This window comes from Ideonella sp., assembly GCF_041918995.1.
In the GTDB taxonomy this organism is placed as follows: Bacteria; Pseudomonadota; Gammaproteobacteria; order Burkholderiales; family Burkholderiaceae_C; genus Ideonella.
In genome coordinates this window covers 168,412-282,598 of record NZ_JAYRUN010000003.1, presented here as the reverse complement: position 1 = coordinate 282,598, position 114,187 = coordinate 168,412, and the positions used below count along the sequence as shown (strand labels likewise).

The window sequence follows — 114,187 nt, the reverse complement described above, 5'->3', positions numbered from 1 at the left end:
GAGCCCGCGACAGGCGGCCGGGCAGCGCGGCGGCCAGCTCGCGTGCGGCGGCGGCCGGCCCGGGAACGATCATCGCGAACTCGTCGGCCGCCACCCGGCACACCGGGCCCGCGGCGTCACCCGCCAGCTGCCGGGCCACGTCACGCAGCAGCGCATCCCCCTGGCGGTGGCCGAAGGTGTCGTTCACCGCGCGGAAGCCGTCGAGGTCGAGGTAGAGCAGCGAGAAGGCGTCGCCGCCCCGGTCCGCCGCGTCGGCGGCCTCGTCGAGCCGCTCCTCGAACGCCTCGCGCGACAGCAGCCCGGCGAGCGGGGCGGCGCGCGCCTGCAGCGCCTCCCGCGCCTCGGCCAGGTGCACCCGCAGCTGGTCGCGCTGCCGCCGCAGTCGACGCCGGCCGATGGCCAGGCGCACGACGGCCGCCAGAGCCGCAAGAGCCGCGACCCACGGCAGCGCCACCAGGACCAGGGTGGTCCAGTGGGTGGCCATGGGATCGTGGAGGAGCGCCATTGACGGTGTTTTCGGCGCGTCACGTCCACGATTGAGCCCCGCTGCGGACAACCCGCCCCCCGGCCCGGCGCCGGCGGTGACGGGGTCCCAGCCGCGTCGGACGGCGCTCAGCCGCCCGACCAGGCCGGCGGCCGCTTCTCGGTGAACGCCAGCACCCCCTCCAGCGCGGCGTCGTCCATCATGTTGCAGGCCATGGTCTGCCCGGCGTCGATGTAGGCGGCCTCCATGCCGGCCTCGATCTGGCGGTAGAACAGGGCCTTGCCCATCGCCACGGCCACCCGCGGCTTGGCCACGATGCTGGCCGCCAGGCGCTCCACCTGCGCGTCCAGGCCTGCCGCGTCCGCCGCCAGGCGGTTGACCAAGCCCAGGCGCCGGGCCTCCTCGGCGCCGATGAACTCGCCCGTGACCAGCATCTCGAAGGCCGGCTTGCGGCCCATGTTGCGCGACAGGGCCACGGCCGGCGTGGAGCAGAACAGGCCCAGGTTCACGCCGCTCACCGCGAAGCGCGCCGACTCCAGCGCCACCGCCAGGTCGCAGGTGGCCACCAGCTGGCAGCCGGCCGCCGTGGCCACGCCCTGCACCTTGGCGATCACCGGAATCGGCAGGCGCTGGATGGCCGTCATCACCTTGGCGCAGCGCGCGAACAGGGCCTGGTAGTAGCCCAGCGACGGCTGGGCCCGCATCTCGCGCAGGTCGTGCCCGGCGCAGAAGGCCTTGCCGGCGGCGGCGATCACCAGCACGCGGGCGGATGCATCGGCGGCCAGGGCGTCCAGCTCGGCCTGCAGCGCGGCCAGCATGGCCTCCGAGAGTGCGTTGAAGGCCTGCGGGCGGTTCAGGGTGAGGGTCACCACGCCGCGCGCGTCGCAGGTGCGCAGCAGCAGGGGGTCGTCCACGGTCAGCATGGTGTCTCCGGCGGTCGGGGATCAAGGGGGATACGGCCCACTGTACTGCCGCGCCACGCCGCCGCGGCCGCTCGGTTACACTGCCCGCTTGCCAGGAGAGAGCCGGCTGCGCGCACGCGCGGCTGGCCGCCGAAGGCGCAGGGGCATGGCCCCGAACGCTCAGGCAAAAGGACTGGCAAGACGCCGCGGCACTGCGCCACCACGCAGCGCTGGCGTTCCTCACTGGAGAGAGGCAGGCGGTTTCCTCGCGGAGACGAGCCTGCCCACCGAAGGGGCAAGCGGCCCCGCGGCGCCACGCGCCGCGCCGGCCGTCAATCTCTCAGGTAAAGCGGACAGCGAGGGCAACCGACCGTACTCAGGTTTCCTGGATTGCCCTCGACAAAGGTCCCGCCCATGTCCTCCGCCGCGCCCGCTCCCACCGACCTGCTGCACACGCCCCTGCACGCCCTGCACCTGGAGCTGGGCGCCCGCATGGTGCCCTTCGCCGGCTACGCCATGCCGGTCCAGTACCCCGGCGGCCTGATGGCCGAGCACCGCCAGTGCCGCGAGGCGGCCGCCCTGTTCGACGTCTCCCACATGGGCCAGCTGCGCCTGGTGGGCCCGGACGCCGCAGCGGCGCTGGAAGCGCTGGTGCCGGTCGACGTGGTCGGCCTGCCGGCGGGCAAGCAGCGCTACGCGTTCTTCACCAACGAGCAGGGCGGCCTGCTTGACGACCTGATGATCACCCGGCCACCCGCGGCCGACGCCGGCGATTTCGGCGACCTGTTCGTGGTGGTGAACGCCGGCTGCAAGGACGCCGACATCGCCCACCTGCGCCAGCACATCGGCGCGCGCTGCGAGATCCGCACGCTGCCCGACCGCGCCCTGCTCGCGCTGCAGGGCCCGCAGGCGGCCGCGGCGCTGGCCCGGCTGAACCCGGGCGTGTCCGCCCTCACCTTCATGACCGGCGGCGCGTTCGAGCTGGCCGGCAGCCGCTGCTTCGTCACCCGCTCCGGCTACACGGGAGAGGACGGCTTCGAGATCTCGGTGCCGGCCGACCGGGCCGTCGCCCTGGCGCGCGCCCTGCTGGCCCAGCCCGAGGTGAAGCCGGCCGGCCTGGGCGCCCGTGACACGCTGCGCCTGGAAGGCGGCATGTGCCTGTACGGCCACGACATCGACACCGGCACCACGCCGGTCGAGGCCGGCCTCACCTGGGCCATCCAGAAGGTGCGCCGCGCCGGTGGTGACCGGGCGGGCGGCTACCCGGGTGCGGCGGTGATCGACCGCCAGCTGGCCGAAGGCCCGTCGCGCAAGCGCGTGGGGCTGCTGGGCCTGGAGCGTGCGCCGGTGCGCGAGGGCACGCCCATCGTCGCGGCCGACGGCTCGGCGCTCGGCACGGTGACCAGCGGCACGCTCGGCCCCACGGTGGGACAGCCGGTGGCCATGGCCTACCTGGCCGCCAGCCACACCGCTGCCGGCACCGAGGTGTTCGCCGAGGTGCGGGGCAAGCGCCTGCCGATGCGCGTGGCGCCCATGCCCTTCGCGCCGCACCGCTACCACCGCGGCTGACCGCCCGGCCCGCCCCGCGCTGGCGTGGACGCCTGCGCCGCCACGGGCTTAAGCTCATCCTTTCCCTTCCAACCCCGTCATTTGCCCGAGGAGCCTTGCCATGACGACCATGTACACCGCCGATCACGAGTGGATCAACATCGAAGACCACGAGGCCGCGGTGGTCGGCATCACGCTGCACGCGCAGGACGCGCTGGGTGACGTGGTGTTCGTCGACCTGCCGGAAGTCGGCAAGACCTACCAGAAGGGCGAGATCGCCGGTGTGGTGGAGTCGGTGAAGGCCGCGGCCGACATCTACATGCCCGTGGACGGCGAGGTGGTGGAAGTCAATGAGGAGCTGCGCGCCAACCCGGCACTGGCCAACACCGACCCACTGGGCACCGGCTGGTTCTTCAAGGTGCACGTGACCAACATGGCGCAGTTCGAGCAGCTGATGGACGCGCCCGCCTACGACGCCCTGCTCAAGACGCTGTAAGCCCCTGTCCGTTCCTGCCGGGTCTGCCGGCACCGGGGTGCGCGCCGCGGCCCACCCCGGCCCTTCGACCCGCTCAGGGCAAACGCCACCCCGATTGATCCGTTCGGGCTGAGCCTGTCGAAGCCCCCCACCGTCCCCGCCCCCCCGCCTGACCCTTCGCCATGCCGACGCCCGCCTCCGCCTCTTCCCTCGACGCCCTGGAAACCTCCACCGAGTTCATCGCCCGCCACATCGGCCCGGAGCCGGCGGAGCAGGCGCACATGCTCAGCATCGTGGGCGCCGCCTCGCGTGAGGCGCTGATCGACGCCATCGTGCCGGCCACCATCCGCCGCGGCGCGTCGATGGACCTGCCGCCCGCCGTGGGCGAGGCCGAGGCGCTGGCGGAGCTGAAGGCCGTCGCCTCGCGCAACCGCGTGCTGCGCAGCTTCATCGGCCAGGGCTACCACGGCACCCACACGCCGGGCGTCATCCTGCGCAACATCCTCGAGAACCCCGCCTGGTACACCGCCTACACGCCCTACCAGGCCGAGATCTCGCAGGGCCGCATGGAAGCGCTGGTGAACTTCCAGACCATGGTCACCGACCTCACCGGGATGGCGATCGCCAATGCGTCCATGCTGGACGAGGCGACCGCGGCCGCCGAGGCCATGACGCTGGCCAAGCGCAGCGTGCGGAGCAAGAGCAACACCCTGCTCGTGGCCGGTGACTGCCATCCCCAGACCATCGAGGTGGTGCGCACGCGCGCCGAACCGCTGGGGCTGCAGGTCATCGTGGGCGTGCTGCCCGAGCTGATGCAGGCGCACGACTACTTCGCCGCGCTGGCCCAGTACCCCGCCACCACCGGCCTGGTGCACGACATGCGCGGCCTGGTGGAGCAGGCCCATGCCAGGCAGGCCGCGTTCATCGTGGCGGCGGACCTGCTGGCGCTGACCCTGCTGACGCCGCCGGGTGAATGGGGTGCCGACATCGTCGTGGGCAACACCCAGCGCTTCGGCGTGCCCATGGGCGGCGGCGGTCCGCACGCCGCGTTCATGGCCTGCCGTGACGAGTTCAAGCGTTCGCTGCCCGGCCGCCTGGTGGGCGTGAGCATCGACAGCCAGGGCCAGCCGGCCTACCGCCTGGCGCTGCAGACGCGCGAGCAGCACATTCGTCGCGAGAAGGCCACCTCCAACATCTGCACGGCCCAGGTGCTGCTGGCGGTGATGGCCAGCATGTACGCCGTCTACCACGGCCCCGCGGGCCTGAAGCGCATCGCCGAGCGTGTGGCCACCTACACGGCCATCCTGGCCGCCGGCCTGGAGCAGCTGGGCCAGAAGGTGCTCAACCCGCACGCCTTCGACACCCTCACGGTGGAGACGGGCGAGCGCACGGGCGAGGTCATCGCCCGCGCGCTGGCCGCCGGCGCCAACCTGCGCCGGGTGAGCGACCGCCACGTGGGCGTGGCCCTGGACGAGACCACCACCCGTGCCGACCTGGTGGCCCTGTGGGGCTGGTTCGCCCGCGACGGCCAGGCGCTGCCGACCGTCGAGGCGCTGGCGGGCACGGCGGCACCGCGCTTGCCCGACGCCCTGCGTCGCACCAGCGCGTTCCTCACGCACCCGGTGTTCAACACGCACCACAGCGAGACCGAGATGTTGCGCTACCTGCGCCGCCTGGCCGACAAGGACCTGGCGCTGGACCGCACCATGATCCCGCTGGGCTCGTGCACCATGAAGCTCAACGCCACCAGCGAGATGATCCCGGTCACCTGGCCGGAGTTCGCCCAGGTGCACCCGTTCGCCCCGGCCGACCAGCTGGCCGGCTATGCGCTGCTGAACGAGCAGCTCACCGCCTGGCTGTGCCAGGCCACCGGCTACGCCGGCATCAGCCTGCAGCCGAACGCCGGCTCCCAGGGCGAGTACGCCGGTCTGCTGGCCATCCGTGGCTGGCACGCCTCGCGCGGGCAGGGCCACCGCAAGGTCTGCCTCATCCCCGAGTCGGCCCACGGCACCAACCCCGCGTCGGCCCAGATGGTGGGCATGCAGGTGCTGGTGGTGAAGTGCGATGCCAATGGCAGCGTGGACCTGGACGACCTGAAGGCCAAGTGCGAGCAGCACCAGGACGACCTGGCCTGCATCATGATCACCTACCCCTCCACCTACGGCGTGTTCGAGCCGCGCGTGAAGGAGCTGTGCGCCCTGGTGCACCAGTACGGTGGCCGGGTGTACGTGGACGGCGCCAACATGAACGCCCTGGTGGGCGTGGCCGCCCCCGGCCAGTTCGGTGGCGACGTGAGCCACCTCAACCTGCACAAGACCTTCTGCATCCCCCACGGCGGCGGCGGCCCGGGCGTCGGCCCGGTGTGCGTGGTGGACGACCTCGTGCCCTTCCTGCCCGGCCATGCCACGGCCGGCCAGCCGCGTGAGGGCGGCGTCGGCGCGGTGAGCGCGGCGCCGCTGGGCAATGCGGCCGTGCTGCCCATCTCGTGGATGTACGTCCGCATGATGGGTGCCGAGGGCCTGAAGCAGGCCACCGAGACCGCGATCCTCAGCGCCAACTACGTGGCCGCTCGCCTGTCCGACCACTACGACATCCATTTCAGCGGTGGCATCGAGGGCATCAAGGGCGGCGGCGTCGCCCACGAGTGCATCCTCGACCTGCGCCCCCTGAAGGACAGCTCCGGCATCAGCGCCGAGGACGTGGCCAAGCGCCTGATCGACTACGGCTTCCACGCGCCCACGCTGAGCTTCCCGGTGGCGGGCACGCTGATGGTGGAGCCCACCGAGAGCGAGCCGCTGGTCGAGCTGGACCGCTTCTGCGACGCCATGATCGCCATCCGCGAGGAGATCCGGCAAGTGGAGTCCGGCGCCTGGCCCAGGGAAGACAACCCGCTGAAGAACGCGCCGCACACCGCCGACCGCCTGCTGAAGGCCGACTGGCCGCACGCCTACAGCCGCGAGGTGGCGGCCTACCCGGTGCCCGCCCTGCGCCATGGCAAGTACTGGCCGCCGGTCGGCCGGGTGGACAACGTGTACGGCGACCGCAACCTGTTCTGCAGCTGCGTGCCGCTGTCCGACTACACGGAGTGACGCTCCCGGCGACGGACCCCCGCCGCCACCCTCGGCCAGGGTGGCCCCCCTGACGCCCCACTTACCCAGCGAGGCACACCCCATGGCCGTCTCCGTCTTCGACCTCTTCAAGATCGGCATCGGGCCGAGCAGCTCCCACACGGTGGGCCCCATGCGCGCAGCGCGGCTGTTCACCGGCCGGCTGCGCAGCGAGGGCCTGCTGGCGCGCACCGCCCGCGTGCGCTGCTGGCTCTATGGCTCGCTCGGCGCCACCGGCAAGGGGCACGGCAGCGACAAGGCCGTGATCCTCGGCCTGGCGGGGCATGAGCCGGACACGGTGGACGTGGACCTGGTGCCCGCCCTCCTGGACCTCATCCGCCAGGAACGGCGCCTCGCCCTGGCCGGCGAGCAGGGCTTGGCCTTCGACGAGGCGGAGGACCTGGTCTTCCACCGCCGGGAGACGCTGCCGTTCCACGCCAATGGCATGCGCCTGGTGGCCTACGACGCGGGCGGCCAGGAGCTGGAGAACCGGGTGTACTACTCGGTGGGCGGCGGCTTCGTCGTCAGCGACGAGGTGGCGGCCGACGGCTCGAAGCAGAAGGTGATCGCACCGGACGCCACGGTGCTGCCGCTGCCGTTCCGCTCGGGCGCCGAGCTGCTGGAGGTCTGCGAGCGCGAGGGCCTGAGCATCGCCCAGGTGATGCGCGTGAACGAGCGCCATTGGCGCACCGACGCCGAGATCGACGCCGGGCTGCTGCGCATCTGGAAGGTGATGCAGGAGTGCGTGCTGCGCGGCCTGCGCACCGAAGGCACCTTGCCCGGCGGCTTCAAGGTCAAGCGCCGCGCCGCCCAGCTCTACCGCGACCTCACCGCCAACCCGGAGGCCGCCCTGCGCGACCCGCTGCAGGTGATGGACTGGGTGAACCTCTACGCCCTGGCGGTGAACGAGGAGAACGCCGCCGGCGGCCGGGTGGTGACCGCCCCGACCAACGGCGCGGCCGGCATCGTGCCCGCCGTGCTGCACTACTACCACCGCTTCGTCCACGGCGCCACCGACGCCGGCGTCGTCGATTTCCTGCTCACGGCGGCCGCCATCGGCATCCTCTACAAGGAGAACGCGAGCATCTCCGGCGCGGAGGTGGGCTGCCAGGGCGAGGTGGGTGTGGCCTGCTCGATGGCCGCCGGCGCCCTGTGCGCCGTGATGGGCGGCAGCGCCGCCCAGGTGGAGAACGCCGCCGAGATCGGCATGGAGCACCACCTGGGCCTCACCTGCGACCCGGTGGGCGGGCTGGTGCAGATCCCCTGCATCGAGCGCAACGCCATCGCCTCGGTGAAGGCCATCAACGCCGCGCGCATGGCGCTGCGCGGGGATGGCACCCACCACGTCAGCCTGGACAAGGTCATCAAGACCATGCGCGAGACGGGCGCCGACATGATGACCAAGTACAAGGAGACCGCCCGCGGCGGCCTGGCGGTCAACATCGTCGAGTGCTGATCAGCGCGGGGCGCGTGCCAGCAGGCGGCGGATCTCCTCGATCAGCACGGGCGTGTCGATCGGCCGGGTGAGGTAGCGGTCGGCGCCCATCGCCAGCGCACGCGTCTGGGACTCCTCGTCCCAGTGGGTGGCGGTGAGGAACACGAAGGGCACGTCGCGCAAGTGGGGCTCGGCCTTGACGCGGGCGATGACATCGAAGCCGGTGCCTTCGCCGAGGCCGATGTCGCTGATGATGAGATCGGGCCGCTCATGCCGGGCCAGCGCGAGCGCCTGGTCCGGCGTGGACGCGGTGAGCACCCGGAAACCCAGCGGCTGCAGCATGCCCTGCTTGAGCTCGAGGTTGGACACCGTGTCGTCGACCACGAGGATCGTCTGGCCCGTGGTGCGCGGCGGGGTCGACCCCGGTGCGGGCGGCGGCGCGGCGGCCGCCGCATCTACCGAGGGCGCGAACAGGCCCGGCACCACCGCGCGCAGCGTCTCGATGAAGGTGGCGGGCTCGATCGGCTTGGACAGGTAGGCGTCGAAGCCCGATTGCATGACCCGCTCGCGGTCGCCCACCATCGCCAGTGCCGTCAGCGCCACCATCGGCAGCTCGCGCCGCCGGGCGTCCGACTTCACGCGCCGGGCGAACTCGTAGCCGTCCATGACCGGCATCTGGATGTCGCACAGCACCACGTCGAAGGGGTCGCCCGGTGCCTCCAGCGCCGCCAGCGCCTGCTCGCCGTTGTCGACGGCGCACACCTCGCACCCCGCCGACTGCAGCAGGTAGCTCACCAGCTGCAGGTTGATGGCGTTGTCGTCGACGACCAGCACGCGCGGGGAGCTCATGCGCACTCCCCGCCCGCCTCGGCCGGCCCCGCGGCGCGCTCCAGCGACATCCAGAACCGGCTGCCCTGCCCCGGCACGCTGCGCACCTCGATGCGGCTGCCGTGCAGCTCGGCGAGCTTCTTGCACAGGTACAGCCCGAGGCCGGTGCCCTCGATGCTGGGACGGCGGCTGGGGTGTCCCACCTGGGTGAAGGCGTGGAACAGCTGGCCCACCTCGTCCGGCGTCATGCCCACCCCCGTGTCGGACACGCCGAACACCACCCGTGCCGGGTCGTCCGGCGCCAGCTCCACCGACACGGTCACCCCGCCCTGCTCGGTGAACTTGATCGCGTTGTTGGTCAGGTTGATGAGGATCTGCTGCAGGGCGCGCCGGTCGGCGCACACCCACAGGGGCTCCGGCGGAAGCCGCAGTTCGAGCGCCAGGCCCCGGGTGGTGGCCGCCGGCCGCAGCGTGGTGCCGACCTCCTCCACCAGCAGCCGCGCGTCCACGGGCACGAGGCGCATGTCCACGCTGCCGGAGTCGATCTTCGCCAGGTCCAGCAGGTCGTTGATGAGCGACAACAGGTGCTTGCCGCTGGACTGGACCAAGCCCAGTTGCTTCTCCTGGTCGGGCGTCAGCGGCCCGGGCAGCCGCATCAGCAGGATGCCCGTGAACCCGATGATGGCGTTCAGCGGGGTGCGCAGCTCGTGGCTCATGGTGGCCAGGAAGCGGTCCTTCGCGCGGCTGGCGCGCTCCAGTTCCATGTTCTTCTCCTCCAGCGCGCGCTCGACCCGGCGCCGCTCGCTGATGTCGCGGATGGCGGACAGGCCGAAGAAGCCCACGTCGGTGCGCAAGGGGCTCAGGCTGATCTCCACGGGGAACTCCTCGCCGTTCTGCCGCTGGCCATAGAGCTCAAGCCCCTGGCCCATGGGCCGGGTGTGCGGATGGGCCATGTAGTGCTCGCGGTGGCGGCCGTGTCCCGCGCGGAACCGCGGCGGCATCAGCATTTCCAGCGGCGCACCCACCACGTCGGCAGACGCATAGCCGAACATCACCTCCGCCTGGCGGTTGAACAGGGCCACCCGGCCGATCTCGTTCACCACCAGGATGGCGTCCGGCATGGAATCGAACAGCTCGCGGTAGCGCGCGCCCAGCAGCCGTGCGTCACGCCGGGTGCGCAGGTGGGTGACGTCGGCCAGCGTCACCACCGTGCCGCGCGGCCGTCCCGGCCCGCCGCGCAGCGCCTGCGAGGCCATGTTCACGTACAGCAAGGCCCCATCCGCACAGCGGGCCACGGTGTCGACCCAGCGCCCTCCCTCGGACGATGCCTCTGTCGGGTCGGTGCCGAGGGCGCGGCCGTGTTCTCCGCCGAAGAGCAGCCCATGCAGGCCGTGCCCCATGACGGCATGCCGGGGGTGGCCGAAGATCATCTCGGCGGTGCGGTTCCAGAACGTGATGTGGCCGCCATCGTCGACCACCACGATGGCATCCGGCGACTCTTCCGCCAAGGCCTCCAGCAGACCTGCATCGAGCATAGATTTCGGTTCTCCCTGTGGGCGGCCTTCGTCGGCGCCCGTCTCCTTTGTCGCCGGCTTGGCGGGCCGGCGCCAGCGCTACCGTCTTGACCAACATCAAGACAGGGGCTTTGGTCGGACCTGGAGGGCAGACGGGCAATCCAGCCACCCGCGGGTCCGCCACCATCGCGCGGGCGTCGCCTGGCGTTAAGCTTTCGTCCATGAACCTGTTGCTCGCCGAGGACGACGCCATCCTGGCCGACGCGCTGTCCGCCCAGCTGCGCCAGGCCGGTTTCGAGGTGGAACACGCGCCGAACGGCGCCGTGGCCGAGTACCTGCTGCTCAAGCAGCCGCACGATGTGGCCGTGCTGGACCTGGGCCTGCCCCTGGTGGACGGCCTCACGGTGCTCAAGCGCGTGCGCGCGGCGCGGCCCGCCCTGCCCGTGCTGGTGCTGACGGCGCTGGACAGCCTGGACGACCGGGTCGCGGGCCTGAACGCGGGCGCCGACGACTACCTGACCAAGCCCTTCGACTTTCCCGAGCTGGAGGCCCGGCTGCGCGCCCTGCTGCGGCGCACCCGACCCGCCGGGGCCTCGGCCGAGCTGGGCCACCTGAGCTTCGACCGCGACACACGCCGCGCCACGGTGCGCGGCGAGCCCCTGGAGCTCAGCCCGCGCGAATGGATGCTGCTGGACCTGCTGCTGGCCCAGCGCGACAAGGTGGTCACCAAGGAGCAGATCCAGCAGGCCTGGGCGCTGGACCGCAGCGAAGGCGGTGCCGCCGGCGCCAACAACTCCATCGAGGTCTACATCCACCGCCTGCGTCGCAAGCTGGAGCAGTCGGGCCTGGCCATCCGCACGGTGCGCGGCCTGGGCTACCTGCTGGAAGTCGAGGCGGCCGGGGGTGGCTGAGCATGCCGTGCCGGCTGGCGGCCCGTCCCTGCACCGCCAGCTGCTGATCTGGCTGCTCGCGCCGCAGCTGGTGCTGTGGATCGTGGGCGCGGTGGTCACCTACCAGATCGCGGCGCGCTATGCCAATGCGGCCATCGACGCCAGCCTGTCGCAGGCCACGCGCTCGCTGGCTCGCCAGGTCAAGCCCATCGGCAACGGGCTGCTCGTGGACTTCCCGCGCGCGGCGCAGGACATCCTCGAAGCCGACCCCAACGACCGCGTGCTCTTCACGGTCAGCGCGCCGCCGGGCCAGTACATCCTGGGCAACCGCAACCTCCCCGCGCCACGGGGCGTGCCTGAGCCGCCGGCGCTCGGCGAGCCCTATTTCTATGACGGCGACATCCTCGAGCCCGCCAGCGCCAGCGCCAGCGCCAGCGCCGGCGAGCGGTTGCGGGTGCGGGTGGCCGCGCTGTACCTGAGCTATGGCGACGACGCCGGGCCGGCGCAGACCATGCTGGTGCAGGTGGCCCGCAGCAGCGCCAACCGGGAGGAACTGGCACGCCGCATCCTGCTGGACACCGTGCTGCCGCTGTCCGCGTTGATCGCCCTGATGACCATGATCGTGTGGGCGGGCATCCGCGCCGGGCTGGCGCCGCTGGCCCGGCTGCGCAGCCTGGTGGAGGGCAAGGCACCCAACGACCTCACCGCCATCGAGCTGGACGCCGCGCCGCGCGAAGTGCGGGCGCTGGCCCGGGCCATCAACGAGCTGCTGGGTGCCGTGCAGCACAACGTGGTGGCGCAGAAGCGCTTCATCAGCGACGCCGCCCACCAGTTGCGCACGCCGCTGGCCGGCCTGAAGAGCCAGACGGAGCTGGCCCTGGCGGAAACCGGCGACCCCGCGCTGCAGGCGCGGCTGCAGCGGGTGCACGCCAGCGCCACCCGCAGTGCGCACCTCGTGAACCAGCTGCTCACCCTGGCGCGTGCCGAGCCGGAATCGGCGTCGGTGCAGGCGCGTGCACGGGTGGACCTGCGGGCCCTGGCGCGGGAGCTCACGGCCGAGTGGGTGCCACGCGCCCGCCAGGCGGGCATCGACCTCGGCTTCGAGGACGTGGGCGGCTCCCCTGCCGAGGTGGTCGGCATCGGGCTGCTGTTGCGCGAGGCCCTGGCCAACCTGCTCGACAACGCCCTGCGCTATGCGGGCGCCGGGGCCGAGGTGACGGTGCGCGTGTCGCGGGACATGGACGAGGCGCTGCTGGAGGTCATCGACTCCGGCCCCGGCATGCCCGAGGCGCTGCGCGACGGACAGGCCTTCGAGCGCTTCGTCCGCGGCACCACCGATGGCCAGGGCTGTGGCCTGGGGCTGGCCATCGTGCAGGAGATCGTCCAGCGCCATGCCGGCCGGGTGGCCCTGCAGCCGCAGCAGCCCCATGGGCTGCGGGTGGCCGTGCACCTGCCCTTGGCCGCCGCGGTGGCTGGCCCGGCCGCCGCGTCGGGGGCCGCCATCCCGGCCCCACCTAAGGAAAGTACCTAGCAAGCTGGCGTTAATGTCTCTTTAATAATTGCGGCGCGCGCAAACAACTTGAACGTTTGCTGAACGCGCGCCGACCGCTCCGGAGCGGCCGCTGCGCCGGAAGCCACAGGAGACACCCGCCATGCACCTTCGACTTCATCTGGCCGCCGCGGCCGCCCTGGCCCTGGCGGCCGGCGGCGCCCAGGCGCTCGACTACACCGGCTATTTCCGCGCCGGCCCCGGCCTGACCGATAGCGACGCCTCGCGCGCCTGCTATGGCCTGAACGGCGGCAGCCCCGGCATGAAATACCGGCTGGGCAACGAGTGCGACTTCTACGGCGAGTTCCAGCTGTCGCAGGGCTTCCAGAAGGAAGGCATCGACACCCGCGTCACGCTCATGCTCAACCACTGGACCGGCGCCACCGACACCAACGGCGAGGGCATCAAGATCGAGCAGATGTTTGCCGAGGCCAAGGGCTTCGACATCGCGCCGGAGGCCACCTTCTGGATCGGCAAGGAGCGCGGCCGCCGCGGTGACGTGCACATCGTGGACACCTTCTTCGTCGAAATGGCGGGTGTGGGCGCCGGCGCGAAGGGCTTCAGCGTCGGGCCGGGCAAGCTGGGCGTGGCCTTCTACCGCACGGACAGCGACGCGGTGCGCCCCGGCAACCGGCTCAACGCCGAGTGGGTGGACATCGCCGCCAATGCCGGCGGCAAGCTGAACTTCTTCGCCACCCTCACGCGGGGTGACTTCGACGGGGGGGAATCCGGCGCCGGGCTGACGCTGCGCCACGACCAGCAGAACCTGTTCGGCACGGGCCTGAACAACACGCTGTTCCTGCAGGTCGCGCAGGGCTCGGCGGGCCTGAACGCCAACTTCGGCGACCTGACCGCCGGCTCCGATGCCAAGGGATGGCGCATCGTGGAGAGCGTCAGCGGCCAGCGTGGCGCGCTGGGCGGCCAGGCCATGCTGCTGCTGGCCAGCCAGACCGACGGCGCCGGGGTGCGCACCACCTCCGCGTCCGTGGGCGGCCGCGTGTCCTACGCCTTCAGCCGCCATTTCAAGCTCGTCACGGAGGCGGGCTACTCGCAGTTCAAGCCGGAAGGCGGGGCCACCGCCAAGCTGGCCAAGCTCACGGTGGCACCCACGCTGGCCACCGGGCCCGATTTCTGGAGCCGTCCGGAGTTCCGCCTGTACGTGACCACCGCCAAGTGGAACGCGCCGGCCGGCAACGTGACGGGCCAGCCGGCCTACGACGGAGAGACCCGCGGCACCAGCTATGGTGCGCAGGTCGAGTGGTGGTTCTGACCCGCAAGGAGACAACGAGATGACGACCATGAAGAACACGCTGACCGCCCTCGCCCTCGCGAGCGCCGCAGCGCTGGCCCATGCCGGCGAGATCGAGGTCCTGCACTGGTGGACCGCCGGCGGCGAGGCCAAGGCGGCCACCGCCCTGAAGCTGACGCTGCAGAAGAGCGGCCACCGCTGGCGCGACTTCGCCGTCGCTGGCGGCGGAGGCGACTCGGCCATGACCGTGCTGAAGTCGCGCGTGGTCTCGGGCAACGCGCCCTCGGCCGCGCAGATCAAGGGGCCGTCCATCCAGGAATGGGCGCGCGAGGGCGTGCTGGCCAACATGGATGACGTGGCGCGCGCCGAGAAATGGAACGAGCTGCTGCCTCCGGTGGTGGCGGACGTCATGAAGTACAAGGGCTCGTACGTGGCGGTGCCCGTGAACGTGCACCGGGTGAACTGGCTGTGGGCCAACCCGGCCGTGTTCGCCAAGGCCGGCGTGAAGGTGCCCACCACCTGGGACGAGTTCTTCACCGCGGCCGACGCGCTGAAGAAGGCCGGCGTGGTGCCGGTGGCGCACGGCGGCCAGAACTGGCAGGACTTCACCACCTTCGAGGCGGTGGCCCTCGGCGTGGGCGGCACGGACTTCTACAAGAAGGCCCTGGTGCAGCTCGACCCCGCCGCGCTGAAGAGCCCCACCATGGAAAAGGTGCTCACCACCTTCAAGCGGGTGAAGGACTACACCGACCGCAACGCGCCGGGCCGCGACTGGAACCTGGCCACCGCCATGGTCATCAAGGGCGAAGCGGCCATGCAGATCATGGGTGACTGGGCCAAGGGCGAGTTCGTCGCCGCGGGCAAGGTGCCGGGCAAGGACTTCGTCTGCGCGCCTGCGCCCGGCACGGCGCGTGCGTTCACCTTCAACATCGACTCCTTTGCGCTGTTCCAGCTCAAGGACGCCGACAAGATCGCCGCGCAGAAGGAACTGGCCCGGCAGATCATGGCGCCGGAGTTCCAGGAGGTGTTCAACCTCAACAAGGGCTCCATCCCGGTGCGCATGGGCATGCCCATGGACAAGTTCGACGACTGCGCCCGGCAGTCGGCCAAGGACTTCGGCGACACGGCCAAGGCCGGCAGCCTCGTGCCGTCCATCGCGCACGGCATGGCGGTGCCGTCGGCAGCCGAGGGCGCCATCAAGGACGCGGTGAGCCAGTTCTGGAACACCGACAAGATGAGCGCCAGCCAGGCCATGGACCGGATCGCCGCGGCCGCACGCACCCGCTGACCCGGCACCCGCCGGGCGCGAACGCGACCTCAAGCCGCTGTTCCACACGCACAGCGGAGTTCCCTCCCCGCGCCGCACGGCACGCCTGCCGGGCGTGCGGCGCGGGGCGCTTTTTCCCGGTTGCCCATGTCCTCCCTGTCCGCGCCCCCTGCCCTGCGCACGCCCTGGCTGCCCAAGCTGGTGATCGCGCCCACCTTCGTGGTGTCGTTCCTGTTCATCTACGGCCTCATGGCCTGGAACGGCTACCTGTCGCTGTCGGCCTCGCGCCTGCTGCCCAACTACGAGTTCGTCGGCCTGGCGCAGTACGAGGCGCTGTTCGAGAGCGAGCGCTGGTGGCTCGCGCTGCGCAACCTGGCGGTGTTCGGCGGCCTGTTCATCGCGGGCGGCATGGGCCTGGGCCTGCTGCTGGCGATCCTGCTGGACCAGAAGATCCGCGGCGAGGGCGTGCTGCGCACGGTCTACCTGTACCCCATGGCGCTGAGCTTCATCGTCACCGGCACCGCCTGGAAGTGGATCCTCAACCCGGGCCTGGGCCTGGAGCACCTGCTGCACGAATGGGGCGTCGAGGGCGCCCGGCTCGACTGGCTGATCGACCCGGACCGCGCCATCTACTGCGTGGTCATCGCAGGCGTCTGGCAGAGCGCCGGGTTCGTGATGGCGCTGTTCCTGGCCGGCCTGCGCGGCATCGACGACAGCATCCTCAAGGCGGCGCAGGTCGATGGGGCCAGCCTGCCCCGCATCTACTGGCGGATCGTCATCCCCAGCCTGCGGCCGGTGTTCTTCTCCACGCTCATGGTGGTGAGCCACCTGGCCATCAAGAGCTTCGACCTGGTGATGGCCCTCACCGCCGGCGGCCCGGGCTACGCCACCGACCTGCCCGCCACCTTCATGTACACGATGGCCTTCTCGCGCGGGCAGATCGGCCTGGGCGCCGCCAGCGCCACCGTGATGCTGGCCACCGTGGCCGCCATTGTGGTGCCCTATCTCTATTCGGAACTGCGGAGCCGCCGCTGATGCACGCCCCCTCCTCCACTGTCGCCGGGCCGCGCGGCCTGGTCTGGCACCGCCTGGCGCTGTACGCGGCGCTGGCGCTGTTCGCCGGGTTCTTCCTGCTGCCGCTGTACGTGATGGTGGCCACCTCGCTCAAGAGCATGGACGAGATCCGCAGCGGCACGCTGCTGTCGCTGCCGGCCAGCCCGAACCTGGCGGCCTGGGCCACGGCCTGGTCGTCCGCCTGCACCGGCACCGACTGCGGCGGCCTCAGGCCCTTCTTCCTGAACTCGGTGCTGCTGGTGGTGCCGGCGGTGGCCATCTCCACGCTGCTGGGCGCCCTGAACGGCTACGTGCTCAGCAAGTGGCGATTTCGCGGCAGCGAGCTCATGTTCGCCCTGATCCTGTTCGGCGTGTTCATGCCCATGCAGGTGGTGCTGCTGCCCATGAGCCAGGTGCTGGGCTGGCTGGGCCTGGCGAGTTCCATCGGCGGGCTGGTGCTGGTGCACGTGCTCGCCGGCATCCCGAGCACCACCTTGTTCTTCCGCAACTACTACCTCGGCCTGCCCGATGAGCTCATCAAGGCCGCCATGCTCGATGGCGCCGGCTTCTGGCAGATCTTCCGGCGCATCGTGCTGCCCCTGTCGGTGCCCATCCTGGTGGTCACGCTGATCTGGCAGTTCACCCAGATCTGGAACGATTTCCTCTATGGCGTGGTGTTCTCGGGGGCCGATTCCAAGCCGGTCACCGTGGGCCTGAACAACCTGGCCAACACCTCCAGCAGCGTCAAGGAATACAACGTGGACATGGCCGCCGCCATGATCGCCGCCCTGCCCACGCTCATCGTCTACATCGTCGCAGGCAAGTACTTCGTGCGCGGCCTCGCCGCCGGCGCCGTGAAAGGTTGACCACCATGGGCGCACTGTCCATTCGCCAGGTCCGCAAGACCTTCGGCCCCGTCGAGATCCTCAAGGGCATCGACATCGAGGTCGAGGCCGGCGAGTTCCTCATCCTCGTGGGCGCCTCCGGCTGCGGCAAGTCCACGCTGCTGTCCATGATCGCGGGGCTGGACGTGCCCACGCACGGCAGCATCCACATCGGCGAGCGCGACGTCACGCACCTGCCGCCGCGCGAGCGCGACATCGCCATGGTGTTCCAGAGCTACGCGCTCTACCCCAACATGACGGTGGCGCAGAACATCGCCTTCGGCCTGGAGATGCGCGGCGTGCCGCGGCCGGAGCGCGCCGCGGCCGTGCAGCGCGTGGCCCAGATGCTGCAGATCGGCCACCTGCTGGACCGCAAGCCCGGGCAGCTCTCGGGCGGCCAGCGGCAGCGCGTGGCCATGGGCCGCGCCCTGGCGCGCGACCCCAAGCTGTTCCTCTTCGACGAGCCGCTGTCCAACCTGGACGCCAAGCTGCGCGTGGAGATGCGCGCGGAGATCAAGCGCCTGCACCAGCGCACCCGCACCACCACGGTGTACGTCACCCACGACCAGGTGGAGGCCATGACGCTGGGCGACCGCATCGCCGTGATGAAGGACGGCCGCGTGGAACAGCTGGGCACGCCGGACGACATCTACAGCCGCCCCGCCACCCGCTTCGTGGCGGAGTTCATCGGCTCGCCCGCCATGAACCTGGTGGCGGCACGGCGCCAGCCCGGCGGCCTGGGGGCGGCGGGCCTGGCACTGCCGCTCACCGCACCGCAGCAGGGCGAGCTGGCCACCCGCGCGGCGGATGGCGGCTTCAGCTACGGCGTGCGCCCCGAGGACCTGGCGCTGGTGGCACCCGGCACCTCGGGTGCCCTGCCCGGCCAGCTGGCCATGCTGGAGCCCACCGGCCCGGAGACCTACGCCGTGGTCGACACGCCGCTGGGCACCTGGACGGCGCGGGTGCCTGGCAAGGTGGCGCAGGCGGTGGGCGAGCCCGTTGCCCTGTCCTGGGCACCGGCATGCAGCCACCTGTTCGGCGCCGACGAGCGACGGGTGGCCTGAGCGCCGGCGGCCCCGGCGGGCCGAGCGCTGGGCCGCCCCCGAGCCGGTCCGCATCCCCTCGGGGGATCGCCCGGCGCACCCGCCGGTCGAGGGGCGCCTGCCCAGGCGACGCGCCCGCTCACAGCAAGGTTGGAAGGGCGGGCGTAGCATGCCACGCATGAAGCAGCTTCCGGAATTCCGCAGCGCCGCCTTCCTGCGCGAGCACGTGCTGCAGACCATGGCCTTCTACGACGGGCCCGACGGCCGGCGCGCGGTGGACCCGTCCGGCGGCCTCTACCACTTCCTGCTCGACGACGGGCGCGTGCATGACCGCCACACGCGCCACCTGGTCAGCAGCACCCGCTACGTGTTCACCTACGCCAACGCGGCGCGGCACTTCCCCGACCACCCGCAGGCGGCCCGCTGGCGGGACACCGCCCGCCATGCCCTGGCCTTCGTGCAGGACGTGCACCGCGACGCGGCCAGCGGCGGCTACACCTGGCTGCTGCACTGGGAGAACGGCCGCAAGCAGGTGATGGACACCACCCAGCACTGCTATGGCCTGGCCTTCGTGCTGCTGGCCCAGGCGCACGCGCTGCGGGCCGGTCTCGAGGAGGCCCGCGCCGGGCTGCACGAGACCATCGCGCTGATGGAACGGCGCTTCTGGGAGCCGGCCGCCGGCCTGTACGCCGACGAGGCGGCGCCCGACTGGCAGCTGCGCCCCTACCGGGGGCAGAACGCCAACATGCACGCCTGCGAGGCCATGCTGGCCGCCTACGAGGCCACCGGCGACGCCGCCTGCCTCGCGCGCGCGGCCACGCTGGCCGAATCGGTCACGCAGCGCCTGGCCGGCCTGGCACACGGGCTGGTCTGGGAGCACTACCACCCCGACTGGACGCCGGACTGGAACTACAACCGGCAGGACCGCAGCAACATCTTCCGCCCCTGGGGCTTCCAGACCGGCCACCTCACCGAGTGGGCCAAGCTGCTGCTGACGCTGGAGCGTCTGACACCCGACCTGCCGCCGGACACCGACGAGGAAACCTGGATGCTGCGCCGGGCGCGCGAGCTATTCGCCGCGGCGGTGCAGCACGGCTGGGATCGCCCGCACGGCGGCCTCGTCTATGGCTTCGCCCCCGAGCGCGACCCCGCCACCGACACCCACTACAAGGTGTGCGACGGCGACAAGTACCACTGGGTGCAGGCCGAGTCGCTGGCCGCCGCCGCGGCCCTGGCCGAGCGCACCCACGAGGGCGCCTACTGGGACTGGTACGACCGCCTGTGGGCCTACGCCTGGGAGCACTTCGTCGACCACACGCACGGCGCCTGGTACCGCATCCTCACGCCGGACAACCGCAAGCTCACCGACCAGAAAAGCCCGGCCGGCAAGGTCGACTACCACAACATGGGCGCTTGCTACGAGGTGCTGGGCGCGCTGGAGCGCCTGTACGGCAGCGTGGAAACGGCCTGAGCCTGGTGCGCGGGGCCGGGGCCGGCACCCCGGCCCCGCGGTGCCTCAGCGCCCCACGGGGGCCGGCAGCGACAGGTTGCCGGACGCCACCTTGAACACGTCGACCACGCACAGCAGCGGGCTGTGCACGCTGGCGTTGACGCGCAGGGCGGCGGTCACGCCGTCGTGGCGTGCCTGCGCCAGCGCCGTGGCCCCGCCCAGCGGCACCCGCACCTCGACGGTCTCGCCGCGGAACGTGGGGCTGTAGCCAGGGCTGTCGATCAGCAGGGGCAGGCCGGGCCAGGTGGCCGGCAGGCGCGGCGTGGCGCCTTCGGGGATGTCGACCACCTTGAGCATGTCCTTGCCGCACGCGGCATCGGGCTGGAGCACCACCCAGTGGCTGTGCCAGAGCTCGCCGTCGTTGCCCAGGTCGCCATCGCCGTTCTCGTCGAACAGCGGCGTGTCGTCGAAGTCGGGGTGGGCCGTGACGGCAAAGGCCAGCACGCCCGACCGTGGCTCGAAGCCGACCTCGGCCGGGTCCAGGGTGGTCGGCCACACGTAAGAAAAGACCTGGCTGCCCGCCAGCTGCCCCGTGCGCGACGGCCTGCTGGCACCCGCACGGCCGCTCACGGCCATGTGGAACACGGCGTGGCGCCCGTCCACGCGCACCCGGGTGTGGACGATGTCGAACGGTGCGGCCACGTGGCTGGACGACGCTGTCGCCAGGCCGCCGCTGTGCGCCGCGCCGCCATGGGCCTGGGCACCGGGGGCGGCCAGCAGGCAGCCGGCGGCCAGCAGGCTGACGGCGATGCAGAGGGAGGGGGTCGAGGCCATGGAGTGACTCCGGAAGTGAAGGGATGGCCACGAGTGTGCGGGCCCAGTCAGGACGAACCGCATCTTCCCGTCTCCTTTTGATATCCCTTCGTCTTTCATGCGGGCCGACACGCAGGCCGGGAGGCCGCGGGCGGGCGCGACAATGCCGCCTTCTCCCGCTTCGCCGCCTGCCATGCGCCGTGTCCTTCGCCTGGGTGTCCTGATCCTGCTCGTGCTGCTGCTGCTCGCCGCGGCGGTGCTGTTCTGGCAGTGGCGCACGCGCCTGCCGCAGCGCGAGGGCGAGCTGGCGCTGGCCGGCCTGACCGCGCCGGTCGTGGTGCGCTACGACGAGGCGGGCGTCCCGCACATCCGGGCCGAACACGAGGCGGACCTGTACCGCGCCCTCGGCTACGTGCACGCCCAGGACCGCCTGTTCCAGATGGAGATCGTGCGGCGTCTCGCGCGCGGCGAACTCGCCGAGGTGCTGGGCCCGAAGCTGGTGGACACGGACAAGCTCTTCCGCACCCTGCGCATCCGCCACCATGCCGACGCGGCGGCCGCACGGCTCGACCCCCAGGCGCCCTCCGTGCAGGCGCTGCAGGCCTACATCGACGGGGTGAATGCCTTCCAGGACAGCCACCCGGCGCCCATCGAGTTCGCGCTGCTGGGCATTCCCAAGCGGCCCTTCACCCCGGCGGACACGCTCAGCGTGGCCGGCTACCTGGCCTACAGCTTCGCCGCCGCCTTCCGCACCGAGCCGGCGCTCACGCGCATCCGCGACCAGCTCGGGCCGGACTACCTGCGCATCTTCGACCTGGCCTGGTACCCCGAGGGCGTGGCGCAGGCGCAGCCCGCGGCGGCGTCGGCCCCTGCCCCGGTCGCGGCCACCCGGCTGGACGCGCAGGAACACGCGCTGCTGGCTCGGCTGTCCGCGCTCAGCGACCAGGCGATGCAGCTGGCCGCCGTGCCCATGTACGAAGGCAGCAACGCCTGGGTGGTGGCCGGCTGGCGCAGCGCGAGCGGCAAGCCGCTGCTGGCCGGCGACCCGCACATCGCCTTCGGCGTGCCCGCTGTCTGGTACGAGGCGCACCTGTCCATGCCGGGCTTCGAGCTCTATGGCCTGCACCAGGCGCTCAACCCGTTCGCGCTGGTGGGGCACAACACCCGCTTTGGCTGGAGCCTCACCATGTTCCAGAACGACGACGTCGACTTCATCGCCGAGAAGACCGACGCCGCCCGGCCGGGCAAGGTCTGGCACCGCGGCCAGTGGGTGGCGCTCGAGTCCGCCACGGAGACGATCCGCGTGAAGGGCGCCGAGCCGGTGTCGCTGACGCTGCAGCGCTCGCCGCACGGGCCCATCGTCAACACGGCCCTGGGTCCCGCCGGAGGTGAGCGCCCCATCGCGATGTGGTGGGCCATGCTGGAAACCGAGAACCCGGTGCTCGAGGCCTTCTACCGGCTCGACCGGGCGGACACGCTCGACAAGGCCCGCGCGGCGGCCGCCCTGATCCACGCGCCCGGCCTCAACGTGGTGTGGGCCAATGCCGCGGGCGACATCGGCTGGTGGGCGGCCGCCCGGCTGCCCGAGCGGCCGGCCGGCGTGAACCCCAGCTTCATCCTGGACGGCGCCAGCGGCCAGGCCGACAAGCCGGCCTTCCGGCCCTTCAGCGAGAACCCGCAGGAAGAGAACCCCACCCGCGGCTACATCGTGTCGGCCAACCACCAGCCGGCGGGCGCGCGGCCCATCCCCGGCTACTACAACCTCTGGGACCGTGCACGGCGGCTCGACGAGCAGATGGTGGCGCAGCCGGGTGGCTGGAACATGGCCGCCATGGAGGCGCTGCAGCTCGACACCCGCACGGGCTACGGCCCGCGGGTGCTGGCGCCGCTGCTGCCGGCGCTGCGGCAGGCGACGGCCGGCCAGGCGGCGCAGGCCGCGCTGGTCGAGCAGCTCGCCACCTGGGCCGGTGACCACCCGGTGGAGGCCGTCGCGCCCACGGTGTTCCACCAGTTCCTCCACGACCTGGGCCACGCCGCCATGGCCGACGAGATCGGCGAGGACGCGTGGCAGGGCATGCGCCGCGTGCGCGCCCTGGACCACGCCCTGCCCCGGCTGGCCGCCGACGCGGGATCGCCCTGGTGGGACCGCCGGGACACGCCGGCGCGCGAGACGCGGGAAGACATCGTGGCCCTGGCCTGGCAGCGCAGCATCGCCCACCTCACGCGCACGCTGGGCGATGACCCGGCCCGCTGGGTCTGGGCGCGCGCCCACGCCGTGGAGCACGAACACCCCCTGGGCAAGCAGAAGCCGCTGGACAAGGTGTTCAACGTGGGGCCTTTCCCGGTGGCGGGCGGGCGGGAGGTGCCCAACAACCTGAGCGGCCCGCTGGCCCCCGTGCCGGTGCCGGTGACCTACGGCCCGTCCACCCGGCGCGTGATCGATTTCGCCGAGCCGGCCGCCGCCCGCGGCGCCAACCCCGTGGGCCAGAGCGGGGTGTGGGGAGACCGGCACTACGCCGACCAGGCCGCCGCCTACGCACGCGGGGAATCCCGGCAGCAGCACCTGGCGGAGGCCGAGGTGGCCCGCGCCACGGTGGGCACGCTCACGCTCCAGCCGGCGCGCTGACCGGCGCGCCCGCCCATGAAAAAGGCCGCCGGGGCGACCCGGCGGCCTTGTCGTGCAGAGCGCTCGTTGCTCAGCGGGCGACGGACGGCTTCGTGCCGCGGGCCTTGGCCTCGGTGGCCGGGCTCCAGGTGCCGGCGTTGACCCAGGCGCCGTCGTTGGCACGGTAGATCGCCCAGGTGTTGTCCTTGTTGATGATCCACATGAACTCGGCGCCGTACACGCTGGCGCCGTAGGACGCAAGCAGCAGGCCGTTGGCCGTCTGGCCCTTGCCCTTGCCCTTGGAGCCGCCGACGGCCGCGTTGGTGCCGGCGCAGTCCAGGCTCACCCACGTGCCCGTGGCGCCGTAGTCGCCGACTTCGGTCAGGCCACTCATGCCATCGCAGTAGCCGTCGAACACGATGTCGGACGGGATGGAGGCGTTCGCGGCGCCGACAGCGCCCAGGAGAGCCAGCAGGGAAACCATCTTGGTCTTCAGCATATGTGCTCCGTCAGTGAGGTGAAGTGTGTGTCAGCCCCCCCGCAGAGCTCGGTGTCTGCCGGCTCCGCGGGTCCCTCGGCGAGGGGGGGTGAGGCGCATTCTTGGGGTCGTGCCGGCCGCTCCCCATCCCTCGTTCTGCGGGGGAACGTCGCGCAAACAGGTGACAGCGGGCAAGTCCCTGCCGACGCCGGGGTAGACAGGGCAAGCGCGACTGGCACGGCGGGGCCGCCCCCCGGCCCGGCGCAAACAGTGCCACGAAATGTCTGCTTATTGCCCTATAGCGGCGAGCGGCCGTGCCGAAGATGGCGATACGGGCGGGGACCGGGGGCATGGCTGCCGTGGGTCCCTCACCGGCATCCATTCGCGTCGATCGGGGGAGACACCACCCATGCCATCTGCCAGCTCTGCCCTCCTGCGCCCCGGCATGCGCCTGATGCGTCGCCTGCGCATGCCCACCAAGATGGCCCTCATGGGGCTGATGCTGCTGATCCCGCTGCTGGTGCTCATCCTGCAGAGCGCCCGGGAAGCCCGCAGCGAGATGCAGTTCACGGCCGGCGAGGTGGCCGGCGCCGAGCTGGTCAGCCAGCTGACCGAGCTGACGGGCCTGGTGCAGGCGCACCGCGGGCTCACGCACCGCGTGCTGTCCGGCGATGCCGGCGCCACCGGCGAGCGCGACGCCATCCGGCAACGCACCGCGCAGGCCCTGGCGGCCGTGGACGCGGCGCTGCCCGGCCTGCCGTTCGCCGTGGCGGACCTGTGGCGGCCGGTGCGCGATGCCACCGACGGCCTGACGCAGGGCCGGCATTCGTCGCAGCGTGGCGAGGCGTTCGCCGAACATGGCCGCCACGTCGAGGGGCTGCGCCAGCTGGTGCTGCAGGTGGGCGAGCGCTCCGGGCTGCTGCTGGACCCCGAGGCCGGCAGCTTCTTCCTGATGGACATGGTGGTCGAGCGGGTGATCCCGTGGACCGAGGTGATCGGCCAGGCCCGTGGCCAGGGCGCCGCGCTGCTGGCCCGCGGCGACGCGAGCAGCGTGGAGCGCTCCACGCTGGTGGGCCGCGCCGACGCGCTGGTGGCGGCGGTGGTGGACGCGGGCTTCCGCGCCGAGGCCCTGGGGCGCGCAGGCATCGCCCTGCCCGCGGGCTGGCCGGCAGCGCAGGCGGCGTCCCACCGTTTCGAGAAGACCGTCCGCAAGACCTTCACCGCCGAGACGCTCGACGGGGACCCGGCGGCCTTCTTCGCCGAGGGCTCGACCGCCATCGACGCGGTGATGACCTTCCGCCAGCAGGTGCACGGCCAGCTGCTGGCCGAGCTGCACGCCCGGGAAGCCAAGCTGCAGCGCCAGTTCTGGTGGCAGATCGGCCTGTCCGTGGGCGGCGTGTCCCTCATGCTCTATTTCGCCGTGGCCTTCTACGCCAGCTTCCTGGGCGGCCTGCGCGTGCTGCAGCGCGGCGTGTCGGCCGTCGCGGCCGGTGACCTGGCGCACAAGGTGCAGATCGAGGGCCAGGACGAGCTCGCGGAGATCGGTCGGGTCGTCGAGCACATGAGCGAGGGCCTGTCGACGATGGTCGCCGAGATCCGCAGCAGCGCGGTGCGGGTGGGCCTGTCCGGGCGCCGCCTGGCCGAAAGCGGCGATGCCCTGTCGCAGCGTACCGAGGCACAGGCGTCCAACCTGCGCCAGACCGTGGCCACCGTCGGCCAGCTCAGCGACGCCGTGGCCAGCAACGCCAGCGCCGCGCACGAGCTCGATCAGCTCACCGCCGCGCTGCGCCAGCAGGCGGAAGCGGGCGGCGATGCCATGCGTGCCACCGTGCAGGCCATGGGCACCCTGGAGGAGAGCTCACGCCGCGTGGGGGAGATCATCGGCGTCATCGACGGCATCGCCTTCCAGACCAACATCCTCGCGCTGAACGCGGCGGTCGAGGCCGCCCGCGCCGGCGAGGCGGGCCGCGGGTTCGCCGTGGTGGCCACCGAGGTGCGCCAGCTTGCGCAGCGCAGCGCCTCCGCCGCCGCGGAGATCCGCCAGCTCATCGGCCAGTCCACGGAGCAGGTCGGCCAATCCGTCGCGCGCATCCAGCGCACGAACGGCGCGCTCGATTCGGTGGTCCACGGCGTGCGCGACGTGTCCGACAAGCTGCGGGGCATCGCCCAGGCCAGCGCCCAGCAGGCCACCAGCCTGGAGGAGGTGTCGCGCAGCGTGGGCAGCCTGGACGAGATCACCCAGCAGAACGCCGGCATGGTGGACGAATCGCAGCGTGCGTCCGGCGAGCTGGTCACGCGGGCGTCGGTGCTCAGCGACGCGGTGGCGGCCATCCGCCTGCGCCAGGGCAGCGCCGACGAGGCGCGCGCCCTCGTGGACCGCGCGGTGCAGCTGGTGCGGCAGCGTGGCCTGGCCGAAGCCGCCCGGGTGTTCCGCCAGCCGGACGGCGGCTTCCTGGACCGCGACCTCTACATCTTCGTGACCGACCGCGAGGCGCGCTACCACGTGCATGGCGCCAAGCCCGCCATGGAGGGCCGCCTGGTGCACGAGGTGCCGGGCATCGACGGCGACCGCTTCGCCCGCGAGTCCTGGGACGCGACCCAGGGCAGCCACTGGGTCGAGTACACCATCGTCAACCAGACCACCGGCAAGGTGCAGCCCAAGGCGAGCTACGTGGTGGCGCTGGACGACAAGCTGCTCATCGGCTGCGGCATCTACACCACCAAGGGCCAGTTCAGCACCGCCGCGGCCTGAGGCCGCGGGCCGCTCAGCGGTCGGCCGGCGCCCCCAGCGGGCCGCCCGAGGGCACCGCGGGCGCCGCGTCGTGCGCCCCGCCGCCCCAGCGGCGCGCGGCCCAGTCGCCCAGCTGCACCAGGTAGCTGTAGACCACCGGCACCACCACCAGCGTGAGCAGCGTGGAGGTGATCACCCCGCCGATGATGGCGCGGCCCATCGGGGCCTGCAGCTCGCCGCCGTCGTTCAGGGCGATGGCCATGGGCAGCATGCCGAAGACCATCGCGGCCGTGGTCATCATGATGGGCCGCATGCGGATCTGGCCGGCCTCGAGCAGCGCATCGCGCATGCTGGCGCCGGCACGCCGCGCGTGGTTGGCGAAGTCCACCAGCAGGATGGCGTTCTTGGTCACCAGGCCCATCAGCATCACGAGGCCGATCATCGAGAACACGTTCAGCGTGGACCGCCACAGCAGCAGCGCCAGCATCACCCCGATCAGCGACAGCGGCAGCGACACCATGATGGCCACCGGCTGCAAGAAGCTGCCGAACTGGCTGGCCAGCACGATGTAGATGAAGATCACGGCCAGCCCCATCGCGCTGACCAGGCCGCCGAAGGCCTCGGCCTGCTGCTTGCCGGCGCCGTCCACCATGAAGCTCACGCCAGGCGGCAGCTGCGTCTGCTTGATCAGCTTCTGCACATCGGCGTTCACGTCGCCCGACGGCCGGCCCTGGACGCCGGCGAACACGGCCTCACGGCGCTGCAGGTTCTGGCGGCGGATCACCTCGGGGTTGAACACCGGCTCGATGGTGGCCACCTGGTCCAGGGCGATGGGCGAGCCGTCCTTGGCGAAGGCGACGGGCAGCTTGCTCATCTGCTCGACGCGCTCGCGCTGCTGCTGGGGCAGGCGCAGCAGCACCTCCACCCGGTTGCCGTCGGGCGTGGTCCAGTGGGTCGCCACCTCGCCGTTCACGTAGGCGCGCAGCGACGCGGCGACCTGCGGGCCCGTCAGCCCCAGCTCGCGGATGGCCGATTCCTTCAGGCGCACCGCATAGGCCGGCAGGCCCGGCTTGACCGTGGTGTCCACGTCCACCACGCCCGGGATCTTCTTCAGCTTCTCCGCGAACTCCCTGGACACGCGGGTGAGCTGTTCGCCGTCCGCGCCCAGGATGGTGATCCACACCGGCCGGTCGAAGCCCACGCTGGCCTCCAGGCCCGGGATGCCGGCGATGTCCGCCCGGATCGCGTCCTCGATCTGCTTCTGCGTGCGGCTGCGCTCGCCGCGGTCCACCAGGGCGATGTTCAACGCCGCCTGGTTGCGGCCCGTGGCCAGGCCCTCGCCGGTGGAGCCCACGACTGTCTGCACGGTCCTGATCTCGGGGTAGCGGGCCAGGATGGCCTCGACCTGCAGCACCTTGTCGTTGCCGCGCTCCAGGCTGGAAGCGACGGGAAAGCGCAGGTTGAGCTGGGTGAAGCCCTGGTCCGTCTGCGGCACGAACTCCGTGCCCACCAGGGGCGCCAGCCCGAGCGCCAGCACGAAGCTGCCCACGCCCGTCCAGCCGATGATGCCGCGCGGTGTCAGCGTCACCCGGCGCAGGCGGCGCGGCATGGAGCGGTCGCGCCGGCCGGCGGTGTCGAAGGGCCGGCCCCAGGCGGGCAACGGCAGACGGTAGCGGCGGCCGGAGAACGCCCAGGTGATGAGGCGGCCGTACACCCGGTGCAGCGTGTCCATGGCGCGGTCAGTGCCCCGGATCAGGTGGCCGATGACCGGTACGTGCTTCAGCCGCTCGCTGGGCGGGTCGCGCCACACGCTGGACAGCATGGGGTCGAGCGTGAAGCTGACGAACAGGCTCACGATGACCGCCACCGCCACCGTGATGCCGAAGGGGTAGAAGAACTTGCCGATGATGCCGCCCATGAAGGCCACGGGCACGAACACCGCGCAGATGGCGAAGGTGGTGGCCATCACCGCCAGGCCGATCTCGTTGGTGCCGTCGAAGGCCGCCGTGCGGTGGTCCTTGCCCATGCCGACGTGGCGCACGATGTTCTCGCGCACCACGATCGCGTCGTCGATCAGCAGGCCGATGCACAGCGACAGCGCCATCATCGTCATGAAGTTCAGCGTGAAGCCGAAGGCATGCACGGCGATGAAGCTGGAGATCACCGCGATGGGCAGCGTCAGGCCGGTGATGATGGTCGAGCGCCAGCTGTGCAGGAACAGGAAGACGATGGCCACGGTGAGCAGCGCGCCTTCGACCAGCGTGTGGCGCAGGCCCTTGAGCGAGTTCTTGACGAAGTCGCTGGATGCGTAGATGAGGTTCAGCTCCACGTCGGCCGGCAGGCCCTTGCGCAGCTCCTCCATCGCCTCCTTCACCGCGTCGCCGGTGGCCACGATGTTGGCGTCCTGCTGCTTGAACACCGAGAAGCTGATGGCCGGCGCCCCGTTGGTGCGGGCGATGGAGTCGCGCTCGCGCTCGCGCTCGACCAGGGTGCCCAGGTCACCCAGCGTGAGCGGCAGGCCGCCCCGGTGGGCCACGACGATGCCGGCGAACTGCTTCGGGTCGCGCACCCGGCCCTCCACGCGCAGGATGGCGTCGGACACGCGGTCGGACACCAGCCCCACCGGCTGGTCGGCATTGGCCGCCGCCAGGGCGGTGGAGATCTCCGCCGGCGTCACGCCGTAGGCGCGCAGGCGGGTGGGGTCCAGGTCGATGCGCACCTCGCGCGAGACCAGGCCGCCCACGTCCACCATGGCCACGCCGTCGACCCGCTGCAGGCGCTTGGCGATGGTGAGCTCGCCCAGCGTGGACAGCTCACGCGGCGAACGCGTCTTGCTGGTCAGCGCCATCACGACCACCGGCTGGCTGTTGTCGGCCTGGAAGCGGTTCACCGTGGGCGGCTTCACGTCCTCGGGGAACACGCCCTGCACCGCCGCGATGCGGTCGCGCACGTCCTGCATGGCGCGGTTCATGTCGGTGTTCAGCGAGAACTCCACGCTGGCCTGCACGCGGCCCTCGAAGCTGCGCGACTGCACCTTGTCCACACCGGCGATGGTGTTCAGCGCCTCCTCCAGCGGCTTGGCGACCTCACGCTCCACGGCCTCCGGGGACGCGCCGGGGTAGCGCACGTCGATCCACGCGCCCGGCAGGGTGATGTCGGGCATCTGCTCGACACCCAGCTTGCTGTACGAGAACAGACCCAGCACGCACAGCGCCACCATGATCATGGTGGCGAACACGGGGTTCTGGATGGAGATGCGGGTGATCCACATGGCGGCGCCCTTGTTCCTGGTGAGCCCGGCGGGCGGGTCAGCGCGACTGCGCTGCGGTGGCGACGTTCGGCGTGGCCGGCGATGCCGCCGACGCGGCGGTGGCCGGCACCTGGGCCAGCACGCGGGCCGGTGCGCCTTCGCGCAGGTTGTCGAAGCGCATGGCCAGCACCTGCGCCTGCGGCGACACGCCCTCCTTCACCTCGACCAGGCCGCGCGCTTCGTCGCGGCGGCCGGTGGTGACGGCGCGGCGCATCAGCTTGCCCTGCTCGATCATCCACACGTACTCCTGGCCCGACGCGCTGCCGATGGCGGCCACCGGGAGCGTCAGCCGCGTCGTGGCCTCGGGCAGGGCCACGCTGGCCTGGGCGTACTGGCCGGCCCGCAGGCGTTCCTGCGGGTTCGGGATGGCCACCGCCACGCCGATGGACCGGGTGCCCGGCTCGGCGGCCGGCGAGATGCGCGCGAGCTGGCCCTTCACGGGCTCGGCCACGCCTTCCACCTGCACCTGCACCGGCATCCCGGGTTGCAGCGCGCCCACCTCGTGCGTGCCCACGCTGCCGGCCACTTCCAGCCGGCCGAGATGGACGATGGTGACCACCGGCTGCTCGGTGGCGACCTTCTCGCCAGGCACCACGTGGCGCTTGGAGACGATGCCGGCGATGGGGGAGACCAGCGCGGCCTCGCGCAAGGTGATGCGCACGGTCTCCACCTGCGCCTGCGCGGCGGCCAGCGCGGCCCGCGCGCTGTCCAGGGCGGCCTTGGACGACTCCAGCGCATTGGAGGAGATGAACTGCTGCTCGGCCAGGCGCTGGTTGGAGGCATGGGTGCGCTCGGCCTGCACCGCCTGGGCCCGGGCCGCCTCGGCCTGCGCCTGGCGCTCGTTCAGGCGGGCGTTCAGGTCCGCCAGGTCCAGCGTGCCCAGGCGCTGGCCTGTGCTGACCCGGCTGCCTTCGGCCACCGCCAGCTGCAGCAGCGTGCCCGCCGCCTTCGCACGCACCACGGCCGTGTCCGGCGCCACCAGCGGGCCGGAGAACTGGACGGTGGCCGCGAGCGCCTGCTGCCGGGGGGCCACCACCTCCTTGGTGGTGAAGTCCAGCACCTTGTCCTCGGGCTTGGGGGGACCCTCGGGCGCGCCCTTGCCGCCCTGGGTGGCCATGACGGCGACACCGCCGCCCGCGGCCAGCACCGCCACCACCACACCACCGATCACCCAGCGCTTGTTCATGCCTGCTCCTCGTGTTCTCCCGCTCGTTGCCGCTGGCCACGGTGAACACCACCTTGGCCGCAGCATCGAGCGGGGCGCAGTGTAGGAGTCGGGTTCCGGCCGCACATCCCATGGGCGACGAACCGCCGCAGCGCACCGACGAAATGCAGAACGGGCGGATGAGCCGGCGAGGCCAGCGCCGGCCGGGGCCGCGGGGCGCGTCGCGCTGCACAGCTGCCATTCAATCCGGCCAGCCGGCGTTTCGTCGCACCCGCATCTATCAGTGGCGGGGCCGCGATAAGCTTCGCGCCGCTTCCCACAGGCCCATCCGGCCGACCATCATTCGAACCCGTCTGGAGGAGATCCCCCGATGTTGCGCCGTTCCCCCACCGCCGCGCGCGCGGCCCATCCGCAGCCCGCCGCCCGCCTGGTGCACACCGCGCTGGCGGTCACCCTGGCGGCGGCGCTCACCGCCTGCGGCAAGCCGGGCGCCGGTGGCCCGGCCGGTGCCGCGTCCGCCCCCGCCGCCTCCGCGCCGGTGTTGCTGCTGTCCCCGCAGGACGTGACCACGCTGGGCACCGGCGTGCACGCCTCCGGTCCGGTCATCACCGGCTCCATCCAGCCGGAGCGCCGCGCCGACCTGCGCGCCGAGGTCTCCGCCATCGTGCTGCAGGTGGTGCGGGACAACGGCGAGGCGGTGCGCCAGGGGGATCTGCTCGTGCGCCTGGACGACACCTCCATCCGTGACAGCCTGGCGTCCGCCGAGGAAGCCGCACGGGCGGCTGGCCAGTCGCTGGACCAGGCCGAACGCACCTTCACGCGGCTGAAGACCCTGCAGGCCCAGGGCATGAGCTCGATGCAGGCGCTGGATGACGCGGAGGTGCGCCGCAACCAGGCCCAGAGCGAGCTGGTGGCGGCCCGGTCGCGCGCGGTCGCCGCCCGACAGCAGCTGCAGCGCACCATGGTGCGGGCCCCCTTCGACGGCGTGGTGAGCGACCGCAAGGTATCCGCCGGCGACACGGCGCAGGTGGGCAAGGAGCTGGTCAAGGTGATCGACCCGGCCAGCATGCGCTTCGAGGGCCTCATCGCCTCGGACCGCATGGGCGAGGTGCGCCCCGGTCAGGCCGTCAGCTTCCGCATCAACGGTTTCGGTGATCGCCGCTTCAGCGGCAAGGTGCGCCGCGTGGACGCCTCGGCGAACGCGGCCACCCGCCAGGTGGTCGTGCAGGTGGCCTTCGATCCCGGCAGCGAGGTGCCGCCGGTGGCCGGGCTGTATGCCGAGGGCATCGTGGCCACCAGCTCGCAGCCGGCGCTGATGCTGCCCGAGGCGTCCATCGTGCGCGAGGGGGACAACGCCTTCGCCTGGAAGATCAGCGGCAGCGCGGTCCGCAAGGTGCAGCTGCAGCTGGGCGAGCGCGACGCGCGCAGCGGCGAGGTGGTGGTGGGCGCGGGCCTGGCCACAGGCGACCAGGTGCTGCGCCGCCCCGGCTCCACGCTGGTCGACGGCCAGAAGATCGAGCGGGCCGCGCCGGCCGCTGCCCCGGCCGCCTCCGCCGCCCCGGCGGCCTCGGCCCAACGGAGCTGACGCCATGTTCCTGTCCGACTTCAGCATCAAGCGTCCGGTCGCGATGATCGCCATCATCGTGGCCCTGATGTTCATGGGGCTCATGGCGCTGCAGCAGCTGCGTGTGAACCAGATCCCCGACGTGGAGCAGCCCATGCTCGTCGTCAACATGAACTACCCGGGGGCCTCGCCCGACTCGGTCGAGCGCGAGATCATCAACCGCGTCGAGAAGGCGCTGCAAAGCATCTCCGGCGTCGACGAGATCCACTCCACGGCCAGCGAGGGCAACGCGCGCATCCAGGTCATCTTCCAGTTCAGCAAGAACATGGTGGAGGCAGCGGACGAGGTGCGCAACGCCATCGGCACCGTGCGCTACAAGCTGCCGGTGGAGATGCGCGAGCCCGTGCTGCAGCGCGTCGACCCGGCCGCGCAGCCCATCATGCAGCTGGCCCTGTCCTCGTCCAGCCAGAGCCATGCGGAGATCTCCCGCCTGGCCGAGGACGAGGTGGCCGACCGGTTCCGCGCCATCCCCGGCGTGGCCACCGTCGACGTCAACGGCGCCCTGCGCCGGGAGCTGTCCGTGCTGCTGCACGCCGAAAAGCTGCGTGCGTTCAACGTGTCCGTGGCGGAGGTCGTGGCGGCGCTGCGCAACCAGAACGCCACCGCGCCCGTCGGCAAGGTGCGCGGCACGCTGGAAGACCAGAGCATCCGGCTCGTGGGCCGCATCGAGCGGCCCGAGGAGTTCGAGCAGATCGTGGTGCAACGCCGCGGCGAGCAGATCGTCCGCCTGGGCCAGGTGGCCACCGTGCAGGACGGCTTCGCGGAAGTGACCAGCGTGTCGGTGCGCAATGGCAAGCCCAACGTGGGCCTGTCGGTCACCCGCGCGCGCGACGCGAGTACGGTCTCGGTGGCCAACGAGGTGCGGCAGCTGGTGGCCGAACTGGACAAGACCTTGCCCGCCGGCACCCACATCGAGGTCACCCAGGACGGCGGCAAGGACGCCGAGAACAGCCTGAACAACGTGATCCACGCCCTGGTGTTCGGTGCCGGCCTCACCGTGGCGGTGGTGTACGTGTTCCTGAACTCCTGGCGCTCCACGCTGATCACGGCGCTGAGCCTGCCCACCTCGGTCATCGCGGCGTTCATCGCCGTCTGGGCCAGCGGGTTCACGCTCAATTTCATGACGCTGCTGGGCCTGTCGCTGGCCATCGGCGTGCTGATCGACGACGCCATCGTGGTGCGGGAGAACATCGTGCGCCACATGGAGCACGGTGCCGACCGCGTCACCGCCGCCCGCCAGGGCACGGCGGAGATCGGGCTGGCGGTGGCCGCCACCACCTTCTCCATCGTGGCGGTGTTCGTGCCCGTCGCCTTCATGCCCGGCGTCTCCGGCGAATGGTTCCGGCCCTTCGCGCTGACGGTGGTGTCCTCGGTGCTGGTGAGCCTGTTCATCAGCTTCACGCTCGACCCCATGCTCAGCGCCTACTGGGGCGACCCGCCGGGGCACCTGCGGGGTGAGCCGCGCGGGCTCACGCGCATCCTGGCGCGCTTCAACGCCTGGTTCGACCACCAGGCCGATCGTTATGGCCGGGTCATCGCCTGGGCGCTGCACCACCGCGTGTGGATGTTCGTGTTCACCGTGCTCAGCCTGGTGGCGGCCATCGGCCTGTTCGGCAAGTTCGGCGGCACCAGCTTCCTGCCCGGCGGCGACTGGGGCACGCTGGCGATCGACGTGCGCACGCCGCCCAGCAGCAGCCTCGAGTACTCCCGCGTGAAGCTCGAGGCCGCCGCGCAGCTGGCCCGGACCCTGCCGGAGACCAAGGCCACCAACTCCTACGTCAACCCCAACGGTGGCCGCATCTACGTGGACATCGGCAAGAGCACCGAGCGGCAGCGCTCGGGCTTCGAGGTGGCCGCGGACCTGCGCCAGCGCGTGTCCCGCCTGGTCGGGGCCGAGTACACCGTGCTGGACGACCTGAACAACGGCGCGCAGAAGCCCGTGCAGATCCGCTTCCACGGCACCGACAGCCGCCAGCTGCAGGCCATCACCAACGAGTTCATGGCCAAGCTGCGCCAGGTGCCCGGCGCGGTGGACGTGGGCTTGTCCGAGCAGGACCCGCAGGACGAACTGCAGATCGAGCTGGACCGCGGCCTGGCCAACGCGCTGGGCATCTCCGCCAACGACGCCGCGCAGGCGCTGCGCGTGGCCTTCGCCGGCGTCGAGGTGGGTGACTGGGTCGACCCGAGCGGCGAGACGCGCGACGTGGCCGTGCGCCTGCACCCGGCCGACCGGGTGGACGCCAGCAACATCGAGCGCCTGCCCATCACGGTGACGGGCAGCAACACCATCGTGCCGCTGGACCAGATCGCCACCGTCACCATGGGCAAGGGGCCCTCGCAGATCCGCCACGCCGACGGCAAGCGCATGATCGCGGTGACCGCCAACGCCCAGGGCCGCTCGCCCGGCGAGGTGACGGCCGACGCGATGAAGATCGCGCGCGCCATGAGCTACCCGCCGGGCTTCGGGCTGGAACTCGCCGGCGCCTCCCGCGACCAGCAGGAGGTCTTCGGCCGCATGGGCGCCGCCCTGGTGCTGGGCATCCTGCTGATGTACCTGGTGCTCGTGGTGCAGTTCAGCTCGTTCACGGCCCCCATGCCGGTGATGCTGTCGCTGCTGTTCACGCCCATCGGCGTGGTGATCGCGCTGCTGGTCACCAAGAGCACGCTCAACCTGATGAGCTTCATCGGCATCATCATGCTGGTGGGCCTGGTGGCGAAGAATGCCATCCTGCTGCTGGACGCCGCCCGCGCCAAGGAGGCGGAAGGCATGGACCGCGAGGAGGCGCTCATCAGCGCGGGCCAGCGCCGGCTGCGCCCCATCCTGATGACCACCTTCGCGCTCATCGCCGGCATGCTGCCGGTGGCCATCGGCGTGGGTGAAGGTGGCGAGTTTTACCGGCCCATGGCGGTGGCCATCATCGGCGGCACCATCACTTCGACGTTCCTCACCCTGCTGGTGATCCCGAGCTTCTACGACTCCATCGAGATCAAGCGCGACCATGCCGTGGCCAAGTTCCATGCACGCAGCCAGCGCTGGAACGCCGGCGTGGCCTTCGTGCTGACGCTGCTGGAGGCGCTGGCGGCGCTGACGCTGCTGCGGGCGCTGTACCGCGGCGCCCGCTGGCTGTTCCGCCGCGCCACCGGCCGGGGCGCCGTGCCGGCCGCTGCCTGAGCCGGGGGGCCCCGCCGCGCGGCGGGGCTCAGCCCCCCGCCGGGATGACGGGGGTGGCCACGCGCACGTCGCCGCACTGGGCGCGGTGGCGCAGTGCGTGGTCCATCAGCACCAGCGCGAGCATGGCCTCGGCGATGGGCGTCGCGCGGATGCCGACGCAGGGGTCGTGCCGGCCGAAGGTCTCCACCGTGGCCGGCTCGCCGGCCAAGTCGACCGACCGGCGGGGCGTGCGGATCGAGCTGGTGGGCTTGATGGCGATGGACACGCGGATGTCCTGGCCGGTGGACAGGCCACCCAGCACGCCGCCGGCGTGGTTGCTGGCGAAGCCGTCGGGGGTGAGTTCATCACCATGCTCACTGCCGCGCTGGCGCACGGCATCGAAACCGGCGCCGATCTCCACGCCCTTGACGGCATTGATGCCCATCATGGCGAACGCGATGTCCGCGTCGAGCTTGTCGAACAGCGGCGCGCCCCAGCCTGGCGGCAGGCCGCGCGCCTCCACGTACAGCCGGGCGCCGATGGAATCGCCCGCCCGGCGCAGCTCGTCCATGGTGGCCTCGAGCCGGTCGATGCCCTGCGACGTGGCGGCGAAGAACGGGTTGGCGTCCACCTGCGACCAGTCGTCCATGGCGATCTCGATCTCGCCCAGCGCCGTCATGCAGCCGCGCACCGTGGTGCCGTGGTGCGACTGCAGCCACTTCTTCGCCACGGCGCCGGCCGCCACCATGGGCGCGGTCAGGCGGGCCGACGACCGGCCGCCGCCGCGGGGGTCGCGCACGCCGTACTTGTGCCAGTAGGTGTAGTCCGCGTGCCCCGGGCGGAAGGTCTGGGCGATGTTGCCGTAGTCCTTGCTGCGCTGGTCGGTGTTGCGGATCAGCAGGCAGATCGGCGTGCCGGTGGTCTGGCCCTGGTAGACACCCGACAGGATCTCCACGGCATCGGGCTCATTGCGCTGCGTGACGTGCCGCGAGGTGCCGGGGCGACGGCGGTCCAGGTCGGGCTGGATGTCGGCCTCGGCCAGCGGCAGCCCGGGCGGGCAGCCGTCGATGACGCAGCCGATGGCGGGGCCGTGGCTTTCGCCGAAGTTGGTGACGCGAAAAAGCTCGCCGAAGGTACTGCCGGACATGCCGGGATTCTATCGACCGGCCCACGCTGCGCCGGATCGGCGGCATCCCGTCACGAAATGGCAGGCATTTCGGGTGCGCCTTCCCGGTATGCCGGGCCGCGGGACGAGGCACAGTGCGGGACACGGCGCACACCCGCGCCGCGTTGCCGAACTGCGCTGTCCTGCCGTTGCCGCCCGACGGCCCCGCTGCCTTGTCCCTCGCCACCGATACCCCCTGGACCGCCCTGCTCGCCTCGCCGGCTGGCAGCTGGCTGTCCGTTGCCACGGCGGGGCTGGCCACCGCCCTGGCGGGCAGCGTGCGCGCCTGGCGGCGGGCACGGCGCGACGCCGCCCAGGCCCGCCACGGCGAGCAGCTCATGCAGGCCATGCTCGACCACACGCCGCAGATGCTGGGCCTGCTCGACGCCGAGGGGCGCCTGCTGCGACGCAACCGGGTGGCCGACGAGTGGCTCGGCCTGGCCGCCGAACTGGCGGACAAGCACCCCGTGTGGGCCCTGCCCGGCTGGCTGCACTCTCCCGACGAGGCCGACCGCCTGCGCCATGCCATCGCGCGTGCCGCGGACGGCAGGCCCCAGCAGGTGGAGGTGGGCATCGAGACCCGCCACGGCGCGCGCCGCGTGGAGCTGGCCGTGCGGCCGATGCGCCGGCGCGCCGACCGCGTCCCTGGCCAGGCCGCGTCCCACCTGATGCTGGAGGCACGCGACGTCACCCTGCGCAAGCTGGCCGAGGACAAGATGCGGCTGGCCTCGGCGGTGTTCGAGCAGGCCCGCGAGGCCATCGTCATCACCGACCCGCATGGCGTCGTCATCAGCGTCAACCAGGCCTTCACGGCGATCACCGGCTTTGCCCCCGAGGAGGTGGTGGGCCAGTACCCGGCGATGCTGCTGGCTGGCATCGAGGAGCCGGGCATCCTGCGTCGGCTCCGCCGGGGACTGGCGCAGGACGGCCACTGGCAGGGCGAACTGCGGGGCACGCGCAAGAACGGCAGCCCGTGCTCGGCCTGGCTGTCGCTGAGCCGCCGCACGGACAGCGCCGGCCGCACCAGCCACCTCATCGCGATCCTGAGCGACATCACCCGCACCAAGGAGACCGAGCAGCAGCTCATGCGCCAGGCCCTGTTCGACGGCCTGACCGACCTGCCCAACCGCCAGCTGCTGGAGGACCGGCTCCGCGTGGCCCTGGCCAGCACCGACCGGCAGCGCGACAGCCTGGCCCTGCTGTTCATCGACCTGAACCAGTTCCGGCACATCAACGACAACTTCGGCCACCGCACCGGCGACGGCGTGCTGCTGGAGATGGCGCACCGCCTGCGCGACACCCTGCGCGACACCGACGTGGTGGCCCGCGTCGGCGGCGACGAATTCGCCATCCTGCTGCCGGGCACCGATGCCGACGGGGCCGCCCAGGTGGCCGGCAAGCTGCTCGAGCGCGTGGCCCAGCCCTGCCTGGTGGACGAGCACGAGCTCAGCCTGACCCTGTCGGTCGGCGTGGCGATGTTCCCTGCCGACGGCGACACGGTGGAGGAACTCACCCGCTGCGCCGACACCGCCATGTACCGGGCGAAGCTCGAGGGGCGCGGCACCTACCGCTTCTTCGCCGCCGGCATGCAGCAGCGCTCGGTGCGCCAGCTGGAGCTGGAGGCGGCCCTGCGCCGCGCCACCGAACGCGAGGAGCTGCTGCTGCACTACCAGCCGCAGGTGGACGCCCGCACCGGCGCCGTGCTGGGCGTGGAGGCGCTGGTGCGCTGGCGCCACCCCGATCTGGGCATGGTGTCGCCGGGCGAGTTCATCCCGCTGGCCGAGAGCAGCGGCCAGATCACCGCCATCGGGGAATGGGTGATGCGCACGGCCGTCCGGCAGCTCACCGCCTGGCGCGACCGCGGGCTGAACGACCTGGTGGTGGCGGTGAACCTCTCGGCGATCCAGTTCCGCGATCCCCAGCTGCCCGACCGGGTGCGGGCCATCCTGGACGAGGCCGCCCTGCCGCCCGGCTGTCTGGAGCTGGAACTCACGGAAAGTGTGGCGACCGGCAACCCCACCGCCGCCATCGCCATGATGGACCGCCTGCATGCGCTGGGCGTGCGGCTGTCCATCGACGACTTCGGCACCGGCTATTCGTCGCTCAACTACCTGAAACGATTCCGCATCGACACGCTGAAGATCGACCAGAGCTTCGTGCGCGACATCGGCAGCGACGCGGACGACCGCGCCATCGTGCAGGCGATCGTGCAGATGGCCCACGCCCTGCAGCTGACGACCATCGCCGAAGGCGTGGAAACCGACGTCCAGGCCAGCTTCCTGCGCACGCAGGGCTGCGATGCAATGCAGGGCTACCGCTTCTGCCGTCCGCTGGACGCCCCCGGTGCGGAACAGTGGATCCAGACGCGGCGGGCGGCCCTGCAGGCGCTGGACCAGCCGCCCGTCGAAGGCTGATCAGCCGCCCGGCTTGCCCTCGGGCTGCGTGGCGCCCTGGGGCGCCTCGTCCTCGACCGGCCAGTCGCGGATGTAGGCCTTGAGCATGCGGTTCTCGAAGTCCTGCGCTTCCACCACCGACTTGGCCACGTCGTAGAACGAGATCACGCCCATCAGGGCGCGCCCGTCCAGCACGGGCATGTAGCGCGCATGGCGGCCGAGCATCATGCGGCGCACCTCGTTGATGTCGGTTCCCGGCGTGCAGGTGAGCGGCGCATCGTCCATCACCGAGCGCACCAGCGTCGCCCCCACCTGGCCGCCGTTCTTGACCACTGCCCGGATCACCTCGCGGAAGGTGAGCATGCCGATCAGGTCGCCATGCGTCATGACCACGAGCGAGCCGATGTCGTACTCGGCCATGGTGGTCACGGCCTCGGCCAGCGGGGTGTCGGGCGACACGGTGTACAGCGTGCTGCCCTTGACGCGGAGGATGTCGCTGACTTTCATGGGGCTCTCCTCGGGTGGCTTCCTCGGGTTCTTGTCGGACGGGCGTTCGGGCCGCGATGGGTGACCAACATAGCACACAATGCTTTCGCCACACAGCTACCGGCCACCCGCCACACCCCTCCCATGCCCGGCATTTCCGACCCCGGCTTCGACACCCTGGCGCTGCACGCCGGCGCCGGACCCGACCCCTCCACCGGGGCCCGCGCCCTGCCCATCCACCTGAGCACCTCGTTCGTCTTCGAATCGACCGAGCACGCCGCGTCGCTGTTCAACCTGGAACGCTCCGGTCACGTCTACAGCCGCCTGTCCAACCCCACCACCGCGGTGCTGGAGGAACGGCTGGCGGCGCTGGAAGGCGCCGTGGGCGGCATCGCCACGGCCAGCGGCCAGGCGGCCCTGCACCTGGCGGTGGCCACGCTGGCCGGTGCCGGCTCGCACATCGTGGCCAGCAGCGCGCTCTACGGCGGCTCGCACAACCTGCTGCACTACACGCTGCGCCGATTCGGCATCGAGACCACCTTCGTGCGCCCGCGCGACATCGACGGCTGGCGCGCCGCCATCCGGCCCACCACCCGCCTGCTGCTGGGCGAGACGCTGGGCAACCCGGGCCTGGACGTGCTGGACATCCCCACCGTGTCGGCCATCGCCCACGACCACGGCCTGCCGCTGCTGGTGGATTCCACCTTCACCACGCCCTGGCTGATGCGCCCGCTCGACCACGGCGCCGACCTCGTCTTCCACTCCGCCACCAAGTTCCTCTGCGGCCACGGCACGGTGGTGGGCGGTGTGCTGGTCGACGGCGGCCGCTTCGACTGGTCCGCCAGCCCGCGGTTTCCGGAACTGAACGAGCCGTATGCCGGCTTCCACGGCATGGTGTTCAGCGAGGAGAGCAGCGACGGCGCCTTCCTGCTGCGCGCGCGCCGGGAGGGCCTGCGCGATTTCGGCGCCTGCATGAGCCCGCACACCGCCTGGCTCATCCTGCAGGGCATCGAGACGCTGCCGCTGCGCATGGCACGCCACATCGAGAACACGCGGCAGGTGGTGCAGTGCCTGGCCGCCCACCCCATGGTGGCCGGCGTGGCCTACCCCGAGCTGGACAGCCACCCCGACCAGGCGCTCGCGCGACGCCTGCTGCCCAAGGGCTGCGGCGCCGTCTTCAGCTTCGACCTGAAGGGCGGGCGGGCCCAGGGCCGGGCGTTCATCGAGGCGCTCAAGCTGTTCTCCCACCTGGCCAACGTGGGCGACTGCCGGTCCCTGGTGATCCACCCGGCGTCCACCACCCACTTCCGCATGGACGACGCCGCGCTGGCCCAGGCCGGCATCGGCCCGGGCACGATCCGCCTGTCCATCGGCCTGGAAGACCCGGCCGACCTGATCGACGACCTCAAGCGGGCCCTCAAGGCCGCGGAGAAAGCCGCCTGACCATGAAGCTGACCGTCCAGGGCCGCGAGGCCTATGCCTACACCGGGGGCAAGCCGTTCGACCCCGCGCTGCCCACCGTGCTGTTCATCCACGGCGCGCTGAACGACCACGGCGTGTGGACCCTGCTCGCCCGCTGGTGCGCCCACCACGGCTACGGCGTGCTGGCGGTGGACCTGCCCGGCCACATGCGCAGCGCCGGCCCGGCGCTCACCCGCGTGGAGGACATGGCGGACTGGGTGCTGGCGCTGCTCGACGCGGCCGGCGTCTCGCAGGCTGCGCTGGTGGGCCACAGCATGGGCTCGCTGGTCGCCCTCGAGGCGGCCGGCCGGGCACCCGCGCGTTGCCATGCGCTGGTGATGGTGGGCACGGCCTACCCGATGAAGGTGTCTCCCGCCCTGCTGGAGATGTCGCGGCACGACCCGCTGGCCGCCATCGACCTGGTCACGCAGCTCTCGTTCAGCACCCTGGCACCCAAGCCCGGTTACCCCGGCCCGGGCGTGTGGCTGCGCGGCGGCGGACGGGCGCTGAGCCGGCTGGTGCTGGGCCACCAGGGCGATGCGGCGCTGTTCCACACCGATTTCGCTGCCTGCAACGCCTACGCCGGGGCCGACGCGGCCGCGGCCCGCCTGCAGGCACCGGCCACGCTGATCCTGGGCGCGCGGGATGTGATGACACCGGCCAAGGCCACGGCGGGCCTGGCGCAGGCCCTGAAGGCGGCCGTGCGCACGGTGGGCGCGGGGCACGCCCTGATGGCGGAAGCGCCGGACGCGGTGTTGAATGCCTTGCGGGGTGCGCTGGCGCACGCCGCCGCAGCCAAGGAGCCCGCCCCATGAGCACCACCGCCCCGCCGTCCGCGCCCACTGCCGGGCCCACCGTCGACCCGCGGCAGTTCCGCAGCTTCGCCGAGTTCTACCCCTTCTACCTGGGCGAACACGCCAACCGCACCTGCCGGCGCCTGCATTTCGTCGGCTCCACCGGCGCGCTGGCCTGCCTGGGGGCGCTGCTGGCCACCGGCAACGCCTGGTGGCTGCTGGCCGGGCTGCTGTGCGGCTATGGCTTCGCCTGGCTCGGCCACTTCGGCTTCGAGAAGAACCGCCCCGCCAGCTTCAGCCGCCCGCTCTACAGCTTCATGGGCGACTGGCTGATGTACGCGCAGATCTGGCGCGGCAGGATCCCCTTCTGAGCCGCGCCGTGCTCAGCGAACCTGCGGCGCCAGGTTCCTGAGCATGTCGCGCACCATGGCGCGCAGGTCGTACTCCAGCTGCCAGCCCCAGTCGGTGCGGGCGGCGGCGTCGTCGATGGAGCGCGGCCAGGAGTCGGCGATCGCCTGGCGGAAGTCCGGCGCGTAGTCGATCTGGAAGCCCGGCAGCTCCTCGGCGATGGCCTGCGCGATCTGCGCCGGCGTGAAGCTCACTCCCGCCAGGTTGTAGCCGTGGCGCTCGCGAATCGCATCGGCCGGTGCGTCCATCAGCTCCAGCGTGGCGCGGATGGCGTCGGGCATGTACATCATGGGCAGCGCCGACTCGCTTCCGAGGAAGCTGGTGTAGCGGCGCTCCTTCAGGGCGGCGTGGAAGATCTCCACGGCATAGTCGGTGGTGCCGCCGCCGGGAGGCGTCTTCCAGCTGATGAGCCCGGGGTAGCGGATGGACCGCACGTCCACGCCGTGCATGCGGTGGTACCAGGCGCACCAGCCCTCCCCCGCCAGCTTGGAGATGCCGTACACCGTGGTGGGCTCCATCACCGTCTTCTGCGGCGTGGCGTCTCGCGGCGTGGTGGGGCCGAACGCGGCGATGGAGCTGGGCCAGAACACCTTGTCCAGCCGGTGCGTGCGGGCCAGCTCCAGCACGTTGAGCAGGCCCTTCATGTTCAGGTCCCAGGCCCACATCGGGTGCTGCTCGCCCCGCGCCGACAGGGCCGCCGCCAGGTGATAGACCTGCGTGATGCCGTGGCGCTCGGCCACGGCCGTGAGCGCCGCGGCGTCGGTCACGTCCAACGCCTCGTGCGCCAGCCCGGCGACGCGCCCCTTGGGCGACAGGTCGCTCGTCACCACGGCGGCCTGGCCGTGCCGGCGCGCCAGCTCCTCGGCCAGCTCGGTGCCGATCTGGCCGTTTGCGCCGATGATCAGGATCCTGGGCGTGCCGCTCATTGCGCCGCCCCCTTCACCAGGCCCAGCTCCTGGCCTGCCTGGCGGAACGCCGCCACGGCACGCTCCAGGTCGGCACGGTCATGCGCCGCGCTGAGCTGCACCCGGATGCGGGCCTGGCCCTTGGGCACCACCGGGAAGAAGAAGCCCACGACGTAGACACCCAGCTCCAGCAGGCGGGCGGCGAGCTGCTGGGCCTTCACCGCGTCGTACACCATGATCGGGACGATGGGGTGGTCGCCCGGCTTGATCTCGAACCCCGCGTCGCGGATGGCCTGGCGGAAATAACGGGTGTTCGCGTCCAGCCTGTCGCGCAGCGCCGTGGAGCCCTCCAGCAGGTCCAGCACGGCGATCGACGCGCCCACGATGGCGGGCGCCACGGTGTTGGAGAACAGGTAGGGACGCGAACGTTGGCGCAGCAGGTCCACCACCTCCTGGCGTGCGGCGGTGAAGCCGCCCGAGGCGCCGCCCAGCGCCTTGCCCAGCGTGCCGGTGATGATGTCGATCTTGCCGAACACGCCGCGGTACTCCGGCGTGCCGCGGCCCGTGGCACCCAGGAAGCCGCTGGCGTGGCATTCGTCGATGCCCAGCAGCGCGCCGTGGCGGTCGCACAGGGCACGGATCTCGTCCAGGCGCGCGATGGTGCCGTCCATGGAGAACACGCCGTCGGTGAACACCAGCGTGAAGCGGGCGCCCTTCTCGTTCGCCTCCTTCAGGCAGCGCTCCAGGTCGGCCAGGTCGTTGTGCTTGTAGCGCCAGCGCTGCGCCTTGCACAGGCGGATGCCGTCGATGATGGACGCGTGGTTGAGCTCGTCGCTGATGATGGCGTCCGCCTCGCCCAGCAGCGGCTCGAACAGGCCGCCGTTGGCGTCGAAGGCGGCGGCGTAGAGGATGGCGTCCTCGGTGCCCACGAAGCGCGCGATGCGCTGCTCCAGCGTCTTGTGGATGTCCTGCGTGCCGCAGATGAAGCGCACGGAGCTCAGGCCGTAGCCGTGCGTGCGCAGCGCGTCATGGGCCGCCTCCACCACCGCGGGGTGGCTGGACAGGCCCAGGTAGTTGTTGGCGCACAGGTTGATCACCTCGCGCCCATCCGTGGTGCGCACATGCGCGCCCTGCGGCGTGGCGATGACGCGCTCGGTCTTGTACAGGCCCGCCTCGCGGATGCCTTGCAGCTCGGCGCGCAGGTGGGCGTAAAAGTCGTCGGTGCTGGCCATGGTGTCCTCGGTGCAGCTTGGGGCAGAATCCGGTCGACGCGTTCGATGCGTTCGATCGATTTCGTCTTTGTTCGCTATATCGAACTGGCGTGCAGTATCTTAAACACGCGACCGCCGGTCAAGCGGTGTCGCCACCGACCATGAGCCGCACCGCTCCCGAGCCACCCCGCGTCGGCGAAACGCTGGCCGTCCTGCGCCAGGAGCGCAGCATGTCCCTGGACGAGCTGTCGCGCCAGGCCGGGGTGTCCAAATCCATGCTGTCGCAGATCGAGCGCAACCAGGCCAACCCCACGGTGGCGGTCGTCTGGCGCCTGTCGAACGCGCTCGGCGTGCCCATGGCGCAGCTGCTGGAGGGCACGCCCCGTCCCGCCCCGCCGGCCATCGCCACCGTGGCCTCCCACGCCACCCCGTCGCTGCGCACGCCCGACGGCCTGGGCGAGCTGCGCATCCTGGGGCCCATCGACCTGGCCGGGCAGTTCGAGTGGTATGAGCTCAGCCTGCAGCCGGGCGGTGCGCTGGAGTCGCAGGCCCATGAGCCAGGCACGCGGGAGCACCTGAGCGTGCTCTCGGGCTCCCTGCAGGTGCAATCGGCGGAGGCGATCACCGCCTTGCAGGTCGGCGAGACCGCACGCTATGCGGTGGATCAGCCGCACGCCATCCGCAACCCCGGCGCCGTCCCGGCCGTCGGGCTGCTGGTCGTCGTGCACCCCGCCTGATCAGGCCAGCACGTCGGCCAGCATGAGCGCGTCCATGCCGGTCCTCGCCCGGAAGGCCGCCACGCGCGCGTCGGGCTGCAGCAGCAGGTCGTCCACCAGCGGGCCGGCCGGCGTGTTCGCCGGGTCGCACAGCAGCACATAACGCTGGGCGCCGTCTTCGTCGAGCCGGGCCACCCAGTCCTTGGCCGCCAGGGTTTCCAGGATCGGCTCGATCTGGAGCGGATCGACACGCAGCTGCGCCGCGATGGCCAAGGGCTCCGCGCCCCGCTCGGCGCCCTGCCGGGCAGCCGCCAGCACGCGCAACACGCCCAGCGCCAGCACGAAGCGGTGGCCCGGCGTGTCCAGTTGCCGCACGGCACGCATCTGCAGGCTGGGCGCATAGGCAGCGATCACAGCGCCCATCAGCACGATGACCCAGCCCGTGTACATCCACAGCAGGAAGATGGGCGCGGTGGCGAACGCGCCATAGACCGCCGAGAAGCCGCCGATCGATCCGACATACCAGCCCAGCACACGCTTGGCCACCTCGAAGCCCACGGCCACGAACAGCGCGCCGGCGGTGGCGTGGCGCCAGCGCACGTGGCAGTTGGGCACGTAGTAGAACAAGCCGGCCATGGTGGCCCCCAGCAGGCCGAACTCGATCACGTCGAAGAGAAAGCGCAGCCCGCCGGGCAGCGCGCCCACCAGGCCCTTGGACGCCGACAGCGCGTAGCTCGTGAGGCTCAGGCTGACGCCCAGCACCAGCGGACCCAGGGTGATCGCGGCCCAGTAGACGAGCACCCGCTGGGCCAGCGGACGCGGCTCGCGCACGCGCCAGATGGCGTTGAGGGTGCGGTCGATCGTCATCATCAGCGCGAGCGCGCTCACGACCAGCGCGACCAGGCCGGCGCCGCCCAGCTTGTGCGCCTTGTTGGCGAACTGGTTGAGCGCGGCCATCACCGGCTTGGCGATGTTGTCGGGCACCAGGCTCTGCAGGAAGTAGCGCTGCAGCGCGTCCTGGAAGCTGGAGAACATCGGGAAGGCCGTGAACAGCGCGAGGGCCACGGTCAGCAGCGGAACCAGCGCGATCAGGGTGGTGAAGGTCAGGCTGCCCGCCGTCTGGCCGAGCCGGTCCTCGCGGAAGCGCTGCCGCAAGGTGTGCAGGGTATCGAACCAGGGCCAGTGGCGCAGCGCATCCAACGCGTCGGCGGCCATGCGTTGCCAGCCGTGGCGCCAGGCATGCGGGAGAATCATGCCGCCTATGATGCCACCCGACTCCCACCCGTCTGCCCCGCACGGCCGCGTCCTGCCGCCGGACGGTCTCACGCGACTGACCCGCCTGCTCGCCATCGGCCTGTTGCTCGCCCTGGTGGCCCACGGCCTGGCGTGGGAGCTGTGGTGGGCGCCCACCGGCCGAGGCACCCTGGCCATCAAGGTGCTGCCGCTGCTGGCCGCCCTGCCCGGCCTGTGGCGCTGGCGCATGTACACCTACCGGTGGCTGAGCCTGCTGGTGTGGCTGTACGTGGCCGAGGGCCTGGTGCGCCTGGGCGGCGACTCCGCCGTGTCGGCCCGCCTGGCTGCGCTGCAGGCGCTGCTGGCCGTGGCCCTGTTCGCGGCCTGTGCCGCTCACGTCCGCTGGCGGCTGCGCCGCGCCGCGGCGTCCTCTACCACTGCCTGATGGATTTCCTCGACACCCTGCGCCGCATCGTCGGCAACGCGCATGTCCTCCACGGTGAGGGCCTGGAGGCCTATGAGGCCGACTGGCGCAAGCGCTACCGCGGCCGCAGCCTGGCCGTCGTGCGGCCCGGCTCCACGGCGGAGGTGGCCGCCGTGGTGCGCGCCTGTGCCGACCAGGGCGTACCGGTCGTGCCGCAGGGGGGCAACACCGGCCTGGTGGGCGGCGGCGTGCCCGACGACAGCGGCCGCCAGGTGCTGCTGCAGCTGGGCCGCCTGCACACCATCCGCGCCGTGGACGTGGACAACCTCACCCTCACCGCGGAGGCCGGCTGCATCCTGCAGGTGGTGCAACAGGCCGCGGCCGAGCACGACCTGCTGTTTCCGCTGAGCCTGGCCGCCGAAGGCAGCTGCAGCATCGGCGGCAACCTGGCGACCAACGCCGGCGGCACCCAGGTGCTGCGCTATGGCAATGCGCGCGAGCTGTGCCTCGGGCTGGAGGTGGTCACGCCGCAGGGCGAGGTCTGGGACGGCCTGCACGGCCTGCGCAAGAACAACACGGGCTACGACCTGCGCGACCTGTACATCGGCAGCGAAGGCACGCTGGGCGTCATCACCGCGGCCACGCTCAAGCTGTTCCCGCGCCCGGCGGCCGTGGTCACCGCCCTGGCCGCCTGCCCGAGCGTGGATGCGGCGGTCGCCCTGCTGAACCGGGCCCGGGCACGCCTGGGGGCCGGGCTCACCGGGTTCGAGCTGATGGAACGGTTCGCCCTGTCGCTGGTGGAGAAGCACTACCCCCACATGCCGCGGCCGCTGCCTTCTGCACCGTGGACCGTGCTGCTGGAGCTGGCGGGCACGGAGGACGAGGCGACCGAGCGCGGGCGCATGGAATCGCTGCTCGGGTGGGCCCTGGAAAGCGCTCTGGTGGACGATGCCGTGGTGGCCGAGAGCATCGCGCAGTCGCGCGCACTGTGGCACCTGCGCGAGTCCATTCCGCTGGCGCAGAGCGAGGAGGGCCTGAACATCAAGCACGACATCGCCCTGCCCGTCTCGGCGATCCCCGGCTTCGTGGCCGCCATGCCCGCCCGCATCGCCCAGGTGGCGCCCGGCGCCCGGGTCGTGTGCTTCGGCCACCTGGGCGACGGCAACCTGCACTACAACGTGCAGGCGCCCGAGGGGGTGCCTGCGCCGCCCTTCCTGGCGGCGCACGAGGACGCGCTCAACGCGCTGGTGTACGACGAGGTGCAGCGGCTGGGCGGCTCGATTTCGGCCGAGCATGGCATCGGCCAGCTCAAGCGGGAGGATCTCCAGGCACGCGGCCACCCGGTGGGGCTGCAGCTGATGCGGGCCGTCAAGGCGGCGTTGGATCCGTCGGGACTGATGAACCCGGGTCGGGTGGTCTGACCGGCTCCGGCCGGCGGCGCGCCGCCCGCCTCAGTGGGCCGGACCGTCGAGGCCCGGCGGCACGGGCAGCGCCACGGTCTCGATGCCTTCGTCGGCCAGGGCCGCGCGCTGCTCCGCGGTGGCCTGCCCGCGGATGCCGCGCGATGGCGCCTCGCCATAGTGGATGCGACGGGCCTCTTCGGTGAAGCGCTCGCCGACGTCCTCCGTGCGTGACATCACATGGCGCACCGCCTGCAGCCACAGCTGCTGCATGGCCACGGCCCCCTCGCCGCCGGGCATGTCGTCGCGGGCCGCGCCATGCGTGGCCGGGCCGGTGGGCTGCTGGGCAGGGGCCGAGGCGCCCAGGTTCAGCCGCGGGGCACTCGGCAGGCGGGTCACGGCCGTGTCGGCGCACAGCGGGCAGGCCACCATCTGGTGCTCCTGCTGGCTGGCGAAGTCGCGCTCGGAGGCGAACCAGCCTTCGAAGGCATGGCCATGGGCGCAGCGCAGATCGAGGACCTTCATGCCGTGCTTATCCGCCAAACGTCAGCGTGTTGCAGGCTGCCAGGACAAGTCCCACTGCCCGGCACGCCATTTCTGCAGCCACAGCAGGCCGATCAGGGTCTTGGCGTCCGTCAGCTCGCTCCGCGAGGCGCGCAGGTCCAGCTCGGCCTCGCTGACGGCGATGACGTCGATGTGCTCGCCATGGTCGAGCTGCCGGTCGCCGTGTTGCAGCCCGCGGGCGAACCAGATCTCGATGAACTCGCTGGAGTAGGCGGCCGCGTTGTGCAGTCGGCCGGCGCAGGCCCACTCCGCGGCGCGGTAGCCGGTTTCCTCCATCAGCTCCCGGCTGGCCGTGACGGCCGTGGCTTCGCCCGGATCGATCTTGCCGGCGGGGAACTCCAGCAGCACCTGGCCGAGCGGGTAGCGGTACTGCCGCTCCATCACCAGGCGGCCATCGTCCAGCAACGGCACGATCACCACGGCGCCGGGGTGCACGATGTACTCGCGCGTGGCCGTGTCACCCGTGGGCAGGCGCACCGTGTCCCGTCGGACGTCCAGGAAGTTGCCGCGCAGCAGGCGCTGGCGGTCCACCGGCACCTCGGCCAGGTGCGTGTCGGCGGACGCCACCGGCGCGCCAGGCTCAGGCGCCTGAGGGCTCACGCGGCGATTGGCGGCGCAGGTAGCGCCACACGAAGCCCGGCGAGGCCAGGGTGAGGAACAGGCACAGGCCCGCCGCGTAGAACTCCCAGCCCTGCGGCGAGCGCTGGCCGATCGAACTCTCCAGCGCCAGCCCGGCCCCCCAGGTGGCCAGGGCGTAGGCCAGCAGTTCCAGCAGCCGCCAGGCGACGCTCTTCACCGCACCGGGGCGCGGCCCCACGACGAACAGCCGTTCATTGACGAAGGGCAGGTTCGCAGCCACCACAGCGACCACCAGCACCCACCACACGGCGGCCCCTTGGCTCATGCGATGCAACCGCCCGGGGTCAGCCCGCCAGCGCGCGCACGACGACGTCGCGGCACAGCGCCATCAGGCCATCGGGCAGCAGGCCCAGCACGAGCGCGGCCGCGCCATTGCAGGCCAGAAGCGCGCCCACCCCACCCCGCGCCTCGACCGCCGGGGTGCCGGCCGGGGCCTCGTCGAAGTACATCACCTTGACGATGCGCAGGTAGTAGTACGCGGCCACCAGGGACAGCAGCACGGCCACGATGGCCAGCACGATGTAGCCCGTCACGTTGGTGGTCACCAGCGCCTGCAGCACGGCGAACTTCGCGTAGAAGCCCACCATCGGCGGCACACCGGCGAGCGAGAACATGAAGATCGTCATCACACCGGCCAGCCAGGGGCTGCGCTTGCCCAGGCCGGCCAGGTCGGCCACCTCTTCGCTCTCGAAGCCGGCGCGCGTGAGGTACATCACCAGACCGAAGGTGCCCAACGTGGTCAGCACGTAGGTGACCATGTAGAACATGGCCGAGCTGTAGCCGTTCGCGGCCGACAGGGTGTTGGAGCCGATCACCGTGGGCGTGAGGCCCAGCAGCATGAAGCCCAGCTGGCCGATGGCCGAGTAGGCGAGCAGCCGCTTGAGGTTGTTCTGCACGATGGCGGCCAGGTTGCCCACCACCAGCGACAGCACCGCCAGCACGATCAGCATCTCCTGCCAGTCGCCGGCCAGCGCGGACAGTCCCTCGACCAGCACGCGGATGGTCACCGCGAAGGCCGCGAGCTTGGGCGCACCGGCGATCATCAGCGTGACCGCCGTCGGCGCGCCCTGGTAGACGTCGGGCACCCACATGTGGAAGGGCACGACGCCGAGCTTGAAGCCCAGGCCCGCCACGACGAACACCACGCCGAAGGTCAGCACGGTCACGTTCATCTGGCCGGACTGCAGCCCGGCCTGGATGGCGTTGAACACCTCGGGCAGGTCGAGCGAGCCGGTGGCGCCGTAGAGCATGGACATGCCGTACAGCAGGAAGCCGCTGGCCAGCGCGCCCAGCACGAAGTACTTCATGGCGGCCTCGGTGGACACCGCATGGTCCCGCCGCAGCGCCACCAGGGCGTACAGCGACAGGCTCATGAGCTCCAGGCCCACGTAGATGACCAGGAAGTTGTTCGCCGAGATCATCACGCTGATGCCCAGCAGCGAGAACAGCGCGAGGGTGAAGAACTCGCCCTTGAGCAGCTCGCGGTCGGCCACGTAGGGGCCGGCATAGGCGAACGTGAGCATCGTGGCCAGCACCGCCGACAGGGCCAGCAGATGGCCCATGGGGTCGGAAACCACCAGGCCCTGCATGCCGTAGACGGACGAGGCCGCGGCCTCGGCGCTCAGCCCGGCCTGCAGCGCCACGCCGTGCATGACGGCCACGATGGCCAGCGACGCCTGCGTCAGCCAGAAGGTCAGCCGGCGCTTGGGGTCGGTCACCGCCAGGTCCACCAGCGCGATCACGCAGGTGGCCACGAGCAGCACGATTTCAGGATAGGAGACGAGCCAGTTCATTTGGGTCATGGTGGGCACTCCGAGCTGGCCCTCAAGGCAGCTGAGGCAGCTTGGGACGCGCCACGTGCTGCAGCAGCTCGGTCACGGACACATGCATCACGTCGGTGAACGGCTTGGGATACAGGCCCATGGCGAGGACCGCGACGGCCAGGATGGCGAGCATCGTGAACTCGCGCGCATTGATGTCCTGCAGCGCCTTCACGTCGTCGTTGGCCACGTCGCCGAAGTAGACGCGCTTGTACATCCAGAGCGTGTAGGCCGCGCCGAAGATCAGCGCCGTGGCGGCCAGCGCACCCAGCCAGAAGTTCACCTGCACCGTGCCCAGGATCACCATCCATTCGCCGATGAAGCCCGCGGTGCCCGGCAGGCCGCAGTTGGCCATCGCGAACAGCAACGCGAAGGCGGCGAACTTGGGCATGGTGTTCACCACCCCGCCGTACGCGGCGATCTCCCGCGAGTGCACGCGGTCGTACAGCACGCCGATGCACAGGAACATGGCACCGGAGACGAAGCCGTGGGAGATCATCTGCACCAGGCCGCCCGACACGCCGAGCTCGTTGAACACGAAGAAGCCCAGTGTGACGAAGCCCATGTGCGCAATGGACGAGTACGCCACCAGCTTCTTCATGTCCTGCTGCACCATGGCCACCAGGCCGATGTAGATCACCGCGACCAGGCTCAGCGCGATGATGAACCAGGCGTACTCGCGGCTGGCATCCGGCGCGATGGGCATGGAGAAGCGCAGGAAGCCGTACGCGCCGAGCTTGAGCATGATGGCCGCCAGCACCACCGAACCGCCGGTCGGCGCTTCCACGTGGGCATCCGGCAGCCAGGTGTGCACCGGCCACATCGGCACCTTCACCGAGAACGCGGCGAAGAAGGCGAAGAACAGGAGTGTCTGCACGCCCAGCGGCAGCGGCAGCTTGTGCCAGGCGAGGATGTCGAAGCTGCCACCCGACTTGTAGTACAGGTAGACCAGCGCGATCAGCATCAGCAGCGAACCGAGCAGCGTGTAGAGGAAGAACTTGAACGCCGCGTATACGCGGCGCGGGCCGCCCCACACGCCGATGATGATGTACATCGGGATCAGGGTGGCCTCGAAGAACACGTAGAACAGCAGGCCGTCCACCGCCGAGAAGACCCCGACCATCAGGCCCGACAGGATCATGAAGGCGCCGAGGTACTGGTGTGCCCGGTCGGTGATGACCTCCCAGGCGGCGATCACCACGATGACGGTGATGAAGGCCGTGAGCAGCACAAACCACACCGAGATGCCGTCGACACCCAGGTGGTAGCGCACGTTGAAGCGCTCGATCCAGGCGAGGTTCTCCTGGAACTGCATCGCGGCCGTGCCCGGGTCGAACCCGGTGATCAGCGGCAGGGTGACCAGGAAGCTCAGCAAGGAGCCGACCAGCGCAATCCAGCGCGCTGCGCCGGGTTGGCTGTCACGGCCCAGCGCCAGGAGCACGACGCCGAAGGCGATCGGCAGCCAGATGGCAACGCTCAAAAGACCCATTCTTGTTCTCCGCCCTCGTCGATCAGCGAGCCACCAGGCTCGTCAGGAAGGGCCACAGTTGCCACGTCATCAGGCCGAAGATGCCGAGTGCCATCACCAGCGCGTACCAGGACAGGTAGCCCGTCTGGATGACGCGCACCATGCCGGCCAACCCGCCCACCGTGCGGGCGGAGCCGTTGACGACGCCATCGATGACAGCCATGTCGCCGCCCTTCCACAGGCCCCGGCCGAGCCCCCGCGCCGCGGCGGCGAGGATGTTCTCGTTGATCCAGTCCATGTAGTACTTGTTCTCGAGCACCTTGACCACCGGGGCCAGGGCGCGGCCGATCGCGGCCGGGATCTCCGGCTTGACCAGGTAGAACACGTACGCCGTGACCACGCCGCCCAGCGCCAGCCAGAACGGAAGCGTCATGAAGCCGTGCAGGGCCATGGCCGTGGCACCGTGCCAGTGACCGGCCAGCTCGGCCATCGCGGCGTGGCCGGGCAGCACCGTGATGGCGTCCTTGAGGAAGTCGCCGAACAGCATGGGCCCGATCGTGAGGAAACCGATGACGACGGAGGGGATCGCCAGCAGCAGCAGCGGCGCCGTCACCACCCAGGGCGACTCGTGCGGCTCGTGGTGCTCGCCATGGTCGTCATGGTGGTCGTGCTCGCCGGGGAACGGCTTGTGGTGGAAGCGCTCCTTGCCGTGGAAGACCAGGAAGTACATGCGGAAGGAGTAGAACGCCGTCACGAACACGCCGGCCACCACCGCGAAGTAGGCGAAGCCGGCGCCCGGGAGGTGGCTGGCATGCACCGCCTCGATGATGGAGTCCTTCGAGTAGAAGCCCGAGAAGAACGGCGTGCCGATCAGGGCCAGCGAACCCAGCAGCGAGGTGATCCAGGTCAGCGGCATGTACTTGCGCAGGCCGCCCATGTTCCGGATGTCCTGGTCGTGGTGCATGCCGATGATCACCGAGCCGGCCGCCAGGAACAGCAGCGCCTTGAAGAACGCGTGCGTCATCAGGTGGAAGACGGCCACGGAGTACGCGGAGGCACCGAGCGCGACGGTCATGTAGCCCAGCTGCGAGAGCGTGGAGTACGCGACCACGCGCTTGATGTCGTTCTGGATGATGCCCAGGAAACCCATGAACAGCGCCGTGATGGCACCGATCACCAGCACGAAGCTCAGCGCGGTGTCGGACAGCTCGAACAGCGGCGACATGCGCGTGACCATGAAGATGCCGGCCGTCACCATGGTGGCGGCATGGATCAGCGCGGAGATCGGCGTCGGGCCTTCCATCGAATCGGGCAGCCACACGTGCAGCGGGAACTGCGCGCTCTTGCCCATGGCGCCGATGAACAGGCAGATGCACGCCACGGTGAGCAGCATCCAGTCGCCACCGAACAGCGGCAGCGGGAACTTCAGGGTGGCCAGTTCACCGGCCTTGGCGAACACCTCGGTGTAGTTCAGCGAGCCTGTGTAGGCCAGCACCAGACCAATGCCGAGAATGAAGCCGAAGTCGCCGACCCGGTTGACCAGGAAGGCCTTCATGTTGGCGAAGATCGCCGTGGGCTTGCGGTACCAGAAGCCGATCAGCAGGTACGACACCAGGCCCACCGCTTCCCAGCCGAAGAACAGCTGCAGGAAGTTGTTGCTCATGACCAGCATGAGCATCGAGAAAGTGAACAGGGAGATGTACGAGAAGAAGCGCTGGTAGCCCGGATCCTCCTCCATGTACCCAATGGTGTAGATGTGCACCATCAGCGACACGAAGGTCACCACGCACATCATCATGGCGGTCAGGCCGTCGATGAGGAAGCCGACCTCCATCTTGAGGCCGCCGAGGTTCATCCACTCGTAGACCGTGGCATTGAAGCGGGCGCCGTCGAGCGCCACGGACTTCAGCACCATGGCCGACACGATGAAGGCCACCAGCACGCCGAGGATGGTGATCAGGTGCGCTCCGCGGCGGCCGATGGCCTTGCCGAACAGGCCGGCCGCGATGGCGCCGGCCAGCGGCGCCAGCGGCACCGTCAGGAGCAGGTTCTGGGACAGTTGTGCAGACATGTTCGACGTCAGCCCTTCAGGGTGTCCAGCTCGTCCACCGCGATCGTGGCGCGATTGCGGAACAGCACGACGAGGATGGCCAGGCCGATGGCCGACTCGGCCGCCGCCACGGTGAGGATGAAGAACACGAACACCTGGCCCGCCATGTCACCCAGGTAGTGGGAGAAGGCGACGAAGTTCATGTTGACCGCCAGCAGCATCAGCTCGATGGCCATCAGCAGCACGATGAGGTTGCGGCGGTTCATGAAGATGCCGACCACCGACAGGGCGAACAGCATGCCGCCCAGCGAGAGGTAGTGGCCGAGGGTGATGCCGGTGCCGGTCATGCCTGGCCTCCTTCGGTGTTCGCGGACGCCGCCGGACGCTCCACCACGGGCGGCATGTGGACCACGCGCAGGCGGTCGCCCTTCTTGACGCGCACCTGCTCGGACGGATTCTGGTAACGGCTGTCCTTGCGCTGGCGCAGCGTGAGCGCGATGGCGGAGATGATGGCCACCAGCAGCAGCACGGCCGCCACCTGCAGCGGGTACAGGTACTCGGTGTAGACCACCTTGCCGAGCGCACGCGTGTTGCTCAGCTCGGCCAGCCCGGCCTCGAGCGGCTTGGCCTCGGGCAGGTTGAAACCGGTCTTCAGCACCAGCGCCATCTCGAGCGCGATGAGCACGCCCACGAACGCGGCCAGCGGGAAGTGGGTCCAGAAGCCCTCGCGGAAGCTGTCGGTGTTGATGTCCAGCATCATCACGACGAAGAGGAACAGCACCATCACGGCGCCCACGTAGACGAGCACGAGCGCGATGGCCAGGAACTCCGCCTTCAGCAGCATCCACACGCACGCCGCATTGAAGAAGGCCAGCACGAGGAACAGCGCCGCGTGGACCGTGCTGCGCGCCGTGATCACACGGAACGACGACACCAGCAGGATCGCGGAGAACAGGTAGAACAGAAAGGAGGTGGTGGTCATGGGATGTATGCGCGAGGAGCGGCCGCTGCGGATGTCAGCGGTACTTCGCGTCGGCCTCCTTGTTCTTGGCGATCTCGGCCTCGTAGCGGTCGCCGATGGCCAGCAGCATGTCCTTGGTGTAGTACAGGTCGCCGCGCTTCTCGCCGTGGTACTCGAGGATGTTGGTCTCGACGATGGAATCGACCGGGCAGCTCTCTTCGCAGAAGCCGCAGAAGATGCACTTCGTCAGGTCGATGTCGTAGCGCGTGGTGCGGCGCGAGCCGTCGGCACGCACGTCCGACTCGATGGTGATGGCCAGCGCCGGGCAGACGGCCTCGCACAGCTTGCAGGCGATGCAGCGCTCCTCGCCGTTCTCGTAGCGGCGCAGTGCGTGCAGCCCGCGGAAGCGCGGCGACAGCGGCGTCTTCTCTTCGGGAAACTGGATGGTGATGGTGGGCGACAGGAAATGGCGCCCGGTGAGCATCAGGCCCTTCCACAGCTCCGTGAGGAGGAAGCTGGAAAAGACGTCCTTGAGGGAAGCGACAGCAGACATCGTGGGGTGCTCCTCGCCTTACTTCCAGATGTTGAAGGGCGACTGGATCCACAGACCCACGACGACCAGCCACACCAGCGTGACGGGGATGAAGATCTTCCAGCCCAGACGCATGATCTGGTCGTAGCGGAAGCGGGGGAACGACGCGCGGACCCACAGGAACATGGTGACCACGGCGAAGGTCTTGATGCCCAGCCAGATCCAGCCCGGGATGAAGCTGAGGAACGCGACCGGCGCATCCCAGCCGCCCAGGAAGAACAGGACGGTGAGGATGGACACGAGCCACATGTTCGCGTACTCGGCCAGGAAGAACATCGCGAACGACATGCCCGAGTACTCGATCATGTGGCCGGCCACGATCTCGGACTCGCCTTCCACCACGTCGAACGGGTGGCGGTTGGTCTCGGCCAGGCCGGAGATGAAGTACACGACGAAGACCGGCAGCAGCGGCAGCCAGTTCCACGAGAGGAAGTTCAGGCCCATGTCGGCGAACTGGCCCGTGGTCTGCTTGGCCACGATGTCCGACAGGTTCATGCTGCCCGACACCATGAGCACGATGACCAGCGCGAAGCCCATGGCGATCTCGTAGCTCACCATCTGTGCCGACGCCCGCAGCGCGCCCAGGAACGCGTACTTCGAGTTGGAGGCCCAGCCGGCGATGATGACGCCATACACCTCCATGGAGGTGATCGCCATCACGAACAGCAGGCCGGCATTGACGTTGGCCACGGCCACCTCGGGCCCGAACGGGATGACCGCCCACGCCGCGAGGGCGGGCATGATGGTCATGATGGGGCCGAGGAAGAACAGGCCCTTGTTGGCGGCCGTCGGGCGAATGATCTCCTTGAAGATCAGCTTGACGGCATCGGCGATCGGCGTGAGCAGGCCGAACGGGCCCACGCGGTTGGGACCCGGACGGATCTGCGACCAGCCGATGGCCTTGCGCTCCCACAGCGTGAGGTAGGCCACGCAACCCATGAGGGGCGCGACCACGGCGACGATCTTGATCAGCGACCAGACGATCGGCCACCAGATGCCGCCCATCAGGGCGAGGCCGGCTTGATTGAAGCTATCGAACATGAGCTATTCCTGCGTCCCGGTTTCCGGCATCAGGCCGCTTCGACGGCGATGGGGCCGAACATGGCGCCCAGGCCGGCCGTGACCAGGTGGCCCGCCGGCACGCGCACGGTGCCTTCGGCCAGCGTGGCGTCCACGCGCGCCGGCAGCACCACCGCCGCGCCGCCTTGCGACACGCGCACCTGGGCGCCCTCGACTAGGCCGAGCTGCGCCCACAGCGCGGCCGGCAGGCTGGCGACCGGCGGCTGCGCATCGTGCGTGGCCTGCAGGGACGCCGCGCGACGCACCAGGGCGTCGGTGGCGTACAGCGGCACGTCGGCGATGCGCTGCAGGCCGGCGCCGGCTTGCCCGGCAGTGGCCGTGGCGGCCACGCGGTTGGACAGCTTCTGCGGCAAGGCCGCGAGGTCGCCGAGGGCCTCGGCGCGGACCTCTTCCACCGACTCCTGGCCGAAGCCGGGCAGGCCGAGCAGGTTGCCCAGCACGCGCAGCACCTTCCACGCCGGCCGGCTGTCGCCCAGACCGCGCACCACGCCGTGGAACGCCTGCAGCCGACCCTCGGCGTTGACGAAGCTGCCACCGGTCTCGGTGAAGGGTGCGATGGGCAGCAGCACGTCGGCGTTCTCGACGGCCGCATCCTTGAAGGGCGTCAGGGCCACCACCAGGCCGGAGCCCTCGAGCGCAGCGCGGGCCGCCGATGCGTCGGCCGCATCCAGCGACGGCTCCACGTTGAGCAGCAGCAGCGCCTTCATCGGGCGGCTCAGCATCTGGCCGGCGTTCAGGCCCGCCTGCGCGGGCTGGGCGCCGACGAGCTGGGCACCGACGCGGTTGGCGCCTTCGGTCAGCACGCCGACCGTGGCGCCGGTCTGTTCACCGATCCACTGGGCCAGGGACAGCAGGGCTGCGGCCTGAGGATGCTGCACGGCCGCGTTGCCCAGCAGTATGGCCTTGCGTTCGCCGGAAAGCAGGGATTGCGCGATCGCCTGGGCAGCCGCCGTGTCATCCGTGCGGCCCGCCATGGGCGACGAGGAACCGGTGGCAGCGCCGACATGGGCTGCCACGTCGGCCAGGGCCTGCAGCCAGTCGGACGGCGCGGCGGTGAGGCGCGAGGCCACCGGCATCGCCCAGTCGTCGTGCACGGCATGCAGGCTCATCACGCGGGCGCCGTGGCGCGCCGCCTGGCGCAGGCGCTGCGCGAACAGCGGGTGGTCCTTGCGCAGGAAGGAGCCCACCACGAGCACGCGGTCCAGCGTGCTCAGCGCGGCGATGGGCATGCCCAGCCACTGGGCGCCCTCGCCCACCGTGAAATCGGCGTGGCGCAGGCGATGGTCGATGTTGTCGCTGCCGAGCCCGCGCACCAGCTTGGCCAGCAGGTGCAGTTCTTCCACGGTGCTGTGCACGCTGCCCAGCGCGCCGATGCCTTCGGCGCCGAACTCGGCCTTCACCCGCTTGAGGCCGTCGGCCACGTAGCCCAGGGCCGTGTTCCAGTCCACGGGCTGCCATTGGCCGCCCTGCTTGATCATGGGCTGGGTCAGCCGGGACTCGCTGTTCAGCGCCTCGTAGCTGAAGCGGTCGCGGTCGGCGATCCAGCACTCGTTGACGGCCTCGTTCTCCAGCGGCAGCACGCGCATCACGCGGTGGTTCTTCACCTGCACGATGAGGTTGGCGCCGGTGGAGTCGTGGGGGCTCACGCTCTTGCGCCGCGACAGCTCCCAGTTGCGGGCCGAGTAGCGGTACGGCTTGCTGGTGATCGCACCGACCGGGCACAGGTCGATCATGTTGCCCGAGAGCTCGGAGTCCACCGTCATCCCCACGAACGTGGTGATCTCGGAGTGCTCCCCACGGTGCTGCATGCCCAGCTCCATGATGCCGGCGATCTCCTGCCCGAAGCGGACGCACCGGGTGCAGTGGATGCAGCGGCTCATCTCCTCCATGGACAGCAGAGGGCCCACGCTCTTGTGGAACACCACGCGCTTTTCTTCCTGGTAGCGCGAGGCGGAGCCGCCGTAGCCCACGGCCAGGTCCTGCAGCTGGCATTCGCCGCCCTGGTCGCAGATCGGGCAGTCCAGCGGGTGGTTGATGAGGAGGAACTCCATCACCGACTTCTGCGCCTTGACCGCCTTGTCGCTCTTGGTGCGCACGACCATGCCCTGGGTGACCGGCGTGGCGCAGGCCGGCATGGGCTTGGGCGCCTTTTCCACGTCCACCAGGCACATGCGGCAGTTGGCCGCGATGGACAGCTTCTTGTGGTAGCAGAAGTGCGGGATGTAGGTGCCGGCCGCGTCGGCGGCATGCATCACCATGCTGCCTTCGGCGACGCTGACCTTCTTGCCGTCGAGTTCGATTTCAACCATGGTGGGAATGCGTCAGGCGTGGGCAGCGTGGGCACCGACCATGCAGGTCTTGTGCTCCACGTGGTAGGCGAACTCGTCGCGGAAGTGCTTGAGCATGCCGCGCACGGGCATGGCCGCCGCGTCGCCGAGCGCGCAGATGGTGCGGCCCATGATGTTCTCGGCCACGTTGTCCAGCAGGGCGAGGTCGTCGGCCCGGCCTTCGCCGTGCTCGATGCGGTTGACCAGGCGCCACAGCCAGCCCGTGCCCTCGCGGCAGGGCGTGCATTGGCCGCAGGACTCGTGCGTATAGAAGTACGACAGGCGCAGCAGGCTGCGCACCATGCAACGGGTGTCGTTCATGACGATGACCGCCCCGGAGCCGAGCATGGAGCCCGCCTTGGCGATGGAGTCATAGTCCATCGTGCAGTCCATCATCACGCCGGCGGGCAGCACCGGGGCGGACGAGCCGCCGGGGATCACGGCCTTGAGCTTGCCGCCCTTGACGCCGCCGGCCATCTCGAGCAGCTGCGCAAAGGGCGTGCCCATGGGGATCTCGTAGTTGCCCGGGCGCTCCACGTCGCCCACCATCGAGAAGATCTTCGTGCCACCGTTGTTCGGCTTGCCGCATTCCAGGTAGGCCTGGCCGCCCTCGCGGATGATCCAGGGCACGGCGGCGAAGGTCTCGGTGTTGTTGATGGTGGTGGGCTTGCCGTACAGGCCGAAGCTCGCCGGGAACGGCGGCTTGAAGCGCGGCTGGCCCTTCTTGCCTTCCAGCGATTCCAGCAGCGCCGTTTCCTCGCCGCAGATGTAGGCGCCGAAGCCATGGTGCGCGTGCAGCTGGAAGCTGAAGCTGCTGCCCAGGATCTGGGCACCCAGCAAACCGGCGGCACGCGCTTCTTCGAGGGCAGCCTCGAAGCGGTCGTACACCTCGAAGATCTCGCCGTGGATGTAGTTGTAGCCCACCGTGATGCCCATGGCATAGGCCGCGATGGCCATGCCCTCGATCACGATGTGCGGGTTGTAGCGCAGGATGTCGCGGTCCTTGCACGTCCCCGGCTCGCCTTCGTCGGAATTGCAGACGAGGTACTTCTGCCCCGGGAACGCACGCGGCATGAAGCTCCACTTCAGGCCCGTGGGGAAGCCGGCACCGCCGCGGCCGCGCAGGCCGCTGGCCTTGACCTCGGCAATCACCTGGTCCGGCGTCATGGGCGTGCCGCCGTCGGCACCCAGCACCTTGCGCAGGGCCTGGTAGCCACCGCGCGCCAGGTAGTCCGCCAGGCGCCAGTTGCTGCCATCCAGGCCGGCGTAGATCTGCGGCTTCACATGGCGGCCATGGAAGCAGGTTTCGAGGCCCGAGGCCTGGAAGCGGGAGAGATCGAGTGCCATGGTGTCAGGCGGCCTTTCCTGCCTCGGCGGCGCGGATCATCGCCAGCATCTCGTCGAGCTTGGCGGGGCTCATGTAGCTGAGCATCTGGCGGTCGTTGACCAGCATCACCGGCGCATCGGCGCAGGCGCCCAGGCACTCGCACTTGGCCACGGTGAACAGGCCGTCGGCGGTCGTGCCCCCGTCGTCGACACCCAGCGCCCGGCACAGGTGCTCCAGCGCATTCTGGCCGTCGCGCAACTGGCACGGCAGGTTGGTGCAGACGTTCAGCTTGTACTTGCCGACCGGCTGCTGGTTGTACATGTTGTAGAAGGTCGTGACCTCACGCACCGCGATGGCGGGCATGCCGAGGTACTCGGCGATGCCGGCCTCGGCCTCGGCCGACACCCAGCCCTGCTCCTGCTGCACGATGGCGAGGCAGGCCATCACGGCCGACTGCTTCTGCTCGGGCGGGTACTTGGCCACTTCCTTGGCGAAGCGCGCCTTGGTGGATTCGCTGAAGCTCATCGATCGATCTCGCCAAACACGATGTCCATGGTCCCGATGATCGCGACGGCGTCGGCGATCATGTGGCCGCGCGCCATCTCGTCGAGCGCCGCCAGATGGGGGAAGCCGGGCGCGCGGATCTTGAGCCGATACGGCTTGTTGGCGCCGTCGCTCACCAGGTAGATGCCGAACTCGCCCTTGGGGTGCTCGACGGCGGCATAGGCCTCGCCTTCCGGCACGTGGAAGCCCTCGGTAAAGAGCTTGAAGTGGTGGATCAGCTCTTCCATGCTCGACTTCATCTCGACGCGCGAAGGCGGTGCCACCTTGTGGTTGTCGGTGATGACCGGGCCGGGGTTCTTGCGCAGCCAGTCGACGCACTGCTTGACGATGCGGTTCGCCTGGCGCATCTCTTCCACACGGACCAGGTAGCGGTCGTAGGTGTCGCCGTTGGTGCCCAGCGGCACGTCGAAGTCCATGCGGTCGTACACGTCGTACGGCTGCGTTTTGCGCAGGTCCCAGGCGATCCCCGAGCCACGCAGCATGGGGCCGGAGAAGCCGAGGTTCAACGCGCGCTCGGGCGACACCACACCGATGCCCACGGTGCGCTGCTTCCAGATGCGGTTATCCGTCAGCAGGGTCTCGTAGTCGTCGACGTTCTTCGGGAACCGGTTGCAGAAGTCCCCGATGAAGTCGAGCAACGACCCCTGCCGGTTCTCGTTCAGCTTGGCGATCGCGCGGGCGTTGCGGATCTTGCTCGGCTGGTACTGCGGCATGCTGTCCGGCAGGTCGCGGTAGACGCCCCCGGGGCGGAAGTACGCCGCGTGCATGCGCGCGCCCGACACCGCCTCGTACATGTCGAAGATGTCCTCACGCTCGCGGAAGCAGTAGATGAGGATGTTCATCGCACCGCAGTCCAGGCCGTGCGCCCCGAGCCACAGCAGGTGGTTCAGGATGCGCGTGAGCTCGGCGAACATCACCCGGATGTACTGCGCGCGCAGCGGCACCTCGATGCCCAGCAGCTTCTCGATGGCCAGGCAGTAGGCATGCTCGTTGGACATCATCGACACGTAGTCGAGACGGTCCATGTAGGGCAGCGACTGGATGAAGGTCTTGCTCTCGGCCAGCTTCTCGGTGGCTCGGTGCAGCAGGCCGATGTGGGGATCGGCACGCTGGATGACCTCGCCGTCGAGCTCGAGCACCAGGCGCAGCACGCCGTGCGCCGCCGGGTGCTGGGGGCCGAAGTTCAGCGTGTAGTTCTTGATTTCTGCCATGTCCGGGATTCCGCGCGGGTCAGTGCAGGCCGCCGTAGTTGTCTTCGCGCACCACGCGGGGCGTGAGCTCGCGCGGCTCGATCGTCACGGGCTGGTAGATCACCCGCCGCGTCTGCTCGTCGTAGCGCATCTCAACATGGCCGGTGGTGGGGAAGTCCTTGCGCATCGGATGGCCGATGAAGCCGTAGTCCGTCAGCAGGCGGCGCAGGTCGGCGTGGCCTTCGAAGATGATCCCGTAGAGATCGAACGCCTCGCGTTCGAACCAGTTGGCGGCGTTCCACACGCCTGTCACGGAGGGCACCATGGGCAGGTCGTCGTCCGGTGCAGCCACCCGCACGCGCAGGCGCCAGTTCAGGGCCACGGACAGCAGGTGCGTCACGACCACGTAGCGGGCACCGTCCCAGGCGCGATCACGCCAGCTGGACATGTCCAGCCCGCACAGGTCGATCAGCTGCTCGAAGCGCAGCGTGGGATCGTCGCGCAGGCGGACGGCCACCTCCGACCAGTCGGCCGCGGCCACCGTGATGGTGATCTCGCCGCGGTCACGCTTGAATTGCCGGATGCGCGCGCCGAGGGCCGCCTCCAGGGCGGCCTGCAGGTTGTCGAGTTTCTGGGTCATGCGAGCGCGCCTCGGGTCAGCGGGCGATGGTGTTTTCGCGGCGGATCTTGGCCTGCAGCTGCAGGATTCCGTAGAGCAGGGCCTCGGCCGTGGGCGGGCAACCCGGGACGTACACGTCGACCGGGACGATGCGGTCGCAGCCGCGCACCACGGAGTAGCTGTAGTGGTAGTAGCCGCCGCCGTTCGCACAGGAGCCCATGCTCAGCACCCAGCGGGGCTCGGCCATCTGGTCGTAGACCTTGCGCAGCGCCGGCGCCATCTTGTTGCACAGCGTGCCGGCGACGATCATCAGGTCGCTTTGCCGCGGGCTCGGGCGGAACAGCATGCCGAAGCGGTCGATGTCGTACCGCGCCGCACCGGCGTGCATCATCTCCACCGCGCAGCAGGCCAGACCGAAGGTCATGGGCCACAACGAACCGGTCTTGGACCAGTTCACCAGCTTGTCGACCGAGGTGGTGACAAAGCCTTCCTTCAGAACGCCTTCGATACCCATCTTATTTCCAGTACGTCCAAGTGAAGCGGGCCGAGCGACGGGCCGCTCCAAGGCCGGCCAGCATCCCCCAGGGGACCGGCCGACGTACCCGTCGGACGAGGGGCTCCCTCACTCCCAGTCGAGAGCGCCCTTCTTCCATTCGTAGACGAAACCCACCACCAGGATGGCGAGGAAAACCATCATGGCCCAGAACCCGGTCGCGCCGATGTCGCCCAGGGCCACGGCCCAGGGGAACAGGAACGCGATCTCCAGGTCGAAGAGAATGAACAGGATGGCGACGAGGTAGTACCGGACGTCGAACTTCATCCGCGCGTCTTCGAAGGCCTCGAAGCCGCATTCATAGGGGGAGTTCTTGGCCTCGTCGGGGCGGTTGGGCCCGAAGACAAAGCCGAGGATCTGCGGCAGGACACCTACCGCGACGCCCACCAGAATGAAAAGGATGACGGGCAGATAGGGTTGCAGGTCCATGGTGGGGTGTCCAGCAGTCGTCGTTCGTCTCATCCGGGCAAGAGAAAGGCGCGCCGCCCGGTCGACCGAGGCCTTGCTGCCCCGCCCGCCGAACCGTGCGCGCCCGGCTCATCCCCTGCGCGTCGCCAGGGGGCCCGATCGGGCGCCGGATGAGGGCCCGCCCGGGAAGGATGTGGTGCCGACGGCGAGACTCGAACTCGCACAGCTTTCGCCACTACCCCCTCAAGATAGCGTGTCTACCAATTTCACCACGTCGGCGCTTTCATCTTGCTTGCAACGCACCACGCGGCATTCGCGCGGTACCTGGCAGAGCCCTGGAAAGCGTTCAGCTTGCATGAGGAATGGCTCGCTGAACAGCCTTGCATTCTAGCCTGAAGATCGAGGCCTTCCCAGGGTTTTGCCCGATCACAACATCACTTTTTTGGGCGGCCATCCGGCGCCGCCAGGCACTCACTGCGTGGGGATGCCCGGAGCGGCGGAAGCAGCCGGCGCCACGCCCGAGGCCGCCGCCGCCGAGGCCGCCGGGGCGGCGCGGTCCAGCACGCTGGTGCCCGCGGACTCGCGGGGACCCACGTCGGTCATCATCGCGATGCCGAGCGTCGCGACGAAGAAGACCGTGGCGCAGACCGCCGTGGAGCGCGACAGGAAGTTCGCGCTGCCGGTGGCGCCGAACAGGCTGCCCGACGCACCGCTGCCGAAGGAGGCACCCATGTCGGCGCCCTTGCCGTGCTGCACCAGCACCAGCCCGATCATGGCAATGGCCGCGAGCATCTGCACGACGACCAGCAGGTTCAACCAGATTTGCATGTTGAGTCGATCTTGGAAGGATTCAGGGAGCGCGCCAGCCGTCAGCCGGCGGCACGACAGATGGCCACGAAGTCGGCGGCCTTCAGGGACGCGCCGCCGATGAGGCCGCCGTCGATGTCCGGCTGGCCGAACAGCACCGCCGCGTTGTCGGGCTTGACGCTGCCGCCGTACAGGATGGGCATCGCGTCGGCGTGCGGCGTGGCCGCGCGCAGTTGCGCACGCAGCACGGCGTGCACGGCCTGGGCCTGCTCCGGCGTGGCGGTGCGTCCGGTGCCGATGGCCCACACCGGCTCGTAGGCCACCACCATTTCGCCCGCGCAATGCGCCAGCGTGTGGATGACCGCGGACAACTGGCGCTTGACGACCGCCTCGGTCTCGCCGGCCTCGCGCTGGGCCAGCGTCTCGCCGACACAGACGATGGGCGTGACACCACGGGCCAGCGCCGCCTTGGCCTTGTCCGCCACGAGCTGGTCGGACTCCGCGTGGTAGGCGCGCCGCTCGGAGTGGCCGACGATGACGTAGCGGCAACCGAACTCGTGCAGCATGCCCGCCGACACCTCGCCGGTGTAGGCGCCTTGATCGTGCACCGAGCAGTCCTGGGCGCCCCAGCGCACATCGCTGCCCGCCAGTGCCACGGCCGTCTCGGACAGGTACGGGAACGGCACGCAGACGGCCACGTCACAGCCGAAAGGCCGCGCGGCCACGATGCCGGCCAGCAACTCGGCATTGGCGGAATGGCTGCCATGCATCTTCCAGTTGCCGGCGACCAGTTTGCGTCTCATGAAAACTCCGAAAGTCGAAAGTCGTCTGGAAAACGGTTCAGGACCAGCGCAGCACGATCTTGCCGACGTGCTGGCTGGACTCCATCAGCGCATGCGCCTGCGCAGCCTGCGCGGCCTCGAACACCCGTTCGATGACCGGGCGGATGCGACCGGCGTCGATCAGCGGCCACACGCGCGCGCGCAGGGCCGCCGCGATCGCTGCCTTGAACGCCACCTGGCGCGGACGCAGGGTCGACCCGGTGATCGTGAGCCGGCGTCGCAGCACCTCACCCGCGTTGAACTCGCTGCGCACCCCGCCCTGGACGGCGATGATGACCAGCCGCCCGTCGTCGGCCAGGCAACCCAGTTCCCGGGCGACGTAGTCCCCGGCCACCATGTCGAGCACCACGTCGGCGCCGCGCCCGCCGGTCAGCCGCTTCACCTCGGCGGCGAAATCGGCCTGGCGGTAGTTGATGGCATGGTCGGCACCCAGGCCCAGGCACGCCGCGCACTTGGCGTCGCTGCCCGCCGTGACGATCACCGTCGCACCGAGCGCCTTGCCCAGCTGGATGGCCGTCACGCCGATACCGGACGAACCGCCCTGCACGAGCAGGGTGTCGCCCGACTGCAACCGGCCCCGGTCGACCACGTTGGACCAGACCGTGAAGAACGTCTCGGGCAGCGAAGCCGCCTCGATGTCGGACCAGCCCGTCGGCACCGGCAGGCACTGGCCGATCGGGGCCACGCACAGCTCGGCATAGCCACCGCCCGACACTAGCGCGCACACGCGGTCGCCGATGGCCAGGCCGGCCGCGGCCAGCTCGCCGGCATCTCCATCGATCACCGTGCCGGCCACTTCCAGGCCAGGCAGGTCGGACGCCCCGGGCGGCGGGGCGTAGGCGCCCTTGCGCTGCAGGACGTCCGGCCGGTTGACCCCCGACGCGGCCACGCGGACCAGCAGTTCGCCTGGCCCGGGGCGCGGGTCGGGGCGCGTCGCCTCGACCAGCACCTCCGGGGCGCCGAACTCGCGGATCTCGATGGCACGCATGGCGGCTGGCCGGCCCTTACTGCTGCTGTTGCTGCTGCTGGGCGTCGTCGCCCGGCACATCGGCAGCGGCCGAGCCCTCGTGGCGCGGCTGCTCGGCGCGCTCACGACGGGGGCGGTCGCCCCGGTCGCCCCGGTCGCCGCGGTCGCGGCCACCACGATCGCCACGGTCACCGCCTTCACGGCGCGGACGCTCGAAGCGCGGCTCGTCTTCCATGCCTTCCGGACGCTCGAGCAGCGCCTTCATCGACAGCTTGATGCGGCCCTTCTCGTCGGTCTCGAGCACCTTGACCTTCACGACCTGGCCTTCCTTGAGGAAGTCCTCGACACGCTCCACCCGCTGGTGGGCGATCTGGCTGATGTGCAGCAGACCGTCCTTGCCCGGCAGGATGTTGATCAGCGCACCGAAATCGAGGATCTTGGTGACCGGGCCTTCATAGACCTTGCCCACTTCCGCCTCGGCAGTGATCTCCTCGATGCGCTTGCGGGCGAAGGCCGCCTTGTCGGCGTCCGTCGAGGCGATGGTGATGGTGCCGTCCTCGCCGATGTCGATGGTGCAGCCGGTCTCCTCGGTGAGGGCCCGGATCGTCGCGCCACCCTTGCCGATCACGTCGCGGATCTTCTCCGGGTTGATCTTCATGGTGTACAGGCGCGGCGCGAACTGGCTCACCTCGGCCTTGGCTTCGCCCATGGCCTCGACCATCTTGCCCAGGATGTGCATGCGCGCTTCCTTGGCCTGGGCCAGGGCGACCTGCATGATTTCCTTGGTGATGCCCTGGATCTTGATGTCCATCTGCAGCGCCGTGACGCCTTGCGTCGTGCCGGCCACCTTGAAGTCCATGTCGCCGAGATGGTCCTCGTCGCCCAGGATGTCGGTCAGCACCGCGAAGCGGTTGCCTTCCTTGATCAGGCCCATGGCGATGCCGGCCACGTGGGCCTTCATCGGCACGCCGGCGTCCATCAGCGCCAGGCAGCCACCGCACACCGATGCCATCGACGACGAGCCGTTCGATTCGGTGATCTCGGACACCACTCGAATGGTGTAGGGGAAGTCATCCTTGCTCGGCAGCGCGGCGATCAGCGCGCGCTTGGCCAGGCGGCCGTGGCCGATCTCGCGCCGCTTGGGGCTGCCCACGCGGCCGGTTTCGCCGGTGGCGAACGGAGGCATGTTGTAGTGCAGCATGAAGCGTTCGTCGAACGTGCCGGCGAGCGCGTCGATCATCTGCGCGTCGCGCTCGGTGCCCAGCGTCGCGGCCACCAGGGCCTGCGTCTCGCCACGGGTGAACAGCGCCGAGCCGTGCACGCGCGGCAGCACGCTGTTGCGGATCTCGATGGCCCGCACGGTGCGCGTGTCACGCCCGTCGATGCGCGGCTCGCCGGCGAGGATCTGGCCGCGCACGATCTTGGCTTCGATCTCGAACAGCAGGCCTTCGACCGCCACGCTGTCGAAATCCACGCCCTCGGCCTTCAGCGCGGCCAGGACGTTGGCGGTGACGTCGCGGCAGGCCTGGGTACGGGCCTGCTTGGAGCGGATCTGGTAGGCCGCGCGCAGCGGCTCCTCGGCCAGCGCGGTGACCTTGGCGATGAAGGCCTCGTCCTTGGCCGGTGCCTCCCAGTTCCACACGGGCTTGCCGGCGTCGCGCACCAGCTCATGGATGGCATCGATGGCCACCTTGCCCTGCTCGTGGCCGAACACCACGGCGCCCAGCATGATGTCCTCGGACAGCTGGTCGGCCTCGGATTCCACCATCAGCACGGCGGCTTCCGTGCCAGCCACCACCAGGTCCAGCTGGGAATCGACCAGCTGCGTCTTGCCCGGGTTCAGCACGTACTCGCCGTTGATGTAACCCACGCGGGCGGCACCGATGGGGCCGTTGAAGGGGATGCCGGAGACGGCCAGCGCGGCGCTGGAGGCGATCATGGCGGCGATGTCGGCCTGCACCTCGGGGTTCAGGCTCAGCACGTGCACGACGACCTGCACCTCGTTGAAGAAGCCGTCCGGGAACAGCGGGCGGATCGGGCGGTCGATCAGGCGGCTGGTCAGCGTCTCCAGTTCGCTGGGGCGGCCCTCACGCTTGAAGAAGCTGCCCGGGATCTTGCCGGCCGCATAGGTCTTCTCGATGTAGTCGACCGTCAGGGGGAAGAAGTCCTGGCCCGGCTTGGCTTCCTTGCGGGCCACCACGGTGGCCAGCACCACGGTGTCCTCGATATTGACGACGACAGCGCCGCTGGCCTGGCGGGCGACTTCGCCCGTTTCCATGACGACCTGGTGCGGGCCCCATTGGAAGGTCTTGGTGACCTTGTTGAACATGGTCATGTTCGTTTCTCCGGTGTGTGCGAGAGGCGCACTCGCGGTGGCGCCCCGGTGAACCGGGAGTTCAGGCGGCGGCGGGTCGTATGCCATTCCAGCGGGCCACGCGGGCGCCCCGTTGGAATGACACAGCAACAACCGTGGCTGCCTGCTCCAAAGACAAAGAGCCTGTCCTGGCGGTTGCTCCAGACAGGCTCGTTGCTCATGCGGGCAAGTTACTTGCGCAGGCCCAGCTTCTGGATCAGCGCCGTGTAACGGTCAGCGTCGCGGTCCTTCAGATAGGCCAGGAGGCGCTTGCGCTGGTTGACCATCTTCAGCAGGCCACGGCGACCGTGGTGGTCCTTCAGGTGGGCCTTGAAGTGGGGGGTGAGTTCGTTGATGCGAGCGGTCAGCAGAGCCACCTGCACCTCGGGCGAGCCGGTGTCGGCAGCGCCTCGGGCATGGGTCTTGACGATCTCGGCCTTGTTGATGTCAGCCACGGACATGGCGATTTCCTTGAGTAGTTGGAACCGCCAGCCACACCCGCGCCTTCGAGGCGGCGAGTGGAGATGCCAGACGGTTTCCGGATTTCACTTGCGATCACGGGTGAAACCGACCCGCGTCGTGCCTGCCTGACGCTGCCGCTCCGGTGACCGAAGGCAGACTGGCGCCAAACCCGCGGAGTATACCCCACCTGCCCCGCCTGGCCGCTGGCGCCACGCCGACCGCAGCGCCAGTCTGCGGTTCACCACGGAAGATCAGCAACCGTCATGGAAGCGCCATCCCCGCGCTTCGACCCAGGCATTCCGCCTTGTTCGCGCGCCGGCCGGCCGGAATACTGGGCTTCCCTGGCCGCCTCCGACGCACCGAGGAGCCGCCGCACACGTGGCGGGCCGGAGCCGGCCTCAACCCGGAGTGACAAAGGACACCCATGCGCCTGAAGACCCCTGCCCTGTTCGCGGCCATCGCCGCCATGTCGGTCGCCAACCTGGCGTTCGCCGCCAAGGACGACCACCTCAGCCACCGCTGCTACACCGTGGCGCCCGAGGTGGCCGAACGCGCCCGCATCGACGACAACCTGACGGCCTTCCTGCGCATGAAGAATGCCCGCGGCGCGGACACCCACCGCGCTGCCGGGACGGTGAACATCCCCGTCTGGTTCCACGTGATCAACAAGGGCACGGGCCTGTCCAACGGCGACATCCCCCAGTCGCAGATCGACAGCCAGATGGCCGTCCTCAACGCCGCCTACGCCAACACCCCGTTCACCTTCACGCTGGCCGGCGTGGACCGCACCACCAACGCCACCTGGTACACGATGTCGCCGGGCTCCACGGCCGAGAAGAACGCGAAGGCCGCCCTGCGCAAGGGTGGCCCCGAGACGCTGAACCTGTACAGCGCCAACCCGGGCGGCGGGCTGCTGGGATGGGCCACCTTCCCCAGCAACTACGCCTCGCAGCCCAAGCAGGACGGCGTGGTCGTGCTGTACTCCAGCGTGCCGGGCGGCAACGCCGCGCCGTACAACGAGGGCGACACCGGCACCCACGAAGTGGGCCACTGGCTGGGCCTGTACCACACCTTCCAGGGCGGCTGCAAGAACCCGGGCGATTCCGTGAGCGACACCGCGGCGGAGAAGTCCGCCGCCTACGGCTGCCCGGTCGGCCGTGACAGCTGCGGCGCGAAGGCGGGCCTCGATCCGATCACCAACTTCATGGATTACACGGACGACAGCTGCATGAACCAGTTCACCACCGCGCAAGCCACGCGGATGGACCAGATGCACCAGCAGTACCGCACGCCCTGAGCCTGACCGGCCCACCGTGATGCGCGCGCCCCCGAGCCCCCCGGGCCGGGGGCGCGCCCGCTTTCGGGCGGCCCGCGGATGCCGCACAATTGACGTTTACGTCAACGTCAACCGGAGCGCCGCTCCGGGCCGCACCACAGGAGCATCCATGGACATTTCCGGCAAGGTCTTCATCGTCACCGGCGGCGCGTCCGGCCTGGGCGAAGGCACCGCCCGCATGCTCGCCGCGAACGGCGGCAACGTCGTCATCGCCGACCTGCAGGCCGACAAGGGCGAGGCCCTCGCGCAGGAGCTGGGAGGCGCCTTCGTGCGCTGCGACGTGAGCCAGGAGGCCGACGGCCGCGCGGTGGTGGCCAAGGCGACCAGCCTGGGCAAGCTGATGGGCCTGGTGAACTGCGCCGGCATCGCGCCGGCCGTGAAGACCGTCGGCAAGGACGGCGCCCACCCGCTGGACCTCTACACCAAGGTCATCATGGTGAACCTGGTCGGCAGCTTCAACATGATCCGCCTGGCCGCCGAGGCCATGTGCAAGAACGAGCCCGAAGCCACGGGTGAACGCGGTGTGCTGATCAGCACCGCGAGCGTGGCGGCATTCGACGGCCAGATCGGCCAGGCGGCCTACTCGGCCAGCAAGGGTGGCGTGGTCGGCATGACCCTGCCCATCGCCCGCGATCTGGCGCGCAATGGCATCCGCAACATGACCATCGCCCCGGGCATCTTCGGCACCCCCATGCTGTTCGGCATGCCCCAGGAGGTGCAGGACGCCCTGGCCGCCAGCGTGCCCTTCCCCAGCCGCCTGGGCACCCCGGCGGACTACGCCAAGCTGGTGCACCAGATCGTCACCAACGACATGCTCAATGGCGAGGTGATCCGCCTGGATGGCGCCATCCGGCTCGCGCCCCGCTGAACGCCCGCCTGTGGTGTCCGCCGCCCCCTCCCACGGCGCTGCCGCGCCGGCCCTCGACTCCGGCCCCGCCTGGCGGCGGTTGTGGGCCACAGGCGTGGTGGACACCTTTGGTTCGCCAGTGACTGCCCTGCAGGCCCCCAGCGGGCCTCGGAGCCCCCCGCTTGTGGACCGATGGCGCAGCTGGATGCATGAGCTGCCGGACGAGGGGGAACTGCTCGACCTCGGCTGCGGAAACGGGGCCGTGCTGTGCCACCTCCTTGTCGCCCGGCCGGGCACGCCACTGCGCGGGATCGGCGTCGATCTGGCGCCGCCCACGGCAGCCTGGATGGACACCTTGGCGCCGAGCGAACGCGCGCGGGTGGAATGCCGCGGCGGCATCTCCGCCGATGCCCTGCCCTTCGCTGCCGGACGGTTCGTCGCCTGCGCCAGCCAGTTCGGCATCGAATACGCCCAACTGGAGCGGGCACTGCCCGAGGCCCTGCGCGTGCTGCGCCCGGGCGCCCACCTGGGATGGGCCCTGCACCACAGCGGCGGACGCCCTGCCCGCCTGGCCCGTGAGGAGCTGGGCCACCTGGACTGGCTGGAGCAATGCGGCTGGCTGCCAGCCGCAGCGCACCTCATGTCGGCGGTGGAGGCCGAAGCCGCCCAGACGCCGGCTCGGCAACCCGGCGGCACCGTGGCCGCGGCACGGGCCCGTGTGGCCCAGCTGCTGGACGCCCTGAAGGACAGGGTGGCCCATTCGGTGTGCCCCGATGTCCTGGCCGACGCGGCCACCTGGACGAACCAGTGCTTCGACCTGGCGCGACGCCAGGGCGTGAAGGCGGGGCACGCCGCACTGCACCAGATTGAGACGCTGCTGAGCGACACGCGCGCGAGGCTGCTGGACCTGGTCAGCCACACGTTGGACGAGGCCGCATGGCGAGCGATTCTGGCCCGACTGCAGGCTGGCGGTGTGGCACTCGGCCCCGACACGGGGCCGCTGGAGGACCGGGGCCACCTGATGGGATGGTGGGTCCACGGGCGACTGGGCGGTGCACCGTCCGCCGGGCCACCTGACCGGGCTCAATAGCCCGCGGCGGCGAGCCCCTGTCGCAGGGGGCCGAGGTGCTCGGCGTAGCGCTGCCACTGCCCGAGGTAGCGGGCGTGGACCGCCTCGCGTACCTGCATCATGCTGGCCGTGGCCACCGCATCCCGGCGCGATTCGATGGCCACCACCCCCGGCTCCCACGGCAGACCGCAGAACGCCAGCACCCGCCGGGCCACGGTGTCGGGCGAAGTCACCAGTTCGCGGTAGTCCACATCGAGCACCCGCCCCGGAAACGCCCGGTGCCAGTGGTCCATCAGGTGCCGGTAGCGCACGTAGTGCGCCGCCATGTCCTGCTGGTCGAAGCTGTGTGCATTGCCCGGCGCGAACAGCTGCTTCAGGTTGGAGAAGCACACGTCCATGGGTTCACGCACCATGTGCAGGATCCTGGCCCGCGGAAGCGATTTGGCGATCCAGCCGACATGCAGGAAGTTGACGGGCAGCTTGTCGGTGAACCAGGGCCGGCCTTCCGAACGCCATTGCGCATGGGCCAGGTATTGCCGGCCCAGCCGCCTCCAATCGGTCCAGGACACCAGCGCACGGGCCAGAGGCAGGTCGAGATCCGCGCCGCCGGTGCAAGCGGTCATGACGCGCGCCTGGAAACCGAAATCGCGCAGTTCACCGGCATCGCGGATCTGCGAGTGCCCCCCGAGGATGCGCTCCAGCAGCGTGGTGCCCGACCTCGGCAGGCCCACCACGAAGATCGGCGCAGGGCCATCTTCCTGCTCGGTCGCATCGTCGGCCGCCGGTCCCACGGTCATCAGAAGGTCGAACAGGGCCTGCTCCTGCGTCGCATCGTGCTGCACCTGCGCGCGGCGGCCCCGCATGCCCGCTGCCAGCGCCGACCAGGCCGCCTGCACATCCCCCAGGTCGTCCAGCTCCTTGAACAGGGCGTAGTTCAGCAGGGGTGTGAGCGGGTGGGATTGCCCCAGTTGCTCGATGGCCCGCTCCAGGCGAGCCCGGTGGTGGTGCGTCGGCGTCTGGCGCCGAAGGCCAGACAGCAGGTAGTGCACCGCCGCGTTCTCGGGCTGCAGGCGAAGGCACTGCTCAAAGGCGGCCTCGGCCCCCGCCACGTCGCCGGTGAACATGCGGGCCACGCCGAGGAGGTGAAATAGGCGTGCGCCACGGGCCCCGAGGGATGCCGCCCGTTCCAGCAGCGGGAGTGCACGCCCGGGGAACGACTGGTCACACAGGGCCTGCGACACCTCGAGCAAGGGATCGACCTCGCGCGTGCCCTGGACCACGTCGGCGTCGCTCACCCGCAGCCCCGCCGCCACCTCGCCCAGGTCGAAGCACTGCCTCACCACGGCCGCCGCAAGCGCCGCCTCGTCCTGCTCTCCCGCGGCGGCCAGGCACACCGCCTGCACGGCCTGCGCCAGCTGCCCGAGTTCACCGCGCGCGGTGGATAGGCGCAGGGCGGCCACCACCTGCCAGTCGGGGTGCTGCGCCAGGGCCGCGTAGGCGGCACACGCCAGCTCGAGCTGGCCAGAGGCGGCCAGGGTCTCCGCCCTGTGCCACTGCGCGAGTTCGGAAGAGGTCATGTCGAGCGCACCGGCATCCAGAGAACAAGGGTTCGAAGAAAGAAAAAGAGGGGCCAGAGGCCCCTCTTGTCGTGGCTGCCGGCCAGGCCGGCAGACCCTGCCTCAGAACTTCTGCGTGACGCGCACGTAGGCCTGGCGGCCGTACGAATCGTACAGGTTGAAGTTGAAGGGGCGGCCGTCGTAGCGGATCTGTTGCGGCTGTTCGTCGGTAACGTTGATCGCACCGATGGTGAACTTGGCGCCCTTGAGGAACGAGGGCGAGTAGTTCAGCTGCAGGTCGTGCGTAGTGTACGGATCCGTGTCCCGCTTCACCGTCGGCGAGTCTTCGCCGTTCTGGCCGATGTAGTTGACGTTCCAGCTCACGTCGAAGTCGCCCATGGACCAGCGGTTCGCCAGCGTGATCCGGTCGGTCGGCAGGCCTTGGTCGCCAACAGTATCGTCGCCGTCCTGGTCGTACTCGAGCATGTGGGCCCAGGTGAGCGAGTGGTTGAACTCGCCAAAGCCGCCGGCCTTCCAGCGCCCGGTGATGTTCATGTCGAGGCCGGAGGTCTTGAGCGTGCCTTCGTTGGCGTAGCCCGCACGGATCTCCGTGATGGCGCCGCTGGGTGCACGCGTCAGGCCCAGGCCGTCCGGGATGGGACGGGGATCGATGCCGTTGTCACGGTCCACGATCTCCTGCGCAGACACCTGGCCGATCACGTCCTTGATCTTCAGGGCCCAGTAGTCCACCTTGAAGCTCACCGCCGGCGTGATGTCCCACACCGCGCCCACCGAGAACTGGTTGGACTTCTCCGACTCCAGCTCCGGGTTCGCCGTGAAGTACGTGTCACGCTGGATCGAGCCGTTGTTGCAGGGCAGCACGGCGCAGGTGCGCTCGTCCTCGATCGTTTCCGCCGAGAAGGTGGTCTTCTGCGTGAGGATGTCGATGCTGGGGGCGCGGAAACCGGTGCCCACCGACGCACGCAGGGCCAAGTTCGACATCGGCTTGAACTTCACCGAAGCCTTCGGGGAGAAGTCGCTGCCGTAGTCCGAGTACTCCTCGTAGCGGGCCGACAGGCTGGCTTCCAGGGCCTTGCTGATCGGGAACAGCAATTCGCCCGACACCGCGGTGACCTCGCGGCCGCCACCGGCGGAGTTGCCCGACGAACCAAGGATCTGGCCGGCTTCCGACAGGGAGTCGTACTGGTCGGAATAGCGCTCTTCGCGGTATTCGACGCCGACGAAGCCCTGCGCGTCGCCGCCACCCATCTTGAACAGCGGCATCGACGCGCTGGCGTAGACTTCCTGGTTGCTGTAGATGCCGTCGCGGCTGATGGTGGCCTTCATCGCGTTCAGCGTGTCCTCAGACGCGCTGTACGGATCGGTCGGGTTGTAGGCGCCGGAGTCGATGGCGGCAGCGGCTTGCGTGGCCACGATGTAGTTGTAGCCCAGGCGGCGGAAGGCCGACTCGTAGGCACGCACGCCGAAGTCGACGTCGATCTTGCCCATCACCACGCCGCGCACGCCCACGCCGAAGTCGTACACCGAGGTCGTCGAGTAGTCGTCGCGGTTGCCCGCGGCGGCATAGCGGTGCAGCAGGTAGATGTCTTCGCCCAGCGGGTTGCCCGGGCTGTCCGCGCCGAGGAAGACGGCGCCCGGCACGGGGGCGTAGCGGCCGAAGGAATCGACACGGCTCACCGAGGTGTTGACGTAGGCAGACCAGTCGGGGGCGAACTGGTACTCGCCGCGAACGAAGATCGACGAGGTCTCGATCTCCTGCTCATCGGCCGCCACGGCGTTGAAGTTGAACGCGCACAGGCCGTTGGCGTCGGTGTAGAAGTTCGCGCCGATGCTCTCGCAGGTGCCGTCCGGGCCGGGCAGCGGCACGTACTGGCCGGTGGACAGCACGTAGGCGTTGTTGCCGTACACCGTGGCGCCCAGCTGCTTGCCCCAGGGGCGCTGGTTGGTGTACACCATGCCGCGCTTGGTGCGCGAGAAGCCGCCGATGACGCGGCCCTTGTCGCCGGTCATGCCGACGACGGCAGACAGTTCCTGCTTCTCACCGCCCGCCGTGACGGGATCGGTGTAGCCCATCGAGAACTCGGCGCCCTGGAAGTCCTTGCGGGTGATGAAGTTCATCACGCCGCCGATGGCGTCGGAGCCGTAGATGGCCGACGCGCCGTCCAGCAGGATCTCGACGCGCTCGACGGCGGCCATCGGGATGCTGTTCATGTCGGCGGCGGAGCCTACTTGCGCGGCCTTGGGCACGCGCTTGCCGTCGATCAGGACCAGGGTGCGCTCGCCACCGAGACCACGCAGGTCGGCGCCGGCGAAGCCCGGCCAGGAGCTGCCCGATTGCGGACGGTAGTTGCCGGCCTGCGCGAACGGCATCGAGCGGACGAACTCGGCGACGGTGGTGGCGCCGCTGGCCTCCAGGTCGGCGCGCGAGAAGGTGGTGACCGGCAGGGAGCCTTCGGCGTCCACGCGCTTGATGCGCGAGCCGGTCACTTCCACGCGGTCGGTGCGTTCCGCCTGGGGTTCAGTTTGCGACAGCGCCGGGAAGCTGACCATGGCCAGGCCGCTTCCAAAGGCCAGCAGCATGCTGGCACACAGCTTCGTTCGTTGGAACATGAATACCACTCCTGAATGGGAAGGTTGATCGATAGACCCTGTTTCGACGCAAGTCACATGCCAGCGCCTCGTGAAACGCGCATGTACCCACCCCGATAACATGTGAACGGATTGTCACTGAACGTCTTCCGGCGTCCGCTAGCGGGAAACCCTCTAGGTGCAGATCAGTGGTAGGAATGTTGTGTTTACGCAGCACATTCACCGCCAGGCGCCGCTTGTCTAGTCAATCCTGGGGGCACCATCAAGAGCCACGCCCCCGGGCCGCGGCGGACGGCTTCCGGGGGCGTGGCGGGCGGCAGCGCGGTCAGGCCGTCACGCTCGTGAGGCGGGGCACCGAGGCGATGAGCTTGCGGGTGTAGGCATCCTGCGGACGCGACAGGACGTCGTCGCTGGGCCCTTGCTCCACGATGCGGCCGCTGCGCATCACGGCCACGCGATCGGCGATGTATTCGACCACGCCGATGTTGTGGGTAATGAAGAGGTACGACACGCCCAGCTCGGACTGGAGATCCCGCAGCAGATTGAGGATCTGCGCCTGCACCGACACGTCGAGCGCGGAGGTGGGCTCGTCGCAGACGATGAGCTTGGGGCGCACGGCAAGGGCGCGCGCGATCGCGATGCGCTGGCGCTGGCCGCCGGAGAACTCGTGCGGGTAGCGGTCGAGCGCGTCGCGGCGCAGGCCGACCTGGTCCGCCAGGGCCTCCAGTCGCTGGCGGCGGGCCGCCGTGTCCAGCTCGGGCTGGAGTGCCAGCAGGCCCTCCTCCAGCACATCGAACACGCGCATGCGCGGGTTCAGCGATGCGAACGGATCCTGGAAGATGATCTGGATGTCGCGGCGCGCCTTCTTGAGTGCCTCACCGTCGAGCTCGAAGAGGTTCTGGCCGTCCAGCAGCGCCTGACCCTCGAACGTGGCCTGGTGCCGCAGCAGCTGGACGATGGCCTTGCCGGTCGTCGTCTTGCCGCAGCCCGATTCGCCGACCAGCGCCAAGGTCTGCCCGGGATGGACCTGGAAGCTGATGCCGTCCACGGCGTCGAAGTAGCCATGCACCCGCTGCAGCAGCCCCTTGCGCACCGGGAAGCGCACGCGCAGGCCGTTCACGTCGAGCAGGGGTTGTCCCGTGGCGGCACGCGCGGCCGCCGAGGACGTGGCCGCCACATCCGCGGGCACGATGTTGATCACGGCCTCGGTGGCCGCGGGGTCGTGTCCTGGTGCATAGCGCAGGCAGCGCACCGTTCGAGTGCCCGGCAGTGCATACAAATCGGGCACGGTCGTCCGGCATGCCGGCTCGGCGCAGTAGCAGCGCGGCTCGAAGCGGCATCCCACGAACTGCTGCGTCAGCGGCGGCACCGTGCCCGCGATCGCGGCCAGCGCATGGCCGCGGCGGTTGGCATCGGGCAAGGCACGCAGCAGCGCCTTGGCGTAGGGGTGCTTGGGCGCGGAGAAGAACTCCTCGGCCGTGGCCACCTCCACGATCTGGCCGGCGTACATGAGCGCCACGCGGTGCGCCATGCCGGAGACCACGGCCAGGTCGTGCGTGATCAGCAGCAGACCCAGCCCGTGCTCGGCCTGCAGCTGCTTGAGCAGGTCCAGCACCTGCGCCTGGATCGTCACGTCCAGCGCGGTGGTCGGTTCGTCCGCGATGATGTAGTCGGGCTCGCCGGCCAGCGTCATGGCGATCATGACGCGCTGCTTCTGGCCGCCGCTCATGCGGAACGGGTAGTCGTCGATGCGACGCTCGGGCTCCGGGATGCCGACCTTGCGCAGCCAGTCCAGCGCCTTGGCCCGCGCCGCCTCCCCTCGCAGCGCGGTATGCGACTCGATGGCTTCGACAATCTGGTCGCCGATCTTCATCACCGGGTTCAGGCTGGTCGACGGCTCCTGGAAGATCATGCCGATCTTGCCGCCGCGGATGGCGCGCATCTGCGATTCGGGCAGGGCCAGCACGTCCTGGCGGTCCACCAGGATGTCGCCGGAGGCGATGCGGCCGTTCTCGGGCAGCAGCCGCATGAGGGCCAGCGCCGTCATGCTCTTGCCACAACCGGACTCGCCCACGAGAGCGAAGGTTTCGCCCCGCTGCAGCGACAGCCGCATGCCGTCGATGGCGCGCACCAGCCCCGACTCGGCGTCGAGCTCGACCTTGATGTCCTTGATGTCCAGCATGCTCTCGTCGTCCTCAGGCGGGCTTCTTGTGCGCGGTCAGCGGGCGGGGGCGGAAGGCCCGGGCACGGGGATCGAAGGCGTCGCGCACGCCATCGGCAAACAGGTTGGCGGCCAGCACCAGCGTCACCATGAACACGAAGGCCGCGGCAAAGGGCCACCAGACCACCGGGTCGCGGCTCATCTCGTTGCGGGCGAAGTTGATCATCCCGCCGAAGCTGTTCATGGACGGATCCACGCCGACGCCCACGTACGAGAGCACGGCCTCGTACAGGATGAGGGCCGAGAACTCCAGCACGGTGACGATGAGCATCAGGTGCGCCACGTTGGGGAAGATGTGCCGCACCATGATGCGCAGCGGGCTCACGCCGAAGGCCGTGGCGGCCTGCACGTACTCCAGCTCGCGCAGCTTCAGCGTCTCGCCGCGCAGCAGCCGGCACAGGCCCGCCCAGCCCGTGAGCCCCAGCACCGCGCACAGCAGGAACAGCTTCAGGTCCGCCCGTTCCACGCCGGTCTCGAACAGCTCGGGATGCTTGTCGAGGAACACCTGCACCATCAGCACGCAGGCCGCGATGAGCAGGATGTTCGGGATCGAAGACAGCACGGTGTAGAGGTACTGGATGAGTTCGTCGACCCAGCCCTTGAAGTAGCCGGCCATGATGCCCAGCACCACGGCCAGCGGCAGCGTGGCCAGGGTGGCCAGGGTGCCGATGACGAAGGCCGTGCGGATGCTCTTGAGCGTCTGGTACAGCACGTCGTTGCCGGTGATGTCGGTTCCGAAGACGTGGTAGTGGCCCATCAGGGACACGACCACCCCCACCGGCACGGACAGCGCGAGCAGCGTCCAGCAGGCGGCCTGCCAGGGCACGGGCGTCTCGTGGCGGCGGATGCGGCCCCAGCAGGTGCGCCAGGACTCCCGGCGCGCGCGCGCCACCCCGGCGACCAGCAGCACGCACAGCAGGATGCCGGCCACCAGGCCCGTCACGGCGCCGACCACCGTGCGCGTGAGCACGTCCGACGACCACTGCGCCGCCGGATCACCGAGGTGGGCGCCGCCGAACTTCAGCCGTGGCGCCACGCGCTGCACGTGGCCATCCACCTCCAGCGATTCCTTGGTGAAGCCCACGTAGGCGAGCGGCACCGAGTACGTGGACTCGCGCGACTCGACCAGGCGGCTCAGCGCCGCATCGAGCAGGGATTGCACGCGCGCGTCGTACGCGACGGTGGCCGACGGCGTACCCGCTGTCGGCGGCAGCGCGGCACGGAAGTGCACGCTGTCGGCCAGCGTGACCAGCAGGCAGGCCACCAGCACGAGGGACGAAGACAGCGCCGGCGCGCTGCGGAAGACCTTGCCCCAGTTGGCGGCGAGGTTGGGCTTGCGCGCCACGCTCCAGGCGTAGGCGACCAGGGCGACCAGCAGCAGCCAGATGGCCACGTCGGTCCACAGGATCACGAATTTCGGCATCGCTCCAGGCTCCAGGCGTTCGTTCGTCGCAGAGGGTCGATCAGCCCAGCCGCACCCGCGGGTCGGCCCACGAGTACGCGATGTCGATCAGGATGTAGGTGGTGATGTACAGCAGCGAGCCGACGAACACCATGGTGCGCACGATGGCGAAGTCCTGCTTGCCGATGGCCTCGATGACGAAGGCCCCCAGCCCCGGAATGCCGAAGAAGCTCTCGAACACCAGGCTGCCCATGAACACATAGGGCAGGTAGCCGCCCATGCTGGTGACGATGGGGATCATCGCGTTGCGCAGCACATGGCGGAACAGCACCACCGTTTCCTTCAGGCCCTTGGCGCGCGCCGTGCGGACGTAGTCCTTGCCGATCTCCTCCAGGAACATGGCGCGGTACAGGCGCGCCTCGGTGCCCAGGCGCGCCAGCGCCGACAGCAGCACCGGCAGCACCAGGAAGCGCACCAGGTCGAGCCCCTGGGCATAGCCGGAGATGGGCACCAGCTTGAGCACGCGCGAGAAGAGGTACTGCCCGACGATGATGTAGAACAGGCTCGAGATCGACAGCATCAGCACGCACAGCACCACGCCCCATAGGTCCAGCCGGGTGTGGCGGAACATCACCAGCAGCAGGGCGAAGCTGGTGCTGGCGATCACCTGCAGCAGGAAGATGGGCAAGGCCAGCTGGACGCTCACCCACATGCGGGTGGCGACCTCGTGGCCCAGGTCGCCACCGGCCTCGCTGTCGGCGCGGCCGAAGTTCAGCGTGAACAGGGACACCGAGCGCTCCCAGAAGATGGTCTCGGTGAGCTGCTCGCCGCCTTCCCTGGCGTCGTTCCAGTACAGCGGCTTGTCGTAGCCGCGCTCGGTCTTCCACTTCTCGATCAGCTCCTGCGTCACCCGCTTGCCGCCGATGTTCAGGCGCGCCATGTCATCGGGCGTGTTGACGGTGAAGAACAGGAAGAAGGTCGCCAGGTTGACGCCCAGCAGGATCAGCACGCCGTACACGAGGCGCCGCAGGGTATAGGAGAGCATGGTCGGTCGCGTCGGGTGTCAGGCGAGGATCTCGCCGCGCGCGTTCATGCGCTCGCGGCGGCTGAGGCTGTGGCGGGCGATGAGCACGCCACCGATCAGCACGGCGCCGATCAGCAGCAGCGGCCACCACAGGGGCTTGTTCCACTCGGCCAGGCTCTGGGTGCGCTCCGCGCTGTCCAGGCGCAGGTAGCGGCCATGGTCGCGCACGAGGATCGCGGGCTTGGAGTTGCCGATCCACTTCTGCACCGCCGCCGAGGCGTAGGGGAAGAAGCCGAACGACAGGGGCGCGTCACGCCGCAGCAGTTCGTTCATCTCGTCGATCACCTTCTGCTTCTCCGGGCCGTCGTCCAGCATCTTCAGGCGGGTGAAGAGCTTGTCGAACTCGGGGTTCTGGTAGTTCGCGGTGTTCTCGCCGTCGGAGATGCTCTTGGAGTTCGGGCCGTAGAACAGGAAGAGGAAGTTCTCGGCGTCGGGGTAGTCGGCGTTCCAGCCCAGCCAGAACACCTGGTGCTTGCCCTTGCGCACCTTGTCCTGGAACTGGTTGTTGTCGGTGGCGCGCACCTCCAGCTGGATGCCCAGCTTGGCGAACTGCTTGACCACCCAGTCGATCTCCGGCTTGCGCTCCGGCGTGGGCGGCGCGTAGTAGTCGTAGTTCAGCACCAGGGGCCGGCCGGTCTTGGCCTCGCGCCCGTCCGGGTAGCCGGCCTCGGCCATCAGCTTCTTCGCGTCCTCGATCGGGCGGCGCACGTACTGGCCATCCACCAGGCGGTGCGTGACCGGGTTGACCCCCTCCGGGGTACCCTCGCGCGAGCCGGGGATGCCCTCGGGCAGCAGACTCATGGCGGTCTGGCCGGCTTTCTTCGGGAAGACCTTGGAGTATTCCTCCCAGTCGATCGCGATGGAGATGGCCTGGCGCAGCTTGCGGTTGCGCTCGCGCTGCGCCTCGTTCTCGCCCCAGCCGATCACCGGGTCGATCATGTTGAACGCCAGGAAATAGCTGTTCACGTCGCTGTAGCGGGAGAAGGTCAGGCCCTTCTTCTCGTACATCGCGCGCACCTCGTCCGAGTCGTTGGCTTCCACGATGTACTGGATGGCGGTGTCCGTGCGCTCGAACACCTCCATGTCGTAGTAGCCGTCGCGGAACTTGTTCTTCTGCGGCGTGGCCTCGCGCTCCACCGTGGCCACGATGCCGTCGATGAAGGGCGTCTTCTTGCCACAGTCGTCGAGCAGCCCCTTGGACTTGTCCTCGGGCATGCCGTCGCAGGGGTACGGCTCACCCCGGTAGTTGGGGTTGCGCTGCATGACGATGCGGCGGTCCTTGACGAACTCGGTGACCATGAAGGGCCCCGTGCCCACGGGCCAGTTGTCGAGCGTCATGCTGCGCTCGGCCATGCCGGGCTGGGCGTAGAACGCATCGGCCTCCCATGGCACGGGCGCCATGAAGGTCATCTGCATCCAGTACTTCCACTGCGGGTACTTGCCGTGCAGGCGCACGCGCAGCGTGTACTTGTCGGGCGCGGTGGCGCCGGCCAGCGGCCACTTTCGGAAGTCCAGGAACGGCTTGTCCAGGCTGGCCGGGTCCAGGCCCTGGCGCAGCTTGGCGTCTTCCTTCCTGATGAGCTCGCCGTACTCCTTCAGGCCCACCACGTACTCCGAGAAGATGCCGAAGATGGGCGTGGTGATGCGCGTGGTCGCGTGGCGCTTCAGGGCGTAGACGAAGTCATCCGCCACCAGCTCGCGCGTGCCCTGTTCGAATTCCATCGGCGACCGGCGCTCGCCGACCTCGCCGGGCTTCATGTGGTGGTAGCGGTACTGGCCCCGCTCGTCCTTGGCAAAGGCAGGGTGTGGCTGGAACAGGATGCCGCGCTTGATGGGCACGTCGTACACGCTCTCGTGCACGAGTTCGCCCGGCGCGTCATCCGGCAGGCGCTGGCCGTCCTTGTCGAAGTACTGCGGCGGCACGACCTTGTCCGCGCTCTTGGGCACGAGCTCGAAGGGCCGCTTGAGGTAGTGGTAGCCGTACGGTGGCTCGTAGACCTGGTAGGTGACGAGCGTGTCGTTCGACCAGTACGACGCCGTAGGGTCCAGATGGCGCGGCGTGTTCTCGACCATGGAGGAGAACACGTACTGCGACTCCGCCGAGCCCTTGGGCCAGGGGCTGTTGTCGCAGCCTGCCGCCAGCACTGCCAGTGCCAGGCCCGCGGCCCCCATCAGTGCACGGCCACACCAGGACCGGCGGAGAGCCGACTTCACACCGCCCATGCGGAAACTCCAAAGAAACGCCGGGCGCATCGGGTGGACACGTCCGGCCGGCACAAAACAAAACCGCCCGCAGCGGCCACTGGCGATCGGCCGAGTGGCGCCGCAAGGCGACTCACGCAGATTCTATGCCCGCCCAAACAGCGGGTTACCTAGGGTTTCCGCAAGTGCAGCCGGGTCGGGGGCGAGTGATCCTCAAGAAGATTCACCGTCCGTAGAGAATCATCCACCTGGGCGGGCTTCACCACCCGATCAGCACGTCCCGGCCGTCCACCAGCAGCCGCACGGGCCGCCCGAAGGGCATGGTGACCTTGGTGGGCACGTGCCCGAAAGGCAGATCCGTGAGCACCGGCACACGCAGCAGCGACCGGACCTGGGCGACGGCGGTCTTGAGCGTGTAGCCGCGGTCCATCGGGGACGGCTTCCAGTCGGTGAAGGCCCCCAGCACCACGGCCTTCTGCCGCGCCAGCACACCGGCCTGGTGCAGTTGCAGGAGCATGCGCTCCACGCGGTAGGGGTGCTCGGCCACGTCTTCGAGGAAGAGGATCCCGCCCTTGACCTGCGGCCAGTGCGGCGTGCCCAGCAGCGACACCAGCACCGACAGGTTGCCGCCCCACAGCACGCCCTTCGCATCGAGTCCGTCGAAACCGGCTTCGGTGCGGAAGCCCACGGCCTCCAGTTCACCGTGCATGGCCTCCGCGAAGCACTCGGGCGTCACCTCGTCCAGCACCTCACGGCCGAAGTCGTCTGCGGCGAGCGGTCCGCACCAGCTGGGTGCGCCGGTGTGCGCCAGCAGGCCCATCTGGAGCACCGTGAGATCGCTGTAGCCCACCCAGCGGGTGCCGCGCTCCACGCTGCGCGCCAGGCGCTTCCAGTCGATGCGGTCGGCCAGGCGCGTCAGGCCGTAGCCGCCACGCGTCGCCAGCGCGATGGACGGGGCAGCGGCCGCCACGCGGTGGATCGCCTCCAGGCGCACCTCGTCGGTGCCTCCGAAGCGCTGCGACTTGGCGAACGCGGCCTCGTCGATCAAGACATCGAAGCCCATGTCGCGCAGGCGGCGGGCGGCGAGCCGCGTGGGCGCCGCCTTCAGCAGCACGCCGGCAGGGGTGTAGAGGGTCAGGCTAGTCATGGGGGTGGCAGGGGCTCGTCGGAAGGCGCCAGCTCGATGGCCTGGCCGGTGGGGATGGGGCCGTCGTCCTCAGGTGCCGGCAGCGCCGCCCGCGCGGCGTCGCGCTCGGCCTTCTGCTGCGCCCGGCGCTCGGCGAAGAACTCCTTCAGCACGGCGCCGCAGGCCTCGGCCATCACCCCGCCCTGCACCGCCGTGTGGTGGTTCAGACGGGGCTCGGCGAAGAGGTTCAGCACCGATCCGGCGGCGCCAGTCTTGGGGTCGGGCGCGCCGAAGACGACCCGCTTGAAGCGCGCGTGCATCAGCGCCATGGCGCACATGGCGCAGGGCTCCAGCGTCACGTACAGCTCGCACTCGGGCAGCCGGTAGTTCTCCAGCAGCTGGGCGGCATGGCGCAGCGCCACCAGCTCGGCATGCGCCGTCGGGTCGTGCGTGGTGATGGGCCGGTTGTAGCCGGTGGCGATCACCTGGCCCGCGCGCAGGATGACGGCGCCCACGGGCACCTCACCCGCCAGCCAGGCGTTGTGCGCCTGGTCCAGCGCCAGGCGCATGCCGTACTCGTCCGCCGGGTTCGCCGTCACGGCCGGCTCACTCCCACTCGATGGTGGCGGGCGGCTTGGAGCTGACGTCGTAGGTGACGCGGTTGATGCCGCGCACCTCGTTGATGATGCGGCTGGAGACCTTCTTCAGCAGGCCGTAGGGCAGCTCCGCCCAATCGGCCGTCATGAAATCGCTGGTCTGCACCGCCCGCAGCGCCACCACGTAGTCGTAGGTGCGGCCGTCGCCCATCACGCCCACGCTCTTCACCGGCAGGAACACGGTGAAGGCCTGGGAAGTGAGGTCGTACCAGCTCTTGCCGGAGTTCGGCTCGATGGTGGAACGCAGCTCGTCGATGAAGATGGCGTCGGCCCGGCGCAGCAGGTCCGCGTACTCCTTCTTCACCTCGCCGAGGATGCGCACCCCCAGCCCCGGCCCGGGGAAAGGATGGCGGTAGACCATGTCGTGCGGCAGGCCCAGCGCGACGCCCAGCTCGCGCACCTCGTCCTTGAACAGCTCGCGCAGCGGCTCCAGCAGCTTCAGGCCCAGCTGCTCCGGCAGGCCACCCACGTTGTGGTGGCTCTTGATGGTGGTGGCCTTCTTGGTCTGGGTGCCGCCGCTTTCCACCACGTCGGGGTAGATGGTGCCCTGGGCCAGCCAGGCCGCGCCCCGGTGCCCCTGGCCGCTGGCCTTGAGCTTGGCAGCCTCGGCCTTGAAGACATCCACGAACAGCCGGCCGATGATCTTGCGCTTCTGCTCCGGGTCGGTCACCCCGGCCAGCTCGCCCAGGAAGAGCTCGCTGGCGTCCACGCGGATGACCTTGGCGTGCAGCTTGCCGGCGAACATGTCCATCACCATGTCGCCTTCGTGCAGGCGCAGCAGGCCGTGGTCGACGAAGACGCACGTCAACTGGTCGCCGATGGCTCGGTGGATGAGCGCCGCCGCCACCGAGGAATCGACGCCGCCCGACAGACCGAGGATGACTTCTTCATCGCCCACCTGCTCGCGAATGCGCGCCACCGCCTCGTCGATGTAGCTGCCCATGACCCAGTCGCCCTGGCAGCCAGCGATCTCGCGCACGAAGCGGTTCAGCAGCACATGGCCCTGCACGGTGTGCGTCACCTCCGGATGGAACTGCACCGCGTAGTAGCGCTTGTCCTCGTTCGCCATGCCCGCGATAGGGCAGCTGGGGGTGGAGGCCATCAGCTTGAATCCCGGGGGCAGCGCCGTGACCTTGTCGCCATGGCTCATCCACACCTTCAGCATGCCGTGTCCTTCGGGGGTGCTGAAGTCCTGGATGCCATCGAGCAGGCGGGTGTGCCCGTGGGCACGCACCTCGGCATAGCCGAACTCGCGCAGGTCGCTGGCCTCGACCTCGCCGCCCAGCTGCACCGCCATGGTGAACATGCCGTAGCAGATGCCCAGCACCGGCACGCCCAGCTCCCACACCGCCTGCGGGGCACGCAGCTGATGGTCCTCGTACGTGCTGGCATGGCTGCCCGACAGGATGATGCCCTTGGCGCCGAAGCCGCGCACGAACTCGTCGCTCACGTCGTTCGGATGGATCTCGCAGTAGACGTTCGCCTCGCGCACGCGGCGGGCGATGAGCTGCGTGACCTGGGAGCCGAAGTCGAGGATGAGGATCTTGTCGTGCGTCATGGTGGCGAGGGGCGTGGGACGGATCAGGAGCCAGCCGCGGCCGGCGCGGGTGCGGCGCGGTGGGTGCGGAAGTGATGGATGGCCAGCACAGTGGCCATGGCCTGCAGCAGGGCGCAGAAGTAGTACGGCACACCGATGCGCCAGTCGCCCTTGGGCAGGTGGGACACCAGTGCCAGCAGCGAGGGACCGACGATGGGCGCGACCACGGCCATCAGGCTGTTCAGGCCGGCCACCGCGCCCATGGCCTGGCCTTGGGTGTGCTCATCGGCGGCGTTGGACACGATGCTCTGGATCGCCGACGCGCCGGCGAAGCCGAGCACGTTGGCACCGATCACGGCGTACATCATCCAGCCTTCGGTGGCCAGGCCCCAGGCCAGGTAGGCCAGCGTGGACGACACCAGGCCACCCACCGCCAGCTTGCGCGGGGAAAAGCGCTTGAGCAGCCGGCCCAGCAGCACGCCCTGCACCAGGGCCGACATGAGCCCCACGGCGAACAGCGACCAGCCGGTCTCGCGCGGCCCCCAGCCGAACTTCTGGTCGACGTACAGCACCCAGGTCATGTGCAGCGTGAACTGCGCCAGGCCGGACAGCCCGATGACCACGACCAGCCAGCCCACGCCGTGCAGGCGGGCCAGGCCGGCGAGTGACGCCACCGGATTCACCCGCTTCCAGTCGAAGGGTCGGCGCTTCTCGGGCGGCAGCGATTCCGGCAGCACCAGCCAGCCATAGAACCAGTTGACGACGGCCAGGCCACCGGCCACCCAGAACGGCAGCTGCAGGTCGATGGAGCCCAGCACGCCACCCAGTGCCGGGCCGATGATGAAGCCCAGGCCGAACATTGCGCCGATCAGGCCGAAGCGCCGCGCGCGCTCGTCCGGTGCCGAGATGTCGGCCACGTAGGCGTGGGCGACCGCGGCATTGGCCTGCATCGCACCGCCGAACAGGCGCACCACGATGAGCACCCACAGGGCGCCGGCCAGCGCGGTGCCGAAGAAGCTCAGGGCCAGGCCGCAGAAGCCCAGCAGCAGCACCGGCCGCCGGCCGAAGCGGTCGGACAGGGCCCCGATCACCGGCGAGCCGAAGAAATTGGCGATGCCGAAGCTGAACGCCACGACGCCGAACCACAGCGTCTTGTGCGTGGCCGAGTCGGTGAAGCTGCCCACCAGGTGCGGCAGCACCGGGATGATGAGGCCCACGGCGACCATGTCGATGAGCACCGTGAGCATGATGAACGGCATGGCCGCAGCCCGTCCCCGCGCCACGGCAGGCACCGCAGGGTCCTTGGCGGAAGGGGAGGATCCGTTCGGGGGAGAGGTCATCGATCAGGTGCTGAAAACAGCCGCGCCCGGCGGTCGGGCCGGGCGCTGGCAGCGGGTGCGACGTGGCGCCGTCACTCCAGCCGGTAGTTCGGGGCTTCCTTGGTGATCTGCACGTCGTGCACGTGGCTCTCGCGGATGCCCGCCGAGGTGATCTCGACGAACTCCGCCCGCTCGCGCATCTCGTCGATCGTGCCGCAGCCGCAGTAGCCCATGGACGCCCGCAGGCCGCCGGCCATCTGGAAGATGATGGAGACCATCGACCCCTTGTAGGGCACGCGGCCCTCGATGCCCTCGGGAACGAGCTTGTCCGCGTTCGGGTTGGCGGATTCGTCGTTCTCCTGGAAGTACCGGTCGGCCGACCCGGCCTTCATGGCCCCGATGGAACCCATGCCGCGGTAGCTCTTGTAGCTGCGGCCCTGGTAGAGGATGACCTCGCCCGGCGCCTCCTCCGTGCCGGCGAACATGCCGCCCATCATCACCGTGCTCGCGCCCGCGGCGATGGCCTTGGCGATGTCGCCCGAGTAGCGGATGCCGCCGTCGGCGATCAGCGGCACGCCGGTGCCGCGCAGCGCCGTGGCCACGTTGTCGATGGCGGTGATCTGCGGCACGCCCACGCCGGCCACGATGCGCGTGGTGCAGATGGAGCCGGGGCCGATGCCGACCTTGACGCCGTCGGCGCCGGCCTCCACCAGCGCCAGCGCGGCGGCCCCGGTGGCGATGTTGCCGCCGATCACGTCGACCTCGGGGAAGTTCTTCTTCACCCAGCGCACGCGCTCCAGCACGCCATGCGAGTGGCCATGCGCCGTGTCGACGACCAGCGCATCGACGCCGGCCCTGACCAGCAGCTCCACCCGCTCTTCGGTGCCCTCGCCCACACCCACCGCCGCGCCCACGCGCAGCTTGCCGTTGGCGTCACGCGCGGCATTGGGAAAGGTGGTCTGCTTGGTGATGTCCTTCACCGTGAACAGGCCGCGCAGCTCCCAGGCGTCGTTCAGCACCAGCACGCGCTCCAGCTTGTGCTGGTGCATCAGCGCCTTGGCCTCGGCGAGGGAAGCGCCTTCCTTGACGGTGATCAGCCGCTCGCGCGGGGTCATGATCTCGCGCACGGGGGCTTCCAGCCGCGTCTCGAAGCGCAGGTCGCGCCCCGTGACGATGCCCACCACCTTGCCCTCCTCCACCACCGGGAAGCCGGAGATGCCGTGCTGGCGCGACAGCTCGATGACGTCGCGCACGCGGGCCCCGGGGGCGATGGTGATGGGGTCCTTCAGCAGGCCCGATTCGTAGCGCTTGACGCGGGCCACCTCGGCCGCCTGCAGCTTGGGCGGCAGGTTCTTGTGGATGATCCCCATGCCGCCCTCTTGCGCGATGGCGATGGCCAGCCGCGCTTCCGTCACCGTGTCCATGGCGGCGGACACCAGCGGCAGGTTCAGGACGATGTTGCGGGACACGCGGGTTGCCAGCGAGGTATCACGGGGCAACACCTGGGAGTACGCCGGCACCAACAACACATCGTCGAAGGTGAGCGCTTTGCCTAGAAGGCGCATGGGAAAGCTCCAGACGCAAAAGCGAATTATACGGACGCGGCAGAGTGCACACTCGCGGCACCCGAGGCGCTCGTACACTGGCCGGTGAACGAGTGCACCCGGATGCCATGAATACGAAGCACCTCTCCGCGGCCCGCCTGGGCGCCCTCACCGTCCTGCTGGCCCTGGCCTGCGGCTCCGCCAGCGCCCAGTCGATCTGGAAGTGGCGCGACCGCGATGGCCGCGTGCAGGTGAGCGACCGGCCGCCGCCCGTGGACGTGCCGGACAAGGACATCCTGCAGCGCCCCGGTGGGGCCCGCCCATCGGCACCGGCGCCCGCCGCGAGCGACAACGCAGCCTCGGCGCCCGCCGGTGTCGACCCTGCCCTGGAGGCCCGCCGCCAGAAGGCCCAGGCCGAGCAGGCCGCCGCCGACAAGGCGCGCCAGGCGGCCGACAAGACCCGCCGCGACCAGCAACGTGCCGAGAACTGCGACCGCGCGCGCCGGCAGCTGGCCGCGCTGGAAAGCGGCCAGCGCGTGGGCCGCATGAACGACAGTGGCGAGCGGGAGATCCTCGACGACACGGGCCGGGCGCAGGAGATCGCCCGCTACCGGCAGATCGCCGACACGGCCTGCCAGCCCGCCCCCTGAGGACGACTCAGCTGCCCGAGGACCTCGCGGCGCGCGGCCGCTGCGCGCGGTAGCGCTGCCGCCTCGCCTCCTTGGGGTCGACCTGCAGGCCGCGGTAGATCTCCACCCGGTCGTCGGCCCGCAGCGGGGTGTCGCCGGGCTTCGGCTTGCCCCACACCCCCACCGGTGCATCGGCGGGCAAGCCGTGGCGCTGCAGCAGACCGCTGGCGCGCACCGCGTCGGCCAGCGTGCTGCCGGCGGGCAGCTGCAGGACCACCTGGTCCACCTCGCGCGGCCCCGGGCTGTAGGCCACGGTGGCCCGCACCGGGCCCGGTGGCCCGCCCGCGTCAACGCTGCCCATAGACCCGCTCCGCACGGGTGACGAAGGAATCGACGAAGGTGTTGGCCACGCGGTCGAAGACGGGGCTCAGCACCGCCTCCAGCGGCCGGCTCGAGAAGGCGTAGCGCAGGTCGAACTCGATGCGGCACGCGCTCGGCGCGTCGTCGGCCGGGCGGCCGATGGGGGCGAACACCCACGAGCCTTCCAGCAGGGAGAACGGGCCGTCGACCAGCTGCACCAGTACCTGGCGGTCGGGCTGGTGGTCGTTGCGGGTGGTGAAGGCATGCCGGACCCCGGCGTAGGCCAGGTGGATGCGGGCCGTCATGCCATTCTCGTGCCGCTCGACCACCTCGCCCCGCTCGCACCACGGCAGGAAATCCGGGTACCGCTCCACGTCGGTGACGAGCTGGTACATCTCGGCGGGCGAGTACCAGAGCAGGACGGACTTCTTCACGTGCTTCATAGAATGCACGGATTCTAGGAGCCTGGGCACGGGGCATGCCGCCACCGTGGCCACCCCATTGCCGCCATTCATGTCCGCCCTCATCGCCGAAAACCGCCGCGCCCGCTTTGAATACCACATCGAGGAGCAGTACGAGGCCGGCATGGTGCTGGAAGGCTGGGAGGTCAAGGCCATCCGCGCCGGCCAGGTGCAGCTCACCGACGGCTACGTGGTGATCAAGCAAGGCGAGCTCTACCTCATCGGCTGCCGCATCAACGCCTTGCGCAGCGCGTCCACCCACGTGCACCCCGAAGCCGACCGCACGAAGAAGCTGCTGATGGCCAAGGACGAGATCCGCCGCCTGATCGGCAAGGTGGAGCAGCGCGGCTTCACGCTGGTGCCGCTGAACCTGCACTACAAGGGCGGCCGCGTGAAATGCGAGATCGCCCTGGCCAAGGGCAAGGCGCAGCACGACAAGCGCGAGACGGAGAAGAAGCGCGATTGGGACCGCGAGAAGGGCCGCCTCATGCGGCACAAGGTGTCGGGCCCGGCGAAGGACTGACGGGCGCGCTCCGGCCGCCTGCCGTCGGCGCGCACAATGCGCGCATGACGCTCGACGACGTGCTGCACCCGCCCACCGACCCCCTCGCCTGCGGCACGCTGCCGGTGAGCCCCTTGCACACGCTGTACTGGGAGACCTGCGGCACGCCAGGTGGCATCCCGGCCGTGTTCGTGCATGGCGGGCCCGGCGCCGGCATCTCGCCGACCAGCCGCCGCTACTTCGACCCCGCGCGCTACCACGTGATGCTGTTCGACCAGCGGGGCGCCGGCCGCTCCACACCGCTGGGCGAGACGCGCGAGAACACCACCGACCTGCTCATTGCCGACATGGAGCGCCTGCGCCAGCAGATGGGCGTGGAGCGCTGGCTGGTGTTCGGCGGTTCCTGGGGATCCACCCTGTCGCTCGCCTACGCCCAGGCGCACCCCGAGCGCTGCCTGGGCCTGGTGCTGCGCGGCATCTGGCTGGTGAGCGAGGAGGAGATCGACTGGTGGCTGTACGGCGTGCGCAACTTCTTCCCGCGTGAGTGGGAGGCCTTCGCGGGCCAGGTGCCACCGGAGGAACGCAGCGACCTGCTCGCCGCCTACCAGCGCCGCCTGACCAGCGACGACCCGGCCGTGTACGCGCCGGCCGCCCGGGCCTGGAGCCGCTACGAGGGCTCCTGCCTGCACCTGCGGCCCAGCGCCACCACGGCGGACGCGTTCACGGCCGACGCGGTGGCCCTGGGCATCGGGCGGCTGGAGGCGCACTACTTCCAGCACCGGGCCTTCCTCCGCCCGGGCCAGCTGCTGGACGGCATGGCACGCATCCGGCACCTGCCCGGCTTCATCGTGCACGGCCGCTACGACGTCATCTGCCCGGTGCGTTACGCCCACGCCCTGGCGGACGCCTGGCCCGGGTCGCAGCTGCGCGTCATCGAGGACGCCGGGCACTCGTCCTACGAGCCCGGCATTGCCGCGGCACTGGTGGACGCCACCGACCGCTTCGCGCGCGACGGCCACTTCGAGGGGCCGCCGGCGCGCTGAGAGGCCGGCGGGCGCGTCAGCCGCGCGCGGCGCTGGCCAGCCGCGCCAGGCCGGCGGCCAGGTCGGCGATCAGGTCGTCCGGGTCTTCCAGGCCGATGCTCAGGCGCACCAGCACGCCCTCGTACGGCGTGCCCAGCTGCCGCAGGCGGGCCGCCTGGTACGGCACGGCCAGGCTCACCGGGCCGCCCCAGCTCCAGCCGATGCGGAAACGCTGCAGGCCGTCGACGAAGGCGTCCACGGCGTCGGCGGCGATGGCCGGGTCGAACTCCAGCGTGAGCAGCCCCGCCGCCGCGCGGCAGGTGGCCTGCCAGTGGGCGTGGCCCGGGGAGCCCGGCATCGCCGGGTGCAGCACCCGCCGAACGAGCGGCGCCTGCGACGCGGCCCACCGGGCCACCCGGCGCCCGGCCGCGTCCTGCGCGGCATAGCGTAGCGGCAGGCTGGGCAACGCCCGCAGCACGAGCTCGACGTCGTTCGCGCCCACGCCCACCCCCAGGCGGCTGTGCGCCAGCGCCAGGCGGCGGTACAGCGCGTCGTCGCGGCAGGCGATGGAGCCCATGAGCACGTCGCCACCGCCCGAGGGGTACTTGGTGAGCGCATGGATGGTCAGGTCCACCCCCTGCCCGTCCAGGCCGGCCAGGTCGAAGGGCGAGAAGGCGAGGCCCGCGCCCCAGGTGTTGTCCAGCGCCACCACGGCCTGCGGCGCCGCCTCGCGCACGATGCGCACGAGCGCAGGCAGATCGGGGAACTCCATCGTCACCGAGCCGGGCGCTTCCAGCCAGACCAGCTTCACGTCGGCGCCCAGCGCCGCGCGCAGGCTGGCCGGGTCGAGGGGGTCGTACAGCCGGTAGGCGATGCCCCAGTGGGCCAGCTCGTGGCGCGCGAACTCCTTGCTCGGGTGGTAGGCGTTGTCGGGCAGCAGCACCGTGTCGCCCGCGGCCAGCAGCGCCATGTCCACGGTGGTCAGCGCCGCCAGGCCGCTGGGCGCCAGCAGCACGTGGCGGGCGCCCTCCAGCGTGGCCAGGCGGGCCTCCAGCGTGAAGGTGGTGGGCGTGCCGTGCAGGCCGTAGGTGTAGGCCTGCTTGTCGAGCCAGTGGTGGTCCCGCAGCGCGGCCACGCTGTCGAAGTAGACGGTGGAGCCCTTGTGCACCGGCACCGCGGGCGAGCCGAAGCCCGCGGGCGGCTGGTAGCCGTGGTGGATCAGCTCGGTGGCGGAAGGAGCACCTGGCCCCGGTCGCTGTTGCCGGGTCTCGCTCATACCGGCTCACCCACCAGGTCGTGCCCCTCGGTGGCCACGATGCGCGCCTTCGCGAACTCGCCCACGCGCAGCACCGTGGACGCCTTGGCGGGCGGCAACAGGCGCACGGTGCCGTCGATCTCCGGCGCATCGGCATACGTGCGCCCCACCCCGCCCTTGCGGCCCAGGGCCGGCGCGCGGTCCACCAGCACTTGCATGGTGGCGCCGATGCGGCGGCGCAGGCGCTGCACCGACACCGCCTCGGCCACGGCCATGAAGCGCGCGCGGCGTTCCTCGCGCACGGCGTCGGGCAGGGCGCCGGGCAGTTCGTTGGCCGCGGCGCCATGCACCGGCGAGTAGGCAAAGCAGCCGGCGCGGTCGATTTGCGCCTCCTGCAGGAAATCCAGCAGGTAGGCGAACTCCTCCTCGGTCTCGCCCGGGAAACCGGCGATGAAGGTGGAGCGGATGACCAGCTCGGGGCAGGCCTGGCGCCAGGCCTGGATGCGCTCCAGGTTGCGCTCGCCGCTGGCCGGGCGCTTCATGCGGCGCAGCACGTCGGGGTGCGCGTGCTGGAACGGTACGTCCAGGTAGGGCAGCACCAGCCCCTGCGCCATGAGCGGAATCACCTCGTCGACATGCGGATAGGGGTACACGTAGTGCAGGCGCACCCAGGCCCCGTGCTGGCGCGCCAGCTCGCCCAGGGCCGCCACCAGGTCCAGCATGCGCGTCTTCACGGGCTTGCCGTCCCAGAAGCCGGTGCGGTACTTCACGTCCACGCCGTAGGCGGAGGTGTCCTGGCTGACCACCAGCAGCTCCTTCACGCCACCTTCGAACAGCGCGCGGGCCTCCTTGAGCACGTCACCCACGGGCCGGCTGACCAGGTCGCCGCGCAGGCTGGGGATGATGCAGAAGGTGCAGCGGTGGTTGCAGCCCTCGCTGATCTTCAGGTAGGCGTAGTGCTTGGGGGTGAGCTTGATGCCGGCCGCGGGCACGAGGTCGACGAAGGGGTCGTGCGGCTTGGGCACGTGGGTGTGCACCGCGTCCATCACCTCCTGCGTCGCATGCGGGCCGGTGACGGCCAGCACCTTCGGGTGCACCTGCTGCACCAGGTTGCCGCCGCCCTCACCCGCCTTGGCACCCAGGCAGCCGGTGACGATGACCTTGCCGTTCTCGGCGAGCGCCTCGCCGATGGCGTCCAGGCTTTCCTTCACCGCGTCGTCGATGAAGCCGCAGGTGTTCACGATCACCAGGTCGGCACCCTGGTAGTTCTTGGCCGTGCGGTAGCCCTCGGCGGACAGCTGGGTGAGGATGAGTTCGGAATCGGTCAGGGCCTTGGGGCAGCCCAGGCTCACGAAACCGATGGTGGGCGCCGGAGGCGTGGCGGTGGCAGCCACCGGGGCGAGGGTGTCGTCGGTCATCCCCCGATTGTCGCAAACGCCCCGGGGCCGGGGCCCGGCTCAGGGCTTGGTCGGCGGCGGCACGAAGCCGGGGAAGCCACCCATGAGGCCGCCGGCCTGCTTGCCCATCTGCTCCTGCATCTGCACGAACAGGTTCTTGGACTGCTCCAGGTAGTTGCCCATCAGGTTCTGCATCACGGGGGCCTGGCCGCTCATGAACTGGGCCCACATCTCGGGGGTGAAGGCCTTGGGGTCGTACAGGCCGCGCGCCTGGTCGGCCAGGCGCGCCTGCATCTCGACGAAGGTCTGCAGGTTCTTCTCCAGGTACGAGCCCATCATGCCCTGCATGGCGTGGCCGTAGACCCGGATGATCTGCGCCAGCATGTTGGCGGTGAAGATGGGCGCGCCGCCGGTTTCCTCCTCCAGGATGATCTGCAGCAGGATGCTGCGCGTGAGGTCATCCCCCGTCTTGGCGTCGCGCACCTCGAAGGCCACGCTGTCCAGCACCATCTGCTTCACGTCCGCCAGCGTGATGTAGGTGCTGGCGCTGGTGTCGTACAGGCGACGGTTGGGGTACTTCTTCAGCACCCGCATGCCGGCGGCGCCCGCGGTGTCGGTGGGGCTGGATGCGTCGGTGGCGGGGCGGCGGGACGTGGGCATGGGGGGCGGGCTTTCGGTGGCGGCGTTGTGCGCTGCGCGGGCACGGCGATTTGTGCACCTGCACAACGATTCTAGAGGCCGGTCCACCGCCTGGCGCCCCGGGCTTGCACTGTCAGGGACAGCCCGACGCCCCGGCGTGCGCCAGGGCGACACACCCTGCGCCAGCGCGGCTTGCGGCGATGGCACATCCGCTTGGGGCAATCCCTCACCTCGCAGCGTCATTTCGCCCCCCACGGCCCCATGACGGGCCTGGCACGGGGTTGGCAATGACAGGGAGCGATCCGTTCCATCCACCCCACACCAGGAGACACCATGGACATGCTCGAACCCGGCCGCTTCGGCTTTGCGGTGCCGTTCAAGAAGCGCTACGGCAACTACATCAACGGCCAGTGGGTCGCCCCCGCCGGCGGCGCCTACTTCGACAACATCACCCCGGTGACCGGGCGCGCCTTCTGCGAGGTGCCGCGCTCCACCGCCGAGGACGTGGAGCGCGCGCTCGACGCCGCGCACGCCGCCAAGGCGGCCTGGGGCCGCACCTCCACCACCGAGCGGGCCCAGGTGCTCAACCGCATCGCCGACCGCATGGAGCAGAACCTGCCGCTGCTGGCCACGGCCGAGACCTGGGACAACGGCAAGCCCTTGCGCGAGACCATGGCCGCGGACCTGCCGCTGGCCATCGACCACTTCCGCTACTTCGCCGCCTGCGTGCGAGCCCAGGAGGGCTCCATCGGCGAGGTGGACCACCAGACCTACGCCTACCACTTCCACGAGCCGCTGGGCGTCGTCGGCCAGATCATTCCCTGGAACTTCCCGCTGCTGATGGCGGCCTGGAAGCTGGCCCCGGCGCTGGCCGCGGGCAACTGCGTGGTGCTCAAGCCGGCCGAGCAGACGCCCGTGTCCATCCTGGTGCTGATGGAGCTCATCGGCGACCTGCTTCCGCCCGGCGTGCTGAACGTGGTGAACGGCTTCGGCCTGGAAGCGGGCAAGCCCCTGGCGAGCAGCCCGCGCATCGCCAAGATCGCCTTCACCGGCGAAACCGGCACCGGCCGGCTCATCATGCAGTACGCGAGCCAGAACCTCATCCCGGTGACGCTGGAGCTGGGCGGCAAGTCGCCCAACATCTTCTTCGCCGACGTGTGCGCCAAGGACGACGGCTTCCTGGACAAGGCGGTCGAGGGCTTCGTGATGTTCGCGCTGAACCAGGGCGAGGTGTGCACCTGCCCGTCGCGTGCGCTGGTGCACGAGTCGATCTACGAGCCCTTCATGGCCCGGGTGCTCGAGCGGGTGGCCGCCATCCGCCAGGGCAACCCGCTGGACCTGGACACCATGATCGGCGCCCAGGCCTCGCGCGAGCAGATGGACAAGATCCTCGGCTACCTGGACATCGGCCGGCAGGAAGGGGCCGAGTGCCTCATCGGCGGCGGCCGCAGCCAGCTGGGCGGCGACCTGGACGGCGGCTACTACGTGCAGCCCACGGTCTTCAAGGGCCACAACAAGATGCGCATCTTCCAGGAGGAGATCTTCGGCCCGGTGGTGTCGGTCACGACCTTCAAGGACGAGGACGAGGCGCTGGCCATCGCCAACGACACGCTCTACGGCCTGGGCGCGGGCGTGTGGAGCCGCGACATGAACACCGCCTTCCGCATGGGCCGCGGCATCCAGGCCGGCCGGGTGTGGACCAACTGCTACCACGCCTACCCCGCGCACGCCGCCTTCGGTGGCTACAAGCAGAGCGGCATCGGGCGCGAAACCCACAAGATGATGCTCGACCACTACCAGCAGACGAAGAACCTGCTGGTGAGCTACGGCGAGGCGCCGCTCGGCTTCTTCTGAACGCCAGGCGCGGCGCGGCGCCGGGGCGGCGTCAGCGCCGCGCAAGCCGGCCGGGCCAATGTGTGCCAACCTGGTACACCAGCCCGGCGCCGAGGGGGGGCTTCCTCTGGAAACCCTGCCCTGTCGGGCGCCCCCACGCCGGCCTAGCATGGGGGCGTCGGCAATGTGCCGGCGCCTACCCGTCGGCCGCCGTGCCGACGCCGCTGCCCGGCCATGATGCCCACCCCGAGCGACCCCGCCACTGCGCCGCCCATCGACAGGCAGCACGCCCAGTCCATCGTGGATTCGCACGAGCGCTGCGCCGCGCTGGGCCTGTCGCGCATCGAGCGGCCCGACCACTCCCCGCTGCGGCGCCCCGATCTGGTGGTGGCGCGTGAACGCAACCTGCGCCTGCACCTGCACGCCGCCCCGGTGATGGAGATGCTGCTGGAGCAGATCATGGCCACCCAGAGCATGGTGGTACTCACCGATGCGCAGGGCACGGTGCTGCATTCGGTGGGCGACGACGGCTTCCTGCAGCGCGCCAGCAAGGTGGCGCTGGCGCCGGGCGCCAACTGGTCCGAGCCGAGCAAGGGCACCAACGCCATCGGCACGGCGCTGGTGGACGAAGCGCCCACCTTCGTGCATGCGGGCGAGCACTACATGCACGCCAACGGCTTCCTCACCTGCTCGGCCGCGCCCATCTTCGACCCGCGCGGCAACATGCTGGGCGTGCTGGACGTGTCGGGCGACCACCGCTCCTACCACCTGCACACCATGGGGCTGGTGAAGATGTCGGCCCGCATGATCGAGAACCACTGGCTGTGCGACGACTTCCGCCACGCCATGCGCCTGCACTTCCACAGCCGGCCCGAGTTCATCGGCACGCTGATGGAAGGCATCGTGGCCGTGGGCCGGGACGGCCGGCTGCTGGGCGCCAACCGCAGTGCGCTGGACCAGCTCGGCCTCAGCGGCGCGGGCGTGCGCATGCAGTCGCTGACCTCGCTGTTCCAGCTCAGCGTGGGCACGGTGGTGGACCATTTCCGCGCCCCGATGGCGGCCCCCCTGCCCTTGCGCCTGCCCGGCGGCCAGCTGCTGCATGGGCGGGCGGTGGTGAACTGGCCGACCTGGCATCGGCTGGGCGCGGCGGCGGGCCACGAGGTGGAGGACGCCCAGGAGGCCGACACCGGCCGGCCCGCCGGCGGCCTGTTCGCGGCCGCCGCGGGCCAGCCCCGTCCGCCCGTGCCGGCACCCGGCGCCACCCAGCCAGGCGGCCTGCGCTACCTGCAGACGGGCGACGCCCGCATGGACGAGGTGGTGGCCAAGGTGCGGCGCGTGATCGACCGCGGCATCTCCATCCTGGTGCTGGGCGAAACCGGCACCGGCAAGGAGTTGCTGGCGCGCGCCATCCACCACGACTCCGAGCGGGCCCGCTACCCCTTCGTGGCGGTGAACTGCGCGTCGATTCCCGAATCGCTCATCGAGGCCGAGCTGTTCGGCCACGAGGAAGGCGCCTTCACCGGGGCCCGGCGCAAGGGCGCGGTGGGCCGCATCGCCCAGGCCCACGGCGGCACCCTCTTCCTGGACGAGATCGGCGACATGCCGCTGGCCCTGCAGGCGCGGCTGCTGCGCGTGCTGCAGGAGCGGCAGGTCACGCCGCTGGGCGCGGCCAAGCCGGTGCCGGTGGACGTGGCCGTGGTCAGCGCCACCCACCGGCCACTGCGCGAGATGATCGCCGCGGGCAGCTTCCGCGAGGACCTGTACTACCGCCTCAACGGCCTGGCCGTGCGCCTGCCGGCGCTGCGCGAGCGCAGCGACCTGCCGGCCATCGTGGCCAAGCTGCTGCGCCAGGAATCCCCCGGCCGGCCGCTGGCGCCGGACGACGAGGTGACCGCGCTGCTCCAGGCCTGCCGCTGGCCCGGCAACATCCGCCAGCTGGCCAACGTGCTGCGCACAGCGGTGGTGATGGCCGGCACCGACACCCGCATCCGCCGCGCCCACCTGTCCGACGACTTCCTCGAGGAGGTGCAGGAAACGCCGGGTGCAGCGGCCGAGGCCGGGCAGTCCCCCACGGCGCCGTCCCCGCCAGCCCCGCCGCCCCCGCCGCCGCCCCCCGGGGCGGCCGGCGACACCCTGCAGGACCTGGAGTTGCGCACCATCCGCGAGGCGGTCGAGGCGGCGCAGGGCAACATCAGCGTCGCCGCACGGCGCCTGGGCATCAGCCGCAACACCATCTACCGCAAGCTGCGCTGGCGCGACGATGGCTCGGCCTGAGCCCGGCCGCGGCATCAGAACCGCTGCTGCCAGCGCACACCGGCCAGCCACGTCCGCCCCGGTCCCGGCTCGAAGAAGCGGCCATTGCCCTCGTTGACGATCACCGAGCCGGCGTAGCGGCGGTCAAAGAGGTTGTCGCTGCGCAGGAACGCCTCCACGCCGCCCCCTCCCACCGGCCAGCGGAAGCCCGCGCTGGCGCTCGCCACGCTGAACGCCGCGGCGTGGTCGGTGTGGCGGTCGTTCACCGGCACACGGCCCACGTGGCGGGCCTCCAGGCTCCATTGCCAGCCGGCCTCGGGCAGGCGCTGCCAGGCCAGGAAGGCCGACAGGGGCGCGACGCCCGGCAGGGCGCGCCCGGCGGGCACGGGCACGTCCGGCTCGGTGCAGGGCGGCGGCCCGCAGGTGAGGAAGCCCTCGGTGTAGCGCGCATCCACCCAGGTCAGCGCCGCCCGCGCCTGCCAGCCGCCCGGCCGGCGGGCGGTCGCTCCCAGCTCCAGGCCATCGCGCCGGGTGCGGCCGGCATTCTGGAAGCTCGCCCGGCCGCCCAGGTTCGTGCGCGTGACGAGTTCGTCGGCCGTCTGCACGGCGAAGGCCGCCACGCTCACCCGCAGCCCAGGGCCCGGCTGCCACTGCAGTCCCGTCTCGGCGTGGCGGCTGCTGGCCGGCCGCAAGGCGGCATTGAGTCCCGCGGAGCCGTCGCTGCGGTAGGCGAGCTCGTTCAGCGTGGGCGTCTCGAAGCCGCGGCCGACGGCGGCGTACCAGCGCAACCCGGGCGTGACGCGGTAGCCGACAGCCAGCGCCGGCAGCGTGGCGGCGAACCGCACGCGCCCACTGTCGTCACCGTTGTCCGCGCGCACGTAGCGGTCCTCGCTGCGCACCTGCACCCGGCTGTGCCGCATGCCGGCGTCCACGCGCCAGCGGTCATCGGGCTGCCAGGTGGCCTGCAGGTAGGGGTCGACGGTCGTGGCGCGGTTGCGTTCGTCGCGGCGCAGGGCGCCGCGCACGCCCAGCGTCTCGCCCACGAAGTTCTCGTGGCCGCGCCGGTCCTCGTCCAGCACGTCCGCGGCCAGGCCCAGCGCCCACGTGAGGCTGCCGCCGGTGGCGCGGCCGTCCCAGGTCCAGCGCAGATCGCTGCCGTGGTAGCGACGGGTCAGGTCGATCACACCGCCCGGGTGCTGCGGGTTCTCCTGCGGCGCCACCGGAATCGCCTGGAACTGCACCGTGCGGCGGTGGCCGGCATACGCCATCACGGACAGGCGCTGCGGGCCGGCGGCCCGGTGCGTCCAGGTCGCACCCGCCTGCGCCTGCTCCACCCACTTGCGGGTGTCGAAGGCCAGCGCGGCCGGGTCCGCACCGCCTGGGTCGGACTCGAACTGCGCCCGCGTCAGGCCCAGCGGGTCCTGCGCCAGCGGCAGGCGAAAGTGCTGGGCCTGGAAGACCACCCGGTCGCCCTGCGGGTCCGCGCCGTCAGGCCGCCACGCCAGGCGGGCCTCGGCGACCGTGCGCTGTGCGGCACTGTGTGTGCGGACACCGTCCGTGCGCATGGCGCTGACGCGCGCGCTCGCGGCCAGCGTGGTGCCGCCGCCCTGCAGCTGCACGTGGCCCGTGTGCAGGCCATGCGTGCCGGCGGTCAGCGACGCGGACATCTCGGGCTCGCCCACCGGGTCGTCACCCTGGACCACGATGACACCGCCGCTGGAATGGCCGTACAGCGCCGAGAACGGCCCGCGCAGCACCTCCACGCTGCGCGCCGCGCCGATGTCCACATGGGACAGCTGGCCCTGACCGTCCGGCATGGTGGCAGGAATGCCGTCGACGATCAGGCGCACGCCGCGCAGCCCGAAGCTGGCCCGCGCGCCGAAGCCACGCACCGACAGTTGCACGTCCTGCGCGAAGTTCTGGCGGTCGCGCGCCTGCACCCCGGCCACGCCGGCCAGGGCCTCCGACAGGCTCACCTGCGGCCGGTGCCCGTGCAGCTCGTCGGCCTCGAGCCGGTCCACCGACAGGGGCAGCGTGAACGCGTCCTCACGCAGCCGCGTGCCCACCACCACGACGGTGGAGGTGTTCGCCGGGTCGGCCAGAGGGATGTCGGGCGGGGGCGCAGCGTGCATGTCGCGGACCGGCAGTATGGGGCCGCGCCTGTCGGCAAGCCGCGTGCGCGCCCGGCCGACGCGCCGGCCCGTCAGCGACCCGGCAACGGGCGCGACACCAGTTCGGCGTCCAGGACGCCGGGGCCCTGGGGGTGGCTGGCAGGGCGCTCCACGTGGCGCTTCACCGTCTCGATGCCCGCCTGCGGCGCCACCCAGCGGGTCTCGGTCTCACCGAGCTGGTTGACCCAGTGGATGCGGAAGGCCTCGAAGCGGCCCGCCGGCACGACGATCTCCTCCCAGGCCTGCACCTCCCAGTCCATGCGCAGCGGCATGGTGCGCCCCGTGGCGTGCAGCGTCATGGTGTGCTCGGAGGTCCAGCGCTGGCCCACCTGCAGCGGCCAGCGGTAGTCGAGCGGCGGCGCGTAGCTCACCACGGGCTGCCCGGCCGTGTCCAGCCAGGCCATCATGGCCAGCGAACCCGGGTCGTGCAGCGAGGTGCCCAGTCCCTGGGCCGTCGCGGCCACCACCTCCCTGCCCTGCCAGGTGGCCTGGCCCAGCGTCCACACGACCGGGCCGTCATAGGCGCCGAGGCTGCCGCTGCTGCGACGCTGGTAGGTGCTGACGGTGCCGGCCGGCGTGGCAGCCATGCGCTCGGCGGTCGGTGCGGCCGCCGGTGCAGCGGCGGGTGCGGCCCATGCCGGGGGTGCGCCGGTGGCGGCCGCCGCGGCGAGCGCGGCGGCGCCCAGCGCGGGCGAACCGCTGGACGACAGGGGGAGCGAAAGGCGAAGCGGGGGTGGGCATGGGACGTCTCCTCGTCCGACAGTGGACGATTTCACTGTCGGCGCGCCGCCTGCGTGCGTCTTGACGCGACGCAAGCCCGGATGCGGCCCGTCGCCGTGCGGCGCGCCGGCTCCCTAGCTCATGGGATCCGCCAGTGCCCAGAAACGACAAGGCCCGCAGGTCGCGTACACCGTGTGTGCACAACCTGCGGGCCGGATCTGGTAGGCGCGATTGGATTCGAACCAACGACCCCCACCATGTCAAGGTGGTGCTCTAACCAACTGAGCTACGCGCCTGCGAAGCCTTGCACTATAGCATGGCGGCGAGCGCCCCGTCTACTTGCGCCGCACATGGCGCACGCCTGCCACGCGGGCCACCTCCGCGAGCACCTGCTTCAGGCGCGAGGCGTCGGCCACTTCCACGGTGAAGGTCATCCAGGCCGTCTTGCCTTCCGCGTCGCGCACCGACTGGGTATGCACGCCGGTGACGTTCATCTTCTCCTTGGCGAACACCTCGGAGATGTCGCGCAGCAGGCCCTGGCGGTCGCTCGCCTCAATGGCGACATCGACCGGGTACGCCGCGTCACGGCCCTGTGGCGGCGCGCCCCAGGCCACGGCGATGACCCGTTCGGGCATGCGTTCGGCCATGTGGCGGAAGTTGGTGCAGTCCAGCCGGTGGATGGCCACGCCTTTGCCGCGCGTCACGAAGCCGCCGATGGGATCCGGTGGCGCCGGCCGGCAGCAGCGGGCCAGGTTGGTGAGCAGCGATTCCACCCCCACCACCAGCACGCCGCCGCGGGTGCCGCCGGGCTCGGCGCGGGGACGGCGCAGCAAGGGCAGCTCGTCGGCGGCTGCGGCCGGCTCGGGAGGGCGCAGCAGCTGCTCGATGTTGCGCAGCGAGTACTCGTCCTTGCCCACCACCTCGAACAGCGCCGCCGCGTCGCGAAAGCCGAGCTGGCTGGCCAGGTCGTCGAGCTTGAGCGCCGTGCGCCCCTCCCGCTGCAGCAGCTTTTCCACCAGTTCGCGGCCGCGGGCCACCGTCTCGCGCTGGGCCAGGGCGTTGAACCAGGCGCGCACCTTGGCGCGCGCGCGCGGGCTGCGCAGGTAGCCCAGCTCGGCGTTCAGCCAGTCCAGCGAGGGCCCGCCCTCCTTGGTGGTGATGATGTCCACCGTCTGCCCGCTGGCCAGGGGGGTGTTCAGCGGCACCATGGCCCCATCCACCTTGGCCCCGCGGCAGCGGTGGCCGAGGTCGGTGTGCACGGCGTAGGCGAAGTCCACCGGCGTGGCACCGGCGGTCAGCTCGATCACCGTGGCCTGCGGGGTGAACACGTAGATGCGGTCGTCGAAGGCAGCGCCCTCGCCTGCCCCCGTCGCCGCGCCGGCCTGCACCGCGGTGGGCGCCTGGCCGCGGGCGCTGAAATCGCGCTCCCAGGCCAGCAGCTGGCGCAGCACGGCCTTGCGCGCCTCGGCGACGCGTTCCTCGTAGTCGCCCGCGGCGGTCACGCCGGCATAGCCCTTGGTGCCGGCCTCCTTGTACGCCCAGTGCGCGGCCACGCCGTATTCGGCATGCTCGTGCATCGCCTGCGTGCGGATCTGCACCTCGATCGGCCGGCCGTCGTCGCCGCGCACCACCGTGTGCAGCGATCGGTAGCCGTTGGGCTTGGGCCGGGCGATGTAGTCGTCGAACTCGCCGCTCAGCGGGGGGAAGCGCTCGTGCACCCGGCTGAGCGCCGCATAACAGGCCGGCACGTCGGCCACGATCACGCGCAGGGCACGCACGTCCAGCACGTGGTCGAAGTCGAGCTGCTTGCCCTGCATCTTCTTCCAGATGCTGTAGATGTGCTTGGGCCGCCCGTAGACGAGCGCGCCGATGCCCTGCCCGTTCAGCGTGGCCGACACCTGCTGGCGCACCGTCTCCACGCCGGCCTCGCGCTCCACGCGCTTTTCCGCCAGCAGGCGGGCGATGCGCCGGTACTCGTCCGGCTGCAGGAAGCGGAAGGCCAGGTCCTCCAGCTCCCACTTCACCTGCCAGATGCCCAGCCGGTTGGCGAGCGGCGCGAACACCTGCTGCGTCTCGGCCGCCAGCGCGGCCGGGCAGGCGCGCTTGCTGGCCGCGTACCAGCGCAGCGTCTGCAGCCGCGAGGCCAGGCGCAGCAGCACCACGCGCAGATCGCGCGAGAACGCCAGCAGCATCTTGCGCACGCGCTCGGTCTGCCGGGCCTGGAACTCCTGCTCCACCTGCGCCTCGCGCGCGGCGCGCTGCACCTGGACCAGCTTGCGGGTCAAGGCCACCAGGCTGGCGTAGGACTCGCCGAAGGCCTGCGCCACCACCTCCTCGGGGCGCTGCAGGAAGTCGCCCGCGTACACCAGGTAGGCGGCGGCCTGCAGCCCGGGCGCCCCACCGATGGCCGCCAGCACCGCGGCCACACCCTCCGCGTGGTCGAAGGCGTCCTCGCCGGTGTCCAGGGCGCGCCCGCGCAGCAGGGGCTCGGCAAAGGCGCGAGCGCGCTGCAGCGCCAGGGCACCGGCGTCCTGCGGCGAGGCGGCCGCCTGACCGGCCGCCGGCGGCGGCGGTGCGTTCAGCTCGTCGGCCAGCGCCACGATGGGCGCGGAGGGCTCGTCGTGCCCGAGCGGCGTGCTCTTCATGGCGACAGCAGGAACTGCCGCACCACCGCCACCTGGTCCGGCTGCACCAGGGTGGGGGCATGGCCCACGCCGGCGAACTCGTGCAGGCGCGCCCGCGGCCCACGCCGCGTCATCTCCTCGGCCGTGGCGCGGCTGAGCAGGTCGGACTCGGCCCCGCGCAGCAGCAGCGTGGGGCAGGCGATCGCGTCGTACGCCTGCCACAGCATCGCCTCGCCCGCGGCCGCCACCTCGGCCGTGACAGCGCGGAAGGGAATGGCGATGGCCGGGTCGTAGTGCGGCTTCCAGCCCTGGCCGTCGGGCCGCAGCTGCGGCCGGCTGAGCGCCAGCCACTGCTCCCGCGTGTGCGGGCCGAAGCTGCGGGAGATGGCCCACAGCGCGTCGGCGGCGTCCTCCACCGTCGCCCAGCGCAGCGGCGCGCCCAGGTACTGGCCGATGCGCTCGAGCGAGCCGTACTCGATGCGCGGCCCCACGTCGTTGAGCACCAGCCGGCGGATGGGCGAGCCGGCCACGGCCGCGAGCGACATGCCGATGAGGCCGCCCATGGAGGTGCCGACCCAGTGCACCTCCTGCGCGTCCAGGCGGGCCAGCAGCGTCACCATGTCGGCCACGTACTGCGGGATCACATAGCCGGCCGGGTCGGCCAGCCAGTCCGAGCGGCCGCGGCCCACCACGTCAGGGCACACCACCCGGTACTCGCCTTGCATGGCTTGCGCGAGCGTGTCGAAATCGCGCCCCTGGCGGGCGAGCCCGTGAGCACACACCAGCACGCGCGGATTGGCCGGGTCACCCCATTCGGCCCAGGCCATGCGGTGCAGGCCCCGCGCGTCGAGGCAAGGGACGCTGTGCAGGCGGGGCTGGGCCGTGGCGTTCATGTTCTAGCAAGCTGGGCGTTTGGATAATCGACTGTAGCAACCCACCGGAGAACCCTCATGCTCAACGGAAAGACCGCCCTGGTCACCGGCTCCACCAGCGGCATCGGTCTGGGCATCGCCCAGGCACTCGCCGCCCAGGGCGCCCACGTCATGCTCAACGGCTTCGGCGATGCCCAGGCGGCGCAGGACGCGGTGGCCGCCGTGGCCACCGGCGGGGCCCGTGTGGCCTACCACGGCGCGGACATGTCGCGGCCGGCGGAGATCGAGGCCATGGTGCGCGCCTGCGAGGCGGAGTTCGGCGCGGTGGACATCCTGGTGAACAACGCCGGCATCCAGCACGTGGCGCCGGTGGAGGATTTCCCGGCCGAGCGCTGGGACGCCATCATCGCCATCAACCTCAGTTCGGTGTTCCACGCCACGCGTGCCGCCCTGCCGGGCATGAAGGCGCGCGGCTTCGGCCGCATCCTCAACGTGGCCTCGGTGCACGGCCTGGTGGCCTCGGCGCAGAAGTCGGCCTACGTGGCGGCCAAGCATGGCGTGATCGGCTTCACCAAGGCGGTGGCCCTGGAGACCGCCACCACGCCCGTGACGGTGAATGCCATCTGCCCGGGCTGGGTGCTGACGCCGCTGGTGCAGAAGCAGGTGGATGCGCGCGCCGCGCAGGCGGGCGTGAGCCAGGAGGAGGCCAAGCGCCAGCTGCTGGCCGAGAAGCAGCCCTCGCTGCAGTTCACGACCCCCGAGGAGCTGGCCGGCCTGGCGGTGTTCCTGTGCTCGCCCGCCGCCGCCAACCTGCGGGGCGCCGCCATCAACGTGGACGGCGGCTGGGTGGCGCAGTGAAGCCCGTGCAGGGCCTTACTTCATCTGCACGCTGCCGCTCACGCTGACGCTCACGGTGCCCTTGCCCGCCTCCACCGGCAGGGCCTTGGCCGATTCGGCCATGGCCGCCGCGGCGTACATGCGAGGGCGCGGCGGCTCGCCGTGCTCCTGGGTCTGCACGTTGACCTCCCGCACCACATAACCCGCGTAGCCGAAGTCCTTGGCCAGGTCGGCCGCGCGCGCGCGAAAGCGCGCCACGGCCTGCGACGACAGCTCGTCGGCCACCTTCTGCCGCGCCTCCCGCGAGATGCTGTAGTCCACCCCGGCGATCGTCATCGTGCTGATGCGGCCGCTGAGCTGGGCGATGGACGGCATGTCGCGGCCCTGGATCAGCAGCTGCGTGCTGCCGTCCCAGCCCAGCAGCTGTCCCTTCTGGCCGTAGCGCGGCTCGATCGAAAAGCTCCCGGTCTGCAGTTCCACCTGGCCTGGGCGCGCCTCCTTGCGCGCCTCGCCCAGTGCCGCGTCCACCGCCTGCTTCAGCTGCGTCTGCACCACCCGGGCGTCGGTGCCCTGGCGCGTCACCGACAGGGTCACGGTCATCCAGTCCTGCGGCACCTCGGCCGTCGCGCTGGCGCTGAGGTTGAGCACGCCCTGCAGGGGCGGCTCGGCCTGGGCGTGGGCAGTGGAGACCGCCAGGGCGAGTGCGGCGGCCGTGAGCGCCAGCGGACGGGTGCGGAGGGACGATGCAGGGGTCATGGAATGTCCAGGTGAGGGAAGGAACCGTCTCAACGCCAGGGGTTATGCCAGCGGCCGACCACCAAGAAGAGCGCGGAGGGCAACATATGTAACAGAGGGTCAGGTCGCCCGGAAACCCCTCACCCGGCTTGCACAATGCCTCTGTTACAAATCAGGAGGCCGCCCATGAGCACCCCCGCCAACGCCCGCCCGGACCGCATCGTCGTCGTCGACGACGACGCCCGCATCCGCGACCTGCTGAGGCGCTACCTCACCCAGGAAGGCTTCGAAGTCCTGCTGGCCGAGGACGCCAAGGCCCTGAACCGGCTGCAGACCCGCGAGACGATCGACCTGATCGTGCTGGACCTCATGCTGCCGGGCGAGGACGGCCTGTCCATCTGTCGGCGCTTGCGTGCCGCGAACGACCAGACGCCCATCATCATGCTCACCGCCAAGGTGGAGGACGTCGACCGCATCGTCGGCCTGGAGGTGGGCGCGGACGACTACCTGCCCAAGCCGTTCAACCCCCGGGAACTGCTCGCCCGCATCCACGCCGTGCTGCGCCGCCGCCCCGCACCGGAGGCGCCCGGCGCCCCCGCCAAGGACCCGCAGGTGGTCACCTTCGGCCCCTTCGAGTTCGACCTTTCGCTGCGCCGGCTCACGAAGGACGGCGAGCAGATCACGCTGACCACCGGCGAGTTCTCCATGCTCAAGGCCCTGGTGCGCCACCCGCGCCAGCCCCTGTCGCGCGACAAGCTGGCGCAGCTGGCACGCGGCCGCGAGTTCGAGCCCTTCGACCGCAGCCTGGACGTGCAGATCTCCCGCCTGCGCAAGATGATCGAGCCCGATCCGTCCAACCCGCGCTACATCCAGACCGTGTGGGGCGTGGGCTACGTGTTCGTGCCCGGCGACGCCCCGTAGCCTGCCGTGCGTGCGTCTGAATGAGCCTGAAGCGGCCGCCCTTTGCGCTGAACCTCTTCTGGCGCACCTTCTTCCTGCTGGGCATCCTGCTGGCCGGCGGCGTCTTCGCCTGGGTGCAGACGCTGCGCCAGCTCGAGTTCGAGCCCCGCGCGGTGCAGGCGGCCCACCAGGTGGCCAGCCTGGTGAACCTCTCGCGCGCCGCGCTGCAGTTCTCCGACGGCATCAACCGCATCGCCGTGGTCAAGACCATGAGCGACCAGGAGGCCGTGCGGCTCACCCCGCGTGAGCCGGGAGACCGCTGGGAACCCTTCGAGACCGACCGCTTCACCCGGCTCGTGGCCAGCGAACTGCGCAGCCGTCTGGGCGAGGGCACCATCGTCGCGCGCACCGTCAACGGCGTGCCGGCCCTGTGGGTGGGCTTCAACATCGAGCGCGACCCCTACTGGATGCAGACGGATGCGGCCCGCCTGCAACTGCTGGCCGCCGAGACGTGGTTCATCTGGGTCGGCATCGCACTCGTCGCCACCGTGCTGGGCTCGGTGGGCATCGCCCGGCTGATCAACCGGCCGCTGCAGGACCTGTCCTTCGCCGCCAGCCGGATCCGCGAGGGCGAGTTCGATTCCCGGCTCGACGAATCCACGCTCACCAGCGAGATCCGCGCCGTGAACATCGGCTTCAACCGCATGGCACGCGAGCTCGCCAAGGTGGAAGAGCAGCGCGCGGTGATGCTGGCTGGCATCTCGCACGACCTGCGCACGCCGCTCGCCCGGCTGCGGCTGGAGGCCGAGATCAGCGTGGCCGACGAGGAGGCGCGCCGCAACATGGCCGCCGACATCGACCAGCTCGACGCCATCATTGACAAGTTCATGGACTATGCGCGGCCGGAGGATTCGCGCACCGTGCCGGTGGACCTGAGCCAGGTCATCGTGCGCGAGGCGGCGGCCTTCCGCGACACCTCGCAGATCCGCATCTCGCTGAAACTGGCGCCCGGCCTGATGGTGCAGGGCGACGACACCGAGCTGGGCCGCATCTTCGCCAACCTGTTCGAGAACGCGCGCCGCTACGGTCGCACCATCGACACCGGCATCGCCCAGGTGAAGGTGACGCACGTGCAGGTGGGCGACTCGGTCATCGTCACCGTGCGCGACCACGGCCAGGGGGTGCCGCCGGAGAAGCTGGAGCACCTCACCACGCCCTTCTTCCGGGGCGACGCGGCCCGCACCGCCGCCACCGGCGCGGGGCTCGGCCTGGCCATCGTGAAGAAATCGCTGCAGCGCATGGACGGCAACCTGGAGCTGGCCAACGCCCGCGACGGCGGGCTGGTGGCCCACATCCGGCTCAAGCGCGCCTGAGAGCGCCCTGCGCGGCGGCGGGCCGGCGGCTCAGGCCGCCACGAGCAGGCAGACCGCGCGCGCCTCGATGGCCCGGCCCTCGCCCACCGGGCCCATCTTCTCGGCCGTCTTGGCCTTCACGTTCACCTGGCCGGTCGATACCCCCAGGCAGGCGGCGATGCGTTCGACCATGGCGGGGATGTGCGGCGCCATCTTCGGCGCCTGGGCGACGATGGTCGCATCCACATTGACCACCGCCCAGCCGGCCGCACGCACACGGCGCACCGCTTCTGCGAGCAACACGGCGGAGTCGGCGCCCTTGAACTCCAGCGCCGTGTCGGGAAAGTGGCGGCCGATGTCGCCCAGCCCCGCGCCTCCCAGCACGGCATCGGTGATGGCGTGCAGCAGCGCGTCGGCGTCGGAATGGCCCAGCAGGCCCTTGTCGTGCGGGACCGTGACGCCACCCAGCACGAGCGGGCGGCCGACGACTAGGGCATGGGTGTCCCATCCCTCGCCCACACGAAGGGGCGGCAGGGGGGACGGCGGGGCAGTGGGTGTCATGCGGTTCTCGTGGACAACAGCCGTTCGGCGAGCGCGAAATCGCCCGGCCAGGTGAGCTTGAAGTTCTCCCACTCGCCGCGCACCAGCAGCGGCTCGTGGCCCAGCGCCTCCACGGCGCTGGATTCGTCGGTGACGCCTGGGCCCGCATGGGCCAGCGCGGCCGACAGCAGGCCCAGGCGGAACATCTGCGGCGTCTGCGCGGCCCACTTGCCGCTGCGGTCGATGGTGCCGGCCACGCGTGTGTCGATGCCCTGGGTCTTCAGCGTGTCGGCGATGGGCAGGGCCAGCAGGCCACCGACCGCGTCGTCCCGGGATGCATCGATCAGCCGGTCCACCCACGCCGGCTGCAGCAGGCAGCGCGCCGCGTCGTGCACCAGCACCCAGTCCTCCGGCTGTGCCCCGCGCTCGGCCAGCACACGCAGGCCGGCGGCCACCGTCTCGGCGCGGCTGGCGCCGCCCGCGTCGGCCACCCACAGCCGCTCGTCGCTGTCGGCCCACGGGCCCAGCAACTCGGCGAAGCGGGTGTCCCCGGGGGACAGCACCACCAGCGTGGCAGCCAGCCGCGGCACCTGCCGCAGCGCCTGCAGCGTGTGGGCCACCATCGGCCGGCCCGCGACGGGCTCGTACTGCTTGGGGCCGGCCGTGCCGGCGCGTGCGCCCACGCCTGCGCAGGGAACCAGGGCAAAGCAGCGGGGCTTGTGGCCCGCAGGGGCGATGTGCATGGGCGAATTCTAGAATCCGCGCTCCATCGACCCGCCCCGCGCCGGCCGCCTCGTGCCGCCGCGGGGTGTTCTGCTTTGCGCGCTGCTCCTGCCATGCAACTGCCTGTCATCGCCCCCGGCAAACGCTTCACCCTGCCCCGCCCGATCGGTTCGGCGGACGCCCTGCTGCTCGCCCGCCTGGGCCAGGCGCGGGCGGCCGAACAGCGCATGCTGGTGGTGGTGACGGCCGAGCCGGCCGACAGCCAGCGCCTGGCCGACGAGCTGCCCTTCTTCGCGCCGGGCCTGCGCGTGGCCCTGTTCCCCGATTGGGAGACGCTGCCCTACGACACCTTCAGCCCGCACCAGGACCTGATCTCGGAGCGCCTGGCCACGCTGTGGCGCATCCACCAGAAGGAGGTGGACGTGGTGGTGCTGCCCGCCACCACGGCGCTCACCCGCATCGCGCCGCCCTCGTTCCTGGCGGCCACCACCTTCCAGTTCCGCCAGAAGGCGCGGCTGGACGAGGCGGCGTTCAAGAGCCAGCTCACGCTCGCCGGCTACAGCCACGTGAGCCAGGTGGTGTCGCCGGGCGAGTACGCCGTGCGCGGCGGCCTGATCGACCTGTTCCCCATGGGTTCCACCGTGCCCTACCGGGTGGACCTGTTCGACAACGAGATCGACTCCATCCGCACCTTCGACCCGGACTCGCAGCGCAGCCTGTACCCGGTGCCGGAAGTGCGCCTGCTGCCCGGCCGCGAGTTCCCCATGGACGAGGCGGCGCGCACGCGCTTTCGCCAGCGCTGGCGCGAGAAGCTGGAAGGCGACCCGACCAAGTCGCGCATCTACAAGGACATCGCCCAGGGCATCGCCACCGCGGGCATCGAGTACTACCTGCCGCTGTTCTTCGACGAGCCGGCCACCTTCTTCGACTACCTCGCGCCCGATGCCGCGCTGTGCCTGCACGGCGAGGTCGACGAGGCCCTGCAGCGCTTCTGGGCGGACACCCGCGAGCGCCACCGCTTCCTGCAGCACGACCCCGAGCGGCCCATCCTGGCGCCCGAGGAGGTGTTCCTGCGCGTCGAGGACTTCTTCGGCCGCACGGGGGCGCACGCCACGCTGGCGCTGCGCGGCAACGAGCCGGTGGACTGGGCGCGGCCGCTGCCCGACGTGGCCACCGAGCGCGGCGCCACCGAGCCGCTGGCGGCGCTGGAGAAGCACCTGGACACCACGGCGCACCGCGTGCTGCTGGTGGCCGAGAGCGAGGGCCGACGCGAGAGCCTGCTGGAGCTGCTGCGTGACCACCGGATCGAGGTGCCGAGCGTGGCCACGCTGGCGGAGTTCCAGTCCGGCCACGAAAAGGTGGCCATTGCCGCCGCGCCGCTGGCCGCCGGCTTCTTCTGGCACGAGCCCGAGGCCGGCGTCGCGCTGCAGTTCGTCACCGAGACCGAGCTCTTCGCCAGCGCGCCCACGGCGCGACGCCGGCGCAAGCAGGAGCAGACGAGCAACGTCGACGCCCTGATCAAGGACCTCTCCGAGCTGAAGGTGGGCGACCCGGTGGTGCACGCCCAGCACGGCATCGGCCGCTACCAGGGCCTGGTGCACATCGACCTGGGCGACGGCAACTCGGAGTTCCTGCACCTGACCTACGCCGACAACGCCACGCTGTACGTGCCGGTGTCGCAGCTGCACCAGATCAGCCGCTACACCGGCGTGAGCGCGGACGAGGCCCCGCTGCACAAGCTGGGCAGCAACCAGTGGGACAAGGCGCGCCGCAAGGCGGCCGAGCAGGTGCGCGACACCGCGGCCGAGCTGCTGAACCTGTACGCCCTGCGCGCCGCCCGCGAGGGCATGGCGCACCGCTTCTCGCCGCACGACTACGAGGCCTTCGCCGCCAGCTTCGGCTTCGAGGAGACACCCGACCAGCGCGCCGCCATCCACGCCGTGATCCAGGACATGGTGAGCCCGCGTCCGATGGACCGCCTGGTGTGCGGCGACGTGGGCTTTGGCAAGACCGAGGTCGCCCTGCGGGCCGCCTTCGTGGCCGTGCACGGCGGCAAGCAGGTGGCGCTGCTGGCGCCCACCACCCTGCTGGCCGAGCAGCACTACCAGA

At 70.5% G+C, this 114,187-nt stretch carries 93 protein-coding genes, 2 tRNA genes and 2 riboswitches (2 of these 97 running past the window's edge); of the genes, 35 read left to right on the top strand and 60 right to left on the bottom strand.

The annotated features are described in order from the left end of the window. On the bottom strand, window positions 1-505 hold the 5' portion of the coding sequence (locus ACE3UN_RS04325; RefSeq protein ID WP_374673682.1) for a putative bifunctional diguanylate cyclase/phosphodiesterase. Its footprint begins 1,004 nt before the window's first position; 505 of the gene's 1,509 nt are visible here — the first part of the coding sequence; its start codon is at window positions 503-505; its stop codon lies beyond the left edge, outside the window. 107 nt (window positions 506-612) lie between these two features. Beyond that, the gene (locus ACE3UN_RS04320; RefSeq protein ID WP_374673681.1) at window positions 613-1,407 is read right to left on the bottom strand and encodes an enoyl-CoA hydratase; all 795 of its coding nucleotides are present in this window, start codon (window positions 1,405-1,407) and stop codon (window positions 613-615) included. Window positions 1,408-1,489: 82 nt separating this feature from the next. After that, window positions 1,490-1,588, top strand: a riboswitch (glycine riboswitch). A gap of 31 nt (window positions 1,589-1,619) precedes the next feature. Next, a riboswitch (glycine riboswitch) is annotated at window positions 1,620-1,753 on the top strand. 47 nt (window positions 1,754-1,800) lie between these two features. Here ACE3UN_RS04320 and gcvT point away from each other — a divergent pair. The 4 genes from gcvT to ACE3UN_RS04300 all read left to right on the top strand — a co-directional run bounded on the left by gcvT (window position 1,801) and on the right by ACE3UN_RS04300 (window position 7,972). Then, complete coding sequence (gene gcvT / locus ACE3UN_RS04315; RefSeq protein WP_374673680.1) at window positions 1,801-2,955, top strand: glycine cleavage system aminomethyltransferase GcvT; 1,155 nt, start codon at window positions 1,801-1,803, stop codon at window positions 2,953-2,955. Window positions 2,956-3,055: 100 nt separating this feature from the next. Beyond that, window positions 3,056-3,430: a glycine cleavage system protein GcvH gene (gcvH, locus tag ACE3UN_RS04310; RefSeq protein ID WP_374673679.1), complete on the top strand. Its 375-nt coding sequence runs from the start codon at window positions 3,056-3,058 to the stop codon at window positions 3,428-3,430. A gap of 161 nt (window positions 3,431-3,591) precedes the next feature. Further along, window positions 3,592-6,498 (top strand): aminomethyl-transferring glycine dehydrogenase, encoded by a 2,907-nt coding sequence (gene gcvP, locus ACE3UN_RS04305; protein WP_374673678.1) that lies wholly within the window; start codon window positions 3,592-3,594, stop codon window positions 6,496-6,498. Between the two features lie 82 nt (window positions 6,499-6,580). Further along, window positions 6,581-7,972, top strand: coding sequence for an L-serine ammonia-lyase (locus ACE3UN_RS04300; RefSeq protein ID WP_374673677.1), 1,392 nt, complete (start codon window positions 6,581-6,583; stop codon window positions 7,970-7,972). Here ACE3UN_RS04300 and ACE3UN_RS04295 read toward each other — a convergent pair whose 3' ends face one another. Both ACE3UN_RS04295 and ACE3UN_RS04290 read right to left on the bottom strand, forming a co-directional pair. Further along, window positions 7,973-8,800: a response regulator gene (locus ACE3UN_RS04295; RefSeq protein WP_374673676.1), complete on the bottom strand. Its 828-nt coding sequence runs from the start codon at window positions 8,798-8,800 to the stop codon at window positions 7,973-7,975. Next, window positions 8,797-10,314 carry a PAS domain-containing sensor histidine kinase gene (locus tag ACE3UN_RS04290; RefSeq protein WP_374673675.1) on the bottom strand — a complete coding sequence of 506 codons (1,518 nt, stop codon included), beginning with the start codon at window positions 10,312-10,314 and terminating at the stop codon, window positions 8,797-8,799. Before ACE3UN_RS04290 ends, ACE3UN_RS04295 begins: the two co-directional genes overlap by 4 nt. Window positions 10,315-10,514: 200 nt before the next feature. On the opposite strand from ACE3UN_RS04290, the gene ACE3UN_RS04285 reads away from it, so the two are divergent. The 8 genes from ACE3UN_RS04285 (at window position 10,515) to ACE3UN_RS04250 (ending at window position 19,699) form a co-directional block, all read left to right on the top strand. After that, window positions 10,515-11,204, top strand: a complete 690-nt coding sequence (locus ACE3UN_RS04285) for a response regulator transcription factor (protein WP_374673674.1) — start codon at window positions 10,515-10,517, stop codon at window positions 11,202-11,204. Beyond that, a complete protein-coding gene (locus ACE3UN_RS04280) occupies window positions 11,197-12,714 on the top strand; it encodes a sensor histidine kinase (protein WP_374673673.1) in 1,518 nt (505 codons plus the stop codon). Before ACE3UN_RS04285 ends, ACE3UN_RS04280 begins: the two co-directional genes overlap by 8 nt. A 121-nt stretch (window positions 12,715-12,835) precedes the next feature. Next, window positions 12,836-14,002: a maltoporin gene (locus tag ACE3UN_RS04275; protein ID WP_374673672.1), complete on the top strand. Its 1,167-nt coding sequence runs from the start codon at window positions 12,836-12,838 to the stop codon at window positions 14,000-14,002. 19 nt (window positions 14,003-14,021) lie between these two features. Continuing rightward, window positions 14,022-15,269, top strand: coding sequence for an ABC transporter substrate-binding protein (locus ACE3UN_RS04270; protein WP_374673671.1), 1,248 nt, complete (start codon window positions 14,022-14,024; stop codon window positions 15,267-15,269). Between the two features lie 126 nt (window positions 15,270-15,395). Beyond that, window positions 15,396-16,283: a carbohydrate ABC transporter permease gene (locus ACE3UN_RS04265; RefSeq protein ID WP_374673670.1), complete on the top strand. Its 888-nt coding sequence runs from the start codon at window positions 15,396-15,398 to the stop codon at window positions 16,281-16,283. After that, a complete protein-coding gene (locus ACE3UN_RS04260) occupies window positions 16,283-17,167 on the top strand; it encodes a carbohydrate ABC transporter permease (protein ID WP_374673669.1) in 885 nt (294 codons plus the stop codon). Before ACE3UN_RS04265 ends, ACE3UN_RS04260 begins: the two co-directional genes overlap by 1 nt. Before the next feature lie 5 nt (window positions 17,168-17,172). Beyond that, a complete protein-coding gene (locus tag ACE3UN_RS04255) occupies window positions 17,173-18,249 on the top strand; it encodes an ABC transporter ATP-binding protein (RefSeq protein ID WP_374673668.1) in 1,077 nt (358 codons plus the stop codon). A 157-nt stretch (window positions 18,250-18,406) separates the two neighbouring features. Next, window positions 18,407-19,699, top strand: coding sequence for an AGE family epimerase/isomerase (locus ACE3UN_RS04250; protein WP_374673667.1), 1,293 nt, complete (start codon window positions 18,407-18,409; stop codon window positions 19,697-19,699). 45 nt (window positions 19,700-19,744) lie between these two features. Here ACE3UN_RS04250 and ACE3UN_RS04245 read toward each other — a convergent pair whose 3' ends face one another. Next, the gene (locus ACE3UN_RS04245) at window positions 19,745-20,512 is read right to left on the bottom strand and encodes a hypothetical protein (protein ID WP_374673666.1); all 768 of its coding nucleotides are present in this window, start codon (window positions 20,510-20,512) and stop codon (window positions 19,745-19,747) included. Window positions 20,513-20,684: 172 nt separating this feature from the next. Between ACE3UN_RS04245 and ACE3UN_RS04240 the strand changes: the two genes are divergently transcribed. Beyond that, a complete protein-coding gene (locus ACE3UN_RS04240; protein WP_374673665.1) occupies window positions 20,685-23,117 on the top strand; it encodes a penicillin acylase family protein in 2,433 nt (810 codons plus the stop codon). Between the two features lie 70 nt (window positions 23,118-23,187). Here ACE3UN_RS04240 and ACE3UN_RS04235 read toward each other — a convergent pair whose 3' ends face one another. Further along, on the bottom strand, window positions 23,188-23,595 hold the full coding sequence (locus ACE3UN_RS04235; RefSeq protein WP_374673664.1) for a hypothetical protein: 408 nt from the start codon (window positions 23,593-23,595) through the stop codon (window positions 23,188-23,190). 388 nt (window positions 23,596-23,983) lie between these two features. Here ACE3UN_RS04235 and ACE3UN_RS04230 point away from each other — a divergent pair, with 388 nt between their 5' ends. After that, complete coding sequence (locus tag ACE3UN_RS04230) at window positions 23,984-26,326, top strand: methyl-accepting chemotaxis protein (RefSeq protein ID WP_374673663.1); 2,343 nt, start codon at window positions 23,984-23,986, stop codon at window positions 26,324-26,326. 13 nt (window positions 26,327-26,339) lie between these two features. Here ACE3UN_RS04230 and ACE3UN_RS04225 read toward each other — a convergent pair whose 3' ends face one another. Continuing rightward, window positions 26,340-29,576, bottom strand: a complete 3,237-nt coding sequence (locus ACE3UN_RS04225; protein WP_374673662.1) for an efflux RND transporter permease subunit — start codon at window positions 29,574-29,576, stop codon at window positions 26,340-26,342. A 37-nt stretch (window positions 29,577-29,613) separates the two neighbouring features. After that, window positions 29,614-30,801: an efflux RND transporter periplasmic adaptor subunit gene (locus ACE3UN_RS04220; protein WP_374673661.1), complete on the bottom strand. Its 1,188-nt coding sequence runs from the start codon at window positions 30,799-30,801 to the stop codon at window positions 29,614-29,616. Between the two features lie 349 nt (window positions 30,802-31,150). Here ACE3UN_RS04220 and ACE3UN_RS04215 point away from each other — a divergent pair, with 349 nt between their 5' ends. Then, a complete protein-coding gene (locus ACE3UN_RS04215) occupies window positions 31,151-32,365 on the top strand; it encodes an efflux RND transporter periplasmic adaptor subunit (RefSeq protein WP_374673660.1) in 1,215 nt (404 codons plus the stop codon). Window positions 32,366-32,369: 4 nt separating this feature from the next. After that, the gene (locus ACE3UN_RS04210; RefSeq protein ID WP_374673659.1) at window positions 32,370-35,576 is read left to right on the top strand and encodes an efflux RND transporter permease subunit; all 3,207 of its coding nucleotides are present in this window, start codon (window positions 32,370-32,372) and stop codon (window positions 35,574-35,576) included. A 28-nt stretch (window positions 35,577-35,604) separates the two neighbouring features. Here the strand turns inward: ACE3UN_RS04210 and aroC are convergent, their stop codons facing one another. Further along, window positions 35,605-36,702, bottom strand: a complete 1,098-nt coding sequence (aroC, locus tag ACE3UN_RS04205; RefSeq protein ID WP_374673658.1) for a chorismate synthase — start codon at window positions 36,700-36,702, stop codon at window positions 35,605-35,607. Between the two features lie 191 nt (window positions 36,703-36,893). Here aroC and ACE3UN_RS04200 point away from each other — a divergent pair, with 191 nt between their 5' ends. Further along, entirely contained in the window at window positions 36,894-39,134 is a 2,241-nt protein-coding gene (locus ACE3UN_RS04200; RefSeq protein ID WP_374673657.1) for a putative bifunctional diguanylate cyclase/phosphodiesterase, read from the top strand. Here ACE3UN_RS04200 and ACE3UN_RS04195 read toward each other — a convergent pair whose 3' ends face one another. Next, on the bottom strand, window positions 39,135-39,620 hold the full coding sequence (locus tag ACE3UN_RS04195; RefSeq protein ID WP_374673656.1) for a CBS domain-containing protein: 486 nt from the start codon (window positions 39,618-39,620) through the stop codon (window positions 39,135-39,137). It abuts the gene before it with no gap. A 123-nt stretch (window positions 39,621-39,743) separates the two neighbouring features. On the opposite strand from ACE3UN_RS04195, the gene ACE3UN_RS04190 reads away from it, so the two are divergent. The 3 genes from ACE3UN_RS04190 to ACE3UN_RS04180 are packed head-to-tail and all read left to right on the top strand — an operon-like array spanning window position 39,744 to window position 42,225. Then, window positions 39,744-41,042 carry an O-acetylhomoserine aminocarboxypropyltransferase gene (locus tag ACE3UN_RS04190; protein WP_374673655.1) on the top strand — a complete coding sequence of 433 codons (1,299 nt, stop codon included), beginning with the start codon at window positions 39,744-39,746 and terminating at the stop codon, window positions 41,040-41,042. A 2-nt stretch (window positions 41,043-41,044) separates the two neighbouring features. Further along, window positions 41,045-41,875: an alpha/beta fold hydrolase gene (locus tag ACE3UN_RS04185; protein WP_374673654.1), complete on the top strand. Its 831-nt coding sequence runs from the start codon at window positions 41,045-41,047 to the stop codon at window positions 41,873-41,875. Next, a complete protein-coding gene (locus tag ACE3UN_RS04180) occupies window positions 41,872-42,225 on the top strand; it encodes an Mpo1-like protein (RefSeq protein WP_374673653.1) in 354 nt (117 codons plus the stop codon). The genes ACE3UN_RS04185 and ACE3UN_RS04180 overlap by 4 nt, the downstream gene beginning before the upstream one ends. A 12-nt stretch (window positions 42,226-42,237) precedes the next feature. Here ACE3UN_RS04180 and ACE3UN_RS04175 read toward each other — a convergent pair whose 3' ends face one another. Together ACE3UN_RS04175 and kbl are read right to left on the bottom strand one after the other, a co-directional pair. Beyond that, window positions 42,238-43,188, bottom strand: a complete 951-nt coding sequence (locus ACE3UN_RS04175; protein WP_374673652.1) for an NAD-dependent epimerase/dehydratase family protein — start codon at window positions 43,186-43,188, stop codon at window positions 42,238-42,240. Beyond that, window positions 43,185-44,399 (bottom strand): glycine C-acetyltransferase, encoded by a 1,215-nt coding sequence (gene kbl / locus ACE3UN_RS04170; protein WP_374673651.1) that lies wholly within the window; start codon window positions 44,397-44,399, stop codon window positions 43,185-43,187. Before kbl ends, ACE3UN_RS04175 begins: the two co-directional genes overlap by 4 nt. Before the next feature lie 140 nt (window positions 44,400-44,539). Here kbl and ACE3UN_RS04165 point away from each other — a divergent pair, with 140 nt between their 5' ends. Further along, window positions 44,540-45,115, top strand: a complete 576-nt coding sequence (locus ACE3UN_RS04165; RefSeq protein ID WP_374673650.1) for a helix-turn-helix domain-containing protein — start codon at window positions 44,540-44,542, stop codon at window positions 45,113-45,115. Here ACE3UN_RS04165 and ACE3UN_RS04160 read toward each other — a convergent pair whose 3' ends face one another. Continuing rightward, the gene (locus ACE3UN_RS04160) at window positions 45,116-46,348 is read right to left on the bottom strand and encodes a YihY family inner membrane protein (protein ID WP_374673649.1); all 1,233 of its coding nucleotides are present in this window, start codon (window positions 46,346-46,348) and stop codon (window positions 45,116-45,118) included. A 7-nt stretch (window positions 46,349-46,355) separates the two neighbouring features. On the opposite strand from ACE3UN_RS04160, the gene ACE3UN_RS04155 reads away from it, so the two are divergent. Both ACE3UN_RS04155 and ACE3UN_RS04150 read left to right on the top strand, forming a co-directional pair. After that, window positions 46,356-46,772 carry a DUF2069 domain-containing protein gene (locus tag ACE3UN_RS04155; protein ID WP_374673648.1) on the top strand — a complete coding sequence of 139 codons (417 nt, stop codon included), beginning with the start codon at window positions 46,356-46,358 and terminating at the stop codon, window positions 46,770-46,772. After that, window positions 46,772-48,172 (top strand): FAD-binding oxidoreductase, encoded by a 1,401-nt coding sequence (locus ACE3UN_RS04150; protein ID WP_374673647.1) that lies wholly within the window; start codon window positions 46,772-46,774, stop codon window positions 48,170-48,172. Before ACE3UN_RS04155 ends, ACE3UN_RS04150 begins: the two co-directional genes overlap by 1 nt. Before the next feature lie 30 nt (window positions 48,173-48,202). On the opposite strand, the gene ACE3UN_RS04145 is transcribed toward ACE3UN_RS04150, so the two are convergent. From ACE3UN_RS04145 to rpsO, 23 genes are all read right to left on the bottom strand, one after another. Next, window positions 48,203-48,676, bottom strand: coding sequence for a DUF1178 family protein (locus ACE3UN_RS04145; protein ID WP_374673646.1), 474 nt, complete (start codon window positions 48,674-48,676; stop codon window positions 48,203-48,205). Window positions 48,677-48,697: 21 nt separating this feature from the next. Next, the gene (locus ACE3UN_RS04140; RefSeq protein WP_374673645.1) at window positions 48,698-49,282 is read right to left on the bottom strand and encodes an NUDIX domain-containing protein; all 585 of its coding nucleotides are present in this window, start codon (window positions 49,280-49,282) and stop codon (window positions 48,698-48,700) included. Window positions 49,283-49,295: 13 nt separating this feature from the next. Beyond that, window positions 49,296-49,619 (bottom strand): DUF2818 family protein, encoded by a 324-nt coding sequence (locus ACE3UN_RS04135; protein ID WP_374673644.1) that lies wholly within the window; start codon window positions 49,617-49,619, stop codon window positions 49,296-49,298. Window positions 49,620-49,638: 19 nt separating this feature from the next. After that, the gene (nuoN, locus tag ACE3UN_RS04130) at window positions 49,639-51,156 is read right to left on the bottom strand and encodes an NADH-quinone oxidoreductase subunit NuoN (RefSeq protein ID WP_374673643.1); all 1,518 of its coding nucleotides are present in this window, start codon (window positions 51,154-51,156) and stop codon (window positions 49,639-49,641) included. A gap of 22 nt (window positions 51,157-51,178) precedes the next feature. Continuing rightward, the gene (locus ACE3UN_RS04125; RefSeq protein ID WP_374673642.1) at window positions 51,179-52,663 is read right to left on the bottom strand and encodes an NADH-quinone oxidoreductase subunit M; all 1,485 of its coding nucleotides are present in this window, start codon (window positions 52,661-52,663) and stop codon (window positions 51,179-51,181) included. A gap of 22 nt (window positions 52,664-52,685) precedes the next feature. Beyond that, window positions 52,686-54,713, bottom strand: coding sequence for an NADH-quinone oxidoreductase subunit L (gene nuoL / locus ACE3UN_RS04120; protein WP_374673641.1), 2,028 nt, complete (start codon window positions 54,711-54,713; stop codon window positions 52,686-52,688). A gap of 8 nt (window positions 54,714-54,721) precedes the next feature. Next, window positions 54,722-55,039: an NADH-quinone oxidoreductase subunit NuoK gene (gene nuoK / locus ACE3UN_RS04115; protein WP_374673640.1), complete on the bottom strand. Its 318-nt coding sequence runs from the start codon at window positions 55,037-55,039 to the stop codon at window positions 54,722-54,724. Next, window positions 55,036-55,674 (bottom strand): NADH-quinone oxidoreductase subunit J, encoded by a 639-nt coding sequence (locus ACE3UN_RS04110; protein ID WP_374673639.1) that lies wholly within the window; start codon window positions 55,672-55,674, stop codon window positions 55,036-55,038. Before ACE3UN_RS04110 ends, nuoK begins: the two co-directional genes overlap by 4 nt. 34 nt (window positions 55,675-55,708) lie before the next feature. Beyond that, entirely contained in the window at window positions 55,709-56,206 is a 498-nt protein-coding gene (nuoI, locus tag ACE3UN_RS04105; protein ID WP_374673638.1) for an NADH-quinone oxidoreductase subunit NuoI, read from the bottom strand. Between the two features lie 18 nt (window positions 56,207-56,224). Then, complete coding sequence (gene nuoH / locus ACE3UN_RS04100) at window positions 56,225-57,286, bottom strand: NADH-quinone oxidoreductase subunit NuoH (protein ID WP_374673637.1); 1,062 nt, start codon at window positions 57,284-57,286, stop codon at window positions 56,225-56,227. Window positions 57,287-57,315: 29 nt separating this feature from the next. Then, on the bottom strand, window positions 57,316-59,634 hold the full coding sequence (nuoG, locus tag ACE3UN_RS04095) for an NADH-quinone oxidoreductase subunit NuoG (protein ID WP_374673636.1): 2,319 nt from the start codon (window positions 59,632-59,634) through the stop codon (window positions 57,316-57,318). A gap of 12 nt (window positions 59,635-59,646) precedes the next feature. Beyond that, on the bottom strand, window positions 59,647-60,999 hold the full coding sequence (gene nuoF, locus ACE3UN_RS04090) for an NADH-quinone oxidoreductase subunit NuoF (protein WP_374673635.1): 1,353 nt from the start codon (window positions 60,997-60,999) through the stop codon (window positions 59,647-59,649). A 4-nt stretch (window positions 61,000-61,003) separates the two neighbouring features. Further along, window positions 61,004-61,504, bottom strand: coding sequence for an NADH-quinone oxidoreductase subunit NuoE (gene nuoE / locus ACE3UN_RS04085; protein WP_374673634.1), 501 nt, complete (start codon window positions 61,502-61,504; stop codon window positions 61,004-61,006). Further along, on the bottom strand, window positions 61,501-62,754 hold the full coding sequence (locus tag ACE3UN_RS04080) for an NADH-quinone oxidoreductase subunit D (RefSeq protein WP_374673633.1): 1,254 nt from the start codon (window positions 62,752-62,754) through the stop codon (window positions 61,501-61,503). Before ACE3UN_RS04080 ends, nuoE begins: the two co-directional genes overlap by 4 nt. A 19-nt stretch (window positions 62,755-62,773) precedes the next feature. Then, on the bottom strand, window positions 62,774-63,373 hold the full coding sequence (locus ACE3UN_RS04075; protein WP_374673632.1) for an NADH-quinone oxidoreductase subunit C: 600 nt from the start codon (window positions 63,371-63,373) through the stop codon (window positions 62,774-62,776). Window positions 63,374-63,389: 16 nt separating this feature from the next. Continuing rightward, a complete protein-coding gene (locus ACE3UN_RS04070; RefSeq protein WP_328577948.1) occupies window positions 63,390-63,866 on the bottom strand; it encodes an NADH-quinone oxidoreductase subunit B family protein in 477 nt (158 codons plus the stop codon). Window positions 63,867-63,974: 108 nt separating this feature from the next. Beyond that, entirely contained in the window at window positions 63,975-64,334 is a 360-nt protein-coding gene (locus tag ACE3UN_RS04065; RefSeq protein ID WP_374673631.1) for an NADH-quinone oxidoreductase subunit A, read from the bottom strand. Between the two features lie 173 nt (window positions 64,335-64,507). After that, window positions 64,508-64,592, bottom strand: a tRNA-Leu gene (locus tag ACE3UN_RS04060). Window positions 64,593-64,784: 192 nt separating this feature from the next. Continuing rightward, window positions 64,785-65,141 (bottom strand): preprotein translocase subunit SecG, encoded by a 357-nt coding sequence (gene secG, locus ACE3UN_RS04055; RefSeq protein WP_374673630.1) that lies wholly within the window; start codon window positions 65,139-65,141, stop codon window positions 64,785-64,787. 41 nt (window positions 65,142-65,182) lie between these two features. Then, complete coding sequence (gene tpiA, locus ACE3UN_RS04050) at window positions 65,183-65,923, bottom strand: triose-phosphate isomerase (RefSeq protein WP_374673629.1); 741 nt, start codon at window positions 65,921-65,923, stop codon at window positions 65,183-65,185. A gap of 37 nt (window positions 65,924-65,960) precedes the next feature. Beyond that, window positions 65,961-66,950 carry an NAD(P)H-quinone oxidoreductase gene (locus tag ACE3UN_RS04045; RefSeq protein WP_374673628.1) on the bottom strand — a complete coding sequence of 330 codons (990 nt, stop codon included), beginning with the start codon at window positions 66,948-66,950 and terminating at the stop codon, window positions 65,961-65,963. A gap of 16 nt (window positions 66,951-66,966) precedes the next feature. Further along, window positions 66,967-69,264 carry a polyribonucleotide nucleotidyltransferase gene (gene pnp / locus ACE3UN_RS04040; RefSeq protein ID WP_374673627.1) on the bottom strand — a complete coding sequence of 766 codons (2,298 nt, stop codon included), beginning with the start codon at window positions 69,262-69,264 and terminating at the stop codon, window positions 66,967-66,969. Between the two features lie 209 nt (window positions 69,265-69,473). Next, entirely contained in the window at window positions 69,474-69,743 is a 270-nt protein-coding gene (gene rpsO / locus ACE3UN_RS04035; protein ID WP_374673626.1) for a 30S ribosomal protein S15, read from the bottom strand. A gap of 425 nt (window positions 69,744-70,168) precedes the next feature. Between rpsO and ACE3UN_RS04030 the strand changes: the two genes are divergently transcribed. From ACE3UN_RS04030 to ACE3UN_RS04020, 3 genes are all read left to right on the top strand, one after another. Next, the gene (locus ACE3UN_RS04030) at window positions 70,169-71,041 is read left to right on the top strand and encodes a zinc metalloprotease (RefSeq protein ID WP_374673625.1); all 873 of its coding nucleotides are present in this window, start codon (window positions 70,169-70,171) and stop codon (window positions 71,039-71,041) included. A gap of 148 nt (window positions 71,042-71,189) precedes the next feature. After that, complete coding sequence (locus tag ACE3UN_RS04025; protein ID WP_374673624.1) at window positions 71,190-71,948, top strand: 3-hydroxyacyl-CoA dehydrogenase; 759 nt, start codon at window positions 71,190-71,192, stop codon at window positions 71,946-71,948. Window positions 71,949-72,132: 184 nt separating this feature from the next. Continuing rightward, window positions 72,133-73,017, top strand: coding sequence for a class I SAM-dependent methyltransferase (locus ACE3UN_RS04020; protein WP_374673623.1), 885 nt, complete (start codon window positions 72,133-72,135; stop codon window positions 73,015-73,017). Here ACE3UN_RS04020 and ACE3UN_RS04015 read toward each other — a convergent pair. From ACE3UN_RS04015 to guaB, 11 genes are all read right to left on the bottom strand, one after another. Continuing rightward, window positions 73,011-74,573 carry a sulfotransferase gene (locus ACE3UN_RS04015; RefSeq protein WP_374673622.1) on the bottom strand — a complete coding sequence of 521 codons (1,563 nt, stop codon included), beginning with the start codon at window positions 74,571-74,573 and terminating at the stop codon, window positions 73,011-73,013. The genes ACE3UN_RS04020 and ACE3UN_RS04015 overlap by 7 nt on opposite strands. A gap of 102 nt (window positions 74,574-74,675) precedes the next feature. After that, window positions 74,676-77,183, bottom strand: a complete 2,508-nt coding sequence (locus ACE3UN_RS04010; RefSeq protein ID WP_374673621.1) for a TonB-dependent receptor — start codon at window positions 77,181-77,183, stop codon at window positions 74,676-74,678. A 304-nt stretch (window positions 77,184-77,487) separates the two neighbouring features. Then, on the bottom strand, window positions 77,488-79,344 hold the full coding sequence (locus ACE3UN_RS04005) for an ABC transporter ATP-binding protein (RefSeq protein ID WP_374673620.1): 1,857 nt from the start codon (window positions 79,342-79,344) through the stop codon (window positions 77,488-77,490). Between the two features lie 13 nt (window positions 79,345-79,357). Next, window positions 79,358-80,806 (bottom strand): ABC transporter permease, encoded by a 1,449-nt coding sequence (locus tag ACE3UN_RS04000; protein ID WP_374673619.1) that lies wholly within the window; start codon window positions 80,804-80,806, stop codon window positions 79,358-79,360. Between the two features lie 40 nt (window positions 80,807-80,846). Next, the gene (locus tag ACE3UN_RS03995) at window positions 80,847-81,830 is read right to left on the bottom strand and encodes an ABC transporter permease (RefSeq protein ID WP_374673618.1); all 984 of its coding nucleotides are present in this window, start codon (window positions 81,828-81,830) and stop codon (window positions 80,847-80,849) included. Between the two features lie 18 nt (window positions 81,831-81,848). Beyond that, a complete protein-coding gene (locus ACE3UN_RS03990; protein ID WP_374673617.1) occupies window positions 81,849-84,041 on the bottom strand; it encodes an ABC transporter substrate-binding protein in 2,193 nt (730 codons plus the stop codon). Between the two features lie 289 nt (window positions 84,042-84,330). After that, the gene (locus tag ACE3UN_RS03985) at window positions 84,331-85,218 is read right to left on the bottom strand and encodes an LD-carboxypeptidase (RefSeq protein WP_374673616.1); all 888 of its coding nucleotides are present in this window, start codon (window positions 85,216-85,218) and stop codon (window positions 84,331-84,333) included. Further along, window positions 85,215-85,766 (bottom strand): tRNA adenosine(34) deaminase TadA, encoded by a 552-nt coding sequence (gene tadA, locus ACE3UN_RS03980; RefSeq protein ID WP_374673689.1) that lies wholly within the window; start codon window positions 85,764-85,766, stop codon window positions 85,215-85,217. The genes ACE3UN_RS03985 and tadA overlap by 4 nt, the downstream gene beginning before the upstream one ends. Window positions 85,767-85,803: 37 nt before the next feature. Further along, complete coding sequence (guaA, locus tag ACE3UN_RS03975) at window positions 85,804-87,411, bottom strand: glutamine-hydrolyzing GMP synthase (RefSeq protein ID WP_374673615.1); 1,608 nt, start codon at window positions 87,409-87,411, stop codon at window positions 85,804-85,806. Window positions 87,412-87,434: 23 nt separating this feature from the next. After that, window positions 87,435-88,730, bottom strand: a complete 1,296-nt coding sequence (locus ACE3UN_RS03970) for an MFS transporter (RefSeq protein ID WP_374673614.1) — start codon at window positions 88,728-88,730, stop codon at window positions 87,435-87,437. 71 nt (window positions 88,731-88,801) lie between these two features. Further along, window positions 88,802-90,274, bottom strand: a complete 1,473-nt coding sequence (guaB, locus tag ACE3UN_RS03965; RefSeq protein ID WP_374673613.1) for an IMP dehydrogenase — start codon at window positions 90,272-90,274, stop codon at window positions 88,802-88,804. A 107-nt stretch (window positions 90,275-90,381) separates the two neighbouring features. Between guaB and ACE3UN_RS03960 the strand changes: the two genes are divergently transcribed. Beyond that, the gene (locus ACE3UN_RS03960) at window positions 90,382-90,903 is read left to right on the top strand and encodes a DUF4124 domain-containing protein (protein ID WP_374673612.1); all 522 of its coding nucleotides are present in this window, start codon (window positions 90,382-90,384) and stop codon (window positions 90,901-90,903) included. 7 nt (window positions 90,904-90,910) lie between these two features. On the opposite strand, the gene ACE3UN_RS03955 is transcribed toward ACE3UN_RS03960, so the two are convergent. Together ACE3UN_RS03955 and ACE3UN_RS03950 are read right to left on the bottom strand one after the other, a co-directional pair. After that, window positions 90,911-91,243 carry an RnfH family protein gene (locus ACE3UN_RS03955; protein WP_374673611.1) on the bottom strand — a complete coding sequence of 111 codons (333 nt, stop codon included), beginning with the start codon at window positions 91,241-91,243 and terminating at the stop codon, window positions 90,911-90,913. Further along, window positions 91,230-91,685 carry a type II toxin-antitoxin system RatA family toxin gene (locus tag ACE3UN_RS03950; protein WP_374673610.1) on the bottom strand — a complete coding sequence of 152 codons (456 nt, stop codon included), beginning with the start codon at window positions 91,683-91,685 and terminating at the stop codon, window positions 91,230-91,232. Before ACE3UN_RS03950 ends, ACE3UN_RS03955 begins: the two co-directional genes overlap by 14 nt. 70 nt (window positions 91,686-91,755) lie before the next feature. On the opposite strand from ACE3UN_RS03950, the gene smpB reads away from it, so the two are divergent. Both smpB and pip read left to right on the top strand, forming a co-directional pair. Further along, window positions 91,756-92,226, top strand: coding sequence for an SsrA-binding protein SmpB (smpB, locus tag ACE3UN_RS03945; protein ID WP_374673609.1), 471 nt, complete (start codon window positions 91,756-91,758; stop codon window positions 92,224-92,226). 44 nt (window positions 92,227-92,270) lie between these two features. Further along, on the top strand, window positions 92,271-93,248 hold the full coding sequence (pip, locus tag ACE3UN_RS03940) for a prolyl aminopeptidase (protein ID WP_374673608.1): 978 nt from the start codon (window positions 92,271-92,273) through the stop codon (window positions 93,246-93,248). 16 nt (window positions 93,249-93,264) lie between these two features. On the opposite strand, the gene ACE3UN_RS03935 is transcribed toward pip, so the two are convergent. The 3 genes from ACE3UN_RS03935 to phaR are packed head-to-tail and all read right to left on the bottom strand — an operon-like array spanning window position 93,265 to window position 96,539. After that, a complete protein-coding gene (locus ACE3UN_RS03935; protein WP_374673607.1) occupies window positions 93,265-94,503 on the bottom strand; it encodes a PLP-dependent aspartate aminotransferase family protein in 1,239 nt (412 codons plus the stop codon). Next, the gene (gene rimO / locus ACE3UN_RS03930) at window positions 94,500-95,900 is read right to left on the bottom strand and encodes a 30S ribosomal protein S12 methylthiotransferase RimO (RefSeq protein ID WP_374673606.1); all 1,401 of its coding nucleotides are present in this window, start codon (window positions 95,898-95,900) and stop codon (window positions 94,500-94,502) included. The genes ACE3UN_RS03935 and rimO overlap by 4 nt, the downstream gene beginning before the upstream one ends. 39 nt (window positions 95,901-95,939) lie before the next feature. Then, the gene (gene phaR, locus ACE3UN_RS03925) at window positions 95,940-96,539 is read right to left on the bottom strand and encodes a polyhydroxyalkanoate synthesis repressor PhaR (protein ID WP_374673605.1); all 600 of its coding nucleotides are present in this window, start codon (window positions 96,537-96,539) and stop codon (window positions 95,940-95,942) included. Between the two features lie 312 nt (window positions 96,540-96,851). Between phaR and adh the strand changes: the two genes are divergently transcribed. Next, window positions 96,852-98,372 carry an aldehyde dehydrogenase gene (adh, locus tag ACE3UN_RS03920; RefSeq protein ID WP_374673604.1) on the top strand — a complete coding sequence of 507 codons (1,521 nt, stop codon included), beginning with the start codon at window positions 96,852-96,854 and terminating at the stop codon, window positions 98,370-98,372. A gap of 213 nt (window positions 98,373-98,585) precedes the next feature. After that, window positions 98,586-100,625 (top strand): sigma-54-dependent Fis family transcriptional regulator, encoded by a 2,040-nt coding sequence (locus ACE3UN_RS03915; protein WP_374673603.1) that lies wholly within the window; start codon window positions 98,586-98,588, stop codon window positions 100,623-100,625. Window positions 100,626-100,639: 14 nt separating this feature from the next. On the opposite strand, the gene ACE3UN_RS03910 is transcribed toward ACE3UN_RS03915, so the two are convergent. The 5 genes from ACE3UN_RS03910 to ACE3UN_RS03890 form a co-directional block, all read right to left on the bottom strand. After that, window positions 100,640-102,736, bottom strand: a complete 2,097-nt coding sequence (locus ACE3UN_RS03910) for a TonB-dependent receptor family protein (RefSeq protein ID WP_374673602.1) — start codon at window positions 102,734-102,736, stop codon at window positions 100,640-100,642. Between the two features lie 71 nt (window positions 102,737-102,807). Beyond that, window positions 102,808-103,362, bottom strand: a complete 555-nt coding sequence (locus ACE3UN_RS03905) for a hypothetical protein (protein ID WP_374673601.1) — start codon at window positions 103,360-103,362, stop codon at window positions 102,808-102,810. Window positions 103,363-103,714: 352 nt separating this feature from the next. Then, window positions 103,715-103,791: transfer RNA gene (locus ACE3UN_RS03900), tRNA-Val, on the bottom strand. A 39-nt stretch (window positions 103,792-103,830) separates the two neighbouring features. Further along, window positions 103,831-106,140, bottom strand: a complete 2,310-nt coding sequence (locus ACE3UN_RS03895) for a bifunctional (p)ppGpp synthetase/guanosine-3',5'-bis(diphosphate) 3'-pyrophosphohydrolase (protein ID WP_374673600.1) — start codon at window positions 106,138-106,140, stop codon at window positions 103,831-103,833. Next, a complete protein-coding gene (locus ACE3UN_RS03890; RefSeq protein ID WP_374673599.1) occupies window positions 106,137-107,012 on the bottom strand; it encodes an alpha/beta fold hydrolase in 876 nt (291 codons plus the stop codon). The genes ACE3UN_RS03895 and ACE3UN_RS03890 overlap by 4 nt, the downstream gene beginning before the upstream one ends. A gap of 57 nt (window positions 107,013-107,069) precedes the next feature. On the opposite strand from ACE3UN_RS03890, the gene ACE3UN_RS03885 reads away from it, so the two are divergent. Next, window positions 107,070-107,849 carry a 3-hydroxybutyrate dehydrogenase gene (locus ACE3UN_RS03885; RefSeq protein ID WP_374673598.1) on the top strand — a complete coding sequence of 260 codons (780 nt, stop codon included), beginning with the start codon at window positions 107,070-107,072 and terminating at the stop codon, window positions 107,847-107,849. A gap of 15 nt (window positions 107,850-107,864) precedes the next feature. On the opposite strand, the gene ACE3UN_RS03880 is transcribed toward ACE3UN_RS03885, so the two are convergent. Beyond that, on the bottom strand, window positions 107,865-108,584 hold the full coding sequence (locus tag ACE3UN_RS03880; protein ID WP_374673597.1) for an SIMPL domain-containing protein: 720 nt from the start codon (window positions 108,582-108,584) through the stop codon (window positions 107,865-107,867). Between the two features lie 165 nt (window positions 108,585-108,749). Between ACE3UN_RS03880 and ompR the strand changes: the two genes are divergently transcribed. Next, window positions 108,750-109,484 (top strand): two-component system response regulator OmpR, encoded by a 735-nt coding sequence (gene ompR / locus ACE3UN_RS03875; RefSeq protein WP_374673596.1) that lies wholly within the window; start codon window positions 108,750-108,752, stop codon window positions 109,482-109,484. Between the two features lie 20 nt (window positions 109,485-109,504). Next, entirely contained in the window at window positions 109,505-110,836 is a 1,332-nt protein-coding gene (locus ACE3UN_RS03870) for an ATP-binding protein (protein ID WP_374673595.1), read from the top strand. 30 nt (window positions 110,837-110,866) lie between these two features. Here ACE3UN_RS03870 and ispF read toward each other — a convergent pair whose 3' ends face one another. Next, window positions 110,867-111,376, bottom strand: coding sequence for a 2-C-methyl-D-erythritol 2,4-cyclodiphosphate synthase (ispF, locus tag ACE3UN_RS03865; RefSeq protein ID WP_374673594.1), 510 nt, complete (start codon window positions 111,374-111,376; stop codon window positions 110,867-110,869). After that, window positions 111,373-112,098: a 2-C-methyl-D-erythritol 4-phosphate cytidylyltransferase gene (ispD, locus tag ACE3UN_RS03860; protein ID WP_374673593.1), complete on the bottom strand. Its 726-nt coding sequence runs from the start codon at window positions 112,096-112,098 to the stop codon at window positions 111,373-111,375. The genes ispF and ispD overlap by 4 nt, the downstream gene beginning before the upstream one ends. 93 nt (window positions 112,099-112,191) lie before the next feature. On the opposite strand from ispD, the gene mfd reads away from it, so the two are divergent. Then, a protein-coding gene (gene mfd, locus ACE3UN_RS03855) for a transcription-repair coupling factor (protein WP_374673592.1) crosses the window boundary here: on the top strand, window positions 112,192-114,187 show its 5' portion. 1,454 nt of this gene lie beyond the right edge of the window; 1,996 of the gene's 3,450 nt are visible here — the first part of the coding sequence; the start codon lies at window positions 112,192-112,194; its stop codon lies off the right edge, out of view.

Coding starts and splice junctions, on each gene's coding strand:
- ACE3UN_RS04320 (WP_374673681.1), bottom strand. CDS start 1,407: ATGCTGACCGTGGACGACCCCCTGCTGCTGCGCACCTGCGACGCGCGC.
- gcvT (WP_374673680.1), top strand. CDS start 1,801: ATGTCCTCCGCCGCGCCCGCTCCCACCGACCTGCTGCACACGCCCCTG.
- gcvH (WP_374673679.1), top strand. CDS start 3,056: ATGACGACCATGTACACCGCCGATCACGAGTGGATCAACATCGAAGAC.
- gcvP (WP_374673678.1), top strand. CDS start 3,592: ATGCCGACGCCCGCCTCCGCCTCTTCCCTCGACGCCCTGGAAACCTCC.
- ACE3UN_RS04300 (WP_374673677.1), top strand. CDS start 6,581: ATGGCCGTCTCCGTCTTCGACCTCTTCAAGATCGGCATCGGGCCGAGC.
- ACE3UN_RS04295 (WP_374673676.1), bottom strand. CDS start 8,800: ATGAGCTCCCCGCGCGTGCTGGTCGTCGACGACAACGCCATCAACCTG.
- ACE3UN_RS04290 (WP_374673675.1), bottom strand. CDS start 10,314: ATGCTCGATGCAGGTCTGCTGGAGGCCTTGGCGGAAGAGTCGCCGGAT.
- ACE3UN_RS04285 (WP_374673674.1), top strand. CDS start 10,515: ATGAACCTGTTGCTCGCCGAGGACGACGCCATCCTGGCCGACGCGCTG.
- ACE3UN_RS04275 (WP_374673672.1), top strand. CDS start 12,836: ATGCACCTTCGACTTCATCTGGCCGCCGCGGCCGCCCTGGCCCTGGCG.
- ACE3UN_RS04270 (WP_374673671.1), top strand. CDS start 14,022: ATGACGACCATGAAGAACACGCTGACCGCCCTCGCCCTCGCGAGCGCC.
- ACE3UN_RS04265 (WP_374673670.1), top strand. CDS start 15,396: ATGTCCTCCCTGTCCGCGCCCCCTGCCCTGCGCACGCCCTGGCTGCCC.
- ACE3UN_RS04260 (WP_374673669.1), top strand. CDS start 16,283: ATGCACGCCCCCTCCTCCACTGTCGCCGGGCCGCGCGGCCTGGTCTGG.
- ACE3UN_RS04255 (WP_374673668.1), top strand. CDS start 17,173: ATGGGCGCACTGTCCATTCGCCAGGTCCGCAAGACCTTCGGCCCCGTC.
- ACE3UN_RS04250 (WP_374673667.1), top strand. CDS start 18,407: ATGAAGCAGCTTCCGGAATTCCGCAGCGCCGCCTTCCTGCGCGAGCAC.
- ACE3UN_RS04245 (WP_374673666.1), bottom strand. CDS start 20,512: ATGGCCTCGACCCCCTCCCTCTGCATCGCCGTCAGCCTGCTGGCCGCC.
- ACE3UN_RS04240 (WP_374673665.1), top strand. CDS start 20,685: ATGCGCCGTGTCCTTCGCCTGGGTGTCCTGATCCTGCTCGTGCTGCTG.
- ACE3UN_RS04235 (WP_374673664.1), bottom strand. CDS start 23,595: ATGCTGAAGACCAAGATGGTTTCCCTGCTGGCTCTCCTGGGCGCTGTC.
- ACE3UN_RS04230 (WP_374673663.1), top strand. CDS start 23,984: ATGCCATCTGCCAGCTCTGCCCTCCTGCGCCCCGGCATGCGCCTGATG.
- ACE3UN_RS04225 (WP_374673662.1), bottom strand. CDS start 29,576: ATGTGGATCACCCGCATCTCCATCCAGAACCCCGTGTTCGCCACCATG.
- ACE3UN_RS04220 (WP_374673661.1), bottom strand. CDS start 30,801: ATGAACAAGCGCTGGGTGATCGGTGGTGTGGTGGTGGCGGTGCTGGCC.
- ACE3UN_RS04215 (WP_374673660.1), top strand. CDS start 31,151: ATGTTGCGCCGTTCCCCCACCGCCGCGCGCGCGGCCCATCCGCAGCCC.
- ACE3UN_RS04210 (WP_374673659.1), top strand. CDS start 32,370: ATGTTCCTGTCCGACTTCAGCATCAAGCGTCCGGTCGCGATGATCGCC.
- aroC (WP_374673658.1), bottom strand. CDS start 36,702: ATGTCCGGCAGTACCTTCGGCGAGCTTTTTCGCGTCACCAACTTCGGC.
- ACE3UN_RS04195 (WP_374673656.1), bottom strand. CDS start 39,620: ATGAAAGTCAGCGACATCCTCCGCGTCAAGGGCAGCACGCTGTACACC.
- ACE3UN_RS04190 (WP_374673655.1), top strand. CDS start 39,744: ATGCCCGGCATTTCCGACCCCGGCTTCGACACCCTGGCGCTGCACGCC.
- ACE3UN_RS04185 (WP_374673654.1), top strand. CDS start 41,045: ATGAAGCTGACCGTCCAGGGCCGCGAGGCCTATGCCTACACCGGGGGC.
- ACE3UN_RS04180 (WP_374673653.1), top strand. CDS start 41,872: ATGAGCACCACCGCCCCGCCGTCCGCGCCCACTGCCGGGCCCACCGTC.
- ACE3UN_RS04175 (WP_374673652.1), bottom strand. CDS start 43,188: ATGAGCGGCACGCCCAGGATCCTGATCATCGGCGCAAACGGCCAGATC.
- kbl (WP_374673651.1), bottom strand. CDS start 44,399: ATGGCCAGCACCGACGACTTTTACGCCCACCTGCGCGCCGAGCTGCAA.
- ACE3UN_RS04165 (WP_374673650.1), top strand. CDS start 44,540: ATGAGCCGCACCGCTCCCGAGCCACCCCGCGTCGGCGAAACGCTGGCC.
- ACE3UN_RS04160 (WP_374673649.1), bottom strand. CDS start 46,348: ATGATTCTCCCGCATGCCTGGCGCCACGGCTGGCAACGCATGGCCGCC.
- ACE3UN_RS04155 (WP_374673648.1), top strand. CDS start 46,356: ATGATGCCACCCGACTCCCACCCGTCTGCCCCGCACGGCCGCGTCCTG.
- ACE3UN_RS04150 (WP_374673647.1), top strand. CDS start 46,772: ATGGATTTCCTCGACACCCTGCGCCGCATCGTCGGCAACGCGCATGTC.
- ACE3UN_RS04145 (WP_374673646.1), bottom strand. CDS start 48,676: ATGAAGGTCCTCGATCTGCGCTGCGCCCATGGCCATGCCTTCGAAGGC.
- ACE3UN_RS04135 (WP_374673644.1), bottom strand. CDS start 49,619: ATGAGCCAAGGGGCCGCCGTGTGGTGGGTGCTGGTGGTCGCTGTGGTG.
- nuoN (WP_374673643.1), bottom strand. CDS start 51,156: ATGACCCAAATGAACTGGCTCGTCTCCTATCCTGAAATCGTGCTGCTC.
- ACE3UN_RS04125 (WP_374673642.1), bottom strand. CDS start 52,663: ATGGGTCTTTTGAGCGTTGCCATCTGGCTGCCGATCGCCTTCGGCGTC.
- nuoL (WP_374673641.1), bottom strand. CDS start 54,713: ATGTCTGCACAACTGTCCCAGAACCTGCTCCTGACGGTGCCGCTGGCG.
- nuoK (WP_374673640.1), bottom strand. CDS start 55,039: ATGACCGGCACCGGCATCACCCTCGGCCACTACCTCTCGCTGGGCGGC.
- ACE3UN_RS04110 (WP_374673639.1), bottom strand. CDS start 55,674: ATGACCACCACCTCCTTTCTGTTCTACCTGTTCTCCGCGATCCTGCTG.
- nuoI (WP_374673638.1), bottom strand. CDS start 56,206: ATGTCTGCTGTCGCTTCCCTCAAGGACGTCTTTTCCAGCTTCCTCCTC.
- nuoH (WP_374673637.1), bottom strand. CDS start 57,286: ATGTTCGATAGCTTCAATCAAGCCGGCCTCGCCCTGATGGGCGGCATC.
- nuoG (WP_374673636.1), bottom strand. CDS start 59,634: ATGGTTGAAATCGAACTCGACGGCAAGAAGGTCAGCGTCGCCGAAGGC.
- nuoF (WP_374673635.1), bottom strand. CDS start 60,999: ATGGCACTCGATCTCTCCCGCTTCCAGGCCTCGGGCCTCGAAACCTGC.
- nuoE (WP_374673634.1), bottom strand. CDS start 61,504: ATGAGCTTCAGCGAATCCACCAAGGCGCGCTTCGCCAAGGAAGTGGCC.
- ACE3UN_RS04080 (WP_374673633.1), bottom strand. CDS start 62,754: ATGGCAGAAATCAAGAACTACACGCTGAACTTCGGCCCCCAGCACCCG.
- ACE3UN_RS04075 (WP_374673632.1), bottom strand. CDS start 63,373: ATGACCCAGAAACTCGACAACCTGCAGGCCGCCCTGGAGGCGGCCCTC.
- ACE3UN_RS04070 (WP_328577948.1), bottom strand. CDS start 63,866: ATGGGTATCGAAGGCGTTCTGAAGGAAGGCTTTGTCACCACCTCGGTC.
- ACE3UN_RS04065 (WP_374673631.1), bottom strand. CDS start 64,334: ATGGACCTGCAACCCTATCTGCCCGTCATCCTTTTCATTCTGGTGGGC.
- secG (WP_374673630.1), bottom strand. CDS start 65,141: ATGCAAATCTGGTTGAACCTGCTGGTCGTCGTGCAGATGCTCGCGGCC.
- tpiA (WP_374673629.1), bottom strand. CDS start 65,923: ATGAGACGCAAACTGGTCGCCGGCAACTGGAAGATGCATGGCAGCCAT.
- ACE3UN_RS04045 (WP_374673628.1), bottom strand. CDS start 66,950: ATGCGTGCCATCGAGATCCGCGAGTTCGGCGCCCCGGAGGTGCTGGTC.
- pnp (WP_374673627.1), bottom strand. CDS start 69,264: ATGACCATGTTCAACAAGGTCACCAAGACCTTCCAATGGGGCCCGCAC.
- rpsO (WP_374673626.1), bottom strand. CDS start 69,743: ATGTCCGTGGCTGACATCAACAAGGCCGAGATCGTCAAGACCCATGCC.
- ACE3UN_RS04030 (WP_374673625.1), top strand. CDS start 70,169: ATGCGCCTGAAGACCCCTGCCCTGTTCGCGGCCATCGCCGCCATGTCG.
- ACE3UN_RS04025 (WP_374673624.1), top strand. CDS start 71,190: ATGGACATTTCCGGCAAGGTCTTCATCGTCACCGGCGGCGCGTCCGGC.
- ACE3UN_RS04020 (WP_374673623.1), top strand. CDS start 72,133: ATGCATGAGCTGCCGGACGAGGGGGAACTGCTCGACCTCGGCTGCGGA.
- ACE3UN_RS04015 (WP_374673622.1), bottom strand. CDS start 74,573: ATGACCTCTTCCGAACTCGCGCAGTGGCACAGGGCGGAGACCCTGGCC.
- ACE3UN_RS04010 (WP_374673621.1), bottom strand. CDS start 77,183: ATGTTCCAACGAACGAAGCTGTGTGCCAGCATGCTGCTGGCCTTTGGA.
- ACE3UN_RS04005 (WP_374673620.1), bottom strand. CDS start 79,344: ATGCTGGACATCAAGGACATCAAGGTCGAGCTCGACGCCGAGTCGGGG.
- ACE3UN_RS04000 (WP_374673619.1), bottom strand. CDS start 80,806: ATGCCGAAATTCGTGATCCTGTGGACCGACGTGGCCATCTGGCTGCTG.
- ACE3UN_RS03995 (WP_374673618.1), bottom strand. CDS start 81,830: ATGCTCTCCTATACCCTGCGGCGCCTCGTGTACGGCGTGCTGATCCTG.
- ACE3UN_RS03990 (WP_374673617.1), bottom strand. CDS start 84,041: ATGGGGGCCGCGGGCCTGGCACTGGCAGTGCTGGCGGCAGGCTGCGAC.
- ACE3UN_RS03985 (WP_374673616.1), bottom strand. CDS start 85,218: ATGACTAGCCTGACCCTCTACACCCCTGCCGGCGTGCTGCTGAAGGCG.
- tadA (WP_374673689.1), bottom strand. CDS start 85,766: ATGCGCCTGGCGCTGGACCAGGCGCACAACGCCTGGCTGGCGGGTGAG.
- guaA (WP_374673615.1), bottom strand. CDS start 87,411: ATGACGCACGACAAGATCCTCATCCTCGACTTCGGCTCCCAGGTCACG.
- ACE3UN_RS03970 (WP_374673614.1), bottom strand. CDS start 88,730: ATGACCTCTCCCCCGAACGGATCCTCCCCTTCCGCCAAGGACCCTGCG.
- guaB (WP_374673613.1), bottom strand. CDS start 90,274: ATGCGCCTTCTAGGCAAAGCGCTCACCTTCGACGATGTGTTGTTGGTG.
- ACE3UN_RS03960 (WP_374673612.1), top strand. CDS start 90,382: ATGAATACGAAGCACCTCTCCGCGGCCCGCCTGGGCGCCCTCACCGTC.
- ACE3UN_RS03955 (WP_374673611.1), bottom strand. CDS start 91,243: ATGGGCAGCGTTGACGCGGGCGGGCCACCGGGCCCGGTGCGGGCCACC.
- ACE3UN_RS03950 (WP_374673610.1), bottom strand. CDS start 91,685: ATGAAGCACGTGAAGAAGTCCGTCCTGCTCTGGTACTCGCCCGCCGAG.
- smpB (WP_374673609.1), top strand. CDS start 91,756: ATGTCCGCCCTCATCGCCGAAAACCGCCGCGCCCGCTTTGAATACCAC.
- pip (WP_374673608.1), top strand. CDS start 92,271: ATGACGCTCGACGACGTGCTGCACCCGCCCACCGACCCCCTCGCCTGC.
- ACE3UN_RS03935 (WP_374673607.1), bottom strand. CDS start 94,503: ATGAGCGAGACCCGGCAACAGCGACCGGGGCCAGGTGCTCCTTCCGCC.
- rimO (WP_374673606.1), bottom strand. CDS start 95,900: ATGACCGACGACACCCTCGCCCCGGTGGCTGCCACCGCCACGCCTCCG.
- phaR (WP_374673605.1), bottom strand. CDS start 96,539: ATGCCCACGTCCCGCCGCCCCGCCACCGACGCATCCAGCCCCACCGAC.
- adh (WP_374673604.1), top strand. CDS start 96,852: ATGGACATGCTCGAACCCGGCCGCTTCGGCTTTGCGGTGCCGTTCAAG.
- ACE3UN_RS03915 (WP_374673603.1), top strand. CDS start 98,586: ATGATGCCCACCCCGAGCGACCCCGCCACTGCGCCGCCCATCGACAGG.
- ACE3UN_RS03910 (WP_374673602.1), bottom strand. CDS start 102,736: ATGCACGCTGCGCCCCCGCCCGACATCCCTCTGGCCGACCCGGCGAAC.
- ACE3UN_RS03905 (WP_374673601.1), bottom strand. CDS start 103,362: ATGGCTGCCACGCCGGCCGGCACCGTCAGCACCTACCAGCGTCGCAGC.
- ACE3UN_RS03895 (WP_374673600.1), bottom strand. CDS start 106,140: ATGAAGAGCACGCCGCTCGGGCACGACGAGCCCTCCGCGCCCATCGTG.
- ACE3UN_RS03890 (WP_374673599.1), bottom strand. CDS start 107,012: ATGAACGCCACGGCCCAGCCCCGCCTGCACAGCGTCCCTTGCCTCGAC.
- ACE3UN_RS03885 (WP_374673598.1), top strand. CDS start 107,070: ATGCTCAACGGAAAGACCGCCCTGGTCACCGGCTCCACCAGCGGCATC.
- ACE3UN_RS03880 (WP_374673597.1), bottom strand. CDS start 108,584: ATGACCCCTGCATCGTCCCTCCGCACCCGTCCGCTGGCGCTCACGGCC.
- ompR (WP_374673596.1), top strand. CDS start 108,750: ATGAGCACCCCCGCCAACGCCCGCCCGGACCGCATCGTCGTCGTCGAC.
- ACE3UN_RS03870 (WP_374673595.1), top strand. CDS start 109,505: ATGAGCCTGAAGCGGCCGCCCTTTGCGCTGAACCTCTTCTGGCGCACC.
- ispF (WP_374673594.1), bottom strand. CDS start 111,376: ATGACACCCACTGCCCCGCCGTCCCCCCTGCCGCCCCTTCGTGTGGGC.
- ispD (WP_374673593.1), bottom strand. CDS start 112,098: ATGCACATCGCCCCTGCGGGCCACAAGCCCCGCTGCTTTGCCCTGGTT.